85 protein-coding genes and 1 pseudogene (1 of these 86 only partly in view) are annotated in these 97893 nt (G+C 65.4%); 39 read left to right on the top strand and 47 right to left on the bottom strand.

Features of this window, described 5'->3' with window-relative positions:
* The 8 genes from ACTRWB_RS17745 to ACTRWB_RS17780 all read left to right on the top strand — a co-directional run.
* Nucleotides 1-187, top strand: partial view of a 2-hydroxyacid dehydrogenase gene (locus ACTRWB_RS17745; RefSeq protein WP_446902686.1) — the 3' end only. 740 nt of this gene lie to the left of the window's left edge; only the last 187 of its 927 coding nucleotides appear in the window; its start codon lies off the left edge, out of view; it ends in the stop codon at nt 185-187.
* Between the two features lie 161 nt (nt 188-348).
* Entirely contained in the window at nt 349-1749 is a 1401-nt protein-coding gene (locus ACTRWB_RS17750; protein WP_446902687.1) for an aminotransferase class III-fold pyridoxal phosphate-dependent enzyme, read from the top strand.
* An 86-nt stretch (nt 1750-1835) separates the two neighbouring features.
* Nucleotides 1836-2327, top strand: a complete 492-nt coding sequence (locus tag ACTRWB_RS17755) for an Lrp/AsnC family transcriptional regulator (protein WP_048248968.1) — start codon at nt 1836-1838, stop codon at nt 2325-2327.
* 70 nt (nt 2328-2397) lie between these two features.
* Nucleotides 2398-3870, top strand: a complete 1473-nt coding sequence (locus tag ACTRWB_RS17760) for an NAD-dependent succinate-semialdehyde dehydrogenase (RefSeq protein ID WP_446902688.1) — start codon at nt 2398-2400, stop codon at nt 3868-3870.
* A gap of 43 nt (nt 3871-3913) precedes the next feature.
* Entirely contained in the window at nt 3914-4894 is a 981-nt protein-coding gene (locus tag ACTRWB_RS17765; protein WP_446902689.1) for a M14 family metallopeptidase, read from the top strand.
* A gap of 164 nt (nt 4895-5058) precedes the next feature.
* Nucleotides 5059-6579 (top strand): diguanylate cyclase, encoded by a 1521-nt coding sequence (locus ACTRWB_RS17770; RefSeq protein WP_446902690.1) that lies wholly within the window; start codon nt 5059-5061, stop codon nt 6577-6579.
* A 255-nt stretch (nt 6580-6834) separates the two neighbouring features.
* A complete protein-coding gene (locus ACTRWB_RS17775; RefSeq protein ID WP_446902691.1) occupies nt 6835-8421 on the top strand; it encodes a methyl-accepting chemotaxis protein in 1587 nt (528 codons plus the stop codon).
* Nucleotides 8422-8613: 192 nt separating this feature from the next.
* Entirely contained in the window at nt 8614-8883 is a 270-nt protein-coding gene (locus ACTRWB_RS17780) for a hypothetical protein (protein ID WP_446902773.1), read from the top strand.
* A 4-nt stretch (nt 8884-8887) separates the two neighbouring features.
* Here ACTRWB_RS17780 and ACTRWB_RS17785 read toward each other — a convergent pair whose 3' ends face one another.
* The 8 genes from ACTRWB_RS17785 to xylA all read right to left on the bottom strand — a co-directional run bounded on the left by ACTRWB_RS17785 (nt 8888) and on the right by xylA (nt 21367).
* A complete protein-coding gene (locus ACTRWB_RS17785; RefSeq protein WP_446902692.1) occupies nt 8888-11239 on the bottom strand; it encodes a WD40/YVTN/BNR-like repeat-containing protein in 2352 nt (783 codons plus the stop codon).
* Between the two features lie 199 nt (nt 11240-11438).
* Nucleotides 11439-13718, bottom strand: a complete 2280-nt coding sequence (locus ACTRWB_RS17790; protein WP_446902693.1) for a LamG-like jellyroll fold domain-containing protein — start codon at nt 13716-13718, stop codon at nt 11439-11441.
* 515 nt (nt 13719-14233) lie between these two features.
* The gene (locus ACTRWB_RS17795; protein WP_446902694.1) at nt 14234-14542 is read right to left on the bottom strand and encodes a hypothetical protein; all 309 of its coding nucleotides are present in this window, start codon (nt 14540-14542) and stop codon (nt 14234-14236) included.
* 58 nt (nt 14543-14600) lie between these two features.
* Nucleotides 14601-15812: a sugar ABC transporter permease gene (locus tag ACTRWB_RS17800; RefSeq protein ID WP_446902695.1), complete on the bottom strand. Its 1212-nt coding sequence runs from the start codon at nt 15810-15812 to the stop codon at nt 14601-14603.
* Entirely contained in the window at nt 15809-17368 is a 1560-nt protein-coding gene (gene xylG / locus ACTRWB_RS17805; protein WP_446902696.1) for a D-xylose ABC transporter ATP-binding protein, read from the bottom strand. Before xylG ends, ACTRWB_RS17800 begins: the two co-directional genes overlap by 4 nt.
* Nucleotides 17369-17428: 60 nt before the next feature.
* On the bottom strand, nt 17429-18457 hold the full coding sequence (xylF, locus tag ACTRWB_RS17810; RefSeq protein WP_446902697.1) for a D-xylose ABC transporter substrate-binding protein: 1029 nt from the start codon (nt 18455-18457) through the stop codon (nt 17429-17431).
* Nucleotides 18458-18549: 92 nt separating this feature from the next.
* Nucleotides 18550-20040, bottom strand: coding sequence for a xylulokinase (gene xylB / locus ACTRWB_RS17815; RefSeq protein WP_446902698.1), 1491 nt, complete (start codon nt 20038-20040; stop codon nt 18550-18552).
* Nucleotides 20041-20044: 4 nt separating this feature from the next.
* Complete coding sequence (gene xylA / locus ACTRWB_RS17820; RefSeq protein ID WP_446902699.1) at nt 20045-21367, bottom strand: xylose isomerase; 1323 nt, start codon at nt 21365-21367, stop codon at nt 20045-20047.
* Between the two features lie 273 nt (nt 21368-21640).
* On the opposite strand from xylA, the gene ACTRWB_RS17825 reads away from it, so the two are divergent.
* Together ACTRWB_RS17825 and ACTRWB_RS17830 are read left to right on the top strand one after the other, a co-directional pair.
* Nucleotides 21641-22834: a XylR family transcriptional regulator gene (locus tag ACTRWB_RS17825; RefSeq protein WP_446902700.1), complete on the top strand. Its 1194-nt coding sequence runs from the start codon at nt 21641-21643 to the stop codon at nt 22832-22834.
* 27 nt (nt 22835-22861) lie between these two features.
* The gene (locus tag ACTRWB_RS17830; RefSeq protein WP_446902701.1) at nt 22862-23950 is read left to right on the top strand and encodes an aldose epimerase family protein; all 1089 of its coding nucleotides are present in this window, start codon (nt 22862-22864) and stop codon (nt 23948-23950) included.
* A gap of 97 nt (nt 23951-24047) precedes the next feature.
* Here ACTRWB_RS17830 and yjfF read toward each other — a convergent pair whose 3' ends face one another.
* From yjfF to ACTRWB_RS17865, 7 genes are all read right to left on the bottom strand, one after another.
* Entirely contained in the window at nt 24048-25136 is a 1089-nt protein-coding gene (gene yjfF / locus ACTRWB_RS17835) for a galactofuranose ABC transporter, permease protein YjfF (protein ID WP_446902702.1), read from the bottom strand.
* Nucleotides 25133-26173, bottom strand: a complete 1041-nt coding sequence (locus tag ACTRWB_RS17840) for an ABC transporter permease (RefSeq protein WP_446902703.1) — start codon at nt 26171-26173, stop codon at nt 25133-25135. The genes yjfF and ACTRWB_RS17840 overlap by 4 nt, the downstream gene beginning before the upstream one ends.
* Nucleotides 26170-27684 carry a sugar ABC transporter ATP-binding protein gene (locus ACTRWB_RS17845; protein WP_446902704.1) on the bottom strand — a complete coding sequence of 505 codons (1515 nt, stop codon included), beginning with the start codon at nt 27682-27684 and terminating at the stop codon, nt 26170-26172. The genes ACTRWB_RS17840 and ACTRWB_RS17845 overlap by 4 nt, the downstream gene beginning before the upstream one ends.
* Before the next feature lie 61 nt (nt 27685-27745).
* Complete coding sequence (locus tag ACTRWB_RS17850; protein WP_446902705.1) at nt 27746-28708, bottom strand: ABC transporter substrate-binding protein; 963 nt, start codon at nt 28706-28708, stop codon at nt 27746-27748.
* Between the two features lie 429 nt (nt 28709-29137).
* Entirely contained in the window at nt 29138-29983 is an 846-nt protein-coding gene (locus tag ACTRWB_RS17855; protein ID WP_193102533.1) for a pirin family protein, read from the bottom strand.
* Nucleotides 29984-30019: 36 nt separating this feature from the next.
* Nucleotides 30020-30625 carry an FMN-dependent NADH-azoreductase gene (locus tag ACTRWB_RS17860; protein WP_446902706.1) on the bottom strand — a complete coding sequence of 202 codons (606 nt, stop codon included), beginning with the start codon at nt 30623-30625 and terminating at the stop codon, nt 30020-30022.
* A 19-nt stretch (nt 30626-30644) separates the two neighbouring features.
* Nucleotides 30645-31223: a YceI family protein gene (locus ACTRWB_RS17865; RefSeq protein WP_446902707.1), complete on the bottom strand. Its 579-nt coding sequence runs from the start codon at nt 31221-31223 to the stop codon at nt 30645-30647.
* 118 nt (nt 31224-31341) lie between these two features.
* Here ACTRWB_RS17865 and ACTRWB_RS17870 point away from each other — a divergent pair, with 118 nt between their 5' ends.
* Both ACTRWB_RS17870 and ACTRWB_RS17875 read left to right on the top strand, forming a co-directional pair.
* On the top strand, nt 31342-32265 hold the full coding sequence (locus ACTRWB_RS17870; protein WP_446902708.1) for a LysR family transcriptional regulator: 924 nt from the start codon (nt 31342-31344) through the stop codon (nt 32263-32265).
* Nucleotides 32266-32394: 129 nt separating this feature from the next.
* Nucleotides 32395-33783, top strand: coding sequence for an MFS transporter (locus tag ACTRWB_RS17875; protein ID WP_446902709.1), 1389 nt, complete (start codon nt 32395-32397; stop codon nt 33781-33783).
* Between the two features lie 91 nt (nt 33784-33874).
* Here ACTRWB_RS17875 and ACTRWB_RS17880 read toward each other — a convergent pair whose 3' ends face one another.
* Both ACTRWB_RS17880 and ACTRWB_RS17885 read right to left on the bottom strand, forming a co-directional pair.
* The gene (locus ACTRWB_RS17880) at nt 33875-34102 is read right to left on the bottom strand and encodes a hypothetical protein (RefSeq protein ID WP_446902710.1); all 228 of its coding nucleotides are present in this window, start codon (nt 34100-34102) and stop codon (nt 33875-33877) included.
* Between the two features lie 15 nt (nt 34103-34117).
* Nucleotides 34118-34396 carry a DUF4148 domain-containing protein gene (locus ACTRWB_RS17885; RefSeq protein ID WP_343492824.1) on the bottom strand — a complete coding sequence of 93 codons (279 nt, stop codon included), beginning with the start codon at nt 34394-34396 and terminating at the stop codon, nt 34118-34120.
* A 269-nt stretch (nt 34397-34665) separates the two neighbouring features.
* Between ACTRWB_RS17885 and ACTRWB_RS17890 the strand changes: the two genes are divergently transcribed.
* From ACTRWB_RS17890 to ACTRWB_RS17900, 3 genes are read left to right on the top strand one after another with little or no spacing between them, the layout of a single operon-like run.
* Nucleotides 34666-37896 (top strand): efflux RND transporter permease subunit, encoded by a 3231-nt coding sequence (locus ACTRWB_RS17890; protein ID WP_446902711.1) that lies wholly within the window; start codon nt 34666-34668, stop codon nt 37894-37896.
* 49 nt (nt 37897-37945) lie between these two features.
* Nucleotides 37946-39301, top strand: a complete 1356-nt coding sequence (locus ACTRWB_RS17895; protein ID WP_446902770.1) for an efflux RND transporter periplasmic adaptor subunit — start codon at nt 37946-37948, stop codon at nt 39299-39301.
* Nucleotides 39302-39332: 31 nt separating this feature from the next.
* Nucleotides 39333-40841, top strand: a complete 1509-nt coding sequence (locus tag ACTRWB_RS17900) for an efflux transporter outer membrane subunit (protein ID WP_446902712.1) — start codon at nt 39333-39335, stop codon at nt 40839-40841.
* Here ACTRWB_RS17900 and ACTRWB_RS17905 read toward each other — a convergent pair.
* Complete coding sequence (locus ACTRWB_RS17905; protein ID WP_446902713.1) at nt 40822-42300, bottom strand: heavy metal sensor histidine kinase; 1479 nt, start codon at nt 42298-42300, stop codon at nt 40822-40824. The two genes, ACTRWB_RS17900 and ACTRWB_RS17905, sit on opposite strands and share 20 nt — an antisense overlap.
* Nucleotides 42297-42974: a heavy metal response regulator transcription factor gene (locus ACTRWB_RS17910; protein WP_048249019.1), complete on the bottom strand. Its 678-nt coding sequence runs from the start codon at nt 42972-42974 to the stop codon at nt 42297-42299. The genes ACTRWB_RS17905 and ACTRWB_RS17910 overlap by 4 nt, the downstream gene beginning before the upstream one ends.
* 200 nt (nt 42975-43174) lie before the next feature.
* On the opposite strand from ACTRWB_RS17910, the gene ACTRWB_RS17915 reads away from it, so the two are divergent.
* Nucleotides 43175-43432, top strand: a complete 258-nt coding sequence (locus ACTRWB_RS17915; protein ID WP_193102524.1) for a DUF4148 domain-containing protein — start codon at nt 43175-43177, stop codon at nt 43430-43432.
* A 299-nt stretch (nt 43433-43731) separates the two neighbouring features.
* Nucleotides 43732-44058, top strand: coding sequence for a hypothetical protein (locus ACTRWB_RS17920; protein WP_446902714.1), 327 nt, complete (start codon nt 43732-43734; stop codon nt 44056-44058).
* Nucleotides 44059-44269: 211 nt separating this feature from the next.
* Here the strand turns inward: ACTRWB_RS17920 and ACTRWB_RS17925 are convergent, their stop codons facing one another.
* Both ACTRWB_RS17925 and ACTRWB_RS17930 read right to left on the bottom strand, forming a co-directional pair.
* Nucleotides 44270-44614: a DoxX family protein gene (locus ACTRWB_RS17925; RefSeq protein WP_446902715.1), complete on the bottom strand. Its 345-nt coding sequence runs from the start codon at nt 44612-44614 to the stop codon at nt 44270-44272.
* Nucleotides 44615-44616: 2 nt separating this feature from the next.
* The gene (locus tag ACTRWB_RS17930; RefSeq protein WP_446902716.1) at nt 44617-45540 is read right to left on the bottom strand and encodes an NAD-dependent epimerase/dehydratase family protein; all 924 of its coding nucleotides are present in this window, start codon (nt 45538-45540) and stop codon (nt 44617-44619) included.
* A gap of 130 nt (nt 45541-45670) precedes the next feature.
* Here ACTRWB_RS17930 and ACTRWB_RS17935 point away from each other — a divergent pair, with 130 nt between their 5' ends.
* The 4 genes from ACTRWB_RS17935 to ACTRWB_RS17950 all read left to right on the top strand — a co-directional run bounded on the left by ACTRWB_RS17935 (nt 45671) and on the right by ACTRWB_RS17950 (nt 50490).
* Nucleotides 45671-46276: a TetR/AcrR family transcriptional regulator gene (locus ACTRWB_RS17935; protein WP_446902717.1), complete on the top strand. Its 606-nt coding sequence runs from the start codon at nt 45671-45673 to the stop codon at nt 46274-46276.
* 371 nt (nt 46277-46647) lie between these two features.
* Nucleotides 46648-47883: an MFS transporter gene (locus ACTRWB_RS17940; protein ID WP_446902718.1), complete on the top strand. Its 1236-nt coding sequence runs from the start codon at nt 46648-46650 to the stop codon at nt 47881-47883.
* A gap of 25 nt (nt 47884-47908) precedes the next feature.
* The gene (locus ACTRWB_RS17945) at nt 47909-48871 is read left to right on the top strand and encodes a LysR family transcriptional regulator (RefSeq protein WP_193102520.1); all 963 of its coding nucleotides are present in this window, start codon (nt 47909-47911) and stop codon (nt 48869-48871) included.
* A gap of 89 nt (nt 48872-48960) precedes the next feature.
* On the top strand, nt 48961-50490 hold the full coding sequence (locus tag ACTRWB_RS17950; RefSeq protein ID WP_446902771.1) for an amidase: 1530 nt from the start codon (nt 48961-48963) through the stop codon (nt 50488-50490).
* A gap of 41 nt (nt 50491-50531) precedes the next feature.
* Here ACTRWB_RS17950 and ACTRWB_RS17955 read toward each other — a convergent pair whose 3' ends face one another.
* Nucleotides 50532-51776 carry a hypothetical protein gene (locus ACTRWB_RS17955; protein WP_446902719.1) on the bottom strand — a complete coding sequence of 415 codons (1245 nt, stop codon included), beginning with the start codon at nt 51774-51776 and terminating at the stop codon, nt 50532-50534.
* 450 nt (nt 51777-52226) lie between these two features.
* On the opposite strand from ACTRWB_RS17955, the gene ACTRWB_RS17960 reads away from it, so the two are divergent.
* From ACTRWB_RS17960 to ACTRWB_RS17980, 5 genes and pseudogenes are all read left to right on the top strand, one after another.
* On the top strand, nt 52227-53393 hold the full coding sequence (locus tag ACTRWB_RS17960) for a porin (RefSeq protein ID WP_446902720.1): 1167 nt from the start codon (nt 52227-52229) through the stop codon (nt 53391-53393).
* 381 nt (nt 53394-53774) lie between these two features.
* A complete protein-coding gene (locus ACTRWB_RS17965; protein WP_446902721.1) occupies nt 53775-54164 on the top strand; it encodes a hypothetical protein in 390 nt (129 codons plus the stop codon).
* A 137-nt stretch (nt 54165-54301) separates the two neighbouring features.
* On the top strand, nt 54302-54649 hold the full coding sequence (locus tag ACTRWB_RS17970) for a hypothetical protein (protein WP_446902722.1): 348 nt from the start codon (nt 54302-54304) through the stop codon (nt 54647-54649).
* Between the two features lie 125 nt (nt 54650-54774).
* Nucleotides 54775-56997 (top strand): annotated as a pseudogene (gene bamA, locus ACTRWB_RS17975) (outer membrane protein assembly factor BamA); the annotation flags it as partial.
* A complete protein-coding gene (locus ACTRWB_RS17980; protein WP_446902723.1) occupies nt 56981-59359 on the top strand; it encodes an LPS-assembly protein LptD in 2379 nt (792 codons plus the stop codon). The pseudogene bamA and the gene ACTRWB_RS17980, both read left to right, overlap by 17 nt.
* A 58-nt stretch (nt 59360-59417) precedes the next feature.
* Here ACTRWB_RS17980 and ACTRWB_RS17985 read toward each other — a convergent pair whose 3' ends face one another.
* Complete coding sequence (locus ACTRWB_RS17985) at nt 59418-59783, bottom strand: nuclear transport factor 2 family protein (protein ID WP_446902724.1); 366 nt, start codon at nt 59781-59783, stop codon at nt 59418-59420.
* Between the two features lie 49 nt (nt 59784-59832).
* Entirely contained in the window at nt 59833-60420 is a 588-nt protein-coding gene (locus ACTRWB_RS17990; RefSeq protein ID WP_446902725.1) for a glutathione S-transferase family protein, read from the bottom strand.
* Nucleotide 60421: 1 nt separating this feature from the next.
* On the opposite strand from ACTRWB_RS17990, the gene ACTRWB_RS17995 reads away from it, so the two are divergent.
* On the top strand, nt 60422-60634 hold the full coding sequence (locus ACTRWB_RS17995; protein ID WP_446902726.1) for a hypothetical protein: 213 nt from the start codon (nt 60422-60424) through the stop codon (nt 60632-60634).
* A complete protein-coding gene (locus ACTRWB_RS18000) occupies nt 60606-61544 on the top strand; it encodes a LysR substrate-binding domain-containing protein (protein WP_446902727.1) in 939 nt (312 codons plus the stop codon). Before ACTRWB_RS17995 ends, ACTRWB_RS18000 begins: the two co-directional genes overlap by 29 nt.
* Nucleotides 61545-61661: 117 nt before the next feature.
* Here the strand turns inward: ACTRWB_RS18000 and ACTRWB_RS18005 are convergent, their stop codons facing one another.
* From ACTRWB_RS18005 to ACTRWB_RS18015, 3 genes are read right to left on the bottom strand one after another with little or no spacing between them, the layout of a single operon-like run.
* Complete coding sequence (locus ACTRWB_RS18005) at nt 61662-63014, bottom strand: TRAP transporter large permease (protein ID WP_048249031.1); 1353 nt, start codon at nt 63012-63014, stop codon at nt 61662-61664.
* 4 nt (nt 63015-63018) lie between these two features.
* Complete coding sequence (locus ACTRWB_RS18010; protein WP_446902728.1) at nt 63019-63591, bottom strand: TRAP transporter small permease; 573 nt, start codon at nt 63589-63591, stop codon at nt 63019-63021.
* Nucleotides 63588-64574 carry a TRAP transporter substrate-binding protein gene (locus ACTRWB_RS18015; protein ID WP_193102507.1) on the bottom strand — a complete coding sequence of 329 codons (987 nt, stop codon included), beginning with the start codon at nt 64572-64574 and terminating at the stop codon, nt 63588-63590. The genes ACTRWB_RS18010 and ACTRWB_RS18015 overlap by 4 nt, the downstream gene beginning before the upstream one ends.
* Before the next feature lie 578 nt (nt 64575-65152).
* On the opposite strand from ACTRWB_RS18015, the gene ACTRWB_RS18020 reads away from it, so the two are divergent.
* Nucleotides 65153-67315, top strand: a complete 2163-nt coding sequence (locus tag ACTRWB_RS18020) for a glycoside hydrolase family 28 protein (RefSeq protein WP_446902729.1) — start codon at nt 65153-65155, stop codon at nt 67313-67315.
* 78 nt (nt 67316-67393) lie between these two features.
* On the opposite strand, the gene ACTRWB_RS18025 is transcribed toward ACTRWB_RS18020, so the two are convergent.
* Nucleotides 67394-68479, bottom strand: coding sequence for a helix-turn-helix transcriptional regulator (locus ACTRWB_RS18025; RefSeq protein WP_446902730.1), 1086 nt, complete (start codon nt 68477-68479; stop codon nt 67394-67396).
* A 411-nt stretch (nt 68480-68890) separates the two neighbouring features.
* On the opposite strand from ACTRWB_RS18025, the gene ACTRWB_RS18030 reads away from it, so the two are divergent.
* Nucleotides 68891-70003, top strand: coding sequence for a histidinol-phosphate transaminase (locus tag ACTRWB_RS18030; RefSeq protein WP_446902731.1), 1113 nt, complete (start codon nt 68891-68893; stop codon nt 70001-70003).
* A 66-nt stretch (nt 70004-70069) separates the two neighbouring features.
* Here ACTRWB_RS18030 and ACTRWB_RS18035 read toward each other — a convergent pair whose 3' ends face one another.
* From ACTRWB_RS18035 to ACTRWB_RS18045, 3 genes are all read right to left on the bottom strand, one after another.
* Entirely contained in the window at nt 70070-70321 is a 252-nt protein-coding gene (locus ACTRWB_RS18035; protein WP_129517442.1) for a hypothetical protein, read from the bottom strand.
* A 427-nt stretch (nt 70322-70748) separates the two neighbouring features.
* Nucleotides 70749-71801: an ankyrin repeat domain-containing protein gene (locus ACTRWB_RS18040; RefSeq protein WP_446902732.1), complete on the bottom strand. Its 1053-nt coding sequence runs from the start codon at nt 71799-71801 to the stop codon at nt 70749-70751.
* Between the two features lie 95 nt (nt 71802-71896).
* Nucleotides 71897-72385, bottom strand: a complete 489-nt coding sequence (locus tag ACTRWB_RS18045) for a RidA family protein (RefSeq protein ID WP_446902733.1) — start codon at nt 72383-72385, stop codon at nt 71897-71899.
* Nucleotides 72386-72667: 282 nt separating this feature from the next.
* Between ACTRWB_RS18045 and ACTRWB_RS18050 the strand changes: the two genes are divergently transcribed.
* The gene (locus ACTRWB_RS18050; RefSeq protein WP_048249039.1) at nt 72668-72967 is read left to right on the top strand and encodes an H-NS histone family protein; all 300 of its coding nucleotides are present in this window, start codon (nt 72668-72670) and stop codon (nt 72965-72967) included.
* A 159-nt stretch (nt 72968-73126) separates the two neighbouring features.
* On the opposite strand, the gene ACTRWB_RS18055 is transcribed toward ACTRWB_RS18050, so the two are convergent.
* The 4 genes from ACTRWB_RS18055 to ACTRWB_RS18070 all read right to left on the bottom strand — a co-directional run bounded on the left by ACTRWB_RS18055 (nt 73127) and on the right by ACTRWB_RS18070 (nt 76357).
* Nucleotides 73127-73459 (bottom strand): cupin domain-containing protein, encoded by a 333-nt coding sequence (locus ACTRWB_RS18055; protein WP_129517445.1) that lies wholly within the window; start codon nt 73457-73459, stop codon nt 73127-73129.
* 107 nt (nt 73460-73566) lie between these two features.
* The gene (locus ACTRWB_RS18060; RefSeq protein WP_446902734.1) at nt 73567-74163 is read right to left on the bottom strand and encodes a nucleotidyltransferase domain-containing protein; all 597 of its coding nucleotides are present in this window, start codon (nt 74161-74163) and stop codon (nt 73567-73569) included.
* A gap of 248 nt (nt 74164-74411) precedes the next feature.
* Nucleotides 74412-75167, bottom strand: coding sequence for a pentapeptide repeat-containing protein (locus tag ACTRWB_RS18065; protein ID WP_412026121.1), 756 nt, complete (start codon nt 75165-75167; stop codon nt 74412-74414).
* A 266-nt stretch (nt 75168-75433) separates the two neighbouring features.
* Nucleotides 75434-76357: a LysR family transcriptional regulator gene (locus ACTRWB_RS18070; protein WP_446902735.1), complete on the bottom strand. Its 924-nt coding sequence runs from the start codon at nt 76355-76357 to the stop codon at nt 75434-75436.
* A 67-nt stretch (nt 76358-76424) separates the two neighbouring features.
* Between ACTRWB_RS18070 and ACTRWB_RS18075 the strand changes: the two genes are divergently transcribed.
* Complete coding sequence (locus tag ACTRWB_RS18075) at nt 76425-77042, top strand: LysE family translocator (RefSeq protein ID WP_446902736.1); 618 nt, start codon at nt 76425-76427, stop codon at nt 77040-77042.
* Between the two features lie 82 nt (nt 77043-77124).
* On the opposite strand, the gene ACTRWB_RS18080 is transcribed toward ACTRWB_RS18075, so the two are convergent.
* Complete coding sequence (locus ACTRWB_RS18080) at nt 77125-77757, bottom strand: FMN-dependent NADH-azoreductase (protein WP_446902737.1); 633 nt, start codon at nt 77755-77757, stop codon at nt 77125-77127.
* A 132-nt stretch (nt 77758-77889) separates the two neighbouring features.
* Here ACTRWB_RS18080 and ACTRWB_RS18085 point away from each other — a divergent pair, with 132 nt between their 5' ends.
* Nucleotides 77890-78768, top strand: coding sequence for a LysR substrate-binding domain-containing protein (locus ACTRWB_RS18085; protein ID WP_446902738.1), 879 nt, complete (start codon nt 77890-77892; stop codon nt 78766-78768).
* 75 nt (nt 78769-78843) lie between these two features.
* Here ACTRWB_RS18085 and ACTRWB_RS18090 read toward each other — a convergent pair whose 3' ends face one another.
* Nucleotides 78844-80319 carry a coniferyl aldehyde dehydrogenase gene (locus ACTRWB_RS18090; RefSeq protein WP_446902739.1) on the bottom strand — a complete coding sequence of 492 codons (1476 nt, stop codon included), beginning with the start codon at nt 80317-80319 and terminating at the stop codon, nt 78844-78846.
* Between the two features lie 99 nt (nt 80320-80418).
* Between ACTRWB_RS18090 and ACTRWB_RS18095 the strand changes: the two genes are divergently transcribed.
* Both ACTRWB_RS18095 and ACTRWB_RS18100 read left to right on the top strand, forming a co-directional pair.
* Complete coding sequence (locus tag ACTRWB_RS18095; RefSeq protein ID WP_446902740.1) at nt 80419-81072, top strand: TetR/AcrR family transcriptional regulator; 654 nt, start codon at nt 80419-80421, stop codon at nt 81070-81072.
* A gap of 132 nt (nt 81073-81204) precedes the next feature.
* Nucleotides 81205-81888 (top strand): type 1 glutamine amidotransferase domain-containing protein, encoded by a 684-nt coding sequence (locus ACTRWB_RS18100; RefSeq protein ID WP_446902741.1) that lies wholly within the window; start codon nt 81205-81207, stop codon nt 81886-81888.
* Nucleotides 81889-81918: 30 nt separating this feature from the next.
* Here the strand turns inward: ACTRWB_RS18100 and ACTRWB_RS18105 are convergent, their stop codons facing one another.
* The 5 genes from ACTRWB_RS18105 to ACTRWB_RS18125 all read right to left on the bottom strand — a co-directional run bounded on the left by ACTRWB_RS18105 (nt 81919) and on the right by ACTRWB_RS18125 (nt 86350).
* Nucleotides 81919-82398: a MerR family transcriptional regulator gene (locus ACTRWB_RS18105; RefSeq protein WP_419690634.1), complete on the bottom strand. Its 480-nt coding sequence runs from the start codon at nt 82396-82398 to the stop codon at nt 81919-81921.
* A 128-nt stretch (nt 82399-82526) separates the two neighbouring features.
* A complete protein-coding gene (locus ACTRWB_RS18110) occupies nt 82527-83771 on the bottom strand; it encodes a saccharopine dehydrogenase family protein (RefSeq protein WP_446902742.1) in 1245 nt (414 codons plus the stop codon).
* A gap of 43 nt (nt 83772-83814) precedes the next feature.
* Nucleotides 83815-84732, bottom strand: a complete 918-nt coding sequence (locus ACTRWB_RS18115) for an acetoacetate decarboxylase family protein (protein ID WP_446902743.1) — start codon at nt 84730-84732, stop codon at nt 83815-83817.
* 155 nt (nt 84733-84887) lie between these two features.
* The gene (locus tag ACTRWB_RS18120) at nt 84888-85568 is read right to left on the bottom strand and encodes a glutathione S-transferase family protein (RefSeq protein WP_446902744.1); all 681 of its coding nucleotides are present in this window, start codon (nt 85566-85568) and stop codon (nt 84888-84890) included.
* A 44-nt stretch (nt 85569-85612) separates the two neighbouring features.
* Nucleotides 85613-86350, bottom strand: a complete 738-nt coding sequence (locus ACTRWB_RS18125) for an NIPSNAP family protein (protein WP_446902745.1) — start codon at nt 86348-86350, stop codon at nt 85613-85615.
* 99 nt (nt 86351-86449) lie between these two features.
* On the opposite strand from ACTRWB_RS18125, the gene ACTRWB_RS18130 reads away from it, so the two are divergent.
* On the top strand, nt 86450-87430 hold the full coding sequence (locus tag ACTRWB_RS18130; RefSeq protein ID WP_446902746.1) for a helix-turn-helix transcriptional regulator: 981 nt from the start codon (nt 86450-86452) through the stop codon (nt 87428-87430).
* An 8-nt stretch (nt 87431-87438) separates the two neighbouring features.
* Here the strand turns inward: ACTRWB_RS18130 and ACTRWB_RS18135 are convergent, their stop codons facing one another.
* The 5 genes from ACTRWB_RS18135 to ACTRWB_RS18155 form a co-directional block, all read right to left on the bottom strand.
* Entirely contained in the window at nt 87439-87738 is a 300-nt protein-coding gene (locus tag ACTRWB_RS18135; RefSeq protein ID WP_446902747.1) for a hypothetical protein, read from the bottom strand.
* A gap of 13 nt (nt 87739-87751) precedes the next feature.
* A complete protein-coding gene (locus ACTRWB_RS18140; RefSeq protein ID WP_446902748.1) occupies nt 87752-88051 on the bottom strand; it encodes an XRE family transcriptional regulator in 300 nt (99 codons plus the stop codon).
* 1189 nt (nt 88052-89240) lie between these two features.
* Nucleotides 89241-90761 carry a GMC family oxidoreductase gene (locus ACTRWB_RS18145; protein WP_446902749.1) on the bottom strand — a complete coding sequence of 507 codons (1521 nt, stop codon included), beginning with the start codon at nt 90759-90761 and terminating at the stop codon, nt 89241-89243.
* Nucleotides 90762-90812: 51 nt separating this feature from the next.
* Nucleotides 90813-91736 (bottom strand): transporter, encoded by a 924-nt coding sequence (locus ACTRWB_RS18150; protein ID WP_446902750.1) that lies wholly within the window; start codon nt 91734-91736, stop codon nt 90813-90815.
* 162 nt (nt 91737-91898) lie between these two features.
* On the bottom strand, nt 91899-92858 hold the full coding sequence (locus ACTRWB_RS18155; protein WP_446902751.1) for a helix-turn-helix domain-containing protein: 960 nt from the start codon (nt 92856-92858) through the stop codon (nt 91899-91901).
* A gap of 678 nt (nt 92859-93536) precedes the next feature.
* Between ACTRWB_RS18155 and ACTRWB_RS18160 the strand changes: the two genes are divergently transcribed.
* The 3 genes from ACTRWB_RS18160 to ACTRWB_RS18170 form a co-directional block, all read left to right on the top strand.
* Entirely contained in the window at nt 93537-95138 is a 1602-nt protein-coding gene (locus ACTRWB_RS18160) for a GMC family oxidoreductase (RefSeq protein WP_446902752.1), read from the top strand.
* Nucleotides 95139-95173: 35 nt separating this feature from the next.
* Nucleotides 95174-96664, top strand: coding sequence for an aldehyde dehydrogenase family protein (locus tag ACTRWB_RS18165; protein WP_048249057.1), 1491 nt, complete (start codon nt 95174-95176; stop codon nt 96662-96664).
* Nucleotides 96665-96850: 186 nt separating this feature from the next.
* A partial coding sequence (locus ACTRWB_RS18170) for an AMP-binding protein (protein ID WP_446902753.1) occupies nt 96851-97893 on the top strand: 1043 nt, incomplete at its 3' end.

Here is a 97893-nt window from a genome sequence, read left to right on the forward strand (position 1 = left end):
CGTCACGGACCCCGAACCGTTGCCGGCCGGTCATCCGTTCTGGACGCATCCGCGCGTGCGGATCACGCCGCACATCGCGAGCGCGACGCGGCCCGACACCGCGGTCGACGCCGTACTGGCAAACCTCGCGCGGCATCGCGCGGGGCAGCCGATGATCGGCGTCGTCGACCGCACGCGCGGCTACTGAGCGTTCGCGCGCGCCGGCGCGCGGGCGCAGCAGAAAATGCCGAAGCGCGCCGTGCAAACGCCGCACCCGTACGTTTCACGCGGCAAATTGACGGCACGCGCGCATTTCTCGCTCGGTAGCATGACTCCATCGCTGACACCCGACGAGAGACCCGCCCTGCCATGACCTACTCCGCGCTGATCGAAGCCGATCGTCAACACCTGATCCATCCGGTCGTCAATTACCGCGAGCACGAGGCGCGCGGCGTCACCGTGCTCGATTCCGCCGACGGCGTCTTCCTGCGCGACGCAAACGGCCATACGCTGCTCGATGCGTTCTCCGGCCTGTGGTGCGTGAACGTGGGCTACGGCCGCGACAGCATCGTCAAGGCGGCAGCCGACCAGATGGCGAAGCTGCCCTACGCGACCGGCTATTTCCACTTCGGGTCGCAGCCCGCGATCGAGCTTGCCGAGCAGCTCGCGGCGCTCGCGCCCGCGTCGCTCAACCGCGTGTACTTCACGCTCGGCGGCTCGGACGCGATCGATTCCGCGGTGCGCTTCATCACGCACTATTTCAACGCGACCGGCCGCCCGACGAAGAAACACATGATCGCGCTCGAGCGCGGCTATCACGGCTCGTCGTCGATCGGCGCCGGGCTCACCGCGTTGCCCGCGTTCCATCGCCATTTCGACCTGCCGCGCGCCGACCAGCACCACCTGCCGTCGCCGTACCCTTACCGGCACCCGCTCGGCGACGATCCGCAGGCGCTGATCGCCGCATCCGTCGCCGCCCTCGAAGCGAAGGTCGCGGCACTCGGCGCGGACAACGTCGCCGCATTCTTCTGCGAGCCGGTACAAGGCTCGGGCGGCGTGATCGTGCCGCCCGCGGGCTGGCTGAAGGCGATGCGCGACGCGTGCCGGCGTCTCGGCATCCTGTTCGTGGCCGACGAGGTCATCACCGGCTTCGGCCGCACGGGCCCGCTGTTCGCGTGCGAGACCGAAGGCGTCGAACCCGACCTGATGACCGTCGCCAAGGGGCTGACGGCCGGTTATGCGCCGATGGGCGCGGTGCTGATGTCCGACGAAATCTACGAAGGGATCGCCGGCAGTCGCGCCGATTCAGCGGTGGTCGGGCACGGTCAGACGTATTCCGCGCATCCGGTCAGCGCCGCGATCGGTCTCGAGGTGCTGAAGCTCTACCACGACGGCGGGCTGCTCGCGAACGGCCAGGCGATGGCGCCGCGTTTCGCGGCCGGCCTTGCCGCGCTGCGCGACCACCCGCTGGTTGGCGATGCACGTTCGGCGGGCCTGCTCGGCGCGCTCGAACTGGTGGCCGACAAGGCGCGCAAGACACGCTTCGACCCGGCGCTGAACGTGCCCGACCGGATCACGGCGGCCGCCTACGCGAACGGCATCGTGTTCCGCGCGTTCGGCGACGGCGTACTCGGTTTCGCGCCGGCGCTGAGCTTTACCGCCGGCGAGTTCGACCTGATGTTCGAGCGCGTCCGCCAGACGCTCGACGACGTGCTGACCGACCCGGGCGTGCGGCACGCGCTCGACGCCGCCCACGCGCAGCCCGCCTGAATCGGGCGAGGGAAAGACGGGCTTGTGGCGGCTACCGTTCGACTCTAAAGTAACTGGACATTCCATTTCTGCCTTCTCACGCGAACATGACGGACAGCAAGCTAGACCGGATCGACCTGCGCATTCTTTCCCAGCTGCAGAAGCGCGGGCGCATGACCAACGTCGAACTGGCCGATGCAGTCGGACTGTCGCCGAGCCCGTGCCTGATCCGCGTCAAGCGGCTCGAGAAAGCCGGCTACATCGCCGGGTACGGCGCGCATATCCAGATCGAGAAGCTCGGTGACGTGCAGGTGGTGTTTACCGAGGTCACGCTGGCCGACCACCGGCGCGAGGACTTCGACCGGTTCGTCGCGGCGATCCGCAATGTCGACGAGATCGTCGAATGCCATCTCGCGAGCGGCGGTTACGACTATCTGCTCAAGTTCGTCACGCGCAGCGTGAGCCACTACCAGACGATCGTCGAAGGACTGCTCGAGCAGAACATCGGCATCGAGAAGTATTTCAGCTACGTGATCATCAAGTCGCCGTTCGTCAAGCGGCACTATCCGCTCGAGTCGCTGTTCGGCGAACGACACTGACGCGCGGCGTGCGGCCGCCCCGGGCGCAGCCGCACGCCGACTTCGAGCCGCCTTCATCCAAGGACCCGACATGTCACTTACCCTCACCCGCACCGAACTCGTTCGCAGTGCGAATCTGATCGACGGCGCGTGGTGCGACGCGCTCGACGGCCGACGCTTCGCGGTCACCGATCCGGCGACGCTCGAGCGCGTGGCCGACGCGCCCGACAGCGACGCGGCCGACGCACGTGCCGCGACCGACGCGGCCGTGCGCGCGCTGCCCGCGTGGCGCGCGACGCCGGCCCGCGAACGCGCGGCGATCCTGCGCGCCTGGCATGCGGTGATCGTCGCGCACACCGAGGATCTCGCGAAGCTGATGTCGCGCGAACAGGGCAAGCCGCTCGCCGAAGCGCGCGGCGAAGTCGCGTATGGCGCGTCGTACGTGCTGTGGTTTTCCGAGGAGGCGACCCGCGCGTACGGCGACCTGATTCCGCAACAGCAGCGCGGCAAGCAGCTGCGTGCCGTCAAGGAGCCGATCGGCGTCGTGGCCGCGATCACGCCGTGGAATTTCCCGCTCGCGATGATCGCGCGCAAGATCGCGCCCGCGCTGGCGGCCGGCTGCACGGTCGTCGCGAAGCCGGCCGAAGACACGCCGCTCACGGCGCTCGCGCTGGCGTTCCTCGCGCAGGAAGCCGGCGTGCCGCGCGGCGTGCTGAACGTGATCGCCGCATCGCGCGCGCACGGCATCGACGCGGTGGCCGACTGGCTCGCCGACGGCCGCGTACGCAAGATCACGTTTACGGGATCGACGCCCGTCGGCAAGCTGCTCGCACGGGAATCGGCCGCGACGCTCAAGAAGCTGTCGCTCGAACTCGGCGGCAACGCGCCGTTCATCGTGTTCGACGATGCCGAACTCGACGCCGCCGTCGACGGCCTGATGGCCGCCAAGTTCCGGAACGGCGGCCAGACCTGCGTGTCGCCGAATCGCCTGTACGTGCAGGCCCGCATCTACGAAGCGTTCGCCGCAAAGCTCGCCGCGCGGGTCAGCGCACTGAAAGTCGCACCGGCGACCGACCCGGCCGCGCAGATCGGCCCGATGATCAACGCACGCGCGGTCGACAAGATCGCGCGCCATGTCGACGATGCGCTCGAGCGCGGCGCCCGCGTGCTGACCGGCGGCAGGCGCCTGCCCGAACTGGGGCCGAACTATTACGCGCCGACCGTGCTGGCCGATGCGGCCCCCGGCATGCAGCTCGGTTGCGAGGAGACGTTCGGGCCGGTCGCCGCGCTGTTTCCGTTCGATACCGAGGACGAGGCCATCAGCGCCGCAAACGACACGCCGTTCGGGCTCGCCGCGTATTTCTACACGCAGGACGTCCGGCGGATCGCGCGCGTGTCGGCGCGGCTCGAAACGGGCATCGTCGGGATCAACGAGGGCGCGCTCGCGAGCGAAGCCGCACCGTTCGGCGGCGTGAAGGAATCGGGCTACGGCCGCGAAGGTTCGCGTCATGGCCTCGACGACTACCTGTCGATCAAGTACCTGTGCCAGGGCGGGCTCGACTGAACGCGCGCCCCTTTCTTACGTTTTCGTTACCCGGTATGCCGCCATGAACGCTTTCACCCCCTACCCGATCGAAGTTTCGTTTCCCGACCTGGCGCCGCACCGCGCGGGCAATACCGGCGTCGACCATGTCTATCGCTTCGCGTCCAGCGTGGCCGGCCCGAACGTGATGGTCAACGCGCTCACGCATGGCAACGAAGTCTGCGGCGCGATCGTCGTCGACACGCTGCTGGCGCTCGGCCTGCGGCCGCGTCGCGGCACGCTCACGCTGTCGTTCGCGAACGTCGCGGCCTACGCACGCTTCGATCCCGCGCAGCCGGACGCGGCGCGCTTCGTCGACCAGGATTTCAACCGCGTGTGGACGCCCGCCGTGCTCGACGATCTGTCGGTCCGCTCGGTAGAGCTCGATCGCGCCCGCGCGCTGCGCCCGTTCGTCGACGCGGCCGACTGGCTGCTCGACCTGCATTCGATGCATGAGCGCAGTGCGCCGCTGATCGTCGCGGGGCCGCTCGACAAGGGTGTCGCGCTCTCGCGCCGCGTCGGCGCGCCGGCCACCGTGATCCGCGACGAAGGCCACCCGGAAGGCACCCGGATGCGCGATTACGCCGCATTCGGCGAGCCGGACAGCCCGAAATGCGCAATGCTGGTGGAATGCGGGCAGCACTGGGAAGCGCGCGCGGTGGACGTCGCGCGCGACGCCACGGCGCGTTTTCTGGTGGCGTCCGGCGTGGTCGAGCACGACGACCTGCCCGCGGACTGGTTCCTGCCGCTGCCCGACACGATGCGCGTCGTGCAAGTGACGGAGCCCGTGGTCGCGACGAGCGGTGCGTTTCGTTTCGCGGGCGACTATACCGGGCTCGAACATTTCCCGGACGCGGGCACCGTGATCGGCTGGTCGAACGATGTTCCGGTCGTGACGCCCTATCCCGACTGCGTGCTCGTGATGCCGTCGCTGCGGCAATTGCGGCCCGGCGTCACCGTCGTCCGGCTCGGACGGCTCGTCGACGAATCCGGCGCGCGCGGCTGACGGTTCAGCTTCGATGGAACCGGCGCGCCGGCCGCACACGTTGGCGGCCGGCGCGCGTCGATTCGCTTCGCATCCGGACCTCGATTTCCCCGCGTACCTGCCGTTAACCCGGATTTCAGCGCAGCCTCGGTCATCGCACCGGGCGTTCCCTACGAGCGCGTAGCATGTCCGCATCCACTTGCATCGAAAAAATCGCCGACTGGGCAGGACGAAACCATCTTGTCGTCGGCGCGCTGGGCACACTGATGGCGCTCGCTGCGCTGAGCATCAGCGCCATGACGCTCTGGGCCACGAGAAGCGGTGTCGTCGAGCATGCGCACGAAACCTCCCGCAACGTCGCCGCCGTGCTGGTCAGCGAGATCGCGCGCACCGTCGAAACGTCCAACAACGCATTGATCGCGCTCGCATCCGATCTCGGCAAGCCGGAGGTCCGGCGCATGGATGCCCAGCTGCGGCACGACCTGCTGTTCCAGCGCGCGGCCGCGCAGTACGTGACCGGCATGGGCGTGACGGACCAGTCCGGCCGCCTGATCGACGGATGTTGCGGCCCGTCTCACCGTTGGGACTTCAGCGATCGCGACTACTTCAAGGTGCATCGCGACGCGGCGAACGTCGGCCTTTACGTATCGGAGGCCTATCGCGCACGATCGCGCGGCGGCAAGGAGTCCATCGCGCTGTCGCGGCGCATCGAACGGCCGGACCATACCTTCAACGGTATCGCGGTCGTCGCCATCGACCTCGCCTATTTCGATCAGCTGCTGTCCCGACTGAACGTCGGGCCGAACGGCATCAGCGCGATCCTGCGCGCGGACGGCACCATCCTCGCCAGAAATCCGCCGCTGAGCGACCACCAGATGGTCCGCCTGCGCCGATCGAGAGCCTTCGATCGCATGCTGAACCAGGACTCGGGGTTCTATGCGGCCTACTCGCGTATCGACGGCACCTTGCGGCTGTATACATTCCAGCGCGTGCCCGGCACGCCGCTGATTGCCGTCGTCGCGCCGGCCGAGCGCGACGTGCTGGCCGGCTTCACGCGCATGTCATGGTCGGTCGGCGTGTCGGCATCGTTCATCTGCGCACTCTTCTGCGCCGTCGTCTGGCTGCTCGCGTTCGCGCTGCGGGACAATCTTCGCAAGCAGACACTGCTGACCGATCTCACGCGCACCGATCCGCTCACGGGCCTGCACAACCGCCGCGCGCTCGATGTCGCGCTGGCCGACGAATGGGAACGCATCCAGCGCAGCAACGACGGCAGCCTGTCCGTGCTGTTCATCGATGCCGACCACTTCAAGCAGTACAACGACCGATACGGGCATGCGCAGGGCGACACGGCGCTCAGGTTCCTGGCCGAATGCATCCGCACCCACACGCGGCGGCGCGGCGATCTTGCCGCGCGCTACGGCGGCGAAGAATTCGTCGCGGTGCTGCCGGACACGGATGAAAGCGGCGCCGCGAAGGTCGCGGAGGCGATCCGCCAGGAAGTGGAACGCAACCGGCTCGCCGAGTTTGCCGAGACGGTTCCCGCTTTCACGGTGAGCATCGGGTACGCGACCGGTCATCGCGCACACCCGGCGTCCGTCGATGCGCTCACGCATCAAGCGGATCTTGCGTTGTATGCGGCGAAGCGACAGGGTAGAAACCGCGTGTGCCGCGGAGAGACGGAACCGCTCGCGCTTGCGGTTTGAGGAGCGCATCGATCGACGATCTCATGGTCCGCCGGACGGATCGTGACAGTTTCATTACCCTGCAGATTCAAGAATCACGCACTCCATAACGTCTGACGTAAACACCTCTCCCGAGAACGCTCCGAATTGCGCGTTCTCGACCATTGCGAGTTTCACCCCCGCAAACGATTGCATTTCTTCGACACCCTAAATTCTTCTGAAACCAACCCGATAATAAGGAACGCTACTCAATATCGACGCAACGGGGCATGACAGATGGATAACAGACAATTAATGGTGCGTACCAAACTCACCCTTACATTCGGCCTTCTGACATGCGTGGTGCTGCTCGTTTCGTTCCTCGGCGTCGTATCGCTCAGCAACGCGAACGCGGTGTTCGCGAGCTACGTCAACGGTATCAACGCTCGCGCGGAACTGGCGGCCAAGGTCCGAGTCGCCGTCGATCGGCGCGCCATCGCGGCGCGTAACCTGGTGCTCGTGACAACGCCGCACGACATCGAGATCGAGAAGGAAGCCGCGCTGCAGGCCGACCGCGATGTCGGCACACGGCTCGCCGCACTTAGGACCGCCGTCGGCGAAGGCAGCGACGCAACCGACCAGGCGCGCGAGCTGGTGCGGAAAATCGACCAGGTCGAGGCCAGGTATGGCCCGGTGGCACGGGCCATCGTCGACGCCGCACTGAACAACCGGCGCGACCAGGCCATCACGATGATGAACGAACAATGCCGACCGCTTCTGGCGCAACTGGTCGACGCATCGCAGGCCTATATCGTGTACACGCGCGAACGCGCCGTGCAGATGGTGAAAGAGTCGGAAGACCGTTACGCGGCCCGGCGGGCGCTGCTCATCGTCATCTGTATCGCCGCCGTCGCGGGCGCGGTGGCGGCGGGCGTCATCATCGTGCGAGGGCTCACGCGTTCGCTCGGCACGGAGCCCGCCACTCTCAGCGACATCGCGCGTCGCATCGCCAGCGGCGATCTCGCCGCCGGGTCCGCCACCGTCGACGCACCGCGCGGCAGCGTGCTGGCTTCCATGCGCGAAATGCAGGCCAATCTGGTGCGTCTGATTTCGCAGGTCCGCATTGCGTCCGGCAATGTCGCGACAGGCGCGAGCGAAATCGCGTCCGGCAACCAGGATCTGTCGTCGCGTACGGAACAGCAGGCCGCATCGCTGCAGGAGACCGCCTCCAGCATGGAAGAATTGACGTCCACCGTGCGACTGAACGCCGACAATGCGCAGCAGGCGAGCTCGCTGGCCAATAACGCATCGGAAGTCGCCCAGCGCGGCAGCGCCGCGGTCGGCCTGGTGGTCGAAACGATGACGGGCATCAGCGACAGCTCGACGAAAATCGCCGAGATCACCGGGATGATCGAAGGGATTGCGTTCCAGACGAACATCCTCGCGCTCAACGCGGCCGTGGAGGCGGCGCGCGCGGGCGAACAAGGCCGCGGCTTCGCGGTCGTGGCCAGCGAAGTGAGAAGCCTCGCGCAACGTTCGTCGACCGCCGCGAAGGAAATCCGGCAACTGATCACGCAATCGGTCCAGAAGATTCAGGATGGCTCGCGTCTCGCGAACAATGCGGGCGACACCATGAACCAGGTGACGCAGGCGGTGGCACGCGTGACGGACATCATGGGCGAGATCGCCGCGGCATCGGACGAGCAGAGCCGCGGCATCGCGCAGGTCGGCCTGGCCATCACGCAAATGGATGAAGTCACGCAACAGAATGCGGCGCTCGTCGAAGAAGCCGCCGCCGCATCGAGGTCGCTCGAGGAACAGGGAAGCCAGCTTGCCGAGTCGGTGTCCCTGTTCCGGCTGGAAGCCGGCGCATCGCACGCGTAGCCGCGTCGACGCGTCACGCCATTCGTGACGCACACATTGCTTTCGATACTCGATCTGTTTAGGAAAGCAAACTAGACACCATTCTCCGAAGGCGGGACGGTCTCGATCGCGCCGCATGACGTTAAACAGTTCCGCAACCAGCGCGTAACGATCGGCCACCACAATGCGCCATCTTCTACTCTCAGGATGGAGATGCCGTTCGCGGTCAGCTGCGTCGATGCGAAACTGGGCCAGACTGTCGCCGCGACGCGTGGCGAGGACCTGTACGACTGGGTCGCGGGCGTCGCGCGGCAGAACAACTTAGGTGGGCTGTGGGACAACTACGCCGTGCGCGGATTAGCCGGCGACGGGACGGTCGCCGACATCTCCCGCATTGCTGCCGCGATGCACGCTCCGCGCATAGCGCAGCGGGCCTCGACACCTATCGTGTCGAGGCCCGCTGCAGTCACGATGTCGAGATGATCGATCAGGTTGACGAAGTACCGTACACAATGCCGCGACCGCTGTTCGGCGACACGTAGACGGTGCCGAACGTCCGCGGGTCACCGACCACCAATGCGTAGCCGCCCCACTGATGCTGCGCATCGTTGATCTGCACCCAGGTCGCGCCCTGGTCGATGGAACGGAACAGCGCGATCACGCCATTGACCGTGCCCGCCAGATAGATGGCCGGATAGCTCGCGCCCGGCGCCGCCTTGCCGAAACCGACCGAGATCGCCGACGTGACGACGCCCGGCTGGAACGCGTCCCAGGTCCAGCCCGAATTGCTGCTGCGATAGAGGCCGGACGACGTCGCCAGCCAGATCTGCCCCTGGATGCCGGTCACCGTCGACGCCTTCCCGTTGGCGGGCAGGCCCTTGGCGGACATCTGCCACGTCGCGCCCTGGTCGCCGCTGCCGTAGAACACGCCGTTCGTGCCATCCCACGCATAGAGCAGGTTGGCGTTGAGCCCATCCGACAGCACCTGGACGCCGACCGGCAGCGGCGTGTTCGTCCACGCCCCCACGCACGGGTTCCAGCTCGCGCCGTTGTTGGTCGAGTAGACCGGCGCCACGTCGGACGGCGCCCACACGATCGCGCGCCCGTCCGCGGACAGGGCCACCGTGCCGGCCCCCTTGGACGAGCCGGCCTGGTTGGCGAAGGCCGTCCATGTCGTGCCGCCGTCCTGCGAAACCGCGCCGAACGCACTGCCGCCCGCCACGCCGGTCCCGACCAGCACCATCTTCGCGGGAGCGTTTCGGGCGAAATCGACACCCGTGCCGTTGCCGCCGTTGATGTTCCCCGCCGACCGCTTCGGTGCCTGGGTCAGATCGGTATGCACGAACCCGCCTATGTCGCCGAGGCCGCTGATGAGCGGAGCGCCTGCCGTCGGCGACGCCAGCGCGAGCACGGCGGTTTCCTCCACGCCATTGGCGCCGATGGTCCAGCGGGTCGGCAGGCCGCGATCGGCGTCGGTCAGGTTGGTCGTGCTCCAGATGGTCGCGCCGGTCGAATAGAACGCGTGGTCGATGTTCGACGGATCGATCATGACCTGCCCCCAGTTGCCGAACCCGGCCTGCGCGTTGCCATCCGTCAACCAGGGCGCCAGGCTGGCGTCCCGCACTGCTTGCGCGCCGACGTCCGTCCACGTCTTGCCGCCGTCGCCCGTGCGATACATCGTGTCGCTCGGCCACCAGTGATCCATCGTCATGACGACTGCGACGCCCGGGTTCCACGGATCGACCGCCAGACCGCTGAAACCCGACGGGTAGCTGCTCGCCGCAGTCGGCGTGATGTTCTCCCACGTGCCGGCATCGACACTGTACTTCCACACCTGGCCGGCCGTCATGCTGTTGGGGCCCGCGACGTTGCCATACGTGACATACAGGTTGCGGTCGGGCCCGATCAGGCCACGCTGCGGCATCATCGGGCTCGCCGGGCCGCCCGCGACCGCGTTCCACGTCACGCCGCCGTCACCGCTGCGATACAGGGTTGACACCGCCGTGCCGGTCGACACGCCAGCGAACAGGATCTGGCTCGGCGAACCGTTGCCGCCGGAGCGCGGATCGAATGCGACGAACGCGACGCCGGCGCCCGTATCGTCGCTCGACAGCGCATTGAAGCCGCTCACCCTCGCCCACGTCTGGCCGCTGTCGGCGCTCTTCCACAGGCCGTTGGCGGCCGGTTGCGAACTGGCGTTCGAGCTGCCGTAGAACAGCGTCGACCCATGATTCGGATCGACCTGCAGCCGTTCACCGACCTGCCGCCCGTCCTGGTTGCCGCCGACCCGCAGGCCCAACGGATAGGACGTGAAGGTCGCGCCGCGATCCGACGATACGAGCACGGCGCCGTTCTGGGCCCACCAGCTGGTATAGAGGCCGACGACCATGTAAAGCATGTTCGGATTGCCCGGATCGACGGCGATGCTCTCGATCCCCATCCAGTGCGAGGTCGACGGCGGCGTCCAGTCGTTCAGCGGAATCCAGGTACTGCTCGTCGCGTCGTAGCGATACGCGCCGCCGATATCGGTGCGCGCATAAATGAGCCCGCCTTCCCACGGATGCGCGACGAGGCCCGACACATAACCGCCGGCGACGACCCGCACGTTGCCCCACGTGTAGGCGGGCTGTGCTGCCGCGCCGCCGAGGCCGGCAGCAGCGGCCTTGACCGAGGCCGCCAGCGGGCCGCCGCCGTCTGCTCCGCCGCAGGCGGAAAGCAAGGTTGCGGCGCCGAGACCGCCCATGCTCAGCAGAAAGTGTCGTCGGGCGTTGCTTTCGATGCGGCTGTCCGCCGCTTGATGTTCGGCCGGCTCGCATGCCGGCACATTTTTCTGATCCATGAAACCACTCCTCATGTCGTTGTTGATGAACGCAGGCCGGCGGAGAACGAATGGCGCCGGCCGCGCGACAAACGCAGCGCCAGCCCGACACGAGCACGACAGAACGACAGGACAACGAATCGATATCGGTCGCCACGCGACGCGCGTGCTTGCGCTGCCGATACGGGCCGCCATGGCGGCCCGCATGCTCGCGCCGCCGTTACGTGGCCAGCGCCGCGATCTCGCTATCGCTCAACGCGCGCGAGTACACGCGAAAATCCTGGATGCGGCCGTTGAACGACGGATGCACCGCATCGCGGCCAAGCAGGCTCAATCCGTCGCCAACCTGGCGCGGCGACAGCAGGATCTGGTCGCTGCTGCCGGCGACCTGGCCGTCGATGTACAGCTTCGCGGTGTTGCCCTGCAGCGTGACCGCCACATGCGTCCAGCGGCCCGTGGGCAATGCGATGCCTGCATCGACGAACTGCTCGTCGTCGAAGCTGGCGGCGGCGATCCCGAAACGCAGATGCCCGCCGACCGCTTGCGGGACGATCCGCATATAGGCGATGTTGTCGGTCCCGCTGAAGAACAGGCAGCTGTCCCAATGGAGCGAGTTCGCATACACCCACATTCCCGCAGTGAAATCGCTCAGTTGACCGAACAACCCGGAAGGAAGCTGCAGATATGCTTGTTGACCGTCGAATGCGACGGCCTTGCCCGAAAGCCGCCCTGCTCCCCACGCCGCACCTTGCCCGAGTGTGCCGGCGACGCGCTGGCGCGTGCCGTCGCCCGCGAAACTCCAGCCGACGGCCGTGGCGCCGCTCCCGTCGTCCAGCCCCATCGACAATTGCATCTCGCCTGGAACCGCCACCCGCAACGAAGCCGAGGCCACGGTGCCCTGACTGGCCGCGCCAATGGCTTCAACCCGGTAGAACCAGACACCGCTTGGCGGCGTATCGGTAAAGGTCAGCACGTCGCCTGCCGCCACCGCGCCGAGATCCGAGAACGAACCGTCCGCGACGGTGCTGCGCTTGATCCGGTACGACGCGGCGCCTACGCTGCCCCACCACGACAGGACAACACGCCCGCCCGTGCTGGCCGCGGACAGCCCGCCCGGCGCCTTCATCGCCCCCGCATACGGCGGCAGGCGATGCGTGAGCGTCCCGAACACCATGTCGTCGCTGTTGCCGGACCAGTAGTTCTGTTCGGTCTTCGCGACGATCTTCGTGACGTTCGGCGCATCGATGCCCATGCGATTGACGTAGTGGTTGTAGAGCGGCTCCCAGCAGCCGCGCATGCTTTGATAAGACTGGTTGTTGGCCGCGGTGAACACACCCAGCGAGCTCCATTGACGCGCAAACGGCATCACGTAAGGCTTGCCGGCCGCATCGAGCAGGTTGGACTTCGCGACGTATTCCGCACCGGCCAGGAACCGGTTGTTGTCGAAGCCGTACAGGTCTTCGCCCTGCTTCCACGCCATCTCGCACAGCGCGCCGCACAGCGACATGCCCAGCGTTGCGTGCCCCTGATCGCGCCCGCTCTCCTGCCATTGGCCGAAGTAGCCCGGATGCATGAAGTACACGCTGTGCGCCGACGCGCCGTTGCCGAAGGTCGCGCGGAAGTCGCCGAGGTTGTTCGCCTTGTAGTAGTCGATCGCCTGCTGATAAAGATCGGCCCGATCGCAAAACACGCCGATGGCGAACGTGCCGCACAGCGCGGCCAGATCCCAGTTCGCAAACGAGCCGAGGTGCTGGCCCTTGGTGCTGGTGTCGGTCAGCCACCCCGACGCGAGGCCCGCGAACACCGTCAGCAGCATGTTCTGGAAGCGGGCGATGGCGTCCGGCGCCCATTTGGAATACGTCCGCATGAGCTCGCCAACGTTTGCCCATTGGTGCCCCTGAATGCCCGCGATCAGGAAACCGGTCCAGTCTTCCGGCGCAGTGGAGCCATCCGGTCGGGTCCACACCCGCTTCAGCTCGGCCGACCACGCATCGAGCGTCGCCACCGCGAGATCCGCATAACGATCGTCTTGCGAGATCTTCCAGCGCAGCGCACAGCAATACGCGCGCTGGATGTCCCGGTACATCGCGTAGACGCTGCGGTCGGAGCGATACACGGCGCTGCGCGCGCTCGGCTTGCCGTTGAGATCCGTTGCGGGACTCGCGCACAGCGTGGTCCACCAGCTCGACCACGGCTGTTCCCCTGCCTTGATGCAGTCGCGAATGCGTGTGAAGTCCGCTTCGTCGAGCAGCAGCCCGGGATGGTTGAAACGCGCGGGCGTCGCGGCGGTACCGGATGCCGGCGCAGCCGCGACGCTCGGCGCGGGACTGACCGGCATCGCCGTGGCGACCTTCGCCGCGACACTGCCATCACCGCCTCCGCCGCATGCGGGCAACAACGTGACGGCCCCGAGCCCTGCCACGAATCGCCGTCTTGAACGGCTGTCGACCTCCGCGCCCGTATCGAATATCGATTCGCCCGCGCTGCTTCCTGCTTCCATGTTTCCCGACCTCGTAATCGTTGACTTTAGTATGTGTTGGACCACGGCGACACCGGCCGGCAGGCACGGCGGCACCGCGAATCACGGAGGCTCGCAAGCGCCCATGACATGCGGATGACTTGCACGCCAAATCGGATTCGCACGGCGAAAAAGCCGCCGGCGGAATTATCCGTATACCTGAGTAACTTTCCAGTACAAAAATATTCTGACGTGGATTCGACCGATCGGTCGACGCGCCAACCCAACCGAACGCGCCGGTTCGACATCGCATGCTTCGTCTCGAGGCATGCGTGCAATGCATGCGTTCCCCCGGCGGTTGCCCGCCGAAGATCGCTTTTACCGAAAATTCCGCAACGCGTTCGTCGATCGCGCGCACCGATCCATGCCGACGTGCGAAGCAGTCGAGCAACGGAGAATCGTCCGAAGAAAGGAAAGGAAAAAGTTCGCGCGGGATGCGCGAAATGGCGCCGGTAATGGCGCGTACAGGCCAGCGCGCAGAAAGCGCCGCTCGCGCGTCAGCGCGCGCCGACGCGGGCGGCCTCGTTCATCGCGTCGCCGTATCGCTCCGCTCGCTCGACGATACGCGCCAGCCGAATGATGTCGGTCAGCGCGAAATCGCTCGCGTCGGGCCGCGGACGATCGTGCTCGTCCGCGAGACGCAATGCGAACGCGAGGGCTTCCGAGCGCTCGCGCAACAGCGTGCGCAGCGCATCCGCGATGATCCGGCGATCGCGCGGATTATCCAGCCCGAGCGCGAGCCCGGGATCGTGTTCGACGTCCGGTTTCGCGAGCGGCGCGACCGCCAGCGTTGAGATACCGGGCATGGGCACCGTGTTCCGCTTCATGTCTGCCTCTCTCGTTGACTGACGACCGGGCGCCGCGTCAGCGCCGGTTCGAGCGCGACACCACGTCGATCCACACCGCCAGCACCAACACCGCGCCCTTGACGATCATCTGCCAGTACGCGTCGACGTCCAGCATCGACATGCCGTTGTCGAGGCTCGCCATCACGAGCGCACCGATCAGCGCGCCGTAGACGGTGCCCGACCCGCCGCGCATCGACGTCCCGCCGATGAAGCATGCGGCGATCGCGTCGAGCTCGCCCATCGTGCCCGCCGAAGGCGAGCCGGCCGCGAGGCGCGCGGTGTTCACGATGCCGGCGAACGCGCACATCAGCCCCATCAGCGCGAAGATCGCGAGCTTCACGCGATCGGTATCGACGCCCGACAGCCGCGTCGCCTCGAGATTCGACCCGACCGCATAGATGCGCCGGCCGAACACGGTCTGCGTCGCGATCCACGAGAAGATGCCGAGCAGCGCGAGCAGCAGCAGCACCGGCACCGGAATGCCGCCGTAGCGGTCGAGCGTCGCGACGAACGCGAACAGCACCGCGCCCGCGCCCGCGATCTTCACGGCGTCCTGCCACACCGGTGCGACGGCGAGCCGGTAGCGGCGCCGCGTGCCGCGCTGTCGCACGACCAGCAGCACGACGAGCGCGAACAGCAGCAGCGCGAGACCGTCCCCCGCCATGCGCGGCAGATAACCCTGCCCGAGGAACACGAAGCCGTCCGACACGGGCGCGATCGTCGAGCCGCCCGTCACGCCGAGCAGGATCCCGCGAAACGCGAGCATCCCGCCCAGCCCGACGATGAACGACGGCACGCGCCGGTAGGTCGACCACCAGCCGTTGAAGAGCCCGACCAGCACGCCGAGCGCGAGCACGGTCGGCACCGTCGCGGCAAGCGGCCAGTGGCGGTTCACGTCGAGAATCGCCGCGACGCCGCCGAGCAGCCCGAGCAGCGAACCGACCGACAGGTCGATCTCGCCCGCGATGATTACGAACACCATCCCGCACGCGAGCATGCCGGTGATCGACATCTGCCGCAGCAGGTTCGACACGTTGCGCGGCGTGACGAACGCGCCGTCGGTCAGCACCGAGAAGAACGCCCAGATCGCCACGACCGCGAACAGCAGCGCAAGCACCTTGTAGCGCACGAAAATCTGGCGAAGCGGACGGCCAGTTGGACGGCCAGTTGGACGGCGCGTGTCGGCGTCCGGCGTCGCGGCGGTAGAGGAGGAAAGTTCGGAATTCATGTCGTGCTCGTTGCGGTGGGTTCGGTCGGCAGCCGGCCGGGTTTCAGCGCGGCGCCAAGAATCTGTTCCTGCGTCAGACCGTCGTTGACGAAATCGCCGCGCAGCTCGCCCTCGCCGATCACCAGTACGCGATCGGCAAGCCCGAGCACCTCGGGCATTTCCGACGACACGACGATCAGCGCGACGCCGCGCTTCGCGAGCGCGAACACGAGCCGGTAGATCTCGGCCTTCGCGCCCACGTCGACGCCGCGGGTCGGCTCGTCGAGAATCAGCACCTGCGGCTCGGCCAGCAGCATCTTGGCGAGCACCGCCTTCTGCTGGTTGCCGCCGGACAGGCTCGAGATCGGCAGGAACGGGTGCGCGGCGCGCACCGACAGCCGCTGCATCTCGGTGCGGATTGCATCCAGTTCGGCTGCCGCGTCGATCCGCCCGCGCGCCGCGAAGCGCCGCAGCACCGCCAGCGTGATGTTGTGGCCGACGCCGAGCTGCGGCACGATGCCGTGGCGCTTGCGATCCTCGGGCACCATCGCGATGCCCGCGCGAATCGCGTCGGCAGGCGAGCGGATCGTGAGCGGCCGGCCGTTCATCAGCACGGTCGCCGTGCACGCGCCCGGATACGCGCCGAAGATCGCCTGCATCAGCTCGGTGCGGCCCGCGCCGACGAGCCCGGCGACGCCGAGAATCTCGCCGCGCCGCACGCTGAACGACACGTCGTCGACCCGCTTGCGGCGCGGGTTCGTCATGTCGCGACAGGTCACATTGCGCGCTTCCAGCACGACGTCGCCGATCTCGTGCGGCTCGCGCGGATACAGGTCGCGGATCTCGCGGCCGACCATCATCGCGATGATCCGGTCGGTCGTCAGCGCGCGCATCGGTTCGGTCGCGACATGGCGGCCGTCGCGGATCACGGTCACCGTGTCGCACACGGCCTCGACCTCGTCGAGCTTGTGCGAGATGTACACGCACGCGACGCCGCGACGCTTCAGGTCGCGCACGATGTCGAGCAGGATCCGCGTCTCCGCGGCGCTCAGCGACGACGACGGCTCGTCGAGGATCAGCAGCTTCGCGCGCTTGTTCAGCGCCTTCGCGATCTCGATCAGTTGCTGGTGCCCGCCGCCGTAGTTCATCACCGGCTGCGCGACGTTGATCGAGTCGATCCGCAACTCGTGCAGCAGTGCCTCGGCACGCTGGACCATCGCCGCGTAGTGCATGCGTCCGCCCGGCAGCGTGATCTCGTTGCCGAGGAAGATGTTCTCGGCGACCGACAGTTCGGGCACGAGCATCAATTCCTGGTGGATGATCACGATGCCCGCGCGCTCGGTGTCGCGCACGCCGGACGCGACGAGCGGCGCGCCTTCCCAGCGGATCTCGCCGTCCCACGTACCGTGCGAATAAACGCCCGACAGCACCTTCATCAGCGTCGATTTGCCCGCGCCGTTCTCGCCGCACAGCCCCACGCACTCGCCCGGCCGCACCATCAGGTCGATGCCGTCGAGCGCTTTCACGTCGTCGAAATCCTTGACGATGCCGCGCATCGTCAGCAAGGGTTCGGTCATTCGCTCATGCCTCGCAGTATGCGCGCGGACGCCCCGGTGGGCCGCCCGCGCGCCGCGCCGTTACTGGCTCGCCAGCTGCGCCTGGGTATAGAAGCCGTCCTTCACGACGATGTCGACGTTGCGCTTGGTCAGGAGCGTCGGCTGCAGCAGCACCGTGTCGACCTTCTTCTTGCCGTTGTCGTATTGCGCGTTGAAGGCGGGCTTCGTGCCCTTCGCGAGGTCCACCGCGAGCTTGGCCGCTTCGCTCGCGATCAGCTTGAGCGGCTTGTAGACGGTCATCGTCTGCGTGCCGGCGATCACGCGCTTGACCGCCGCGAGGTCCGCGTCCTGCCCGGACACCGGCACCTTGCCGGCCAGATGCTGCGCGGCGAGCGCCTGGATCGCGCCGCCCGCGGTGCCGTCGTTCGACGCGACGATCGCATCGATCTTGTTGTTGTTCGCGGTCAGCGCATCCTCGACGATCCGCAGCGCGGTCGACGCACTCCATTCCGGCACCCACTGCTGGCCGACGAGCTTGATGTCGCCACGATCGATCGCCGGCTTCAGCACCTTCAGCTGTCCTTCGCGCAGCATCTTCGCGTTGTTGTCGGTCGGCGCGCCGCCGAGCAGGAAATAGTTGCCCTTCGGCTTCGCGTCGTAGACGCCCTGCGCCTGCAGCTCGCCGACCTTCTCATTGTCGAACGAGATATACGCATCGACGTCGGCGTCGAGGATCAGCCGGTCGTACGACACGACCTTGATGCCCGCCTTGCGCGCTTCGGCGACGACGTTGCCGAGCGTCTTCGAATTGAACGGCACGATCACGATCACATCCACGCCGCGCGAGATCAGGTTCTCGATCTGCGAGATCTGCCGCTCCTCGCTCGCGTCCGCGGACTGCACGGACACTTTCGCGCCGAGCTTCGTGGCGGCGGCCACGAAGTAGTCGCGATCGCGCGACCAGCGCTCGACCCGCAGGTCGTCGATGCAGAAGCCGATCTCCGGCTTGTCCTTGCTCGCATGCGCGAGCGGCGCGCCCAGCGTGAGGGCCGCCAGCGTGGCAGCGCCTGCCAGCGCGTTCAATACGGTACGACGCTTCATTGATTGCATGTCTCCGCTCCTCTATTTATTGGACCACTCCACGAACGCCGGGCCGCCGCCGAAGCAGGTCGCCCATCGTCTTGCCACCGCACGGCAAGGCTTCATGCGGTGTGACCCGCACCTGCCGCAAACACCGGTTCGAGCGCGCGATACAGCGCGCGAAACGTCGGCCGCCTCACGTCGCGATACCACGCGTGGCGCGCCATGTCGGGCTCGCGCACGGTCACCACGGGCGGCTGCGGGCACACCGCGTCGAGCGGCGCATCCGGTTCGAGCGCGAGACGCGCGAGCCGCGCGGCGCCGAGCGCCGGGCCGACTTCACCGCCCGCGCGCAAGGTCAGCGCGCGGCCGCTCAGGTCGGCGAGCATCTGCGTCCAGTACGCACTGCGCGAGCCGCCGCCGATGACCGTGATGCCGTCGGGCGCGAGCCCGGCCGCATGCAGCGCGTCGATCCCGTCGAGCAGCGCGAAGCCGACGCCCTCGAGCGTCGCGTTCGCGAGATCCGCGCGCTGCGTGTCGGGCGTCAGCCCGTAGAACACGCCTTTCGCATTCACGTCGTTGTGCGGCGTGCGCTCGCCGCTCAGATAAGGCAGGAACCACGGACGATCCGCGCGCGCGTTCGCCTCGGCATCGGCGAGCAGCGCCGCAACGCCGTCGTAGCCGGCCAGTTGCGCGGTGAAATCGACGCAGCCGGCCGCATTCAGCATCACCGACATCAGGTGCCAGGTGCGCGGCAATGCGTGACAGAAGCTGTGGACCGCCGATTCCGGATTCGCGCGAAAACCGTCCGACACCGCGAAATACACGCCCGACGTGCCGAGCGACAGCAGCGCATCGCCGGGCCGCACGATGCCGACGCCGACCGCACCGGCCGCGTTGTCGCCGCCGCCCGCGACGACCGGAATATCGCGCAGCCCCAGCGCACGCGCGACCGCCGGCTGCAGCGTGCCGGTGATGCGGTTGCCCTCGAACACGGCGGGCACCTGTGCGCGCGACAGCCCGCACGCGGCGAGCAGCGTGTCGCCGTAGTCGCGCTTCGCAACATCGAGCCACAGCGTGCCGGCGGCATCCGACGGATCGGTCGCGAACACGCCGGTCAGCCGGTAGCGCAGATAATCCTTCGGCAACAGCACGTGAGCGATGCGCGCGAACACGTCCGGCTCGTGCCGGCGCACCCACAACAGCTTCGGCGCGGTGAAACCCGGCATCGCGAGGTTGCCCGCGACCGCGCGCAGCGTGGGCGCCAGCCGCTCGAGTTCCGCGCACTCGGCATCCGCGCGGCCGTCGTTCCACAGGATCGCGGGGCGCAGCACATCACCGCGCGCATCGAGCAGCGTCGCGCCGTGCATCTGCCCGGTCAGGCCGAGCGCATCGATGTCGCGCGGATCGATGCCGGCCGCGCGTGCGTCGGTGACGAGCGCCGCCAGCGTGCCGCATGCCGCGTCCCACCAGTCGCGCGGCGCCTGTTCGGACCAGCGCGGCCGCGGCCGGCTCACCGCCAGCGGCCGGCTCGCGCTGGCGCGCACCGCCCCGTCGCGGTCGAGCAGCACGGCCTTCACGCCTGACGTGCCGAGATCGAGTCCGATATACATGGTGTCAGCGCAGCCCGTAGATCGCTTGGTTCACGATGTTCTCGAGCCGCTCCTGCGCGCCGCTTGCATGCTGCGGGCTCACGCCGCGCGCGAGCGCGTCGGCGGCGAGCGACTCCAGCGTGTAGCCGCCCGACAGGATCTCGCGGCCGAATGCGCTGTCCCACTGCGCGTAGCGCTGCCGGCGCAGCGCGTCGAGCCGGTCGTTCTCGACCAGCACGGCCGCGCGCTCGACGGCCAGCGCGAGCACGTCGATCGCGCCGACATGGCCGTAGAACAGGTCTTCCGGATCGACGCTCTGGCGGCGCACCTTCGCGTCGAAGTTCATGCCGCCGGTGGTGAAGCCGCCGTGGCGCAGGATCTCGTAGAACGCGAGGGTCAGCTCCTCGACGCTGTTCGGGAACTGGTCGGTGTCCCAGCCGTTCTGCGCATCGCCGCGATTCGCATCGACGCTGCCGAACACATCGAGCGCGAACGCGTTCGCGATCTCGTGATGAAACGAGTGACCGGCGAGCGTCGCGTGGTTCGCTTCGATATTCACGCGGATCTCGTTCTGCAATCCGTATTGCGTGAGGAAACCGTGCACGGTCGCGACGTCGTAGTCGTACTGGTGCTTGGTCGGCTCCTGCGGCTTGGGCTCGATCAGCAGCGCGCCGCTGAAGCCGATCCGGTGCTTGTGCTCGACGACCATCGACAGGAAGCGGGCGAACTGCTCGCGCTCGCGCACGAGATCGGTATTGAGCAGCGTCTCGTACCCTTCGCGGCCGCCCCACAGCACGTAGTTCTCGCCGCCGAGCCGATGCGTCGCGTCGAGCGCGTGGCGCACCTGGGTGGCCGCCCACGCGAATACGTCGGGGTTCGGGTTGGTCGCCGCGCCCGCCGCGAAGCGCGGATGCGAGAACAGGTTCGCGGTGCCCCACAGCAGCCGAACGCCCGTCGCCTGCTGACGCTCGCCCAGGTAGTCGGTCATCCGCGCGAAGTTCTCGACGTACTCGCGCAGGCTATCGCCCTCCGGCGACACGTCGGTGTCGTGGAACGTATAGAACGGCGTGCCGAGCTTCGTGAAGAACTCGAATGCCGCATCGGCCTTCTGCCGCGCCCGCTCGAGCGGGTCGCCCGGCTGCTGCCATGGCCGCCGGAACGCGCCCTGGCCGAAGATATCGTGGCCGGGCCACACGAACGTGTGCCAGTAGCACACCGCGATCCGCAGGTGCTCCTCGAGCGTCTTGCCGAGCACCTGTTTCGTGCGGTCGTAATACCGATAGGCCAGCGGGTTGTCCGACTGCGGACCTTCGTAGCGAATCGCGGGAATATGTTCGAAATACGACATGGCGTCTCCGTCCGGTTTCTTGTTGCAGTGCGGCGCGCATCGCGGTGGCGTGCGAGCCGAATTCGATCTGGCTGGATCGTGCCCGCACGCCCTCGCACCCGCAATTGCGAAATTGCGCAGCACGCTTAACGATTCTTGCCAGTGCGCTGCGCACGGCACGCGTTCCGTCCTACAATCGCCGGACACCAGACAGATCAGACAGCCGCGCGGCCTGGCCCGCGCGCCCGGAGACAACGACGCGACGCCATGGTCGGCGCGCGCTTCGAGACCGAGATGAATCGCGCCCCTTCCACCCAGACGCCGCACCGCATCGCGCTGCTGTTCAACGCCAACAAGGTCTACGACCGCGAGATCATCAGCGGCATCGGCCAGTACCTGCGCTCGACGCGCGTGGTCTGGGACCTGTTCCTCGAAGACGACTTCCGCTGCCGGCTCGCCGGCATCGAGCGCTTCGACGGTGACGGCATCATCGCGGACTTCGACGATCCGGCCGTCGCCGACGCGCTCGCCGGCTCGCCGCTGCCGATCGTCGCGGTCGGCTCGTCTTACGAGGATCCGGCGCAGTATCCGGACGACGTGCCGTATATCGCGACCGACAACGCGAAGCTCGTGTCGCTCGCGTACACGCACCTGATCGGCGCCGGGCTGCCGCACTTCGCGATGTACAGCCTGCCCGTCGCGCAGGAGAACCGCTGGGCGCAGCAGCGCGAACGCGCGTTCGAGCGGCTCTCGCACGCGGACGGCGCCGATGCGGCGATCTACCGCGGGCTGTCGACGAGCGCGTCGGGGTGGAACCACGCGATCGAGCAGTTGATCGGCTGGCTTCATGCGCTGCCGAAGCCTGTCGGCATCATTGCGGTGACCGACGCGCGCGCGCGGCACCTGCTGCAGGCGTGCCTGATCGCCGGCCTCGCAGTGCCGGAACAGGTCGCGATCATCGGCATCGACAACGACCCGCTCACACGCACGCTTACGCGCATTCCGCTGTCGTCCGTGATCCAGGGCACCGAGGAAATGGGTCGTACCGCCGCGCACCTGCTGCACCAGATGCTGCGCGGCGCGCGTTTTCCCGACCGGCGGATTCTCGTGCCGCCCGTCGGGATCAACGTGCTCGAATCGACCCGCCACCAGCCGCTCACGAGTCCGTACGTGATGCGCGCACGCCACTTCATTCGCCAGTACGCGTGCCAGGGCATCAAGACCGAGCAGGTGGCGGACTACGTCGGCGTGTCGCGCTCGCTGCTCGAAGAACACTTCCGGCGCGAACTGCAGCGCACCGTGCACCAGGAAATCCTGCGCCACAAACTCGAATCAGCGCAGGCGCTGCTCGCGGGCCGGCAGGCGTCCAGCGCCGAGGTCGCGATCCGCTGCGGGTTCACGTCGCTCCAATACATGTACGCGGTGTTCCGGCGCGAGCTGGGCTGCACACCGCGCGAATACCAGGAACGCGCGGTCGCCGCGCACTGAAGCTCGCCGTTCACCTCGAATCCACCCATGCACATCGATACCGATTCCCCCCGCCTGACGCCCGGCGTCGCCCGCGTGTCCTCCGAGCCGTGGGGCACGCTGCCCGACGGCGAACCGGTGCGGCGCTACACGCTGCGCAACACGCACGGGATGCGCGTCGTCGTCAGCGATCTCGGCGCGACCGTCGTGTCGTGGCTCGCGCCCGACCGCACCGGACGCTTCGCCGATATCGTGCTCGCGCACGACACGCCCGCGGAATATCTCGAATCGGGTGTCTACCTCGGCGCGACGATCGGCCGTTGGGCGAACCGGATCGCCGGCGCGCGCTTCACGCTCGACGGGGTCGACTACTCGCTCGATCGCAACGAGAACGACAACCTGCTGCACGGCGGCGCGAGCGGTTTTCACCGCCAGCGCTGGGAAGTCGTCGACGACTGCGGCGGGCTGACGCTGCGGCTCGATTCGCCGGAAGGCGACGCGGGTTTTCCGGGCAACGTGAGCGTGCTGGTTCGCTACACGCTCGACGACGACGGCACGCTGACGATCGACTACACCGGCGTCACCGACGCACGCACGCCGCTCAACCTGACGAATCACAGCTATTTCAATCTCAGCGGCCGCGCGGGCAGCGACGTGCGCGGCCACGTGCTGAGCATCGACGCCGACGCGTTCCTCGAAGTCGACGACGCGCTGATCCCGACCGGCACCGCCGATGTGACCGGCACGGCCTTCGACTTTCGGCAGAGCGCGCCGCTAGGCGCACGCCTCGACTGGCCGCATGCGCAACTCGCGCGGGCGCACGGCTTCGATCACTGCTTCGTGCTGCGCGACGGCGCACGCGCGGTCCGGCCCGTCGCCGGCATCTACGATCCGGAAAGCGGCCGCGAACTGGTCGTATCGACCGATCAGCGCGGCCTGCAACTCTATACGGGCAACTATCTCGACGACGTGCGCGTGAGCGGCGGCACGCGTTGCGCGCGACACGCGGCGTTGTGCGTCGAAGCCGGTGGCTTTCCGGATCAGGTCAACATGGCCGACCTGTGCGACGACGTCATCCTGCAGCCGGGCGCCGTCTATCGGCAGACCACGCTGTACCGGGTAGCCGTTCGCGCGTAACGCACGCGGTGGCCGCCTTCGACAGGCATTCGCGACAAGCACCGGTCGCGCCGCTGCGCCGTCGTTCGGCACGGCGCAGCGCGCGTCGCGCGATCCACTACACGCGGCGCATCGTCGAGACGAGCGCCGCGTCCTCGCCGGGCTCGGCCGGCCGCGCGTGCGCGGTGTCGCGCTTCGGTCGTTGCGGGTCGAGCCCCGTGCCACCGGTACGCCGCCGCGCCGCATGCCGCTCGATGACCCGCTGCAGCACGCAGAACACGCACAGCAGCGCGCCGATCACGATCCGCGTCCACCACGAGCTCAACGTACCGTCGAACGTGATCAGCACCTGGATCGTGCCGAGGATACCGACGCCGAACACCGAGCCGATCACGTAACCCACGCCGCCCGTGAGCAACGTGCCGCCGATCACGGTCGCGGCGATCGCGTCGAGCTCCATCCCCTGCGCCTGCAATCCGTAGCCCGACAACACGTACAGCGTGAACACCACGCCGCCGAGCGCCGAACACAGCCCGCTCAACGCATAGACACCAATCTTGGTGCGCGCGACCGGCAGCCCCATCAGCAGCGCCGAGCGCTCATTGCCGCCGATCGCGTACACGTTGCGGCCGAAGCGCGTGAAATGCGCGACGTAGATCGCGACGGCCAGCGTCACGAGCGCGACCAGTGCACCCGCGCTCAGCGTGCCGCCGCCGACCGGCACGCTGATACCCGCGATCGCATGAAACGTCGGTTCGTTGATCGTGATCGACTGCGTCGTGATCAGGAAGCACGCGCCGCGCGCGAGAAACATCCCGGCCAGCGTGACGATGAACGGCTGCAGCCGGAAATAATGGATCAACGCACCCATCGCCGCGCCGTACAGCGCGCCGAACGCCAGCACCAGCGGCACGATCACCCACACGGGCCAGTGCAGCCGCTCGGCGCCGACCGCGCAGAATATCGTTGTCAGCGCAACGACTGAGCCGACCGACAGGTCGATGCCGCCCAACACGATCACGAACGTCATCCCGATCGCGACGATCAGCAGGAACGCGTTGTCGACGAACAGCCCGGTCAGCACCTGCATCGAGAAGAATCCCGTGTACATCACGGACCCGAAACCGAACAGCGCGGCGAACAGCACGATCGTCACGACGATCGGCAGTGTGCGCGGGTCGGCGAGCCGGCCAAGGAATCGGTTCATCGCGGTGTCGCTCCGGGAGTGGCGCGCGAACGCGCGAAAGGCAGCAGCCGCGACGCGTGCCGGACGACGAGCGCACGCGCCGCGTCCGACTGGATCAGCGTCACGACGATCACGACGACCGCCTTGACGACCAGCGTCGCCTCCGGTGGCACGCCGATCGAATAGGTCGTGTAGGTCAAGGTCTGGATGATCAGCGCGCCGAGCACCGAACCGGCCAGACTGAAGCGGCCGCCGAGCAGCGACGTGCCGCCGAGCGTCACCGCGAGGATCGCGTCGAGTTCGAGCAGCAGCCCCGCGTTGTTGCCGTCGGCGCTGCGCACGTTCGAGCTCGCGAGGATGCCGGCGAGTGCCGACATCGCGCCGGAACACAGATACACGCCGAACACGACCGCGCCCGAGCGCAGCCCGACGAGCCGCGTCGCGACCGGGTTCACGCCGATCGCGCGGATGAACAGCCCGAGCGCCGTGCGGTTCACCAGCAGCGCGGTCGCGGCGATCGTCGCGACCGCGATCCACACCGAGCACGGCACCGTCGCCAGATACCCGCCGCCGAGCGCGAGGTAGCCGGGCGCGCCGATCGGAATGATCTGGCCGCCCGTCAGCAGTTGCGCGACGCCGCGTCCGGCCACCATCAGGATCAGCGTCGCGATGATCGGCTGCATCCCGACGAACGCGACCAGCAGGCCGTTCCATGCGCCCGCGAGCAGCCCGACGCCGAGCGCCGCGGCCAGCGCCACGCCGACCCGCGACGGGTCCGCATCGAGCACGATCGCCGCGGCCGCACCGGCGATCGCGACGATCGCGCCTACGGAAATGTCGATCCCGCGCGTCGCGATCACGAGCGTCATGCCGAGCGACACGATCACGAGCGGTGCCGCACGGTTCAGGATGTCGATCGGCGCGCCGAACAGGTGGCCGTCGAGCAGTGAAATCGCCAGGAAGCCCGGACGATGCGCGACGTCGAGCGCGAACAGCAGCGCGAGCGTCAGCACCGGCCACGCAAGCGGATGACGAAACAGCGTGCGCACACGCATCATGACTGGCCTCCCGCGATCAGCCGGTAAACCTGCTCTTCGGACGCGTCGGCGCCGGTCAGTTCGGCGACCTTGCGCCGGTCGCGCAGCACCGCGATCCGGTGGCTCACGCGCACGACCTCGCCGATCTCCGACGAGATGAACAGGATCGCGAGCCCGGTCGCGCACAGCGCGAGCACGCGCTCCATGATGTCGAACTTCGCGGCGACGTCGATGCCGCGGGTCGGCTCGTCGAGAATCAGCAGCTTCGGATCGGTCGCGAGCCAGCGCGCGAGCAGCACCTTCTGCTGGTTGCCGCCCGACAGCAGCCCGATCGGCTGCTCCGCGTCTCGCGCCTTGATGCCGAGCCGCGCGATATACGTGTCGGCGATCTCGCGCTGGCGCGCGCGTCCGATCAGCCGCCACCAGCCGCGCCGCGCCTGCAGCGCGAGGATGATGTTCTCGCGAATCGACAGCGCGGCGACGATGCCCTCCTTCTTGCGGTCTTCCGGGCAATACGCGATCCCGTGCCGGACCGCATCATGCGGCGACGCGAGCCGCTTGCGCGTGCCGTCGATCTCGATCGCGCCGGTGTCGGTGCGCTCCGCGGCGAACGCGAGTTGCGCGGTTTCGGTGCGCCCCGAGCCGAGCAGCCCGGCCAGCCCGACGATCTCGCCGGGCCGCACGTCGAGATCGAGCGGGCTCATCATCCCGCGCCGGCCGACCTGCTGCAGCGACAGGAACGGCGCGGCCGTGCCGGCGGTCCGCTCGACCGCGGCGGCGCCCGCCTGTAGCGTGTCGGACATCCGTTCGCGGCCCGTCATCTTCGCGACCAGCGTGTCGACCGGCAGTTCGCGCGCCAGATATTCGCCTTCGCGCTCGCCATTGCGCATCACGGTGATCCGGTCGGACACCGCGTAGGTCTGCTCGAGGAAATGCGTGACGAACAGGATCGCGATGCCCGACGCCTTCAGCCGGCGCAGCACGTCGAACAGCCGCGCGACCTCGCCGTCGTCGAGGCTCGACGTCGGTTCGTCGAGAATCAGCACACGCGCATCGACCGACACCGCGCGCGCGATCGCGACCATCTGCTGCACCGCGATCGGATACGCGTCGAGCGAGCGCGTGACGTCGAGCGACAGGTCGAGTTCGGCCAGCGCGGCGCGCGCCCGTGCATGGATCGCGTTCCAGTCGATCGCGCCGCGCCGCATCGGCTGCCGGCCCGCGAAGATGTTCTCCGCGACCGACAGGTTCGCGCACAGGTTCACTTCCTGATAGAGCGTCTGGATCCCGGCCGCCTCGGCCTCGCGCGGCGCGGCGAAGCGCACCACCTCGCCGCCGACGCGAATCTCGCCCGCATCGTGCGCATGCACGCCGGTGAGCACGTTGATCAGCGTCGACTTGCCCGCGCCGTTCTGGCCCATCAGCGCATGGATCTCGCCCGGAAACAGCCGGAAGCTCACGCGCTGCAGCGCGCTGACGCCCGGAAACGACTTGTCGATGTCGATCATCTCGACCACCGGCGGATTCGTCATCAACCCTCCATCGAAGCGGTTGCCGGCGGCGGCAACGACGCCGCCGCCCATGCGGGCCAGGTCAGTATTTGCGGGTCGGCATCACCTGCGCCGCGACGTTCATCGGGAACACCGTCTCGTTCGTCACGATGCGCTTGGGCAACTGCTTGCCGGCGACGACGTCCTTCACCGCGCTCATCAGTTGCGGGCCGAGCAGCGGGCTGCATTCGACGTCGACGTTGATCTTGCCGGCGACCATCGCCTGGAAGCCGCCCTTGGTCGCATCGAACGACACGACGCTCACGTCCTTGCCGGGGTTGATGCCGGCCTCTTCCATCGCCTGGATCGCGCCGAGCGCCATGTCGTCGTTGTGCGCATAGACGACGTTGATCTGCTTGCCGTAGGTCTTCGCGAACGCTTCCATCACCTGCTTGCCGCCGGCGAGCGTGAAGTCGCCGCTCTGCGACGCGATCACCTTGAATTTCGGATTGTTCTTGATCACTTCGAGCAGGCCCGCGCGGCGATCGTTGGCCGGTGCCGAGCCGACCGTGCCCTGCAGCTCGACGATGTTGATCGGACCCGCGTCGTTCTTGTAGTGCTCTTCCATCCAGTGGCCGGCGCGGCGCCCTTCCTCGAGAAAGTCCGAGCCGATCATCGTCACGTACAGCGACGGATCCTTCACGTCGACGCCGCGGTCGGTCAGGATCACCGGGATGTGCGCGGCCTTCGCCTCGGTCAGCACCGGCTCCCAGCCCGACTCGACGACCGGCGAGAATGCGATCACGTCGACCTTCTGCGCGATGAACGAGCGGATCGCGCGGATCTGGTTCTCCTGCTTCTGCTGCGCGTCCGAGAATTTCAGGTTGATGCCGGCGTCCTTCGCCGCGCCCTTCACCGACACGGTGTTCGCGGTGCGCCACGCGCTCTCGGCGCCTACTTGCGAGAACCCGAGCGTGATCGGCTTTTGCTGGGCGAACGCGCTCGGCGCCAGTACCGTCGCCGCGGCGACGATCGCACCGGCCGCCAGCTTCCTGATGAATGTCATGGTCCGTCTCCGATGATGTCGTTGTATTCCGCGGCGCTGTTCTGGTTCTGCTTGGCGCAAACGCGGTTCGGGGCGGCGCCGGCCGGTGCGTCCGTCCGGCCCGGTCTGCATGCCCCGCATCAGTCTAGGAACAAGTCCGATAACCTTCCAATGAAATCTTGGATGGGAGCGATACCGATATCGGCATACGTATAAACACTGATGCGCGGGGAAGCCCGGCGTGGCGGCAGTGCCGGGCACGCGGCGTCACGATTCCGTGAACGGAATGACGGCAGGCGGCGGCAGAAAGGGAGATTGGGGTCTGCTTCGGATTCAGGGGGAGGCGGCGGACGGTACGATCATCGGCATGCCCACGCACAGCACGACGAGGGCAAGCCAGCGCTTGCCCTCGTCGATGCCCTGCGTCGTCATGAAACGGCGTCTGCCGGATCAGCGCAATGCACCCTTGGCGCGCAGTTCGTGGCCGATGCGCACGATTTCACGCTCGCCCTCCACCAGCGCGGCCGCGCTCGTGTGCACCGAGTAGTTGCCCAGATGGAGATCGTGCGGATGCGGGATGGCCGTGCCGACCACGAAGCGCACGTCGGTCACAGCGTCGAATTCGATGGCGGCGTCGGACGGGTCGAACACCGCCAGCTCGCCCTGCCCGACCGGGTCCGGCGTAAGCAGGCTGCCATCCATCACGGCCGTCCAGCCGACCCGCGCGCCCTGCTGCGGCTGACAGGTCCAGCGCTCGCCGGCCTTGAGGGTCACGACGAAGTAGTTGATGCCCGGCGGCGCATCGATCGGGCTGACCGCGTCGCCGCTGCGGCCGAGCAGCACGCGCGCCGGGCCGTCCGACGGGATGTCGTCGATCGACAGGTGCTGGCTGAACGCCGGCGCCAGCTCGCGCCCGGGCGGCAGCGCGACCCACAACTGGAACGCCTTGACCGGCGGCACGACGGTGCCCGTGTGCCAGACGCCGCGCCCGGCGCTCATCCATTCGATGTCGCCCGCCTCCATCGTGCCTGCGTGGCCGGTGGATTCGGCGTAGGTGCCGCGTCCGTCGATCGCGAGCGTCAGCGTCGCGATCCCCGAATGCGGATGCCAGCCGAAGGCCGGCTGCCCCAGCGGCGCCTGCGTATCGATCAGGTCGAGAAAGACGAACGGCTTGATCATCTCGCCAACGTCGGACGGGCTCGCCATCCGGACGACCGGCCCGTGCGCGTGGCCGCGCGTACGGAACACGACGTGACGCTCGGCGACGGCGACTGCGGGTTGCGTGGCATTCGACATGGTGGTTCTCCAGTAGCTGGTATCCGGCGCGTTGCGTCAGGCCGCGAGCGCAGCCGCCGCTTCCTTCGCCGATGCGATGGCGCCGCTGCGCTTGTCCTGCCCCATCGCCACGCCTTCCGCGCGAATGAACGTGATGTCCGTGATGCCGAGGAAGCCGAACGCCGCTTTCAGATAGGTTTCCTGATGATCGAACGCGGCCGCCGGCGAGCCTTCGCTGTACACGCCACCGCGCGACGACGCGACGACCAGCTTCTTGCCGACGCACAGGCCGATCGGCCCGTTCTCGCCGTAGCGAAACGTCTTGCCGGCGACGGAGATGCGGTCGATCCACGCCTTCAGTTGCGACGCAATGCCGAAGTTGTACATCGGTGCGCCGACGACCACGATGTCGGCCGCGATAAATTCGTCGAGCGCGCGCTGGCCGATCTCGACGTCCGCCTTCAGCGCGTCGTCGATCGGCGCGCCTTGCGCGGCGGCAAGGTGGTCGGCCGTCAGATGGCCGATCGGCGTCGCGGCGAGATCGAGGCGCGTCACCGTGAGGCCCGGGTTGCGGCCACGGAAAGTCGCGACGGCTTCCGCCGACAGCTCACGGCTGACCGAGCCTTGGCCGAGGATGCTGGAATCGATATGCAGCAGTTTCATGAGGGTTCTCCGAAAGGGCTTATTGCTTGAGGGCTTCGGCCGTGATCAGCAGGCGCGTCTTCATGCTGAAGCCGTACGTCTTGCCGAAATCGACGCCGAACTCGCTGCGATCGAACTCGCCCACCGCATCGACGCCGCACACTTCGCGCTTGAGCATCGGATGCGGCATGCACTTGAACGAATCGATCTTCAGCGTCAGCGGCCGCGTCACGCCATGCATCGTGAGATTGCCGACGACCGTCGCCGGCTTGTCGCCGTTGAACGTGATCGCACCCTTGTAGGTCGCGTCCGGGAACTTCGACGCATCGAAGAACTGGTTCGATTGCAGGTCCTGGTCGAGCTTCGTGCTGCCCGTATGCACCGACGCAATGGCGGTCGTCACTTCGACGGTGCCCGTCTTGGCGGCACGATCGAGCGTCACGGTGCCGCTCGATTTGTCGAACTTGCCGCGCCAGACCGACAGGCCGCCGATGTGATCGGCTTCGAAGCTCGGGTACGTATGGTCCGGATCGAGCTGATACGTCGACGCGGCCGCGAATGCGGAAAACGACAGCGATGCGGCGAGTGCGCCCGCCGCGATCGTCAGATGCTTGTTCAATTCAATCTCCTTGGGACGTCAGGTGTTCGTCTGTAGCGTGATACGAGTATGGAGACTGAAGCTGCTTTACACTAGACGGATAAATAGGATTTGATTAATCCATTTTTGGAGGAATCCGATGCTCGATCTGAATGATCTCGCGCTGTTCGTCCAGGTCGTCCGCGCCGGCAGCTTCTCGGAGGCCGCGCGACGCCTGCGCATGCCGGCCAATACGCTGAGCCGTCGCATCGACCAGCTCGAAGGGCAACTCGGCACGCGCCTGCTGCATCGCTCGACCCGCAAGCTCGCGCCGAGCACGGAAGGTCAGGCGCTGTTCGAGCGCTATGCGCCGGCGCTCGACCGGATCTTCGAGATCGAGCGGCAGCATGCGGACGGGCAGGAGCCGTCCGGCACGGTTCGCGTCACCGCGATGGCCGGCCTGTTCGAATTCTTCCGGCTCGAATGGCTGGCCGAGTTCTATGCGCGTTATCCGCAGATCAGCATCGACTTCCTGCTCGACGATACGCCGGCCGACCTGATCGGCGAGCGCATCGACCTCGCGCTGCGGATGGGGATCGAGACCGGCGGCAGCTTCCGCGTGCGCCGGATCGCGCCGGGCACGATGATCCTCGCGGCCAGCCCCGCGTATCTGGAACGGCGCGCCGCGCCGCGCACGCCGCGCGATCTCGCCGAACACGATTGCCTGACGGTTTCCAGCCGCCAGGGCCGCAGCATGTGGCGCCTGCAGGGGCCGCGCGGTACCCAGGAAATCGCAATCGATGGCCGCTTCTCGGTGAACGACATGCGCGTGGTGGTGCAGGCGTGCGTCGCCGGGCTCGGGATCGCGCTGCTGCCGCAGTTGCTCGCCGAACCGGCGATCGAGCAAGGAAAACTCGTGCGGGTATTGCCCTCCTATCGACGCTCGAGCACCGGCCTCGGCCTGCAGCTCGTCTATACGAGCCGCCCGCCGCTGCCGCAGGCTGTCGCGCTCTTCGCCGAGTTCCTGCTGGAAAAACTGGGCGACGGCATGCCCGGGCAACCAGCGAGCCACGCTGACCGATAACGTTTCCTTGTCGGCGTAAACGGAATTTCTTGTTGGACGCGGAATTTCGGCGATCCAACACTGCGGGGCATCGCGTCGGGGTCCGACCGACGCCATACAAGGGCCCGGTGCCCATCGCAGGAGACAGCCATGCCGGCATCAGGAAGGTCCATCAATGTCCGTGAATTCATCGACGCGCGCGCGGTCAGCCCGTTTCAGTGGCTGGTCGGGTTCCTGACGTTCGTCGTGATCTCGCTGGACGGCTGGGATACCGTCATCATCGGCTTCGTCGTCCCCGAACTCATCAAGGAATGGGGCGTCACCAAGAACGCGCTGGCGCCGGTACTGAGCGCCGCGCTGTTCGGTCTCGCGGCCGGTGCGCTGCTCGGCGGGCCGATTGCCGACCGCTTCGGGCGCAAGCGCGTGCTGGTCGCCAGCGTGCTGATCATCGGCCTCGGGACGCTGGCCACCGCGCACGCCACGTCGCTCGCGACGATGCTGCCGATCCGGTTCGTCACCGGGCTCGGTCTCGGTGCCGTGATGCCGAACGTCGTGACGCTGTGGTCCGAGTACGTGCCGGAACGCCGGCGCTCGTTCCTCGTGACGATCGTGTACAGCGGCTTCACGGTGGGTGCCGCACTGTGCGGCTTCATCGCGGCCTGGATCATTCCGAGCTACGGATGGCGCACGATGCTCACGGTCGGTGGCGCGCTGGCCGTGGTGTGCGTGCCGCTTCTGATGCGCTGGCTGCCGGAATCGGTGGCATTCCTGACGGTTCAGAACAAGCGTCCCGAACGGATCGCGAAGATTCTGTCCGCGATCGGCCGGACGCGCGTGCCGGCCGATACGTCGTTCTTCCTGCCGGCCCAGCCCAGGGTGAAAGGCGGCGCGATCGGCACCATCCTGTCGAAGCGCTACGTCGCGGGCACGGTCCTCATCTGGCTGTGTTATTTCGTCGGGTTGTTCGTCACCTACCTGCTCTACAACTGGCTGCCGACGATGGCGAAAGAGGCCGGTTATACGAGTGCGCAGGGCGCGATCATGGTCGGCTTCCTGAACTGGGGCGGCACGCTGGGCTCGATCGCGATCGGCTGGCTGATGGATCGCTTCGACCGATACCGGACGATCGCGTTGAGCTTTTGCCTGGCGGCCGTGTCGCTCTGGGCAGTCCATGGGATGCAGTCGACGTTCGGCGCGCTGCAGGTGCTCGCCTTCGCGTGGGGATGGTTCATTCCCGGCACCAATACGGGGATGAACGCGTTGACCGCGCGCTTCTACCCGACCGTTGCGCGCTCCACCGGTTTGAGCTGGATGCATGCGTTCGGGCGGCTGGGCGCCATCGGCAGCGCGTTTGCCGGCGCAGCCATCCTGAGCGCGGGATTGGGGCTCGGCCAGATTCTCCCGATGATGGCGGTTGCGCCGCTGACGGGTGCGGTGGCCGTGCTCGTCATCGCGGGGCTCGTGAAGCGGTGGGCGCTGACCGACGAATCGGTCGCGGTGGCGGTGCCTGCGGCGACCGAGGTTTCGCCGAATACCTGACACCCGAGACGATCGCGCGGTTGCATGCATGCCGCGCGTGCGTCCGCCGGTTCACGCCGAAACCGGAACGCATGCCGGCCGTCGCCGCGGCTCAGTTCCGGCATGCCACCGCCTTCCTGTCGGTGTCGCGACCCTGATTCGAAACGACGCTTGCAGCGTGCGCCCGCGTGTCGCCACTCACCCGCGTCGGATTCAACTCGCGTAACACGCTGGCGCGCCCGCCGTCGTCATCGGGCAGTTGCGGCATCCCGCGCGCCAAGGCCGGAGCGACCGCCGCCGCGAGCAGCGCGGCGATCGCCAGTCGGGAAAGAACCTTCATCGCCCTGCTCCCGTTTTACTGCGTATTGACGGACGGCACGGACGTCGACGCGGTCGCGGTGCCCGGTTCGCCGTGCGCGATCGCATACAGCTCGGCATTGCGCGAGATCGTCTGCGTGCTCGGCGGATAGTCCCAGTTCGACGTCGGCACGGTGCCGTCGCGCTGCGCCTGGACCAACTGGGCGATCACGTCGGCGCGGGTCAGGCCGGACGACGACGTCTGTGCGAAAGCGGCGACCGGCGTGCCGATTGCGAGTGCGAGCAGCGCGGTGGCTGCGATCAGTTTGCGATTCATGATGAAACTCCCGGAACGGTTCGATGAGGACGCATCGTCGATGCGCCGCCGGCGGTGCCGCGGATGCGGTTCGCCGCCCGACACCTTCATTCTGGTCATCGCGGCCGGCACGACGCTGACCGCCACATGACAATCCTGAAATCTGCGGCTCAACGCGCAGATAACAGTTTCGTAATCTTCGAGTCAGGGCCGGGTCAACGCGGCGCCGGCAGACTGCACGCTCGTCGCATCGAATGCGGCGCCCCTGCCCTGCTTCGAGGAACAAACTCATGTGGATCGTCCGGCTGGCGTTGCGCAGGCCCTATACGTTCGTCGTGCTCGCGCTGCTGATCTTCATCGCGGGACCGCTCGCGATGCTGCGCACGCCGACCGACATCTTCCCGAACATCGACATTCCGGTGGTCAGCATCGTCTGGTCGTACAACGGCTTCTCCGCCGAGGACATGGCCAAGCGCATCACGTCGAACTACGAGCGCGCGCTCACGTCCGACGTCGACGACATCGAGCACATCGAATCGCAATCGCTGAACGGCGTGTCGGTCGTGAAGATCTTCTTCCACCCCGGCGCGGACATCAATCGCGCGATCGCGGAAGCCGCGAGCAATTCCGCGTCGATCCTGCGGATCCTGCCGCCCGGCACGCTGCCGCCGAACATCATCACGTACAACGCGTCGACGGTGCCGATCCTGCAGCTCGGGCTGTCGAGCGACACGCTCGCCGAGCAGCAGCTGTACGACCTCGGCAACAGCTTCATCCGCACGCAGCTCGCGACCGTCCAGGGCGCGGCCGTGCCGCTGCCGTTCGGCGGCAAGATCCGCCAGATCGTCGTCGATCTCGACACGCGCGCGCTGCAGGCGAAGGGGCTCGCGCCGATCGACGTGGTGAACGCGATCAACGCGCAGAACCTGATCCTGCCCGGCGGCACCGCGAAAATCGGCACGCGCGAATACAACGTGCAGATGAACGGCAGCACGCAGACGGTCGCCGCGCTGAACAACCTGCCGGTGAAGACGATCGGCGGCAGCGTCGTGTATGTGCGCGACGTCGCGCATGTCCGCGACGGTTACGCGCCGCAGACCAACATCGTGCGCGCCGACGGCAAGCGCGCGGCGCTGCTGACCGTCGAGAAGACCGGCAGCGCATCGACGCTGACGATCATCGACCAGGTCAAGGCAATGCTGCCGAAGATCGCGGCCGGCCTGCCGAAGGCGCTGCACATATCGGCGCTCGGCGATCAGTCGGTGTTCGTGAAAGCGGCGATCCAGGGCGTCGTGCGCGAGGCGCTGATCGCCGCGTGCCTCACCGCGCTGATGATCCTGCTGTTCCTCGGCAGCTGGCGCGCGACGCTGATCATCGCGGTGTCGATCCCGCTCGCGGTACTCACATCGCTGCTCGCGCTCGCCGCGCTCGGCCAGACGATCAACATCATGACGCTCGGCGGGCTCGCGCTCGCGGTCGGGATCCTCGTCGACGACGCGACCGTCGCGATCGAGAACATCACGCATCACCTCGAACGCGGCGCGCCGCTCGAAGACGCGATCCTGACCGGCGCGGGCGAGATCGCGGTGCCGACCTTCGTGTCCACGTTGTCGATCTGCATCGTGTTCGTGCCGATGTTCCTGCTGACCGGCGTCGCACGCTACCTGTTCGTGCCGATGGCCGAGGCGGTGATCTTCGCGATGGTCGCGTCGTATTTCTTCTCGCGCACGCTGGTGCCGACGCTCGCGATGGCGCTGATGCGCGCGAAGGGGCACGGCAAGCCGCCGCGCGGCGTGTTCGCACGGATCGCGCGTTTCCAGGCCGCGTTCGAGCATCGTTTCGAAGCCGTACGATTGCGCTATCGCGCGCTGCTGTCGGCGGTGATCGCGCGCCGCCGCCGTTTCGCCGCGGCCTTCCTGCTCGCGTGCGCCGCGTCGACCGGCCTGTTCGCATTCGCCGGGCAGGATTTCTTCCCGTCGGTCGACACGGGTGAGATCCGCCTGCACCTGCGCGCGCCGACCGGCACGCGGATCGAGGAAACCGCACGCCTGACCAACGAGGTCGAAGCACGCATCCACGACGTGATTCCCGCGAACGACATCGCGAGCGTGCTCGACAACATCGGCGTGCCGGTGAGCGGGATCAACCTCACGTACGACTCGTCCGACCCGATCGGCACCGAGGACGCCGACGTGATGATCACGCTGAAGGCGAACCACGCGCCGACTGCCGCCTATGTCGCGAAGCTGCGCAACCTGCTCGCGCAGTCGTTCCCCGGCGTGACGTTCGCATTCCTGCCGGCCGACATCGTCAGCCAGATCCTCAACTTCGGGCTGCCCGCGCCGATCGACATCCAGATCGTCGGCAACAAGCTCGACCAGAACCGCGTGGTCGCGAACGCGCTTCTCGCGAAGCTGCGCGGCGTGCGCGGCCTCGTCGACGCGCGCATCCAGCAGCCCGGCGACGAGCCGGCGATCAACGTGAACGTGGATCGCACCAAGGCGATCCAGGCCGGCCTCGAACAGCGCGACGTCGCGCAGAACCTGCTGATCGCGCTGTCCGGCAGTTCGCAGACGACGCCGAACTTCTGGCTCGACCCGCGCAACGGCGTCAGTTATCCGCTGATGGTGCAGACGCCGCAGTATTCGGTCGATTCGCTGCAGGCGCTCGCGAACGTGCCGCTGCCCGCGGGCACCGCCCGTTCGCCGCAGACGCCGGCCGGCGGCCCGGCGGCCGGTGCGCCCGCGCAGAACCTGCTCGGCGCGCTCGGCAGCTTCTCGCGCGCGACGCAGCAGGCGGTCGTATCGCACTACAACGTGCAGCCGGTGCTCGACATCTTCGCGTCGGTGCAGGGGCGCGATCTCGGCGGCGTCACGGCCGACGTGACGAAGCTCGTCGACGACGCGCGCGCGCAATTGCCGCCCGGTTCGTCGATCGTGCTGCGCGGCCAGGTGCAGGCGATGCACGAATCGTTTGCCGGGCTGCTCGGCGGCCTCGCGCTCGCGATCGCGCTGGTCTACCTGCTGATGGTCGTCAACTTCCAATCGTGGCTCGACCCGCTCGTGATCGTCGGCGGCCTGCCCGCGTCGCTCGCGGGCATCGCATGGATGCTGTTCGTCACGCGCACGACGCTGTCAGTGCCCGCGCTGACCGGCACGATCCTGTGCATCGGCATCGCGACCGCGAACAGCATTCTGGTTGTCAACGCGGCGCGCGAGCTGATCGCGGGCGGCGCGCCGCCGTGGCAGGCCGCGCTCGATGCGGGCTTCAGCCGCTTCCGGCCGGTGGTGATGACCGCGCTCGCGATGCTGATCGGCATGCTGCCGATGGCGCTCGGCCTCGGCGACGGCGGCGAGCAGAACGCGCCGCTCGGCCGCGCGGTGATCGGCGGGCTCGCGTTCGGCACGCTGTCGACGCTGCTGTTCGTGCCCGTCTTGTTCGGCTTCGTCCATGCGTGGCTCGAGCGGCGCCGCGACGCGGCCGCCGCGCGCCGCGCGCAGGACACGCCGGCGCTGTCCTGATCGCCGCTTCATGCCGACTCCCTTCGACTCGCCCGACCTCGACCCCATCATGAACGACTCGACCGAACCCCTCGCCCCCGCACCGGCCGCCGAAGCGGACACGGCGCCGCCGACCGCCCGCGACGCGGCGCCCGACCCGTCGCCGCCGCGCCGCAGCCGCAGGCTGACCGCTCCGCTCGTCGCGATCGCGGTGGCCGCCGCACTGCTGGCCGCCGGCATCGTGCCGCGCATCGACGCGCGTGCCGCGCAACGCGTGCAGGTGGCCGCGCAGCAGGCGCTGCCGGTCACGGTGATCCTGCCGGGCACCGCGCCCGCCGACCAGACGCTGACGCTGCCGGGCTCGGTGATGCCGTATGCCGAGGCGTCGATCTATGCGCGCACGAGCGGTTATATCGCGCACTGGAACGCCGACATCGGCGCGCACGTGAAGGCCGGGCAGACGCTCGCGCAGATCACCGCGCCCGACCTCGACGCGCAGTTGCGGCAGGCGCGCGCCGACGCGGCGACCGCGCAGGCGAACTACGACTACGCGAAATCGACCGCGCAGCGCTGGCAGGACATGCTGAAAACGCAATCGGTATCGCAGCAGGACACCGACACGAAGGTCGCCGACATGAACGCGAAGCGCGCGATGCTGGCCTCCGCGCAGGCGAACGTCGCGCACCTGACCGAGCTGGTGTCGTACGAAACCGTCGCGGCGCCGTTCGACGGCGTGATCACCGCGCGCAACGTCGACGTCGGCACGCTCGTCACCGCGGGCGGCACGCCGGGCAGCCCCGGCCTGTCCGGCGAGCTATTCCATCTCGAACAGACCGGCACGCTGCGCGTGTTCGTCGACGTGCCGCAGGACAGCGCGGCCGGCGTGACGACGGGCACGTCGGTCTACCTGACCACGCAGCAATATCCGGCGCGGCGCTTCGCCGCGCGCGTCGCGCGCAGTGCCGGCGCGATCGATCCGGTCACGCGCACGCTGCGCGTCGAGATCGACGTCGACAACGCCGACGGCGCGCTGATGCCCGGCGCGTATGCGCAGGCGCACCTGCTCGTGCCGAGCGCGGCTCCCGCGTTCGAGCTGCCGGTCAGCGCGCTGCTGTTCCGGCCGAACGGCGTGACGGTCGCGACCGTCGCCGCGAACGGCACCACCGCGCTGAAGATCGTGCAGATCGGGCGCGATTTCGGCACGCGCGTCGAGATCGTGTCGGGGATCGCCGCCAGCGATCGCGTGATCGACAACCCGGGCGATTCGATAACGGCCGGCGAGGCGGTGAAGATCGTGGCGGTCGCGCATGGCGCGGCGCCGGCCACGCAAACCGGCCCGGTTACCGGTGCGAAGGCCGCACCGCGCGCCGCTGCGGCGGCGCCCGCTTCGATGCCGGCAGCGGTTGTCACGCCGGCCCGCGGCTGATCCGCCGATGCAAACCCGCGAGAGATCCGTCATGTGCTTCCTTCGTCCGCTTCCGTTCGCCCGCCGCGTCGTCGTGCTCGGCGTCGCCGCCTCTTTGACCGCGTTGTCGGCGTGCTCGACGCTGCCTGCGTATTCGCCGCCCTCCGTCGCGGTGCCCGCGCATTATGCTGGCGTACCGGCTTCGGGCGCCCCCAACGCCCAGCCCGGCTGGAACGTCGCCGCACCGGCCGATGCCGCGTCGCGCGGCCCATGGTGGACCGTCTTCGGCGACGCCAACCTGAACGCGCTCGAAGCGCGCGTCGACATCTCGAACCAGACCGTGAAGAAGGCCGTCGCCGATCTCCAGCAGGCGCGCGCGATGGTCGACTACCAGCATGCGGGGTTCCTGCCGACCGTGACGGCCGGTGTCGCGCAGACCCGCTCGCGCATATCGCAGAACAAGCTCGGCTCGTCGCTCGCCGGCAAGACGACCCCCGACTATCAGGCCGGCGTCGCCGCGAGCTGGGAACCCGACCTGTTCGGCCGCGTGCGCGACGCGGTGACCGGCGCGCAGGCGAACGCCGACGCGAGCGCGGCCGACCTGCAGGCCGTGAAGCTGTCGGTCACGTCCACGCTCGCGACCGACTATTTCGCGTTGCGCTCGCTCGATACGCAGAAGCAGTTGCTCGACGACACGGTGCACGCGTATGCCGACGCGCTGAAGCTGCTGAAGCAACAGCTCGCGGCCGGCGCGATCGACGCGTCGGCCGTCGCGCAGGCCGCGACGCAACTGGAATCGACGCGCACGCAGGACACCGACATCGACGCGTCCCGTGCGCAGCTCCAGCATGCGATCGCGACGCTCGTCGGCGAAAGTGCGTCGACGTTCGCGCTGCCGCCGCGCGTGCAAGCGTTCGACGTGCCGGCGATCCCGGCCGGTGTGCCATCGCAACTGCTCGAACGGCGGCCCGACATCGCGGCGGCCGAGCGCCGCGTCGCAGCCGCGAACGCGCAGATCGGCGAGGCACGCGCCGCATTCTTTCCCGATCTCGTGCTGTCGGCGAGCGCCGGTCTCGAAAGCGGCTTCTTCGCGCCGTGGCTGACCGCGCCGAGCCTGTTCTGGTCGCTCGGCTCGCAGCTCGCCGGCACGCTGTTCGACGGCGGGCGCCGCAGCGCGTCGCTGCGCGGCGCGCATGCGCAATACGACGGCACGGTCGCCGACTATCGGCAGACCGTGCTGGTCGCGTTCCAGCAGGTCGAGGATCAGCTGTCCACGCTCGAAGCGCTCGCATCGGAGGCCGGTAGCCAGCAGCGCGCGACCGATGCGGCCGACCTGTCGCTGCGGCTGACGACGAACCGCTTCAACGCGGGCGCGGTCAGCTACCTGGATGTCGTGACCGCGCAGACGATCGCGCTGACGAACCGGCGCTTGGCCGACCAGATCGCCGCGCGCCGCATGGAGGCTGCGGTCGGGCTGCTGACCGCGCTGGGCGGCGGCTGGCACACGGGTGCGGACACAACCGCCGCCGGGCACCCGGCCGCTACGCCGTCGGCGTCTTGATGAAGGTGAGGATGAAGTGCGTCCCGCCCGCGTCGCTCTCGACGCGCGCGGTGCCGCCGTGCAGTTCCATCACCGACCGCACGATCGCGAGGCCGAGCCCGGCCGTGCCGCCCGGCACGCCGCCGCTGCGCGCGGGGTCGCCGCGCACGAAGCGGTCGAAGATACGCGGCAGCAGCGCGGGATCGATCGGCTCGCCCGGGTTCGAGACGACGACGCACACCGCGTCCGCCATTTCGTCGACGCGCAGCGCGATGACGCCGCCCGCCGGCGTATAGCGCAGCGCGTTCGCGAGCAGGTTGCTGACCGCGCGGCGAAACAGTTCGAGATCGGCGGTCAGCCGGCCGTGCCCGTCGACGCGCAGCGTCGAACCGGCTTCATCGGCGAGCCCTTCGAAATAACCGGCGATACGCTCCAGTTCGTCGTGCACGTCGAATGCGCGTTGCCGCGTGACGAAGCCCGGATGCTCGGCGCGCGCGAGAAACAGCACGTTCTCGATCATCCGCGCGAGACGATCGTATTCCTCGAGATTCGATTCGAGCAGCGCCTGGTATTCGTCGGCCGAACGCGGCCGCGCCAGCGCCACCTCGGTCGCGCCGCGCATGTTGTTCAGCGGCGTGCGCAGGTCGTGCGCGAGATCCGCGCTGAATTGCGACAGGTGCCCGAACGCCTGCTGCAGGCGGCCGAGCATCGCGTTCTGCGCGTCGACGAGCGCCGTCAGCTCGCGCGGTGCGCGCGACGCATCGAGCCGCGTATCGAGCTTGTCGACGGTGATGCGGCCCGTGTTCGCGACGATCTCGCGCAGCGGTGCGAGCGCGCTGCGGATCAGCCAGTAGCTGAGCAGCATCGCGAACAGCGCGCCGAGGCCGCCGGCGATCTTCAGCTTGTCGCGGTAACCGTCGAGCAGTGCGGCGCGATCGCTCATGTTGCGCGCGAGCGCGATCCGGATCAGCGTGTGATCGCGCAGCGCGGCCTCGGCGACGATACCGCGCACCGGCGTGCCACCGTCGGCGGTCCACGTCGCGATCCGGTCGACGGTAATCCGGTCGTTCGCGGGCACCGGCGTCGCGTGCGGCGGGAACAGTTCGGCATCGGGTAACGCGGGCCGCGCCGGCAGCGCGGGCGACGATGCCTCGGGCAGATCCTCGAGCTCGGTGCGCTCGACGTTGTGGCGCGCGAGCACGTTGCCCTGCGCGTCGGCGACGGCCAGCGACAGCGCCGCGTTGCCAAGCACCTGGCTCGTCAGCCGGTCCGCATGCGCGCGCACCGCGTCGAGCGAATCGAGTTCGCCCGCCAGCCGGCGCGTGTGCCGCGCGGCGAGCACGATGTCGAGGTCGTCCTGCGCGCTCACCTGCCGCTCGAGGCCGCTGTACACATACGTGCCGACGAGCGCGAAGACGGCGAGCGTGGTCGCGCCGAACGCGAGCGCAAGCGTCGCGCCGAGCGAGCGGCCGAGCGTCATGCGCCGTCCTTCGGTTCGAGCACGTAACCGACGCCGCGCACCGTATGGATCAGCTTGACGGCGAACGCGTCGTCGATCTTCGCGCGCAGCCGCCGGATCGCGACTTCAACGACATTGGTGTCGCTGTCGAAATTCATGTCCCACACGTACGACGCGATCTGCGTGCGGCTCAGCACCTCGCCTTGCCGGCGCGCGAGCAACTGCAGCAGCGAGAATTCGCGCGGCGTCAGGTCGATCCGCACCGTGCCGCGCTTCACGCGGCGGCGCACGACGTCGATCTCCAGGTCGCCCACGGCAATACGCTCCGTCTCGCGCGGCGGCCCGCGGCGCGCGAGCGTGCGGATGCGGGCGAGCAGTTCGACGAACGCGAACGGCTTCACGAGGTAATCGTCGGCACCGAGTTCGAGGCCGTGCACGCGGTCCTGCACGTCGTCACGCGCGGTCAGGAACAGCACGGGCGTCGTGTGCGTGTCGCGCAGCCGCTTCAGCACGCTCCAGCCGTCGAGCACCGGCAGCATCACGTCGAGCACGATCACGTCGTAGCTTTCCTCCTGCGCGAGCGTCAGCCCCTCGCCGCCGTCCTTCGCGAGATCGACGCTGAAACCGGATTCCTCGAGCCCCTTCTTCAGGTACGCACCGGTCTTCGGTTCGTCTTCGACTATCAGGATGCGCATGATCGGCTCCGTCGCATTCGGTGATGACATGCGCCGATGTTACCGGGAATCGCTGCGGGCGCGCCGCCCCGCGCGGGCGCGACACGGCTTGATTACGAAACTGTAATCAGCGGGTCAGTGTGGTGACGGCTCGGGAAACCAGAATGGGAAACGTGGGCCCCTCCCCACTCGCCCGTTCGTTCATCCGCCCAGGAGCCATCATGAAACTCGTCGCTGCTTTCGTCGTTGCCACGCTGAGCCTGCCGTTCGGCACGCAGGCCTTCGCCCAGTCCACGCAGGCGCCGATCACGCGCGCCGAAGTGCGCCAGCAACTGATCGATGCCGAAGCCGACGGCCTGCTGCCGTCGAACCGGAACGACTACCCGCCGTCGCAGTCGCAGATCGCGCGCAACCGCCAGCTTTACGCGCTCCAGCATCCGGACGCGGCGCCGGTCGCGACCGCTTCGACCGGAAATTGATCTCGGCTTATTACCGACAGCCGGCTGACAGTCGCATGTCGCCCTGCCCCGCACATTTCCGAATATTCCGCGGCGCGCCAAAACCGCGTCCGCGGAATCCTTTTCAATCAAGCGCTTGAGCGTATCGTCTCGACCGCTGTAATACCGTTTAACGATCGACCCGCGTGCGTGAAAGCCGCCCTTGATCGCCTTATCCGCGGCTCCGCTATTTTTAGAAATCGGACGTTACCCCCGTGTAATTCTCATTCATCCGACCTTCCACTAGATTGAAGGCGTTCCCAGCGCAACGAGGTGACACGATGAATGCGAAACAATGGGCCGTCCTCGGCTCGGGCGTGCTGATTGCATGCCTTTCCGTACAGCCGGCGATGGCCGGTATTTCGATCGGTCTCGGCATTGCGGCGCCCGCGCCCGTCTATGTCGCACCGGCCCCCGTGTATGTCGCGCCGCCGCCGGTCGTCGTGCCGGCACCGCCGGTGGCCTACGCGCCGTATGCACCGGCCGTCGTGGCCGCGCCCGTGATGGTACCCACCGTCGGCATCGCGCTCGGCTGGCATGGCGGCCGCTACTGGGATGGCCGCCGCTGGTGGGGCCGGCAGGACTGGGCCGCGCATCACCGCTGGTAAGCGCGCGGCGCGCGGCCGACGCCGACGCCGGCCTGCCGCAAAGAAACTTGATCGACTGCACGCCCCGCGCGGCGGATGCGGATCAGAGGCGGCGATGCGATCGCTGCCCCCAGTCCTTTTTGTGGTTCTTCATGGATTTCCAGCGGATATCTGTCGGATAACGACCCGCAAGCGATGCTCGTCGCTCTCGACAACGGATGGCGAGCAGGCTTCAACCGCGGATCGCCGCAGTCACCACGACGAGCGCCGAGAAGATCAGCGCCGGAGCGATATGCCGGAATGGCTCCCGATTTCGCAGCAACGTGAATAACGCGCCGATCATGATCGCACCGGCCAGCATCAGGCCCAGGACTCTGGTTTGATGTCCAACAAGAAGTCCCGCACTGAGCAGTTCGAGCGCGCCGCAGACCAACTGAAACCATGCCGGGTAACCCCAGCGTGCGAAGTCGCGCTTCGCCGCGCCGCGTCTTGAGAGATTGACCACGCCGGCAACCGCGAACAGCACCGCTGCGATCGTCGCGAGAATCGATTCAACAGAAGCAGGGTTGAACGCCATCGTCATGCTCCGTTGCGTTGCTGAAAATGCGCCCGTGCGGAGAGGTCCGCAATCAGGCCCGGGCCATGGGGTTCCCACGCAAGTACGTGCCGCGCATGCTGGCCGCTGACCGTCTGGTCGAGCGCCAGTGCGTCGGCAAATGGCCCAAGCGATTGGCGAGCGTCGTCGAGCGGCCAGCATTCGACGCGGTCGGCGCCGACCGACGCCCGAATCGCTTCGCCCATTTCGGCAACCGCCACGGCCTCTTCCGCGACCACGTTGAAGATCTGTCCGTTGACGCGATCGTCCCCGCTTGCCAGCCGCGCCACCGCGCTCAGATAGGCCGTGGCCAGATCGTCGACGTGCACGGCCGGCCAGTGATTACGACCATCGCCGACGATGCTCACGCTGCCGGTCTGGCCGACCATGGCGGCAAGCATGCCGAAGATGCCGCCGCCGTAGCCGTGAACCATCGCCGGCCTGAGGATCGCCGCGGCAATCGAACGGCGTGCTGCCAGCGCCTGCACGCGTTGCTCCACGGCGGGCCGCCAGGCGACGAGGGGGGTCGGGTTCAGCGCCGATGCTTCAGTGGCCGGCTCACCCTCCGTATTGCCGTAGACCCATATGCCCGATGTGTAGACGAACGCCGCTCCCGGACGCAACTGGGCAAGCATCGCGTCAACCGCGGCGGCGTCGGCTGCAGCGGCGGAAGCATCGTTGGTCGACGCCATGTGCACGACGCCATCAGCGACACCGGCAGTCGCGGCAAAGGACTGCGGCTCACGCAAGTCGCCCGTATGCAGTTTCACGCCGAGACGAGCCAGCGCGCTCGCTGCCGCCGACCGGTCGTCGCGCACCAGCGCCGTCACTTGATGGCCGAGGCGGATTGCCTGGCGCGCGACCGCTTGCCCGATATAGCCCGTACCGCCTGTAATGAACAGTTCCATGGTGTTTTCCTCGATGAGTGCCCGCGAAGTCGACAGGTCACAAAAACGAGACTCATCAGTATCGTTTCGGCAAATGTAGACGAGACTGGCCAGTCTTGTCAACGATTCGATGATCTGTTATTTATCGGGCATGAACACTTCCTCTGTCCCCGACTTGAGCCCGCTGCAACGCCGCAAGCGGTCCGCCATCCTCGACGGTGCGAAAACCGTTTTCTTAAGCCAGGGTTTCGGCCTGGCAACCATGGACGACGTCGCCGCGGCCGCGGGCGTCGGGAAACAGACGGTCTACCGTCACTTCAAGTCGAAGGAAGCACTCTTCGTCGGTCTGGTGACCTCGATGTGCGCTCAGGTGGGTGGCGTGCTTGCCGGCGCGCTGGACGCGCAAGCCGCTGGCTTGCCCGAAGCCGAGTTGCGCGAACTGGGATGGGCATTGGCCCGGATCCTCATCGCGCCGGATAACCTGCGGCTTTACCGGGCCATCGTTGCCGAGGCCGAGCGTCTCCCGGAACTCGGCCAGGTGTTTTACGAAAACGGCTTAAAGGTCGTGCGTGCGTTCGCCGCGAAAATTCTGCGAAAGAGATTCGACGAATCGACGGCTGCATTGCGTGCAGCGACATTCGTTCAGCTGGTGCTGGGCGACGCGTATCTGGAACTGTCGATTGGCTTCCCGGTGCCCGATGTCGATGCGCGCTTTGCGTTGCAGGTCGACGAGGCGGTTGCGGCTGCACTTCGTTAAGGCGCGGCGCACGTCAATGCCGGACAGGTGTTGCCGCGAGCACCACGCGTACATCACGCGCTTGTTTCCTTCCGAGCCGAGATGCGGCCGTCCGTGCCGCATGCTCTCCCGATTCGACTCTGCCACCGTGAAGACACCGGAACGCGTCGTCGTCCACCTGATGCGAAGCACGCATTCGTCTTGTGCGTGAAACGCACCCACACCGCCACCACCCGCCGCCCGTTTCAGTGATTTTTCGCGAACGGAGGAATCTGAATATGTCACTTGCCGGCCAGTTTGTAGCTACTTACGATCGATTCGACTAGTCGCGGTGGGACTGCACGGCACAGCTGAAGCGGGCCCGGTCTTCTCTCTGTTGGCGGATGCTCGGCATGATCGACCCCCATGAAAGCAAACGCGCTAGCCTCGCGGTGTTCGCGCTGCTCTACCTCGGTTTTTGTCTGTCGTACATCGATCGCTCGGCGATCGCGCTGTCGTTCGTCGCCATCGGCAAGGAGTTCCACGTCGGCGCGGCCGCACTCGGCGCGGTGATGAGCACGTTCTATATCGGTTATGCCGCGATGCAGATTCCCGGCGGATGGCTCGCGGATCGCTGGGGCAGCAAGAAGGTTATCGTCGTATCGATCCTGTCGTGGTCGGTATTCACGTTGATGACCGGTCTCGCGTGGTCGCTGGCTTCGCTGATCGCGATCCGCTTCATCTTCGGTCTCGGCGAAGGCGGTTATCCCGGCGCCGCCATGAAGGGCATGGCCGAATCGTGTGCGCGGGAAGATCGCCCGAAACTGTTTGCACTGCTCATGTCGTCGAACTATGTCGGCAGCTTCATCGCACCGCTCGCCATCGCCCCTCTCATCCTGACTCTCGGCTGGCGTCACGCGTTTGTCGTCGCGGGTGTGGTGGGTCTCGTGTTCGCGCTGTTCTATCTGTTCGCGGTGAAGGACACGCATCAAAAGCGCGATTCGGCCGGCCGACCCGCACGCATCGACGGCGCGGCGACGCGCGCGCTCCTCAAGATGCCGCTGATGTGGAAGATTCTGCTGACCTGGTTCGGCATGGGCATCGTCAACAAGGGACTCGATGCCTGGATGCCCGCGTATCTGCTGACCGAAAGACATCTCGATCTCAGGGCGGTCGGCATGCTCACGCCACTGCCGTTCGTGGCGGCAAGCATCTCGACGGCGCTCGGCGGCTGGATTCTCGCGCGCTGGTTCGACGGCCGCGAAAAATGGTTGATGGCCGCGTGCTGCGCGATCTCTGGCTTCTTCCTCTACGCGATGTACACCGCCGAAACGGTGGCCGGCGTGATTACCTGTCAGGCCATCGTCTACTTCTTCAAGTCGTTCGTCTTCGCCGGCGTTTTTGCGCTCCCCGCAAAATTCCTGCCGCAAAAGCTCATCGGCACGGGGACCGGCATGGTGAACTTCGGCGGACAGGTCGCGGGATTTGTCGCGCCGGCGGTCATCGGCCTGCTGATCGCAGTCACCGGCAACTATGACGCGGTATTCGGCTTCCTGATCGTGGCAACGGCATTTGCGTTCGTCACCAGTCTGTCGATCCGGCTGTCGCCCGAGGCAGATTCGCGCATCGGCGCTGTCGAGGAGGCCTGATCGCGCCGCCCGCCCACCGGACGTTATGATGGAACATTGCGTGTCCTCCCGTCGATCCATCATGAGCGCCCGTATTCTTCAGGAAGCCGCTGTCCGTTATTTCCTCGAAGTGGTCAACGCCGGTTCCGTCGCCGACGCCGCCACTCGCCTGAATGTCGTGCCATCCGCGGTGAGCCGCCAGATTGCGCGGCTCGAGAACGAGCTTGGTACGCCGCTCTTCGTGCGGCAATCGCGCGGCATGGTCCCGAGCAAGGCAGGCGAAATGCTTGCCGCGTATGCGCGCCGCTCGCAACTCGACGCCGAACAGATTTCGCTGGAAATCGACGCACTGCGCGGTGAGGCCGAACGCACGATCCGCATCGCCTGCACGGAAGGATTCGCGGCCCACTTTCTGCCGCGCGCGATGGCGGACTTCCGGCGCACGGTCGCGCCGGCCTCGTTCGAGGTCGTCGTCGATACGGCCGCCGACGTCACGCAGCGCGTGCGCGACGGCGAATGCGATATCGGCCTCACGTTCAGCTTCGGGCCGTCCAAGGACATTCAGATCTGCTTTTCCGCACCGTCGCCCGTATTCGCGATCGTTGCGTCGTCTCATCCGCTCGCGCGAGCCGAGCAGGTGTCGTTTCGCGAATTGCTGGCGTACCCGCTCGCGTTGCCGGGGGTGCATTCGACGCTGCACAAGCTGATCGATATCTATTGCAGCCGCGAAGGCGTCGCGTGCAAGAGCGTACTCCGCAGCGCGACACTCGAAACGCTCCTCGGTTTCACGCTCGCAAGCGACGCCGTCACGTTCTGCGGCGAACTCGTGGTGCGCCCACGTCTTGCGTCCGGCGAACTCGTCGCGTTGCCGGTGCCGGAGCTCACCACCGGCGAGCGTGCCATCGAAATTCAAACCCTCGCGCGACGTGAACTCCCGCCGCTGCTGCAATCGTTTGTCGAGCATCTGAGCAACGGGATTTCGCCGTCCGCACGCGTTGAGCAAAAGTGAACCGACCGTTCGATAATCGTCACTGGCGGCCGTTTTTCTCGTCGTCTACATTGAGCGGACCCCTGCCTCGTCACTTAAAACACCGTCCGATGAACCACCGTCACGAACTGACCCGTTACAGCGCCGTCGAGCTGCGTGTGTTGTTGCAGTCGCGAGAAATTTCCGCCGTCGAATTGCTTGAAGCCTGCATAGCGCGAATCGAAGCACTCAATCCATATGTCAACGCCATCACGGCGACGAGCTTCGAACGCGCGCGGATCGAAGCGCGGGCTGCGGATGCCGGATTCGCACGCGGCGATACCGTCGGTGCCTTGCATGGCTTGCCCATCGGCATCAAGGATCTCGAAGAGACCGCAGGCCTGCTGACGACGTACGGCTCGCCGCTCTATCGCGCGAATGTGCCTGCGCACGACAACACGCTGGTGCGCCGCCTGCGCGCAGCCGGTGCGATCGTCGTCGGCAAGACCAACGTGCCGGAACTGGGTGCGGGTGCGAACAGCTTCAATCCCGTGTGGGGCGCGACGGGCAATCCGTTCGATCCGCGTCTGAACGCGGGCGGCTCGTCGGGTGGCTCGGCGGCCGCGCTCGCGCTCGACATGGTGCCGCTTGCCAGCGGTTCGGACACCGGCGGCTCGCTGCGTATTCCGGCCGCGAAATGCGGTGTGGTCGGTTTGCGCACCTCGCCGGGACTCGTGCCGAGCGATCGCAAGCCGCTTGGCTGGACGCCGATTGCGGTGGTCGGGCCGATGGGACGCACCGTCGAAGACACCTGGCTGCAACTCGCGGCGACGGTCGGCCAGTCGAGCACCGATCCGCTCGGCTATCCGTTCGCGATGAGTCCGACGATGGACGGCCGCGCCCCCACCGACCTGTCGAAACTGCGCATCGGTTACACGGAAGATTTCGGCGTATGCGAAGTGGACGACGACATCCGCGCCGTGTTCCGCCGCAAGATCGACTTTCTGCGCCGCGAGGTGGCCGTCTGCGATCCGATCGACGTGGACTTCGAGGGCGCGCATCGCTGCTTCGATGTCCTGCGCGCGGAGGCCTTCGTCGCGGGCTTGCAAAAGGCGTATGAAGCCAACCCCGATTCGCTCGGCCCGAATCCGCGAGCGAACTACGAAATGGGTATCGGCCTCGGCCTCGCGGATTGCGTGCGTGCGCACGGCGACCAGACGCGCTTGTTCCGCCGCTTCCAGACACTGTTCGACCGTTACGACGTGATTCTTTCGCCGACGACGCCCGTCTCGCCGTTTCCGTGGACGCAGCCGTATCTGAAATCGGTGAATGGTGTCGCACTCGAGAACTACTATCGCTGGCTGTCGCTCACATACGTCGTGACGCTCGCGACGAATCCGGCACTGTCGCTGCCATGCGGTGTCGATCATCGCGGCATGCCGTTCGGGCTGCAAATGATCGGCGCGTTCCGGGGCGATCTTGCGCTGCTCGATGCGGCGCGTTCGTTCGAAACGCTCTTCGCGTCGTCCGACGATACCCGCCGCCCGATTCCCGATGCCGCGAAGCTGCACGCATCGCAGGTCGACCTGAAGTCGATCGTCACGCATCCGCCGATACTGGACGCCGTGTCGGCTTCCAATGTCGCCTCTTCCGTGGCCTGAGCGAGGCGCTGCTTATCGTCGACGTATCTGGCGGCCGCTGTCTACCGCCGCGCCGCCAGGAAATTGCGCGCGGTGCTCGTCAACCGCGACCACGGCCCCGCTCGTCGTTCCGCGCCCTGCTCGGCCAGCCCACCCAGCGCCGCCTTCATCATCGCGAGTTCGCTCGCAAGCACGGTGTCGCAGGCGAAGCTGCCGGCCGCGGCGAGATCCACGATCCGCATCGCCCGATCGACGCACATGTGTGCATAGGCGGCTGTGGCATCCGCATCGGCGCGCGCGCCCAGCGTCGCCTCGGCCAGCTTGCTCGCCCACAGCGCGAGCGCATCGACCGGTGCGCTGCCGTCGCGCACGAGCAGCTTGCCGATTTCCATCGCGTCGAGATGCACGTCCTCGTCGTCGGAGCACGACAGCGTGCGGCTGCGCACCGCATGGTTCCGGTGCGCGGCACGCATCGACGGCGTCAATCCGGTCAGGTTCGCGATCCACGCTTCCGCGGCACTCAGGTACGCATGCGACCGGATCGCCAGATCGCAATCGAAGATCGCATCCGCGTGAGTCGTCGCATGCCGCATCGCGAGCAGCCAGCAGCCGAGAAACGCGCGATAGGTGGCGGCCGGCCCGACATATGCCGCGTGCGCCTTGAAGAATTCGATGCTGTGATCGGCTGGCCGATTGCCGACGCACGGAAAATTATCCGGCAGATCGATTCGCAAGCCGACGACGACACGCTCGACCGCCGGCACGCTGCGGCCACACGCGAGCGCCAGGTACGGCAGCGCGATGCAGTGCGCATCGCGCTGCGCGACGAGCCGGTCGCAGCACGACTGCCACTGCGCGAGCGGATTGCGCGCGACGACGATGTGAACGACGTCCGGGAACGCGCGGCGCATCCACGCGAGGCGTCCGAGCGATTCGCCGAACCGGAATACCGGAATGCATCCGCGATCGAACGCCTGCGCCATCAGTTCGCGCAGAAAGTATTCAATGTCGCCCGCGTATTCGGGTGTCGCCTCTTCGAACTGGTTGGCCGAAAACGCCATCTCGACGCGCGACATGCCGAGCGCGTCCTGCCTGAGCGTATCGGCAATGCTCGCGGCCGGCCGCCGGCCGGGCGCGGGTCCTTCCGAACCGGTGCCGGCATATTGCGCGTAGTCGATCGACTCGACCATCGCGCGCAGCGGCTCATCGTAGGCCATCACGCCATCGAGATCACGAAGGCAGGACCACAGCCAGCCGTCGGTCGCACCATATCCGGAATGCAGAAACACCGCTTGGGTCGAGTTCATGGAAGCCATTGGATCGTTGCGTTGAAGTTCGTCCATCACGTCGATCCAGTGTAGGTTCCGGTGGAATTACCCGGTTTACGGGCTCGGTTACGGTGATTTACCGGCCGCACGCGAGCATCGCCCGCTTTCCCCACACCATTTTCATTACGGCATTTGACGCGCGAATGCGCACTCGTGCATCGCTTCGCGCCGCAGCATGACCAACCGCCACCGACGCAGCCCCGTGCGACACGGCTCGCACGGCGAGTCGCACCTCACCCTGCAACGCATCAAATCGATTGCGCACGCAACCATCACATTACATGAACGCGTCGCCGAAACCGGCGGTAAACCCGTCGTTGTGGATTCCCAACGGACTGAAAATTGTGACGTGACCTAATGGCGGCTCCTGACGAAGGCCGATCGATTCGGCAGGAACGCTAGCAGTCCCGTTACATGCCAGGAGAGTTCATGATGAAAGGTATTTTGAGGAAATCGCTGTTGTCGCTCGCGTTGCTGACCGGCTTCACCGCCGCGCACGCACAGAGCACGGTGACGCTGTACGGCGTCATCGACGAGTCGCTGCAGTTCACGCACAACGCCACGCCCACCGGCAGCAACCAGCTCGGCCTTTACTCGGGCAACCTGTCCGGCAGCCGCTGGGGCCTGATGGGCAGCGAGGATCTCGGCGGCGGGCTGAAGGCGATCTTCCAGCTCGAGAACGGCTTCAACGTCAACAACGGCAAGATGGGCACCTACAACGGCACGACCTCGCTGTTCGGCCGCCAGGCCTACGTCGGCCTTCAAAGCAATCAATACGGCACGGTCACGCTCGGCCGTCAGTACGATCCGCTCGTCGACCAGGTCCAGGGCCTCACCGAGGACAATTATTTCGGCAGCACGTTCGCCACCGCCGGCGACGTCGACAATTACGACAACAGTTCGCGCACCAACAACGCGATCAAATACCTTTCGCCGAGCTACGGCGGGCTGCAGGTCGAGACGATGTACGCGCTCGGCGGCGTCGCGGGACAAACCGGATCGGGGCAAACGTGGGCGGTCGCCGCCTCGTACAACAACGGCCCGTTCTCGCTGGCCGCCGGTTACTACGTCGCGGACAACTCGAATTCGACGCTCGCGCGCACCGGCTGGTCGTCGACGTCGGACGGCACCTTCGACGGCCCGGTCAACTCGGGTTACGCAACGGCGAAGTCGATCAATATTGCACGCGTCGCCGCGCGCTACATCGCCGGGCCATACACGGTCGGCCTCGCGTACAGCAATTCGGCGTACAAGGCGGACGCGCAGTCGGCATTCGCGTCGACCGAGAAGTTCAACACAGGCCAGGCTTATTTCAACTACCAGGCCACGCCGGCGCTGCTGCTCGGCCTCGGCTACAGCTATACGCATGCGAGCGGCGATACCAACGCATCCTATAACCAGGTGTCGCTCGGCGCCGATTACAGCCTGTCGAAGCGGACCGACGTGTATCTCGTCGGCGCGTGGCAGAAGGCGACCGGCACGCAGCTGAACACGGATGGCACCGTGTCGAGCGCCGACGCGTCGATCGGCTCGTACGGCGTCGCCGGCACGAGCAGCCAGGACATGGTCAGCCTCGGCATCCGCCACCGGTTCTGATCGCAAGCGGCACCGGCCGTCGTTCGCGACGGCCGGCGCACGACCGTTTTTCGCCGCAATCGTTTGAAATATTGCGGCCTTCCAACGCGCTGAAATGCGCTCCCCGATGCGAAAACCCGGCAAACGATGGCGCGTCACACGTCATCACGCAGCATCGATTACCGATCGCGCCCATTGCCCGCTGTCAGCGTCATCGAATATCTCAATAATAGACAGCCACTCTTGCACGAGATCCAATTCATTCCGCTTACAACACGTCATTCACGGACTCCTGAATATGACGAAACAATCTTGAAATTTATTTGACGATCGCGTGACCTATGCTTCCGTCACACCGCATACCGGCCACGCCGATAGCGGCCGTCCTCCCCGACAGCGAAAGTGAAAGGCCCGATCATGTATCACACGATGCGCATGGAAGTCTCCACCGAATCAGGGTATCCAGTGATCCGATTCACGATCGACGGCCAGACGTCCATACTCGGCGTTCACGACATCGACCAGATGATCCTGCAGCTCGCGACCGCACGGGCCGCGATGCAGCCGACGCATCCGGTCGAACCGCCGGAAGGCCAGTATCCGCTGCAGATCGACCCGTGCTGGCGTGTCGACCGGCTCGCCGACTACGACGGCGCGGTGCTGTCGATCCGTCACGTCGGGATGGGCTGGATCGCGTTCGCGCTGCCGTCCGTCAACCTGACCAACCTCGTCGAAGCGCTTGCGTCGCCGCCGGAAATGACCGCACCGGTCAACCACGCGATGCTGAACTGATGCGCGATCGGCACTGATCGCTGTCGCGCCAGACCGCCGAACCCGATCCCATTTAATTCGCTATGCGAATCATCACGATCCGCCGATACCGGCCAGGATCGTGGCTTTCCGTTCCTTTCTGTCAGGACATGCCCATCATGCGAATCCCCTCCTCGACCACCGCGCTCGTCCGGCGCCCGTCCGCCTATGCGTTGTCGGATCTCGGCGCCCGTACCTGGTTTCTGCTGCCGATCGACTCGCGGCCGGCCGTGTCCGCGGCCGGCACCGCGCCCGCATTCGACGCGCGTCCGATCTTCCGCTGCCGGCTCACCGGCCGCTATGCACCCGGGCTGTCGCTGAATGCCGTCTGCGGCAACGGTTACGCGGCCGTGCATCAGCTGGCCGAATCGCATGTCGATACCGTATCGCGCCTGCTCGTGCGCGATGCACAGAACGACGCCGAACATCGCGTTCACGCGCTCGACGACGGGATCGACTGGCAGTGAAGACGCGTTCGAAGAGCTTAGGCTGGCTCGCCCGGCTTTGCTGGCTCACGCCAGTCGCATTCCCGGTCCACGCGCAACCGGCGCAGGCCGCGCAAACCGCGCCCGACACACCGGCGTCGACCGGTTTCGCGATCCAGGACATCCGCGTCGAGGGTCTGACGCGCATCGAGCCCGGCACCGTGTTTTCCTATCTGCCGTTCAAGATCGGCGACACCTTCACCGACGACAAGGCATCGGCCGCGATCCGTGCGCTTTACGCGATCGGGTTCTTCAACGACGTGCGGATCGCGACGGAAGGCAACGTCGTGATCGTGAACGTCGCCGAACGCTCGGTGATCGGCACGATCGATTTCGCGGGCCTCCACGAGTTCGACAAGGACGCGATCGAGAAGGCGATGAAAGCGGTCGGCCTGGTGTCCGGGCACGCGTACGATCCGTCGCTCGTCAGCAAGGCCGAGCAGGAGCTCAAGCGGCAGTACCTGACGCGCGGCTACTACGCAGCCGAGGTGACGACCACCGTGAGCCCCATCGACCGCAACCGCGTGGGGCTGCTGTTCTCCGTCATCGAAGGGCCGAGCGCGAAGATCCGGCAGGTCGCCTTCCTCGGCAACCACGTATTCAGCGACGCGACGCTGCGCGACGAAATGCAGCTGTCGACGCCGAACTGGTTCTCCTGGTACACGAAGGACGACCTGTATTCGAAGGACAAGCTCGCGACCGATCTCGACGCCGTCCGCGCGTACTACCTCGATCGCGGGTATCTGGAGTTCAACCTCGAATCGACCCAGGTGTCGCTGTCCCCGGACCGCAAGGACATGGACCTGACCATCACGCTGCACGAAGGCCAGCCGTACACGATCTCCGGCATCCGGCTGGCCGGCGACCTGCTCGGGCGCGAGGCCGAACTGAACCGGATCATCGAGACTCGCGCGGGGGAACGCTTTTCCGCGGCGAAGCTCAAGGACACGACGCAGGCGCTGATCGACAAGCTCGGCGAGTATGGTTACGCGTTCGCCACCATCAATACGGTCCCGCAGATCGACCAGCAGCATCACAAGGTCGACCTCACGCTACAGGTCACGCCCGGACGCCGCGTCTACGTGCGGCACGTCGACATTTCCGGCAACACGCGCACGCGCGACGAGGTGATTCGCCGTGAAATGCGCCAGATGGAAGATGCGTGGTTCGATTCGTCGCGGCTCAAGCTGTCGAAGGACCGCATCAACCGCCTCGGCTATTTCACCGACGTCGACGTCACGACCGTGCCGGTCGAGGGCACCACCGACCAGGTCGACGTGCACGTGAAAGTCACCGAGAAGCCGACCGGCACGATCTCGCTCGGCCTCGGTTACGGTTCCGGCGAAGGGCCGATCATCTCGGCCGGCGTGTCGCAGGACAACGTGTTCGGCAGCGGCCAGACGATCGCCGTCAATGCGAACACCGCGACGACGATGCGCACGCTGACGGTGTCGCAAACCGATCCGTACTTCACGATCGACGGTATCAAGCGCATCACCGACGTGTACTACAAGACGACCCAGCCGCTCTATTACTCGAGCACGAACGACACCAGCTTCCGGATCATCTCGTACGGCCTGGACACGAAGTTCGGGATCCCGTTCTCCGAAAGCGACATGGTGTATTTCGGGCTCGGGCTCGAACAGGATCGCCTCGACATCGATTCGACCACCCCGCAGAGCTATATCGACTACGTGAACACGTTCGGCCGCGTGTCGAACGTCGCGCCGTTCACGGTCGGCTGGTCGCGCGACATGCGCGACAGCGCGCTGATCCCGGGGCGCGGTTACTTCCTGCAGGCGAACGCGGAATACGGCACGCCGATCGGCACCGTGTCGTACTACAAGACCGACGTGCAGGCGCAGTACTACCACTCGTTCGCGCGCGGCCTCGTGCTCGGGATGAATTTCCAGGCCGGCTACGGCAACGGCCTCGGCGGGCAACCCTACCCGATCTTCAAGAACTACTTCGCGGGCGGCATCGGTTCGGTGCGCGGCTACGAGCCCGGTTCGCTCGGCCCGCGCGACGCAACGACCGGCGACCCGATCGGCGGCTCGAAGATGGTGGTCGGCAACGTCGAGATGACCGTGCCGCTGCCCGGCACCGGCTACGACCGCACGCTGCGCGTGTTCACGTTCGTCGACGGCGGCAACGTATGGGGCACCGAAGGCAACAGCGTCGGCGCGAACGGCTTGCGGTACAGCTACGGCATCGGGCTCGAATGGATCTCGCCGATCGGCCCGCTGAAGATCGACTACGCGCTGCCGATCGTCCACCACACCGGCGACCAGTATCAGAAGTTCCAGTTCCAGATTGGCACGTCGTTCTGATCCCGCCACCGGCCCGCGCAACGCCGCGCGCGGCGGCCTCGTCGCCCGTCTCCGCGCGTCGGCAATCACACTGCTCGTCGACGCCGCGCTGTCGATCGCGATTTGCGCGCCGCGCGACGCCGACGCGCAATTGCTGAACGCCGCGGCGGACCCATACCGGATCGGCGACGCGTGGGGGCTGCGCATCGCGTCGCAGCTCGTCGAGCATCCGCTCGCGGCCGGCCAGGTCGCGACGACGTTCGGCATCGGCGCGACGGCCACCGGCACCGTCGACCAGGACCTGTCGCTGCACGGCGACGCCGAACTGCGCCGCGGCCCGTCGGTCGTGAAAGCGGATGCGATCCACTACGACGTCGACACCGACATGACCGACGCGTACGGCCATGTGCGGGTCGTCCACGACGGCAACGCATTCGCCGGCCCCGATGCGCATCTGCAGCTCGACAGCGTCGAAGGCACGATGACGTCGCCGCACTACCGCTTCAACCTCACGGGCGGCTCGGGCTCCGGCACGCGCGTCGACCTGCTCGACGACGCGCGCGAGGTCGTCTACGACGGCACCTACACGACCTGTCACTGCACGAAGGATCCGGCGTGGTATCTCAGCGCATCGCGGCTCGATCTCGACAACGACGCCGGCGAAGGCGTCGCGCACGACGGCGTGCTGTTTTTCGCGGGCGTCCCGGTGTTCGCGTCTCCGTGGATGTCGTTCCCGCTGAACGGCGAGCGCCACAGCGGCATCCTGCCGCCCACGTTCGCGGTCAGCTCGACCAACGGCGACGACATCGCGGTGCCGATCTATTTCAACCTCGCGCCCAACTACGACCTGACGGTCACGCCCCGGCTGATGACCAAGCGCGGCGCGATGCTGACGACCGACTACCGCTACCTGAGCCCGACCTATTCCGGCTCGCTGTCCGTCAGCGTGCTGCCGGATGACGCAACGACGCACACCAACCGCTACTCGATCGCGTTCCAGCATCGCGAGAACCTCGGCAACGGCTTCGCCGCGTATGCGAACTACAACCGCGTGTCCGACGCATCGGTGCCGTCGGACTTCTCGAGCGCGAACTCGCTCGTCGTCGGTTCGCAGACGCTGTTCCAGCAGGAAGCGGGCGTCACCTACAACCACGGGCCGTGGTCGGTACTCGCGCGCGTGCAGAACTGGCAGTCGTTCACCACCACGCCGCCGTACAACCGCGAACCGGAACTCGATGCGAAATACACGCGCTACAACGTCGGCGGCTTCGATTTCAGCGCCGACGTGAACGCGACGCGCTTCACGATCCCGACCGCCGATTCGACCGAAGGCAACCGGCTGACGGTCGACACCTCGGTCAGCTACCCGGTCGTGACGCCCGGCTGGTACGTGACGCCGAAGCTCCAGTGGCATGCGGCGTCGTACGACCTCACGTCGATCGGCAGCGACGCGCCGGCCGGGCAACCGAAGAATTTCACTGTCAACGTGCCGACCGCGAGCCTCGACATGGGCGCCACGTTCGAGCGCGCGGTTCGATTGTTCGGCATCGACATGATCCAGACGCTCGAACCGCGGCTGTACTACGTCTATACGCCGTACCGCAACCAGACCTTCGCGCCGGCGTTCGACACCGCGCCGCTCGACTTCGGTCTCGCCGAGATCTTCACGAGCAACCGCTTCGTCGGCGGCGACCGCGTCAGCGACATGAACCGCTTGACGGCCGGTGTCACCACGCGATTCGTCGGTGCCGGCAGCGGCACCGAACTCGCACGCTTCGTGCTCGCGCAGGAATATTACTTTCGCACGTCGCAGGTCACGATGCCGGGCGACACGCCGCCGACGGTCGGTCCGTCCGACGTGATCGCGGGCGCCGCGTTCCATCTCGGCACCGGCCTCGAGCTGCAGCAGGCCGTCGAATACAACCAGTCGAGCAGCGAACTGACCCAGGCCACGGCCGGCATCGACTGGAAGCCGACCGCCGGCAAGGTGATCAATCTCGCGTACCTGTACGCCCGTGCGAACGCGACCCTCGACGACGAGCCCGAGAACCAGGTGCTGCTGTCCGCGCAATGGCCGCTGACGCATGCGTTGTCGGGCGTCGGCTCGGTCGACTACGACCTGACCGCGCACCGGCTGGTCAGCGGGCTGCTCGGGTTCCAGTACGCGGCCGACTGCTGGGCCGTCAGCATCGCGCTCCAGAAGTACACCAACTACAACGGCACCACGTCGCCGACCACCGGAACCCGCGTGCTGATGCAGTTGCAGCTCAACGGGCTGAGCCGCATCGACAACGGGCTGCTGCAGCAATTCCGCGCGAACGTGCCCGGTTATTCGACGCCGACGCTGCCGGCGCCGACCTCGCGGTTCACGGATTATCCGTAAGCCGCCTCGAAGTGCGATTCATCCGACTTGGCGAAGAAACCACGCGCGCACCGCACGCCTACGACGGCTCCGAATCGAGGAACACATAGAGCGCGGCAATCTTCCCGTCGCGCACGATGATCACGTCCTCGCCCGTATATTCGGGCGCTTCGCCGCGCGGCCCGGAACCCCACGCGATGCGGCCTGCGTTATGGAGTGCCTGCGGCTTGCCATGCGGCGTGTAGACGAAATGCGGATGCGTCGCGCGCAAATCGCCCGCAAACTTGTCGAGCGCGTCGTGCCCGACGAACGTGCCGGGCGGCACGTAGAGCACACAGTCGTCGGTGTAAAGCGCTTCGATCGCGGCGCGTCGGCGCGTCGCATCGCCCTCGCCGAACACTTCCTGCAGATTGCGGTCGAGCAGTTCATGGATACGGTCATTCATTTTCGTTCTCCTGATCAAGTGACGTAAATAGTCAGCGCATGCCCTCGCGTTACCGCGCGAGTGCCAGGGTTTTATCGACGGCAGTGACGACCGCCGGGCGCGCGGCGATTTCGTCGTACCAGCGTGCGACGGCCGGAAAGCGGTCGAGCGACGCGCCGATCGCCTGATGGCGCCACATCCATCCGAAGTGCGCGATGTCCGCGATGCTGTATGCATCGCCGGCCACGTATCGGCTGCGTTCGAGCACATGCTCGAGTACGCCCAGCGTCCGATCCACCTCCGCCAGCGCCCGCGCTTTCGCGTCCGGTTCCGGCGACGCCTGAATCGCCACCCGGAAGGCCTGCAGGAAAGCCGGGCTCAGCCCTGACGCGTGGAAAAACAGCTGTTCGAACACCTTGCCGCGTTGCGGACCGTCGCTGGGCAGCAGTTGCCCGGTCTTCTCCGCCAGATACACCAGGATCGCGGCCGACTCGCTCAGCACGATGTCGCCATCGTCATGAGCCGAGCGGTCGACGAGCACCGGCACCTTGGCGTGCGGATTCATCGCCCTGAACGCGTCGGTCTTGTGCTCGCCCCGGCGGAGGTCGACGGGCACGAGCCGATAGTCGACCCCCATCTCTTCCAGCGCGATAGGCACCTTGACGCTGTTGGGCGTCGCGAATGCGAAAACTTCCAGCGTGGCCGAATCGGGCTTGCCGGCGGCGACGGCATTCTTTCTTTCGAGTTTGGGTTCCATGATTCATCTCTGTGTTGCGGTGAGACAAATGTATGGCGCCGTGCTATTTTTCGAAATAGAAACGATTGCAAACCATCATTGCAAATATGTCGACGTCGAAACTGCCGGATTTTGAAGGTTTCGCGATGTTCGCGAAGGTCGCCGAGGAAGGCTCGTTCGCCGCTGCCGCGGCGGCGATGGGCGTGTCGGTCGCGACGGTTTCGCGCGCCGTGACGCGCCTCGAGGAGCGGCTCGGCGGGCGCCTGTTCAACCGCACGTCGCGACGGCTCGCGCTCACGGATTACGGCCATACGCTGATCGAGCGGGCGGCGAAGCTCTATGCCGATGCGGAAGACACCGAGGATTTCGCGCGCGAAACGTCGAGCCGGCCGCGCGGCCTCGTCAAGCTGGCCGCGCCGCTGTCGTTCGGCGCGCGCTGGGTTGCGCCGCTGCTGCCCGAATTCTTCGAGATCTATCCGGATATCTCCGTCGACCTGCACCTCACCGATACGCACTCCGACCTGATCGGCGAAGGCTTCGACGCCGCACTGCGTATCGCGATCCTCGAAGACTCATCGCTCGTCGCGCGGCTCATTGCACCGGTTCGCCGCTTCGTCGTCGCGTCGCCGGCTTATCTGTCGCGCCACGGCCGCCCGCGGCATCCGCAGGAGCTCGGCGCCCATCCGTGCCTGACATACGCAAACCGAAACCAGCGCGACGTGTGGCGCTTCACGCGCCAGGACGGCGAAACGTGCGCGGTCACGCCCGGCGGGATGTTGCGCGGCACCAGCGTGGAAGTGTTGCTGCCGACGGTGCTCGCGGGGCTGGCGATCACCGAGTTGCCCGAGTTCGCCGCGACGCCGTATTTCGCGGACCGGCAGCTTGAACCGATCCTGACCGACTGGCGCCTGCCCGAAGGCGGCCTGTACTTCGTCACGCCATCTGCGCGCGCACGACCGGCCAAGGTCAGCGCGCTCGCAGATTTCTTTATCGCGAGGCTGGCGACGGCCGAGTGGCGTGCGCCGCCGCTCGACGAACGCGCGTAGCGCCGCCGCACCGTGTTCGCGTTCATGCGTCCGCAGGTCGATCGAACGGAACCGCAAATACAAAAACGGCGCCGGACAACCTGAGTCGTCCGGCGCCGCGACGGGCGAAGCGCGCGATCAGAACACCGCGTGCCCGCTGATGACGCTCGGCAGCCAGGTCGAGAAGAACGGCAGGTACGTGACGATATTGATCGCACTGAAGATCGCGAGGTAATACGGCCACGCCATCTTCGTGGTCTCGCCGATCGACACGTTGCCGATCGCGCATCCGACGAACTGCACCGATCCGATCGGCGGGTGCACGAGGCCGAGCGAGCAGTTCAGCAGCAGCATGATCCCGAACTGCACCGGCCCGACGCCGCACGCCATCGCGATCGGCAGGAACAGCGGCGTCGTGATCAGGATGTGCGCGGCCATGTCGACGAACGTGCCGAGGAACACCTGGATGATGTTGATGTACAGCAGCATCAGCCACGGCGCGGCGGTCGACTGCTTCAGCAGCCCTTCGATCGCATCCGGAATCTCCAGGTACGACATCTGGAAGCGCAGCATGTTGGACACCGCGATCAGCAGCAGCACGACACCCGTCGTGCGTGCCGCATGCGACAGCGCGCGGCGCAGCTTCGCGACCGTCAGCGTCCGGTAGACGATCGCGGTCAACACGAGCGAGTAGACGACGGCGATCGCGGCCGCTTCCGTCGCGGTCGCAATCCCCTTCGCGACGCACACGAGGATGATCGCGATCACCATCAGCCCGGGCACCGCGCCGACGAAGCTGCGCAGCACCGCATACCAGCCGGGAAACGCGGGCAGCGCGGACGAGCCGTCTTCGCGGCGCGGATAACCGTGACGCACGGCCTGCCAGTACGCGGCGGCAAGCACGAAGCCCATCACCCACAACACCGGCAGCAGCCCCGAGAACAGCAGGTCGCCGATCGACACGCCGCTCACCGGCTGGCCGTGCAGCATCCCCGTGATCCCCTGCGCGGCGAACGCGTAGATGATCATGTTGGTCGACGTCGGCATCAGCGCGCCGGCGAGCGATGCATGCGTCGTCACGTTGACCGCGTACGCGGCGCTGTAGCCTTCGCGCTTCATCAGCGGGATCACCACGCCGCCCATCGCCGACGTATCGGCGGTCGGCGAACCCGACACGCCGCCGAACAGCGTACAGGCGACGACGTTCGCCATCCCGAGGCCGCCGCGGAAATGGCCGACGGTCGCCTGCGCGAAGCGCAGGATCCGGTCCGCGATGCCGCCATGCAGCATCAGCTCGCCGGAGAAGATGAAGAACGGCACCGCGAGGAACGAGAATGCGTTCATCCCGGAGACCATCGCCTGCATCGCGGTCGCGATCGGCAGGCCTTCGACCATATAGGTCAGCACGCAGGCTATCCCGAGCGCGAACGACACGGGCACGCCGAGCACGAGAAAAATCAGAAAACTGACGGACAGGATCGCGAGTTCCATGGCGTTATTGTCTCGACGAGGGACGACGAAGCGCGAGCAGGTGCTCGAGCGAGAAGAGGACGATCGCGATCGCCGCGGGCATCGCGATCAGGTAGCGCACGCCTTCGGGCAGCCCGATGATCGGAATGCGGTCGCCCATCGTCTCGGCGGCCATGCTGCCGCAGCCGACCATGATCATGATCGCGAACGCGATCAGGCTCAGGTGCTGGATCGCGACGACCACGGTGCTCGCCTTCGGCGGCAGCCGGCGCACGAGCGAATCGAGGCCGATATGGCCGCCGTCGCGCACCTTCATCGCCGCGCCGAACATCGCAATCACGATCACGAGCAGCAGCGCGATCGGCTCCACGAAATCCGGCGCGTTCTCGAACACGTAACGCATCACGACCGCGTAGAACACCAGCACCGTAAGCACCGCGAGACAGAGCGATGCGATCACGGCCAGCACGCGGAACAGCACGTCGTTTACGCAACGCAGAAACGGCGCGGCGTGCGGCCGCGCCGGCGTCGCGCCGTCCGGGGCGGCGGCCGACGAACCCACGGCCGCCGCGCTGTTCAGGGAAGTGCGACGCGTCACTTGGTCGCCTCGATCTCGTCGACGATCTGCTTCATCTGCGGCGTCTTCTCGTACTTCGTCCACAACGGCTGCATCGCCTTCACGAACGCCGCGCGATCGATCTGCGCGGCCGGCAGGATCTTCGCGCCGCCCTTCGTCACCGCCTGCTGCGCGGACGCCTCGCGCGCCGTCCACAGCTTCTGGTAGTACGGCACCGAATCGGCCGCCGCCTTCTTGATCGCCGCTTGCTCCTGCGGCGACAGCGTGTCCCAGATCTTCTTCGAGAACACCAGCACTTCAGGCGTCATCGCGTGCTGCGTTTCCGAGTAGTCGGGCGCCACTTCGTAGTGCTTCGTTTCCTCGTACGACGGCATGTTGTTTTCCGCCGCGTCGACGAGGCCCGTCTTCAGGCCCGTGTACACCTCGGCGAACGGCATCGGCGTCGGCGTGCCGCCCATCGCCTTGATCTCGTCGACCATCAGGTCCGACGGTTGCACGCGCACCTTCAGCCCCTTCATGTCGGCCGGCGAGCGCACCGGGCGCTTCGCGTAGATCGAGCGCGCGCCGCTCTCGTAGAACGTCAGCGCGATCATCCCCTTCGCCGTGAACGCATCGAGGATCTTCTGGCCGGCCGGGCCGTACATCGCCTTGCGGAAATGGTCGACGTCGCGGAACAGGAACGGGAACGACGGGATCAGCGATTCCGGCACGATCTCGTTGAACGACGCGCCGTTCACGCGCGCCATGTCGATCGCGCCGATCCGGACCTGGTCGACCGTGTCCTTCTCGGAGCCGAGCGCGCTGTTGCCGAACACCTTGATCGAATCCTTGCCGCCCGTCTGCTTCGACAGCTCGTCGCCCATGAACTTCACCGCCATGTTGGTCGGGAAGTTGTCGCCATGCACGTCCGCCGAGCGGAACACCCGCGCCTGGGCGGACATCGCGAAGCCGGCCATCAGCGCGACGGCCAGGGCGGTACGGGAGCCGGTGAATCGGTGCTTCATGGTGAGTCTCCTTGATGGTCGATCGTTGTTGTGTGGCGATCCGCCGGCATGCGCAGGCTTCCGCGCCATGCTCGCTAACCGCAGAGTCATACGTCGTATGACGTGTTGACGCGAATGTACGTCGGTTAATCGTTTAACTCACTTGGTGCATACCCCTATAACCACTGCCATCACGGGCTTTCGGTGTATTTCGAGGAATCGTTTTCTCTGTTCTGGTGATTTTTAGCGAAACGTTTTCCGGAAATGGGTGCGCATTCGAATCGGGCACCCGGCACGGCTGTTTCGTCACGCCAACAGGCAATCTTCCGCTTCGCTTGATAGCGTTATAGGATGACTGACCACAAAACGGACATGCCGCCGCGATGCCACGAGCACGCGCCGGCCACGCATCGCGCGCGGCGCGATCGCGCCCGTGGCGCCCTCCCCGACGATCCGGGCCGGAGGCCCGCGCCCATCTGCTCCACGCTTTGCCGGCAGCACGGTCAAGCCGCGCCCGCCGCGATGACTCGCCCTGCGCGACCGATCCGATACCGACCCGGCATCGCCCACAACCGATGCTTCATCAGGAGATATTCGTCATGACATCCCTCATTTCCCGGCCGAACGTGCGCCCGCGCGTGCTCGGCCTGCTCGCGGCGTTGCTCGCGACAGCGGCCGCGCTGAGCGCATGCGGCGGCGACGACCCCAGCCCCAGCCCCAGCGGCGGCGGTGTGGCTTCCACCGCACCGCCCGCCACCAGCGTATTCCAGGTCGGCACGACGACCGTCGATGCGAACCTGCCGGCCGAACCCGCGCTGCCTGCCGATACGCAGGTCTGCAGCACGCTCGAAGCCGGCAATACGCTCGTGAGCCGCCCCGACGGCTCGCTGCCGCCGGAGGCCGACCCGTCGATGGCGGGTGTCGGCAAGGCCGTGTCGCCCGCCACGGCCAACCCCGACCAGGCGCGCATCCAGGCCGCGCTCGACGCGTGCGGCGCAGCGGTGGACGCCGAGGTCGGCGCGACGATCGCGGCCGCGGACGCCTCGGCCACCGCCGCACAAAAGGCGGCCGCCGCACCGAACGTCAATATCGCCGGCGCGTCCGGCGAGGAACTCGCGAAACCCAAATACCGTGCGAGCAAGTTCGCGGTGCGTCTCGTCGTCAATCACGCGGGGGCCGGCAACAGCTTCATCAGCGGGCCGCTGACGCTGCCGTCCGGCGTGACGCTGTGGATCGACAAGGGCGTCACGCTGTACGCGTCGCGCGACGTGAAGGCATATTCGCCGAACGTCGCCGGGCCGTATTGCGGCAACACGGCGGTCAGCGCGACGAAGGCCGGCAGCTCGTCGAACTGCGCCGCGCTGATCACCGGCACGAACCTCGTCAACGCGGCGGTGGTCGGCGACGGCCGGATCGACGGGCGCGGCTACGCGGAGCTGGTGACGTCCGATGCGAAATATCCGCTGATGAAGGTCGACCTGACCTGCTCGAATACCTACGCGGCGTACAAGGGCGGCACCGTGGCGCCGGACGGCACCGCGTGCGACGACGGCGGCACCGTCGTCGATTCGAAATCGCCGGTGCGCAACATGACATGGTGGGATCTCGCGTATCTCGGCAACATGGTGCAGAACGGCACGACGGGCGTCGCGTCGCAGTCGAATTTCCGGCTGATGGTGTTCAACTACGCGAAGAACCTCACGCTGTACCGCATCACGCTGAACAACAGCCCGAATTTCCACGTAGTGCCGAGCGGCGTCGACGGACTGACGATCTGGAACGTGAAGGTGCAGACGCCGACGCTCGCCGCGTTCGCGAACCCGGCCGGCAACGGCAACCCGCTGTACAACGGGCAGACGTTCAACGCGGACAATGTGAAGAACACCGACGCGTTCGACCCGGGCTCCGCGTCGAAGCCCACGTCGGCAGTGCTGTCGACGGGCAGCACGACGAACTCCACCGGTGCGATCTCGTTCGACGGCTACCTGAAGAACTTCGTGTTCGCGTACAACTACGTGAGCACCGGCGACGACGACATCGCGCTCAAGGGCAGCAACAACCCGGCGCCCGCCGGTTCGGCGCTGTTCGGCATCGACGGCAATCGCGACGTGCGCGCCGATCGCAAATGGGGCGTCGTGATCGCGCACAACCACATCTACTGGGGGCACGGCATCTCGATCGGCAGTGAGACCAACGGCGGCGTGACGAACGTTCAGGTCTACGACAATTCGTTCCAGGATTCCGAGGAAGGGTTGCGGATCAAGTCCGACTATGCGCGCGGCGGCGAAGTGAGCAACATCCGCTACTCGAACATCTGCATCCGCGATGCGAAGAACGCGCTGCTGTTCACGCCTTACTACAGCACGAAGGCCGTGCCGGCGAGCGGCCCGCTGTATCCGAACTTCCACGACATCTCGCTCGCGAACGTCGTGATCGAGGGTGCGGCCGGCGTGAAGCTGCAGGGGTTCGAAGCGAACACCGGCGGCTACGGCGAGCCCGCGTTCCCGCTCGTGATGTCGCTGAGCGACGTGGTGGCCGACACGCCTGACGGCATCTCGACGATCGCGTCCGACGCGAACCTCACGCTGCACAACGTGAACCTGCCGGTGTTCCCGTCGACCGCGAACCGTGTCGTCGTCAACGGCACCGCGACCCATACGATCGATCCGGCCAGCGTGCTCGACTGCAGCAAGGCGTTCGTCGACTTCCCGGGCATCGACCAGTCGAACCCGTTCGGTTCGACGTGGGCGCCGTCGCTGTAACGATCAGACGATCGGCGCCTCGGGTTTCCCGCGTTCGCGCGGGAAACCCGTTGCGGATGTCCTGCGCTTGCCGCGCCGTCACGTCTGCATGACCAGCGACGTCAGTTGCGACGCACGCGCCACTTCCGTCTTCGCATAGATCGACTTGATCTGCGTGCGGACCGTGCCGATCGACACGCCGCGCAGCGCCGCGCATTCCTGCGGCGACAGCCCGTCGCAGCACAGCAGCACGGCGAGATCGGCTTCCGCCGACGACAGGCCGTAGAACACGCGCAGCCGCTGCGCGCGGGCCGACGGCGACCGCAGGTCGGCGGCCGTCATCAACGCCGCGACGCCGGAGCGTTCGCGCGCGAGGCGCGACTGTCCGGGAATCGGCATCAGCGCAAGCGGCAACGGTTCGCCCGTCGCACGCCGCAGCAACAACCCGCCGCGCGCGAATGCGTGCCGCCACTGCGCATCGTCGATGCAGCCTTCCGGCGCGAAACGTCCGTTCAGGATCCGCATCGCCGGTTCCGCCGCGATCAGTTGATCGGCCGCGCGATTCGTATAGCGCAGCTCGCGTTGCTCGCCGAGCAGGAACACCGGCACCGGAATCGCATCGAGCGCCGATTCCGCGGCGGCCACGCGCGCCTCGAGTTCCCCGATGCGTGCCTGGATCCGCAGCGCGCGGCTGATATGCGTCCCCATGATTTCGATGGTGCGGCGCTGATCGTCGGAAAGGCCTTGCGATTCGGGGCCGCTCTGGACACTGAGGAATGCGCCGGTGCCCTCGCCGCGATGGATATACAGGCCCGAGATGCTGCCGAGCCCGTATGGGTGCAGGAATTCCTGATAGAACACGCTGTGCGCGCGCTCTTGCCGAGACAAGTGCTTGACGTCTTCGAACCAGCGGCCTGCCGGCCAGTTGCCGGCGATCGGCACGACCGGGTCGTACCGGTAGAACTCGGTGTTGTAGGTGCGGTAACACGCGGCAACCCAGGACGGATCGTCGCCCGCCGCCTGCTCGATCGCCGGCACCCTCGCCGCTTCGTCGAACGACAGCAGCGTGACCATGCGCACGCCGACCGACGATCGCAGCCCGTCCAGCACCGTGTCCCACCGTTGATCGCCGAGTGCCGCGGCGTAGAGGTCATCGACCCACGCCGATGGAATCAAACCGTTCATTTGCATCTGGCCACCCCGCGCCGTGCGTTTTTGTCGAACGTCTTTGGCGAATCTTACTCAATCGGCGGCATCGTTCAAATTACCCGTCTGCGTTTGATCGAAATACCACGTTTGTTACCGTTTCTCGTCAGACGTAATGGCCACATTCGGTCGGCGCGTATCGCGTGGGCGGCTTTTCATCCGGATCAGGGTATGCCATGATGCAGCGCATGACGATTCGAAACGCCACGCCCTCGCTGCACCATCATCACGGTCGCCCGCTGTTGCGCCGTGGTTCGTTTCGCATCTAGAGATTGAATCGGGTCTTTCCCGATCAAGACAACGACCAAGGCGCCTCCGGCGCCTTTTTTGTTTTTTGCCGCCTTAAAAACCCGCTGCGCGGATCGATCGATAACGTACGGAGTGTTTTAAATGCAACAACCCTGGAAAGAAGTCGCCTTGTCGGATTTGCCGCTCCGGGAGGACCTCAAGTTGCAGCACGCGTACGGGGCGCCGCAGCTCGATGTGCCGGTATGCCTGAACGTCAACGAGAATCCGTATCCGCCATCGCCGGCACTCGTCGAGCGCATCGCGGCCGCGGTGGCCGATGCGGCGCGCGCGGCGAACCGTTATCCCGACCGCGACTTTGCCGAGCTGCGTGCGCATCTGGCTGCTTATCTGACGCACGACACCGGCGTGACGCTCGACGCGTCGCGCGTCTGGGCAGCCAACGGCTCGAATGAAGTGATCCAGCAGATTCTCCAGGCATTCGGCGGCCCGGGGCGATCGGCGCTGGCCTTTACGCCCGCGTATCCCATGTATGACGAATACTGCCGGACGACCTTCACGCGCCTGCATACGCTGCCGCGCACCGACGATTTCGCGCTGGACCTGAATCAGGCGATCGACAGCATCCGCGCGCACCAGCCGAACGTGATCCTGCTGACGTCGCCGAACAACCCGACCGGGACCGCGCTTCCGGTCGACACGATCCACGCGATACTCGACGTCGCGCCGGGCGTGGTGGTCGTCGACGAAGCGTATGCGGAGTTCCGGCGCCACGGGGTCCGCAGCGCGGTGACGCTGCTGCCGGACCATCCACGGCTCGTCGTCACCCGCACGTTGAGCAAGGCGTTCAAATTCGCCGGTGGCCGTGTCGGCTATTGCGCATGCGCGCCTGCGATCGTCGACGCGCTGAAGCTGGTTCGCCTGCCCTACCACCTGTCCGCTTTTACCCAGGCGGCTGCCTGCGCGGCGCTGGTTGCCCGTGACGAGATGCTGTCGCAAGTGGAGGCGATCAAGGCCGAGCGCGATTCGATCGTCGGCTGGCTGCGTGACCACGGGCTCGCGGTGGCCGATTCCGATGCCAATTTCGTGATGTTCGGCAAGTTTGCGGATCGCCACCGGATATGGAGCGGACTCCTGCGCCACGGGGTCCTGATTCGCGAGTCGGGCCCGCCGGAATACCTGCGCGTGTCCGTCGGTACCGCTGCGGAGATGGCCGCGTTTCGTGCGGCCCTGCTTGCCGTGATGGCGCTCGAGTGAGCAACGGGCATGCGATCGACGACGCGATGGAGGGCGTGCGTTTCAGTGCATTGTCCGACGATGCACTTACTTCATCGCCGCAAACCGCGATTCCATCTCGTCGATCTTCGCGAGCACGGCTTCGCTGAGCTTTCTGACGTGGTGCGGCACATCGGGCGCCGACAGCAGTTCCTCGATTCGCCCACGCCAGTAGCTCGGGTGCCTCACGCGCCCCGCGCCCGACATCGACACGTCGTCGGCAAGCGTCTCGCTTGCCAGGAGAGCCACCATTCTCTGGATGTGAGAGAGCTCTCGTTCCACATAGTCTCGTGCCAGCATATTGATTGAAATTCCCCGAAATGCGACGTCAGGCCTTCCGTCATCAACGCGCCATCGTGCCGCGATGCAAACGACCCACCACACACGTTGAGCGTCATCGTACGCAGACGCTGTGTCAGTAAACCGCGCGGGCGTTTGAAGAATTCGACGCGGAATGGCAGGCCTGTCCGCTTGTTCTCGTGACATCCGGTCCCCGATGCCCTGTTGTCCATCGTAGGCGTACCGCACGGCGATCGCATCTCCCAAAGTGGGGATGCCGGTCGATATTGGCGCAGCGGCGGTTTCGGGAAATTACGGCGGAGCTGGATGAATGACTTGAACGACCTGCCGCCGGTGCACGGCGGTCATGCAAATCGGCAATGCGGATTTGCCGCACGCACGGGCGTTGTGCACGATCACGTATCCCGCCGTGCGTGACGGCGCGTTGCTATCGCCGGTAGGACGGCGGCGCGAGTTCGAGGGGATCGGGGTTCAGGCGCACCCACGCGACGGCCAAGCGACACAGTTGCGCCGGGTCTCCCGACTGACGCTTCACGTCCTGCACGACCGCTTCCACGTCTGACAAATCGGCCGCCGGCAGCGACGTGCCGGTGCGCACGAATGCCGCGAACGCATCGGCCATCTTGCGGAAGTCCGCATCCCAGTTGCAGCCTCCGTTGTGGTCGAGCTCATGTGCGATGCGGCCCGAGATCCGGATGAGTTCGCCCTGCACCGTCGCCGCATGCCCGGTTCCCGGCACCAGTTGCTTCCACAGTGCCTGATGCTGCTCCTGCCACGAGCCGGCCCCGACGACGATCGGCGCCCGGCCGTCGTGCAGTTGACGGCGCGGCACCGGCGGCACATCGAACAGCGCATAGAGCCGGTCCAGCGCGGCACTGGCCGCGTCGACGGATTCCGGGTTGAAGCGCTCGCGCATGAACTCGAAACGCTCGCCGATCTCCGTGACGCTGGTTTGCATGCGCGGCGTCTTCGCCGCGCCGGCGTCGAGCAGCACGTCGGCGAGCGCCACCATGTGCTCCAGATCCGCATTGCCGCAGGTGCGCAGCGCACGCTCGAGCGGCGTCTGCCCGTCGCGGTTCAACGCGTCGACGCGCGCGCCGTGCTCGAGCAGCACGCGTGCGGACAACGCATTGCGCGAGTCGGCCGCGGCGTGCAGCGCGGTGCCGATCGACGCGCCGTCATCGTGAACATCCGCGCCGAGTTCGAGCAGCACGTCGAAGCGGCCGCGGCGGCTTCGGGCGCGCGCGTGCAGCGCCGTGTTGCCGTACGCGTCGGCCGCGCCGATATCAGCGCCCTGCGCAACAAGCCAGCGCGCGAGATCATCGGGGCAACGGTCGAACGACAGCGCGGTCCGCTTGCTCGGCCCGCCGCGCGCGTTCACGTCGCAGGTATCGAACACTGCCTGCAGCTTCGCGACATCACCTTCGTCGAGCAATGTTTCAAAGTCCTTCGGCAGCAGTTTCTTTTTTGCTTTCGGCATTGCAGGCCTCCTGCCATTGCAGAAATGCGCATCATGCGCCGGTTGTCTGACTGTTTTGCGAAGCGGCCCGCACGCGAGATCCGGCTCGCGAAAAATCAGCTGCCGGCATTGCCACGCTGCAATCCGAAAATGAAATCCGCTTCCACCGACGCACCCTTGGGCAATTGCAGCACGCCGACGGACGAACGCGTATGAACGCCCGCATCGCCGAGCACCACATACAGCACATCGGATGCGCCGTCGGCCACTTCGCTTTGCATCGTGAAGTCGGGGGCGCTCCGCACGTAAACGGTCATGCGGGGAACAGACGCTATCGCATCGAGCGTGCCACAGTGCTTTCGAACCAGCGACAGCGCACGCAGCGCCGATATGCCGGCGGCACGGCGACCGTCGTCCAGCGAAACGGATTCGCCCACGACGCCGACGAACCGCACGACTTCCCCCACGCGCGGAATCTGCCCGGCAATGTAGGCCGTGCTCCCGTCGACCAGAACCGGCGTGTACTTTCCGCCGATCCTGATTTCCTCGTCCGGATCGAATCCGAATTCGGCGGCGACCTGTGTCAGCTTATCGTCCCTGTTCATCAGTGAATTCCCCGATATGTCAGAAAGAAGTAAAAGAATAATTGAGTCTTCCGCGCTTGTCCCGAAAGAGAAAGCCGGCCGCGAACGACCAAAGAGACGCGACCGGATTGCGTCGCGTGCGCAGGCAATCATGTGTGCATTCGCCAAAGCGATGCACTTTTCAGGTGTTCGAAACAGTCTTGCACGCCATATCGATGGCGAATTGCGTTGTAGAAGAGAATTTCCTCATCATTTCCGCTTTAAACCGCTATCATGTGTGTACACAACCCCAACGAGCGATATATGGCGACTTACAAGGAACTGAAAGCCCAAATGGAAGCTTTGGCCGAGAAAGCCGAAGCCGCGCGCGCCGCGGAATTCCAGTCGATCGTCGACGACATCCGCGCCAAGGTCGCGGAATTCGGCATTACCGAAAAGGACATTTTCGGTGTACGTCGAGGCCGGTCGGCCAAGCAAGCGGCGGCACCCGTGCAGGCGAAGTATCGCGATCCGAAGTCCGGGGCAACCTGGTCGGGCCGCGGTCGCGCGCCCGCATGGATCAAAGATGCGAAGAATCGCAATCGATTCCTGATCCAGGAATAAGATTCTCGACGCGTACCGGCGCGCAATTCAGCGCGTTGTCCGGCGATTTGGGCATCGATACCGGCGGTATTCAAACACCGCGCCGGGTTGATGTCGTTTTGCCGAATCCGGCGCATGGCCGACCGTTACGCGTCGAGTCGCATCCCGGCCAATCGTGATTCAGCGTTCGTAATAAACAGCAAGCCACACGGTTTGCTCGTCTTCGTGCGTCCACGCGACGCGATGGCGGTTATGCGGCTCGATCAGCACGTAGTCGCCCGGGCGCATGTCATGCCGTATCGAACCCTCTTCGAACTCGAGCACGGCCGCCCCCGACAGCAGCACGACCCATTCGGCGCGCGAGTCGTCATACCAGAACCCGTCGGGGCTCGCGTGTCCCATCGACACGATCCGCTCGACATTCAGACGCTGCCCCGTGACGAGGATATCGATCCGCTCGTCGCCGCCGCGCTCCCCTTCCACACTGAACAGATTACCGGTTTGAAGCTGCATGGCTCGACCTCATCGTTGACCTTCGTGTAAAGGGCTGCGGTTTAAAGATGCCCGGGGAATATTCACTTTAGTCCAACGGCTGCCATTGAAGCGAACGCGATTGGCCGTCAAAGCACCCGCGCCCATTCATTGCCAGGGTGGAGAACATCCAGACAGTCTTTCAGCCACGTGCGTTCGATAACCGGCAGTTTCGGTAATGCATTGTCGAAATCTCGCTGGTCTTTGGGACGCCGATCGCGGGCCTTGAACAGCAGTACCGCGGAGGGATTCAGAAACGGGATGCCGTCGGCGGTTCTCATCACCATTTCGGCACGCGGCCGCTTGAACGACGGGTCTCGTTTGTAGGCCCACCATTCGGGTGTTCCCGGCTCGATCATCATATCGATCCGCCAACGTTCGGCAGCGCGATCGTATCCCCAGAATTGCATGATGCCGGATGGCGTGCGCTGGTTTGCCGGCAGTTTTTCGACAACACCCGCATGGGCCGTATAGAACTCCAGATCACCAAACGCCTGCCGGAATCTGTCGAAGTCTTCTCGTAAAATGGTGAATTCCAGATCGCCGTGTTCGCGTGTTTGCACGCCATGCCAAAGATCGAGCGCCCATCCACCGACGACGCACCATGGCAAATGAATATCGCTCAACCGTTGCGCGAGCACGTCCGGTTGCCATGCGTTCCATGCCTCTTGGTCGGGAATAGTCATTTGAGTGCTGATCCTGCCGGAATGATCTGCATCGAACAATGCGTATTGCAATGAATCTGCACGCGGCTGGGCGCATTGCACGGGGACGACTGGCTGTTCTTGATCGCACGCTTCGTGCTCGCCGATTTCATGGACGTGAACATGCCTGCATCACTTCGCATCGAATAGCGCTTTGTTCAAGAATGCGGGCAGAGACGATCATCCGGCCGCCGCGGTCGAGCGCCGCACGACCGCGTGCCCGACGAGATTCACATCACGCGCACACCGCAATTGCCGATCAGCATGACCGCTTGATCGACGGAGAGGATCGCCCCTTTGAAATGAAGCAATACATCGGATAAACGCAGGCCGGTCAAGTCTGTCGAGCGCAGGTCCGCGCCGTCGAACCGCGTGTTGTGCAGGCGCGCATTGCCGAGGCTGCCGCCCTCGAATACGGCATCGCGAAAGTCACAATCGGACAGGTCCGCTTCGGCGAAATTCAATGCTTCGAGGGTCTGCTTCCGGAACGACAACCCGCTGAGATTGGCGCCCACGAGCAGGGAATCGTGGAAGCTGAGCCCCAGCGCCCGGATGTCCGTGAAACGGGCTCCCGTCAGCCTGACCTCCGTAAAGACGGTCGATGCAAGCTTGGCGCCGGTCCAGTCGGTATTGTTCAAATCGCTCCGGCAGAATCGGGCATCACTCGCATTGGCATACCGGAAATTTGCCGTGGCGCCCTTGCAACCCAGCCAGCGGCTGCCCGTCAGATCGCTGTGCTCAAAGCGGGTCCGCTCGAAGTTGCACTGCGCGAATCGTGCCGCGCGGAAATCAAGGTCGGACAGGTCCTGGCCGTCGAAGTCGCAGCGCTCGAAGGTCGGCCCGTCACCGGATTGCTGAAGAACGCGAGCCAGCTCGTCGCGGCTGAAGCTCGTGTCGCTGAACACCGCCCCGTTACCGGTCGACGGATCTTTTACGTGTGTGCGCATCGGTGCAATTCCCCATGGATGGGAGGCGCGCAGCGTCATGTCCACAGTGCGCCCCCCTTGACTCGTGAAAGCAAGGTTGACGCCGCGGCATGGTTAGAACCCCTCGCGGGGCGCAGGAGATACCAACCTGCCACTCTATTTTCGGCGACACGAATTCTACCGCTCTCGCACTCGGCTTCGCAATGTCGACGAACGTCGTCGTCCGGGCCGGGGCAGACGGCCCGGCGGCGCCAGCCGAAATCGGCCGTCGCCGATGCACTGGCCTCGCCCTTTGCCGGATCTTCGAACCAACCCTTCCTGATTTATCAAACCATCGTCTTCAGCCACGCAAGCAGCTCCGACTGCGCACTTCCCGCCGCGACAGGCGCCGGCGTCAGCAAGCAGTAGTGCGAGCCATCCTCCACGAAACCCATCGGCGCGACCAGCACACCGCTTTCGAGGTCATCGCGCACGAGATGCCACGGGCCGATGGCGACACCGAGCCCCGCGACGGCCGCCTGCAGACTGAAGTAGAAATGGTCGAACGTCTGCCGCCGCCCGCTCCCCTTCGGCTGGTGCGCCGCCACCACCCACTCCTTCCACGCGTCCGGCCGTGTCCGCGTATGCAATTGCGGCGCGTCAGGTTTCAACGAGCGAACGCCGCGACGAGCGGAAAACCACGCATCGACTTTGTCCGGCCGGCAAACCGGCCCCACCCGCTCGGCGAACAGAGGTTCGGCGTGATACCCCGCCGACCACGCAAAATCGTTGCGGCGGATGGCCATGTCGATGCCGCTGTCGAACGAGAACGGACCGCCCGCCGCAGCGAGATGGATGTCGACTCCCGCATACCGGGCCTGGAAGTCCGGCCAGCGCGGAATCAGCCAACGCATCAGCAGCGTCGGTTCGCACGACAGCACCCAACGCCGCGCCCGGGCGGCCTCGGTGCGCAATGCGTGCGCGGCGTGGCGCATCAGGCCCAGGCCATCATGGACAGCCTGGGCCAGCTTGCGGCCCGCATCGGTCAGGAACACACGACGGCTGCGGCGCTGGAACAGCGCCACGCCCAGGTCATCCTCGAGCAGACGCACCGCACGGCTGACCGCGCCATGGGTCAGGCACAGTTCGTCGGCGGCACGGCTGAAATTCTCGTGACGCGCCGCCGCCTCGAAACAACGCAACGCCATCAGCGACGGCAGGGTCGTACGGATCGACTGTGAGTCAATCTCACCATTCTGGTCAGAAATCATCGCTTTTCCCGATGGAATACGGTCCCTAAGATTGTGCCATGACGACATCAATCGAAAGGACAACGCGATGACGGAGCTGATAGTTGTAGTCACCATTACGCTGCTGGCTGTCATCAGCCCGGGCCCGGACTTCGCGATGGTCACGCGCAACAGCCTGATGCTGTCGCGCCGATCGGGCGTGCTCACCGCGCTCGGTATCGGGCTGGGCGTAACGGTCCATGTGAGCTACACGCTGCTGGGCGTGGGCCTGCTGATCCGCCAATCCCTGTGGCTCTTCAATGCCGTCAAGCTGATCGGCGCGATCTACCTGATCTACCTGGGCGCGAAGATGCTCATGACCCAGCCCGGTGACGGGCAAGCCGACAGGCATGCGGCGCCGCTGTCCGATCTGGCCGCGCTGCGCACCGGCTTCTTCACCAACGCACTGAATCCCAAAACCACGGTGTTCATCGTCAGCCTGTTCATGCAGGCCGTGCGGCCCGACACACCGTTGATCGTGCAGCTCGGCTACGGCGCCTTCATCGCGCTGGCGCATGCCGGCTGGTTCAGCCTGGTGGCCCTGTGTTTCTCCGCCACGGCCGTCCGTGATCGCCTGCTGTCGCTGCGCCACTGGATCGACCGCACCTTCGGCGGCTTGCTCGTGGGCTTCGGCATCGCGCTCGCCATCGCGCGCGGCGGACGCTGACGCGCGTATCCGGGCCGCGCTTCGAAACGATCATCGGGCGCGATCCGCTGCCGTGCCGCATGCGATGCGAAGCGCGGCAGCGTCAGAACGTGTGCGCGATCGCGCGGGCTTCGTCGATCGCGCGACTGCGATCGACCTGTCCGTCGGGACCGAACAACGTCCGCTCGACGACAATGCCGGTGACGTCTTTCACGCCCACGAACTTCAGCCAGGTTTCCATGTACGGACGCTGAAGATCGAACTCGCCGGCCGGCGTAAACGAACCCGGCGCCTGATAGCCGAGCCCACGCGCATAGACGACCGCCGCCTTCTTCCCGGCCAGCTTGCCGGCGAACCCCGAACCGTCGAACGTGAACAGCACATCCTTCTGCGAGATCACATCGATCAGGTGCTTGAGTTTGTACGGAATGCTGAAATTCCACAGCGGCACGCCGAACAGGAACTTGTCCGCTGCGTGGAAGGGCACCGCGATCTGTTCGATCCGCTGCCAGGCCGCCGCCTGCGCCGGCGTCAACGCCGTTCCGCTCAGCCCGGCGTATTTCGCGGCCAGCGCCGCTTCGTCGAATTCGGGCATCGCCAGATCCCAGATGTCGAGCTTCTGTATCTCGTGGTCCGGATGGGCGTGCCGGTACGCATCGAGAAAGGCATTGCACACGTCGATCGACGCCGAATAGTCCTTGTTGGGTGAGCCTTCGATATACAGCACGCGCGTCATGGAGCCGGTCCTTGCCAAGAGTGGCGGCGACGCGCGACATGCGCGATCACCCACTGCGATTCGCAGCGTATCGAGTCGGCCTATAATTTGGAAACGATATTAATTGATTGAATTAACCCGGATTGGTGATCAATGAATCCTCCCCTCGACACGGCGCTGCTTCATACGTTCGTTGCGGTTGCCGACGTGCGCAGCTTTACCGGCGCCGGTCACCGGCTGCATCTCAGCCAATCCGCGGTCAGCGCCCAGATCGTTCGTCTCGAGGAACAGCTCGGTCGGGCGCTGCTCGTGCGCAATACGCGCAGCGTCACGCTCACCGAGCACGGCCACACGCTGCTCGGCTACGCGCGCGCGATGCTCAATCTGAGCGAGGAAGCGAAGGCGAAGCTGGGAACCGGCGACGCAGTCGAGATCAAGCTGCGTATCGGCGCATCGGAAGACTTCGCGGGAGGCTGGCTTCCCGACGTGATGCGACGCTATGGCGCCGCGCGGCGCGGCTTGCGGCTGGATCTGACGGTCGACATCGGCGACAGCCTGTTTCGGCGGCACGCAAACGGCGAATTCGATCTCGTGATCGGCAGCCGCTGCTCGCACTCGGGCCAGGGCGCGACGTTGTGGCGAGAACCGCTCGTCTGGGCCTTTGCGCGCCACGAGCCGCTTCCCGAAGGCGATGTCCCGCTCGCGTGCTTTCCCGATCCGTGTCCGTACCGGGCGGCCGCCATCAAGGCGCTCGCGCTGGCCGGCATGCACTATCGGATCGCCTGCGAAAGCCCGAGCGTCACCGGCATCCTCACGTTCGCGCGAGCCGGCATCGCGCTCGCCCCGGTACCGCGCAGCGCGATCGACGACACGCTCCGTGAATTGGGCAGATCCGAAGGGTTGCCGGACCTGCCGGAAACGGAATTCGTGCTGATGCATGACGCCCGGATGCCGGCAGCCGCCGAATTCGCCGCGACGATCTTCGACGAAACCGCCGTTCGCACGGGCGCCGGCAAACGCAGCAGGCCGTAACGAGCGGCCCGCACGGAAATTCAAACGGGGCATTCGCCTTTTGCCGCGATGCCCCGGCGCGGCGCCCCGCCCAACTCAGCGCTTTGCACTCAATCCAACGCGCCCTTCAGCCGGATCTCGATTCCGCCCAAGCAGCGCCGCCAGCGCGAAATCCGCGAGCTTGCCGAACGGCGCACGCAGCAGGCTCGGCAGGCTCCAGCGCCCCTGCACGAACACGCCCTTGGCATGGCTCATCGCGCGGAATCCCTCGATGCCGTGATACGCGCCCATCCCGCTCGGACCCACACCGCCGAACGGCAAATCTTCCTGCGCGACATGCAGGATCGTGTTGTTGATGCCGACATTGCCCGACGTGGTTCGCTTCAGCAACGTGTCGCAATCGCCATCCCGTGCACCGAAGTAATAAAGCGCAAGTGGCCGCGGACGCGCATTCACGTAGTCGACGACCTCGTCGATCGTGCGATACGTGCGCACCGGCAGGATCGGCCCGAAAATCTCTTCCTGCATGACGGCCGTGTCGTCACCCGCCCCGACGATCAACGTGGGCGCAAGCGTCCGCTTTCGGGTGGCCGCATGTTGCGGATTCACGCCCGCCTCGATCACGCGCGCGCCCTGGTTGCGCGCTTCGTCGACGAGCCCCTTCAGACGATCGTAATGTCGGTCGCTGACGATCGACGTGTAGTCCGGGCTGGTCGGCCCGTCCGGATAGAAGCGCGCGACCGCCGCATCGTATTGCGTGACGAACGCATCCAGATCGTCTTCATGCACGAGCGCATAGTCGGGCGCCACGCAGGTCTGTCCGCCGTTCGACAGCTTGCCGAACACGATGCTGGACATCGTCCGGCCATCGACATGCCCCCTCGCGACGATCGCGGGGCTCTTGCCGCCCAGTTCGAGCGTCACCGGCACGAGGTTCTCGCTTGCCGCCTTCATGACCTTGCGGCCCACCTGGGTGCTGCCGGTAAACAGCAGATGATCGAACGGCAGGCCGCTGAAGGCGGCGCCGACTTCCGGGCCGCCGAGCACGACCGCGACCTCCTCGCTCGGGAAGGTGTCCGCGAGCATGCGACGCATCACCTCGCTGGTGCGCGGCGTCAGCTCCGACGGCTTGAGCATCGCGCGGTTGCCGGCGGCCAGCGCCGTCGCCAGCGGAATGAACGTCAGCGCGAACGGGTAATTCCACGGCGCCATCACGCCCACGACACCCACCGGCTGATATTCGACGTGCGCCTGCCCGGCACGATAGAAGATGCCGACGTGCCGGCGCTGCGGCTTCATGAAGCGACGCAGGTTGCGGGTCAGGTAATCGATCGCCTGGATCACGCCCACGAGTTCCATGATCGCGGTCTCGTGGCGCGAGCGATGCCCGAAATCGGCGCTGACCGCCTCCTCCACGTCGCGGCGATGGGCCAGCACCACGGCGCGCAGCCGGGCAAGCCGCGCCTTGCGCTGCTCCACGCTCGGCGGCCCCTCGGTCACGAATGCACTGCGCTGGCGGGCCAGCAACGCCGCCGGGTCGATGCTCGAGCTGGATTCTGCGGAAACGGCCATGGTGCACCTCACGAGGTTGCGTCGATGTAGACACTGTCAACTTGCGTGTCACGGATCATAGGACCACAATGTGTTCCATGTCAACATAGGAGCAACACGATGCCGTCAGACGCGGATGCGGACGCCGGGCAAAAGGCTTATCACCACGGGGATCTGCGCCGCGCGATCATCGACACGGCACTCGACACGTTGCAGGAGCAACAAGGCTGGCAGTTCACGCTGCGTGAAATCGCGCGGCGCGCGAACGTCAGCCACTCCGCGCCGTACCGGCATTTCCCGGACAAGGCCGCGTTGCTTCACGAGCTGGCGCTGATCGGCTTCGATCGCTTGCGCGACGATCTCGCCGCGTCCGTCGATCCCGCCGCGGGCGCACCGGACGTGCTGCTTGCGCTCGCTTATGCCCATCTCGCGTTCGGGCAGCGCCATCCGGATCTTTATCGACTGATGTTTGCCGCGGATGCCGGCGAGCCTTCGGATATCCATCTCGATCCGCGCGTGCAGGCGCCCTTCCTGCTGGTCGTCGACATCCTGGAGCACGGCCAGCGCGCCGGCACGATCCGCCCGCGCTCCGCGCTTGGCCAGGCGACCGCCTGCTGGGCGCACCTCCACGGCCTGACGATGCTCGCGATCGACGGACGGCTGGTGCGCGAGAAGGTCGGCGATCATGCGATCGAGGATGCGCTGACGACCTTGCTGGACGGACTCGTGCTGCCCGAGAAACGCGCGCGGACGGTCAACGCGAAAAGGTCTTGACCTTGAACTTCGCTTGAAGGTTAAGGTTTGCCTCGGCAGCGTATCGAGGCCATCGGGTTGGGTTCTGCCATCCGACCATCCGGCGGTGCGTCGACGACGTCCGCCCGTGGCCGCTCAAGAGGAAATCGCATCATGACCACGCGCATCCTTCACGTCGTCAGCAACGTCGCGCACTACGCCGATCCGTCGCAACCGACCGGCCTGTGGCTGTCCGAGCTGACGCATGCCCACCACATCTTCGCGGCGCAAGGCTATGAGCAGCGGCTCGTGAGCCCCAAGGGCGGCGTGTCGCCGCTGGAACCGCGCTCGCTGAAATGGCCGCACGCCGACGCCGCCGCGAAAGCGTGGCGCGCCGACCCGGCCAACGAGGCGCTGCTCGCGACCACGGCGCGCCCCGACGAGATCGATTCGGCCGATTTCGATGCGATCTACTTCACCGGCGGCCATGCGGTCATGTGGGACTACCCGGACGATGCAGGGCTGCAGCGCCTCACGCGCGAGATCTACGAGCGCGGCGGCGTCGTGTCGTCGGTCTGCCACGGCTACTGCGGCCTGCTGAACACGACGCTGTCGGACGGCTCGCTGCTGGTTGCCGGGCGCCGGATCACCGGCTACTCGTGGATGGAGGAAATCCTGGCCGGTGTCGCGAAGAAAGTGCCCTACAACGTCGAGCAGCAGATGCAACAGCGTGGTGCGCGCTACGAAAAGGCGCTGCTGCCGTTCACGTCGAACGTCGTCGTCGACGGCCGCCTGGTGACCGGCCAGAATCCGCAATCGGCGAAGGCGACGGCCGAGCAGGTCGTCGCGCTCCTGTGACGCGGCGGACGGGCTTGCGCCGGCGCGGACCTAAGGGCGGATCGTCCGGCGCGGCACCGGCTCGTGATGAGCGTCGGCGGTGCCCGCATCGCCGGCGTTCACGGCATTCCCGGATGGGATCCTCGACAACAGCCTTTTCGCATTGGTTGCACAATCAACCGACTCCGGCTTCGCCCGGATTTCGGCGATCAGCGACACGACGTGCGCCTTGCTTCGCGCCAGCCGCGCCTCCAGCGCCTCGATGTCTTCCACCTTGCGGCACAGCGCTTCCAGCAACGAACCGCATTGCCATTGCGTGAGATCCGACGGAATCAGCGTGCGAATCTCGTCAAGACTGAAATCCGCCTTCTGCGCGGCGGTGATCAGATCGAGCACCGTCACCGCTTCCTGCGGATAACTGCGATAACCGTTCGCTTCGCGTTCGACGAACGTCAAGAGACCGATGCGTTCGTAAAAGCGGATGCGCGAAGGGGTAAGGCCGGTGCGTTCCGCCAGTTCCCCGATCTTCATGTTGCCGCGACTCTCCGGCCGGACCAGGTCCGGCCATTCGACCCACCGTGACAGTCAGTGGTCTCCCAACATTGATTCGCAATCCGATCTTTATCGGCTTCCTTTCGAATAGCGGACGGACTGCGCGTTCAAATCACGTCGAAACGCAATCCCGCGTGGCGCACCAGACGCTCGACAAAGCGCTCGTCGAACATCGTCGCGGGCGTCCAGAAGCCGCCGCCGCGCCCGGTCTTGTCGCCGTCGCGTCCGCAATCCAGCGCGAGACTGATCGCGGCCTGGCCCAGCATCTTGCCGGTCGAGCCGTAACCCGGATCGCGATCGCCGGTGACTTTCACTCGCAGGGTCCGCCCGTCGTCGGCACGGCCGAAGAAACGCAGATCGTAGCGGCCGGCCAGTTGGGCCTCGGCGCTCGGCCCCTCGCCGGGCTTCGGCAGCAGGAAGCGCTCCATCAGCATGCGCACCGGCTTGATGATCACGCCCACCATGAACGCGCCGAGGCCCGCCACCATCGCCAGCGCGGTCACGCGGCCTTTGAGGCCCGTGCCCGTCATGACGGCTTCGTCGTAGGTGAACCGGCTGCCGTACGCATTGCCGGCCAGCGCATTGGAGCGGTGCACGACGCGCTCGTTGACGGCCGCCATCACGAACGGCGCGATCCACGCGTCGCAGTCGCGATCGAATTCGGCCGATCGAACCGCGTGCTGCCGCGCCGTGAAGCCATGACCTTGTGGGCACAGCGAATAAGGATCGAGCAGTTCCCTGCGCAACGCGGGATCGGCCGCAGCTTCCCGAACGACGTTGATCACGCTCGCCACGGTACCGCCCGACGCGCCGCCCTTCAGCGTTCGGACGCGCATCTTCACCTGCCCGGCCGGCGCGCCCCACTGCCGCCGCGCCTGTTGCTGCAGGAAGAACACGCCCATGTCCGACGGCACCGAATCGAAGCCGCAGCAATGAACGATGCGCGCGCCCGATTGCCGGGCCGCCGGCTCGTATTGTTCGATCATTCGCTTGATCCACTGCGTCTCGCCGGTGAGGTCGCAGTAGTCGGTGCCGGTTTCCGCGCAGACCTTGACCAGCGGCTCACCGTACAGCGCATAGGGTCCGACGGTGGACACGACCACCCGTGTTTGCGCACAGAGCGCCCGCAATTGCGCTTCGTCGGCCGCGTCGGCGACGATGATCGGCAACGACTGCCCCGCCGCGCCCAGCGCATCCCTGACCTGCCTGAGCTTCGCGTCGGAGCGGCCGGCGATGGCCCAGCGCAGCGTCTCGCCCGAGCCCGACAGATAGTCGGACAGGTAGCGGGTCAGGATCTGCCCGACAAAACTGGTGGCGCCAAATACGACGAGATCATGGGTCGGCTCGGTCATGGACGGTTCCTTCGGCGCGGGCGTGTCGCGGGCTTCCGTGCCGTTAGTGTTGTGTTCCGGGTTCATCGAATGTCTTTAAGGGCGTCGGCAGGTTCAGGACCAGCTGCGCGTCTTTTACCACGTCGAGACGCATGATGGTGGATGCGCCGAGCCCGTCGAGCAACTGGCTCAGCGGCCCGCCGTGTCGCACCAGCTCGACGTTGCGCGGCAGCAGGCGCTGCGCGAACGATAGCGTATTGGTCTGCACCGAGGTCTGGTGCCATTCGCCGTCGATGCGATTGATCATCGTCGTCGTGCCCATCTGCGATTGGGACGCGACGTGGGTCAGCGCGGGCAGCGGCACGCTCAGGCTCAGGTCCGGCCGCCCGCCCGGGCCGGCAATGCGGGCGCTTGCGGTAGCGCCGATGTTCACGTCGATATCGGCGAGCCACTTGGGCAACTGATAGCCGTGTACGCCGCGAACCCGCGCGATTTCCGTGGTGACCGGCAGCGCCAGCACATGCGCGAAGAAGCTCCGGCGCCGCATCGAGTCGATCAGTTCCAGCGCGTGCGACCCTTTCGCGCCGGGCCGACGGATCACCACCGCGACGGATACTTCGTCATACGGATCGTTATCGCAGACCGAATAGGAGAAGAAGGTCAGCGCGACCAGCCCGCGCCCGGGGAGCGCACGCAACGGTTCGAGCGGCACCGGCAACAGGGTCCGCAGGCGGTCGAGCGGCGCAAGGAACAACAGCTGAATGCTGCTGGAACGGTAGTAGAAGTTCGGCGCCCAGGTCGGCCCGACCCGCGACGCCACCTGACGCTTCGGAATCCGGCGGAAAAAATCGATATTCCCCGCGGCGGGATCGCGCGCCACCTCGTCCAGGTCCGGATTCATCCTGAACCGGTCGTAGTACCCGCCTTCGGGCACGTCGACCGTGTGCGGCCCGAATTCGACCTGTGTAAAACGCCTGTCCATGTCCGTTGCCTCTCGTCGATGATTGACCGTGGCAGGCAACACCCGAAGCCTGCTGATTCACTGCTGTCAGCAAGCACTCTAAGATTAAACTCAACTTTAAGGTCAAGGCCTCGAATAGAGGGGCAAGTCGGACTTCGTTGGCGCGACGGGTGCAGTCATTTTTCCCCGGACGACGAGTTCAGGCCGCGAAGAAAATCGGGCACCGCGTTTTCGATCGATTCCAGATAGCCGGCCATCGCTCCGGCGACCTTCCGGATGGCCGGACGTGCAGTCATCCGCGCACGCCACGCGAGCAGGTTGGGGGTCTCCGCCGTCATCGGCGCGCCCTTACGCGCGCCGAACAACTGCGCCATGTAGAACGCAATGTCGGCATAGGAATAGGTCCCGGCCAGAAATTCCCGATCTGCCAGCACGCGTTCCATGCGCCGATAGTATTGCGACGCTTCGGCGCGCGCCGCCTGTGCGGCCGGATCGTCCGGCGTATCTTCAAGCCCCATCAGCCGGACGACGTGCGGAAAATAGATTTCGTCGCTGCAATGTTCGAGCTGACGCGCGATCGCGCGCGCCGCCGGATGCGCCGGCCATAACGCGGGATCGGGCTTCAGATCCTCGAGATACTCGAAGATCTGCGTGGAATCGAAGATCTCCAGCGTGCCGTCCATCAGCACCGGCACCTGGCGCTTCGGGTTGATGCGCAGCACATCCGGATGCTTGGGGTCGTAGCCGCGAAGCTGGCTGAACGGCGTCATCACCAGCTCGAAATCGATACCCTTCTCGTGCGCCGCAATCTCGACCTTGGCGCCGAACATGCTCAGCGGCCCGGAAATGATCTTCATGGTTCGCTCTCCCGTTGATGAAATGCGGCCCGACTTGAACACGCTTACGCGCGAACAGCCGAGCGTGCGGTGGGCACCAGCCGATGCGTCTCGGTCGCACGGATCGACCAGCGTGCCAGTTGCGGGGCGATCTCGTTCGCCCATCGATTCGAACGGCCGAATTCGTCGAAGCGCGCGATGTCGGGAAACACCGCGACGCCCACCAACACCTGTTCATTCGTCCGCACCGGCAATCGGCGGAAATCGTTCTCGCGCGGCTCCGTGATGTACCACCCCTGAGCCATCGCACCGCCAGCGGCAAGAACGCTCGACATGCGTTCGCGGCAAAACGCCAGAAGCGACGCCGATGCCGGCTCGTTCAGATAGAAGATCGTGATGTCGACGAATCCCGGCGGGATTTCTATAGCGCCGCGTCCCGCTCTGCGAGCCACGTCGACGGGCAGGTTCGATCCTTCCCATGCCGGCTTCAACAACAATACGTTATCCGAATCGATCATCGTCTCATTGGCCGCGTCGGCATGCGCTTTCCAGCTCGGTCCGCCGTAGAAATCCGTCAGCCCTCTCACCCGGGTCGCCATGCTTTCAAAGCCGCGCAGCCAGACGAACAAATCCGGACGATCGAGATCGCGAAACTGCCCCATGACCGTCATGCCGACCGCTTCCTGTGTCTCGACCAGCTCGCGATCGAAGAGATCGATCAGCACGTCGCGCTGGTGCGGATGAAGGGTGTACTGGCGCAGCTCGACGACGTCGAGCAGCTGTTTTCGGATGTTCTCGTTCACGTTTGACCTTCGCGTCGATGAAGCGGATCGGGCATGCGGCAAAGCATAAGTCCGATAACATGACACCTTATGTCAGGTATTTGAGGTAATGTGTCGCGTATGAAAGCCAGCCGCCTGTTGTCGATCATGATGATGCTGCAGGCGCGCGGCCGGATGACCGCGCCGGCGCTGGCCGAAGCACTGGAAGTGTCCGAGCGCACGATCCTGCGCGATATCGACCAGCTCTCCACGGCCGGCGTGCCCATCTGGGGCGATCGCGGCCGCAACGGCGGATTCCAGCTGCGCGACGGCTGGAGTACCGATCTCACCGGGCTCACCGAGCACGAAGCGCACGCGCTGATCCTGGCGGGCCTGCCCGGGCCGGCGAGCGAACTGGGCCTCGACGGCATGGCCGCCTCCGCGCGGCTGAAGATGATGGCGAGCCTGCCGCCGGGCTCGCGTGAGCGGGCCGACCGCGTCGCCAGCCGGTTGCACATCGATACCGTGGATTGGTACCGGGCGCAGGAAACCCCGGCGTTTCTGCGTGAAGTTGCCGATGCGGTATGGGGTTCGTACCGTATCGACGTGAAGTATCAGAGCTGGCGGGGCGTGTCCCGCCGCGAACTCGAGCCGCTCGGCCTGGTGCTCAAGGGCGGCGCCTGGTACCTGATTGCCCGGGTGGCGGGCAAGCCCGGCGCACTGACGTTCCGGCTGGCGAATATCCACGAACTCACCGCATCGCGCCGCCGTTTCAAGCGCCCTGCGCGATTCGATCTGGCGACGCACTGGCGCGACGCGATGAGCCGGTACGAGACCGATCTCAATCGGCTGACCGCCCATATCGCGGTGTCGCCGCGCGGCGAAACCTGGTTGGCCAACGCGCGGATCAAGATCGCGCCGGTCTCGCATGATGCGCGCAGCGCGGAGGTGCCGCCGGGATGGAGGGAATGCCTGATGCCGATCGAATCGATCGAGCACGGCGCGCGGAAGCTGCTGGGGTACGGCGCACACGTGAAAATCCTCGGGCCGCAGACGCTCAAGGAGCAATTCATCGAAGAGTTGTCGCAGTTGAAGGCGCTTTATCGATCCGGCGACGATTGAAGCGGCGCCTATTGCGTCGACGCGGTCGCCGCTCGATGCACGGTGCCGACGGCTGCCGGCGTTTGCGCCTGCGCGCCAACGGTGCCGCTGCCCGCTTTTGAAAGCGCGGCATCGATCCGTCGCGCATCGTTGCGCGCACCTGCCGCATGTAATGCGGCCTTTCGGGCAATCGTGCTCGCGGGTTCAACGCATTGCCATAAAACACCCATCGAATCAGATTTCGTCGGCAAACTCGTCGAGAAAGCGGCGCAAGCGATCACGGCGGATTTTCCACTTTCAACTGGGACAGTTTTGTGGGCTAGGGTCATTTGCGCTTCACAGCTACCGAACTTTTTTTCGGTCGCGTGGTGTCGTCACTTCGAAGTCGATCTCGGCGTCGGCAGCACGCACGCTGTTCAACGCTTGCTTCAGAGTTCGCGCGTCCAATTCCAATCGCGCTATCGCGAATAACAACATGTGCATTCCGATCTCGCCTCGAACGTTTGTGTCGTTTGAAATGTATCGTCGCCATTGGCGACCATGATCGAGATTGAATAGTTCAGTCATCTTCTCGCTCTTTATACCGAGCTGTTTTTTAATAATTTCGAAATCCGCTGGAGGCGGCGATAGATCTTCACTCATTTCTTGACTCTCATAAAAATTGGGTACGCATATGCCGTGCCAGCGATGTATCTTCATTCACGACGGCGCAGGTAAGCGTCAGAGTATCGATAACACTGCCCATCTCGACTCCCTTCTTGAAAACCAGTCACGTTTTTCGAGAATGCAGCTGCTTTCCGGGCAACTCCCCGCTCTGCGGCAGTACATCGTCATCCACTCCTTCTGCTCTGAGGATCTCGGCCAGCGCAGACTCCAGCATTTCCGCCGCCCGATTTGCGGTATCACCGAGGTGACGATGTAGAAACGCGTCGGCTGCGGAACGTGATACGCATTCGTCGCTATATCGTTCGAATACGCTGAGTTGTGAAATTAACTCGAAAATATGCCATGGTGTTTTACCAAACCCGATTCATTACCAGCCAGCGCAAACCCAACCCCCTTACGAAAGCAAGTTAGGTTGGTTTCATGACGAGCCGCGATGTGTAGTGACCCGAGTTGGGACCTGCCTCAATTTATCGAGTCAAGCAACATGCATATGTAAATAATTACTGAGATTCGACTTACACAACCGTCTGCAGCGGATCGACAAAGCAGCACGACGCCCCCAAAAATTAGTGGAAATAATTATCGAAGGCCGCCAAGCGTGCGAATTGACAAACTCAGTAAGTACCGGATGTCGTCATCTCAGTACACATGAGACGTCACGAAAGTATGAAACACATTTCTGAGTCAGAAGAATCATATGAGCATAGATTTCAAACTGTCGGACCAATTTCGTTGCCTAGTGGGCAAACGATACCCTCCAGTCTTCGTCCACTTTTTGTCTATTCCCATGTATTTTCGTGAATTAAATGCGAACATCGCACCGAGTTCGTCCACATTTGATCTTATTCGTCGAGCACATCACTCTCAATTTAGTGGGCCAGGATGGATCAGTCTGCGCAAGCCCCTCCGGTGAGAGTGACGTGTCAAGCTTCGATAGGTTGTATGGAGTTTGTAGTTCTTGCAGACGAGGCAGACGAACCGCGTGTTGTCGCACCTACTGAAGCACTCGCCAAACCGGCAACAGGCCAGTTCAGTGTCGACTCCTCGACGATTGGACCGGGCCCTCACCCGGGCCATGGTCGCGCTGTCGCTTAGTCTCGACCATCGAAGCCGCCTCTATCCGAATGCACTATGCCCGCACCGTCCAGGTGCGGGCAGAATGAACTCATTTTCCTTGCGATTTCTTGATCAGATCGGCCGCTTTTTCACCGATCATGATGGTCGGGGCATTTGTATTCCCCGAGACGACATCCGGCATGATGGATGCGTCGGCAACACGAAGACCCGTCAGGCCTCGGACGCGCAACTCCGGATCGACAACCGCATCGGCGCCGATACCCATCTTGCATGTGCCCGCCATATGGTGGTAAGTCATACATGCCCGACGTACGTATTCGCGCAGCGTCGCGTCATCGTCGCCGTCCGGGCCCGGCAACACCTCGCGTGCACGCCATTCGTCAAAAGCGGGCCGGTTGCCGATGTCACGGCAAATCTGGACGGCTTTCGCGAGACGCTCGAGATCCGACTGCTCCGAAAGATAACGGGGATCAAGAACGGGCGGCGCGCCAGGATCGTTCGATGCAAGGCGAATTTCTCCACGACTCGCCGGACGAACCAGACCCGCACACAGCGTCCACGCATTTGCCGGGCCTTCGAAACCCGGCGCATAGTACGGAATGTGCATGAACAGCGGCTGCAAGTCTGGTCCGATGCGACGCTTGTCGCTGCGACAAAACAGCTGCGATTCGAGGAGATTGTTCCGCGGTGCCGGGATCGGCCTGGACGCCTCAAAGATCACGCTGCAAAGAAGATGATCCTGAAGGTTTTTTCCGACGCCGGGCAGATGATGCGTTGCGCGGATTCCGACGCGCGCCAATTCGTCTGCCGGACCGATACCCGACAACAGCAGAAGTTGCGGGCTGGCGATTGCGCCGCCGCTGACGATCACTTCGCTCTCGGCCATCGCGTCGATAACCGACGTCCCTTCGCGATAGCGAACGCCGACGCACCGGTCGCCCAGAAGAATCAGCTTTTCGACGCACGATCCGGTTTTGACCGTCAGGTTTGCGCGATCGCGAACGGGCGACAGAAACGCCTGCGCAGTCGATTGGCGTACGCCATCCTTGATCGTGAGATGGCAATAGCCGGCACCATCGATTACCTCCCCGTTGCAATCCTCATTGCGTGCGAATCCCGCCTGTACCGCAGCTTCGATCGCCGCTTCGCAAATCGGATTGGGATCGCGATTCCGCGACACGTGTAATGGACCGCCTACACCGTGATACCGGTCTTCGCCGCCCTCATGATCTTCCGACTTGCGGAAATACGGCAACACGGATTCATAGTCCCAACCGAGGCAGCCTTGATACGCCCAGGCGTCGTAGTCGCTCCGGTGTCCACGCACATAGATCATGCCGTTGATGGCGCTGGACCCCCCAAGCGTACGGCCACGTGGCCAATAATGCGATCGTCCTGCAGTATGCGCTTGCGGGACTGTGCTGTACCCGTAGTCCACCGGCGTATTCCACAACGACGGCCAACCGCTCGGTGCTGCAATATTGGGATCGTCATCCCGCGGCCCCGCCTCCAAGAGCAGCACGCGAACTCGCGAATCCTCACTCAATCGGGCTGCAATCACACAACCAGAAGAACCCGCACCAACAACGATGTAGTCGTATGCATCCATGGTTTCATATCCTTGACAGAAGGTTCTGACGATCGCCGCGCGACCGCCCGATCAGAAAAAGTGCGCAACCCGGACATTGAAGCGTTGCGTCTCGAGCGGTCCATTCTCAGTTGAGGTTTGGCGGCCATAGAGCGCTATGATTTGCCAGGCCTTCGTGGGAAACCATGCCGCGCCCAAGAGAAAGCTGGGAGTCGATTGTCGGTTGGCCTGGGACACGCCTGCAACGGTCTGATTGCCACCAAACACATATGACCCGCCCACCCGCAGATCGATGCTATTCGTGAGCTGGTACCGCAACCAGCCCTGGGCCTGAAACAGGGGCGACTCCGTCATCGTCGCACCCGTCGCACCGAAATTGTGATTCGGTGTGAAGGCCGTAGCGTCTGCGGCGAGATCGAGGATCACCTTGGGAGCGATGGGCGTGATGAAACCGGCCTGCAGCGCAAATTTCCATCTGTTTTCGCCTAGATTGATTCCCCGATTGTGGTCGTAGCTGCCAGTCGGCGCATAGATAAACGGCGTGATGCCCAGAAACGTGTTCGACTCGGGACGGTTGACGACCCAGACTGTGGCGGCAAAAATCGCGTCCGCGAGACCGGTATTGTTCCCGAGCGCTGACATCTGGTTCGATCCGCCAACGTGGCCGAACGGGATCAGCACCTGAGGATCGACTGTGAATCCGCCGATCGACGTGTAGTGGATGAAACGCGCGATGCCGATGTCCTGGGTGATGTCCCCTCCGGCCACTCGCGAACCGTTGGCATAGATCCGCGTATCTTCCGCATGCTGAAGATACAACGCACCGAGATTCGCGCCGGCGGGCAACGGCGTATAGTCCCCTGCATCGATACTGATCGCCGAGGCCAATGTCGGGAAGGTAGCCGCCATCGCGAGCGCGGCCAGCGTCCGCGCGCCTGGACCGCGGAACCAGCGGAAAAGGCGAGGCGCCCGGATACGTGCTTGGTTTTTCTTCAAGATTGTCTCCTAGATAACCGTCGACCCTATGATTTGGTCGTTCAATTAAGTCTAGGATTCCTTATTATTGTCTTTCGTCGTTTGGTGCAGATGTTGCATCAACGCGTGCAAATTTTCCCCCGCAGCAGGTACTTTCAGATTGCATGCCACAGAGATGCCGCGTTACCTGGATTCCGATGCATTTCGAGCTGTCATCCGATAGACGCCCGGGCTGCATCCGAATCGTGCCTTGAACAACCGGCCGAAATGAGTCATATCCGAAAAGCCGCACATTACCGCCAGTTCAAGCAGATTTCGGTTTATGTCTGATGGATCCGAGAGCGCTCGCCTGCTCGCTTGCAGCCGATACTCCTGGATCAACCCCTGGGGCGTCTGGCTGGTTGCGGCCAACGCACCATAGAGCGTACGTCTCGATACGTTCAGCGCACTGGCAAGTCTGTCCGGCGTCAGATCAGGATCGCTAAAGTGCTGCGCGAGAAAAATCTCGGCGTTCATCCGCAGGGATGCACTTCGCGCGCCAGCGCGGTTGAGAGAGTCGCCTGCCTCGCGACGAACAACGGAATCGAGCAACATCAACGTCGACTGTTCGAAACCGAACATGCTTTCCTGGTCGTCGGGCACCTGCCCGTCCATCAGATACTGGATGGACCGCAACGCGAGGTGTGCATTGCCGACGGTTTGGCGTACCTGCGTATCCGCACGATCGACGAACCACCGCCACATCGTGCTGCTCCTCGGCGGCGTAAGCGCGGCAACGAATCTCGACGCATCCGAGCACTCGATCGAATATGCCTGCGTCGCATCGTAGACAAGCCACTCCCCCGGATTGATAGTCGAGGTCTTGTTTCTTTGCGTCACGCGACTCTGCCCTGCGATCTGAAACAGCATTTTGTAACAGTCACTTTCGGCCCGCTCTGCAAGCGCGCGGTCACGGTCCACCCTGATCGAAGAGGTGTCGACTTCCGCCACGCGGATTCCGCCCGCCACGGCAATGCGCACTGACATCCGGAAAAGCGGGCCTGTATCGCGAAGCGCCAGCGGCAGGAAACTGTCCGAGACAAGGTCTCGCAGATTGTCGCCACTACTGCTCTCGCCAACAACGATTTCGTGTGCCATTGCCATGTGAATAAGGTCTACGAATTACCCTGACAAAATCGACTATGTACATAAGTCGTTAAGCTGCGCTGGAAGGCGCTTGCATATCGGGAGTGTTGCCGTTCGTCGAAACAGCCCGACAACAACCTCGCCGGGAGCAGGGACGCGTGGCGAATGACCAGTCTCTGCAGTGCACGACGAAACAAGATGCATTCCTTATCGACATTATCAACGATACGTTTTTAATTCACGGCAAAAACAGGAATAACTTCCAGTGTGCGCTGTGTCGCGCTGCGCGAACGCCCTTTCACCACCTTCAACGAACGCAGCACATTTTTTTGTCGACCGTCCGGTCGGTCAATGATGGTTTGTACCAGTGAAGACGGCGGCGACACTCCTCGCATCGACGACGGGTCCTAGAGCATCCGTTACACGCCGGCACTGTGTGCACGCGGAAGCCAAAAGTGTGCACGCAGCGTCGATCGGGGTTCGACGCGCAAACCTAGAATCGAAGTGCAGTCGACCCATGGCTCGAGTTGTATCGAGACGCTACTCCGTCAGTGCGTCGCCGAACAATCGAACCACAAGCGCCGGCTCAAACCTTCGAGAACCATCCAGAATCTGCAAGGAGATGCCCACCGAGCAAGCGTGTGCGAAGCGGGATGAAGCCGACGAATGCCGCTAGTACGATTGTGGGCAAAGACGATGTCCGATAAGACTTTCGATTACGTCATCATTGGCGCCGGCTCGGCCGGCTGCACAATTGCAACCAACCTCATCGAGCGCCGAAAGGGAACCGTTTTGCTGATAGAGGCAGGGGGCCACGACACCGACTTGTTCATTCGAATGCCCGGCGGCCTCGGCAAGGCCATTCCCCGCTACACGTGGCCCTACGCCGCCGAACCGTCGCAAGACGTCAAGGGAAGATCCATCGCGGTTCCGCAGGGTCGCGTGCTCGGCGGGTCCAGCTCGGTCAACGGCATGCTCTACGTCCGCGGACACCGGAACGACTACGATCGGTGGGAGACAGAATTCGGTTGCAGAGGCTGGGGAGCAGATGAAATGCTGCACTACTTCGCCAAGGCAGAGAACAACGAATCGCTGACCGCCCCTTACCACGGAAACGACGGACACTTGAAAGTCAGCGAGATTCGCTATCGGCATCCGCTTTCGCAGGCATTCGTGCGGGCCGGCCAACAAATGGGACTCGAATACCTGACCGACTACAACGGCGACAGACAGGAAGGTGTCGGGTTCTATCAGGCCACCATCTTCAACGGCGAGCGAGGGTCCACGGCAGCCACCTATCTCAAATCAATCAGAAACCGCCCCGACTTCAAGCTCGAAGTCGATGCGCTGGTCGAGCGTGTCGAAATTGAAGGCGGCCGGGCGACCGGCGTGACCTACCGCCAAGGCAATCGGCAAGTGACCGTGCGTGCTCTCGCAGAGGTGATCGTAACGGCGGGTGCAATCGGTTCGCCGAAAATCTTGCAACTGTCCGGCGTCGGACCGCGTAACGTTCTCGAAAACGCAGGGGTTCAAATAAAGCACGTTCTGCCAGTCGGTGAAAATTTTCACGACCACATGCACACGTCGGTCAATGCGTCCATCAAGACACCAATCTCGCTCTATGGCGAGGACCAAGGACTACGCGCACTCAAGCATGGCCTCCAATGGATGCTTTTCCGATCTGGAATCCTCACTTCTCCGGTACTAGAAGGATTTGCATTCGTTGATACGTGCAACCAGGGCCAGCCGGACGTCCAGTTTCACTTCCTCCCGGTCATCGATGCTTTCGACGATCCATTCGGCGTGACCAACGGCAAGACACACGGCATCACCATCAAAACGGGACACCTTCAACCTCATTCGCGCGGTCGCGTGATGATCAGGTCGTCGAACCCAGCCGATCTTCCACGGATCGACGGGTGTTACCTGTCCGATCGTCGGGACATCGACGGTCAGATTCGCGCCACGAAACTGGCACTCAGGATGCTTCAGCAGCCCGCGCTCGCCGCCCATGTCGACGAGATCTTCTCGCCGAACTGCATTCCCGACGACAACGCTGCGATCGAAGACTGGGTGCGTGGTGCGGCCAAGACGGTCTATCACCCTGTCGGCACTTGCAGGATGGGGGTGGAACCAGCGTTGTCCGTAGTTGATACGCAACTTCGCGTACACGGTATCGCGGGGCTTCGAGTAGCCGATAGCTCTACGATGCCCAGCATCCCGAGCGGCAATACGAACGCGCCGACCATCGCACTGGCGGAGAAGGCATCGGACTTGATCACCCGCGCGTCGCGTTAATGCTTGCAAATCGGATTCTTCCTGGAGGCGAATAGATGGCATTGGTTCAAATTCTCGACGAAGTCAAACGATTCCTCGCACGCGAACATGGACACTACATCGGCGGTCGGCCCGTCGCCGGACACGGCAGTGAGCGAATCAACGTTCGGTGCCCGTCCACGCTTGCCGTGGTTGGCTCCGTCGCCCAAGCGGTGGACGAGGATATCGAGACCGCCATTGCTTCATCCCATCACGCGTTCAGGGAAGGCTGGGCCTGCCTCACACCTGCCGAACGCGAACGAATCCTGCTGCGATTTGCTGATCTGATCGAGACGCATGGCGAGGAAATCGCGCAAATCGAAACTGCGCAATCCGGAAAGCTCATCGGACTGTCCCGGGCAATCGAGGTAGGTTGGTCGGCTCGCTGGTTGCGGTACTACGCGGGCTGGGCGACGAAAATTGTCGGCGAAACGATTACGCCGTCGTATCCGAGCATGCACGGAGAGCGATACACGTCTTTCACGCTGCGGGAGCCGCTGGGTGTTGTATTCGGCGTCGTTCCGTGGAACTTCCCGGTCATGATTCCGGTGTGGAAATTCGGAGCGGCGCTCGCAACCGGCAACACGGTACTCATCAAGTCCTCAGAGTTTTCGCCGCTCACAATGCTGCGCATCGCTGAACTCGGCACCGAGGCGGGGCTGCCCCCCGGAGCTCTCAACGTCATCAATGGCACGGGCAAGATTGGCGGGAAAGTCATTTCGGATCCTCGCGTCGCCAAGGTCTCGTTTACGGGATCGGTTCCGACCGGACGTGTCATCGGCGAGGAGGCAGTCAAGGCCAACTTCACCCGCTTCACGCTCGAGCTTGGCGGCAAGAACGCCGCAGCGTTCCTTCCGGATACGCCGGTCGACAAGATTCTCGATGGGGTTTTCGAGGCGGGATTTCTACACAGCGGGCAAGTATGCGCGTCTGCGGAGCGCTTCTTCATCCACCGCTCGCAGTTTGACGAGGTCATCGAGAAGCTCAGGGCGCGCATGGAGAGCCTTGGACCATCCAACCCGATGGATGATGCGGGATTGATCGGACCGGTGTGCAACGAGCCGCAATTCGAAAAATGCCTGGCCGCGTTCGCGACGGCAAAGGCTGAAGGCGACGAAATCGTCACGGGAGGCGACGCATACCGGCACGACGGACTCTACATTAAGCCGACAATCATCCTGCCGAAGTCCCTGCAATCGAGTTCGTACCGACATGAGGTCTTTGGCCCGGTCGGCGCGTTCGTGCCGTTTGACGACGAAGAAGAGCTGATCGCGATGATGAACGACACGGTTTTCGGCTTGACCGCGAGTATCTGGACAAATGACCTGGCAAAAGCCCTTCGGTACGTTCCTCGCATCGAGTCGGGAACAGTCTGGGTCAACATGCACACGCTAGTCGATCCGGCGGTGCCATTCGGCGGATCCAAGGGTTCCGGTGTGGGTCGCGAATACGGGTCAGCGTTCATCGACGCATACACCGAGTTGAAGTCTGTTTCCATTCGACTTTGATTGCGCAGCGACAGCCGGCGAATCGAAGGGGTTCCGTCCCGCTGTCCTGTTGCCCAATTTTCATCCGCTGGCAAAGAGTGACAAGCATGCCTGGTATATGCAGACAACGCGTGTGCAGACGTGCCCATCCTCGCAGCGACGCCATGCTTTGCCACAAACATTCCATACGTAATAGAGAAACTTTCGATGAATTTCCTCAATCGCCCCGTCGGTTTCGAGTCGATCGAGACCGCCAGCCGCGATGAACTGCAGGCGCTGCAGCTCGAGCGCATGAAGTGGTCGCTGCGCCATGCGTACGACAACGTCCCGCACTATCGCCGCACGTTCGATGCGGCGGGCGTGCATCCTGACGACCTGAAGACGCTCGCCGATCTCGCGAAATTCCCGTTCTCGACGAAGAACGACCTGCGTGACAACTATCCGTTCGGGCTCTTCGCGGTGCCGCGCGAGCAGGTCGTGCGCGTGCACGCGTCGAGCGGCACGACGGGCAAGCCGACCGTGGTCGGCTACACGGCGCGCGACATCGACACGTGGGCGAACGTGACCGCGCGCTCGATCCGCGCGGCCGGCGGCCGCCCGGGCGACACGCTGCACAACGCGTTCGGCTACGGGCTCTTCACGGGTGGCCTCGGCATTCACTACGGCGCGGAACGGCTCGGCTGCATGGTCGTGCCGATGTCGGGCGGGCAGACCGAGAAGCAGGTGCAGCTGATCCGCGATTTCGAGCCGAAGATCATCCTCGTCACGCCGTCGTACATGCTGAACCTGATCGACGAGATGGTGCGGCAGGGGATGGACCCGGCCGAGTCGTCGCTGAAGATCGGCATCTTCGGCGCCGAGCCGTGGACGCAGGCATTGCGCGAGGAAGTGGAGACGCGCGTGGGCATCGACGCGCTCGACATCTACGGGCTGTCGGAGGTGATGGGTCCGGGCGTCGCGTGCGAATGCGTCGAGANCGAGGAAGTGGAGACGCGCGTGGGCATCGACGCGCTCGACATCTACGGGCTGTCGGAGGTGATGGGTCCGGGCGTCGCGTGCGAATGCGTCGAGACGAAGGATGGCCCGGTGATCTGGGAAGATCATTTCTATCCGGAGATCATCGATCCCGTCACGGGCGAAGTGCTGCCGGACGGCAGCCAGGGCGAGCTCGTGTTCACGTCGCTGACGAAGGAAGCGATGCCGGTGATCCGCTACCGCACGCGCGACCTCACCGCGCTGCTGCCGCCGAC

The organism is Burkholderia sp. YIM B11467 (genome assembly GCF_052952715.1).

What these genes read in the sequence shown, in the direction of transcription:
- ACTRWB_RS17750 (WP_446902687.1), top strand. Translation starts at nt 349, where the DNA reads ATGACCTACTCCGCGCTGATCGAAGCCGATCGTCAACACCTGATCCAT.
- ACTRWB_RS17755 (WP_048248968.1), top strand. Translation starts at nt 1,836, where the DNA reads ATGACGGACAGCAAGCTAGACCGGATCGACCTGCGCATTCTTTCCCAG.
- ACTRWB_RS17760 (WP_446902688.1), top strand. Translation starts at nt 2,398, where the DNA reads ATGTCACTTACCCTCACCCGCACCGAACTCGTTCGCAGTGCGAATCTG.
- ACTRWB_RS17765 (WP_446902689.1), top strand. Translation starts at nt 3,914, where the DNA reads ATGAACGCTTTCACCCCCTACCCGATCGAAGTTTCGTTTCCCGACCTG.
- ACTRWB_RS17770 (WP_446902690.1), top strand. Translation starts at nt 5,059, where the DNA reads ATGTCCGCATCCACTTGCATCGAAAAAATCGCCGACTGGGCAGGACGA.
- ACTRWB_RS17775 (WP_446902691.1), top strand. Translation starts at nt 6,835, where the DNA reads ATGGATAACAGACAATTAATGGTGCGTACCAAACTCACCCTTACATTC.
- ACTRWB_RS17780 (WP_446902773.1), top strand. Translation starts at nt 8,614, where the DNA reads ATGCCGTTCGCGGTCAGCTGCGTCGATGCGAAACTGGGCCAGACTGTC.
- ACTRWB_RS17785 (WP_446902692.1), bottom strand. Translation starts at nt 11,239, where the DNA reads ATGGATCAGAAAAATGTGCCGGCATGCGAGCCGGCCGAACATCAAGCG.
- ACTRWB_RS17790 (WP_446902693.1), bottom strand. Translation starts at nt 13,718, where the DNA reads ATGGAAGCAGGAAGCAGCGCGGGCGAATCGATATTCGATACGGGCGCG.
- ACTRWB_RS17795 (WP_446902694.1), bottom strand. Translation starts at nt 14,542, where the DNA reads ATGCCCGGTATCTCAACGCTGGCGGTCGCGCCGCTCGCGAAACCGGAC.
- ACTRWB_RS17800 (WP_446902695.1), bottom strand. Translation starts at nt 15,812, where the DNA reads ATGAATTCCGAACTTTCCTCCTCTACCGCCGCGACGCCGGACGCCGAC.
- xylG (WP_446902696.1), bottom strand. Translation starts at nt 17,368, where the DNA reads ATGACCGAACCCTTGCTGACGATGCGCGGCATCGTCAAGGATTTCGAC.
- xylF (WP_446902697.1), bottom strand. Translation starts at nt 18,457, where the DNA reads ATGCAATCAATGAAGCGTCGTACCGTATTGAACGCGCTGGCAGGCGCT.
- xylB (WP_446902698.1), bottom strand. Translation starts at nt 20,040, where the DNA reads ATGTATATCGGACTCGATCTCGGCACGTCAGGCGTGAAGGCCGTGCTG.
- xylA (WP_446902699.1), bottom strand. Translation starts at nt 21,367, where the DNA reads ATGTCGTATTTCGAACATATTCCCGCGATTCGCTACGAAGGTCCGCAG.
- ACTRWB_RS17825 (WP_446902700.1), top strand. Translation starts at nt 21,641, where the DNA reads ATGAATCGCGCCCCTTCCACCCAGACGCCGCACCGCATCGCGCTGCTG.
- ACTRWB_RS17830 (WP_446902701.1), top strand. Translation starts at nt 22,862, where the DNA reads ATGCACATCGATACCGATTCCCCCCGCCTGACGCCCGGCGTCGCCCGC.
- yjfF (WP_446902702.1), bottom strand. Translation starts at nt 25,136, where the DNA reads ATGAACCGATTCCTTGGCCGGCTCGCCGACCCGCGCACACTGCCGATC.
- ACTRWB_RS17840 (WP_446902703.1), bottom strand. Translation starts at nt 26,173, where the DNA reads ATGATGCGTGTGCGCACGCTGTTTCGTCATCCGCTTGCGTGGCCGGTG.
- ACTRWB_RS17845 (WP_446902704.1), bottom strand. Translation starts at nt 27,684, where the DNA reads ATGACGAATCCGCCGGTGGTCGAGATGATCGACATCGACAAGTCGTTT.
- ACTRWB_RS17850 (WP_446902705.1), bottom strand. Translation starts at nt 28,708, where the DNA reads ATGACATTCATCAGGAAGCTGGCGGCCGGTGCGATCGTCGCCGCGGCG.
- ACTRWB_RS17855 (WP_193102533.1), bottom strand. Translation starts at nt 29,983, where the DNA reads ATGTCGAATGCCACGCAACCCGCAGTCGCCGTCGCCGAGCGTCACGTC.
- ACTRWB_RS17860 (WP_446902706.1), bottom strand. Translation starts at nt 30,625, where the DNA reads ATGAAACTGCTGCATATCGATTCCAGCATCCTCGGCCAAGGCTCGGTC.
- ACTRWB_RS17870 (WP_446902708.1), top strand. Translation starts at nt 31,342, where the DNA reads ATGCTCGATCTGAATGATCTCGCGCTGTTCGTCCAGGTCGTCCGCGCC.
- ACTRWB_RS17875 (WP_446902709.1), top strand. Translation starts at nt 32,395, where the DNA reads ATGCCGGCATCAGGAAGGTCCATCAATGTCCGTGAATTCATCGACGCG.
- ACTRWB_RS17880 (WP_446902710.1), bottom strand. Translation starts at nt 34,102, where the DNA reads ATGAAGGTTCTTTCCCGACTGGCGATCGCCGCGCTGCTCGCGGCGGCG.
- ACTRWB_RS17885 (WP_343492824.1), bottom strand. Translation starts at nt 34,396, where the DNA reads ATGAATCGCAAACTGATCGCAGCCACCGCGCTGCTCGCACTCGCAATC.
- ACTRWB_RS17890 (WP_446902711.1), top strand. Translation starts at nt 34,666, where the DNA reads ATGTGGATCGTCCGGCTGGCGTTGCGCAGGCCCTATACGTTCGTCGTG.
- ACTRWB_RS17895 (WP_446902770.1), top strand. Translation starts at nt 37,946, where the DNA reads ATGAACGACTCGACCGAACCCCTCGCCCCCGCACCGGCCGCCGAAGCG.
- ACTRWB_RS17900 (WP_446902712.1), top strand. Translation starts at nt 39,333, where the DNA reads ATGTGCTTCCTTCGTCCGCTTCCGTTCGCCCGCCGCGTCGTCGTGCTC.
- ACTRWB_RS17905 (WP_446902713.1), bottom strand. Translation starts at nt 42,300, where the DNA reads ATGACGCTCGGCCGCTCGCTCGGCGCGACGCTTGCGCTCGCGTTCGGC.
- ACTRWB_RS17910 (WP_048249019.1), bottom strand. Translation starts at nt 42,974, where the DNA reads ATGCGCATCCTGATAGTCGAAGACGAACCGAAGACCGGTGCGTACCTG.
- ACTRWB_RS17915 (WP_193102524.1), top strand. Translation starts at nt 43,175, where the DNA reads ATGAAACTCGTCGCTGCTTTCGTCGTTGCCACGCTGAGCCTGCCGTTC.
- ACTRWB_RS17920 (WP_446902714.1), top strand. Translation starts at nt 43,732, where the DNA reads ATGAATGCGAAACAATGGGCCGTCCTCGGCTCGGGCGTGCTGATTGCA.
- ACTRWB_RS17925 (WP_446902715.1), bottom strand. Translation starts at nt 44,614, where the DNA reads ATGGCGTTCAACCCTGCTTCTGTTGAATCGATTCTCGCGACGATCGCA.
- ACTRWB_RS17930 (WP_446902716.1), bottom strand. Translation starts at nt 45,540, where the DNA reads ATGGAACTGTTCATTACAGGCGGTACGGGCTATATCGGGCAAGCGGTC.
- ACTRWB_RS17935 (WP_446902717.1), top strand. Translation starts at nt 45,671, where the DNA reads ATGAACACTTCCTCTGTCCCCGACTTGAGCCCGCTGCAACGCCGCAAG.
- ACTRWB_RS17940 (WP_446902718.1), top strand. Translation starts at nt 46,648, where the DNA reads ATGATCGACCCCCATGAAAGCAAACGCGCTAGCCTCGCGGTGTTCGCG.
- ACTRWB_RS17945 (WP_193102520.1), top strand. Translation starts at nt 47,909, where the DNA reads ATGATGGAACATTGCGTGTCCTCCCGTCGATCCATCATGAGCGCCCGT.
- ACTRWB_RS17950 (WP_446902771.1), top strand. Translation starts at nt 48,961, where the DNA reads ATGAACCACCGTCACGAACTGACCCGTTACAGCGCCGTCGAGCTGCGT.
- ACTRWB_RS17955 (WP_446902719.1), bottom strand. Translation starts at nt 51,776, where the DNA reads ATGAACTCGACCCAAGCGGTGTTTCTGCATTCCGGATATGGTGCGACC.
- ACTRWB_RS17960 (WP_446902720.1), top strand. Translation starts at nt 52,227, where the DNA reads ATGATGAAAGGTATTTTGAGGAAATCGCTGTTGTCGCTCGCGTTGCTG.
- ACTRWB_RS17970 (WP_446902722.1), top strand. Translation starts at nt 54,302, where the DNA reads ATGCGAATCCCCTCCTCGACCACCGCGCTCGTCCGGCGCCCGTCCGCC.
- ACTRWB_RS17985 (WP_446902724.1), bottom strand. Translation starts at nt 59,783, where the DNA reads ATGAATGACCGTATCCATGAACTGCTCGACCGCAATCTGCAGGAAGTG.
- ACTRWB_RS18000 (WP_446902727.1), top strand. Translation starts at nt 60,606, where the DNA reads ATGTCGACGTCGAAACTGCCGGATTTTGAAGGTTTCGCGATGTTCGCG.
- ACTRWB_RS18005 (WP_048249031.1), bottom strand. Translation starts at nt 63,014, where the DNA reads ATGGAACTCGCGATCCTGTCCGTCAGTTTTCTGATTTTTCTCGTGCTC.
- ACTRWB_RS18015 (WP_193102507.1), bottom strand. Translation starts at nt 64,574, where the DNA reads ATGAAGCACCGATTCACCGGCTCCCGTACCGCCCTGGCCGTCGCGCTG.
- ACTRWB_RS18020 (WP_446902729.1), top strand. Translation starts at nt 65,153, where the DNA reads ATGACATCCCTCATTTCCCGGCCGAACGTGCGCCCGCGCGTGCTCGGC.
- ACTRWB_RS18025 (WP_446902730.1), bottom strand. Translation starts at nt 68,479, where the DNA reads ATGAACGGTTTGATTCCATCGGCGTGGGTCGATGACCTCTACGCCGCG.
- ACTRWB_RS18030 (WP_446902731.1), top strand. Translation starts at nt 68,891, where the DNA reads ATGCAACAACCCTGGAAAGAAGTCGCCTTGTCGGATTTGCCGCTCCGG.
- ACTRWB_RS18035 (WP_129517442.1), bottom strand. Translation starts at nt 70,321, where the DNA reads ATGCTGGCACGAGACTATGTGGAACGAGAGCTCTCTCACATCCAGAGA.
- ACTRWB_RS18040 (WP_446902732.1), bottom strand. Translation starts at nt 71,801, where the DNA reads ATGCCGAAAGCAAAAAAGAAACTGCTGCCGAAGGACTTTGAAACATTG.
- ACTRWB_RS18045 (WP_446902733.1), bottom strand. Translation starts at nt 72,385, where the DNA reads ATGAACAGGGACGATAAGCTGACACAGGTCGCCGCCGAATTCGGATTC.
- ACTRWB_RS18050 (WP_048249039.1), top strand. Translation starts at nt 72,668, where the DNA reads ATGGCGACTTACAAGGAACTGAAAGCCCAAATGGAAGCTTTGGCCGAG.
- ACTRWB_RS18055 (WP_129517445.1), bottom strand. Translation starts at nt 73,459, where the DNA reads ATGCAGCTTCAAACCGGTAATCTGTTCAGTGTGGAAGGGGAGCGCGGC.
- ACTRWB_RS18060 (WP_446902734.1), bottom strand. Translation starts at nt 74,163, where the DNA reads ATGACTATTCCCGACCAAGAGGCATGGAACGCATGGCAACCGGACGTG.
- ACTRWB_RS18065 (WP_412026121.1), bottom strand. Translation starts at nt 75,167, where the DNA reads ATGACGCTGCGCGCCTCCCATCCATGGGGAATTGCACCGATGCGCACA.
- ACTRWB_RS18070 (WP_446902735.1), bottom strand. Translation starts at nt 76,357, where the DNA reads ATGATTTCTGACCAGAATGGTGAGATTGACTCACAGTCGATCCGTACG.
- ACTRWB_RS18075 (WP_446902736.1), top strand. Translation starts at nt 76,425, where the DNA reads ATGACGGAGCTGATAGTTGTAGTCACCATTACGCTGCTGGCTGTCATC.
- ACTRWB_RS18080 (WP_446902737.1), bottom strand. Translation starts at nt 77,757, where the DNA reads ATGACGCGCGTGCTGTATATCGAAGGCTCACCCAACAAGGACTATTCG.
- ACTRWB_RS18085 (WP_446902738.1), top strand. Translation starts at nt 77,890, where the DNA reads ATGAATCCTCCCCTCGACACGGCGCTGCTTCATACGTTCGTTGCGGTT.
- ACTRWB_RS18090 (WP_446902739.1), bottom strand. Translation starts at nt 80,319, where the DNA reads ATGGCCGTTTCCGCAGAATCCAGCTCGAGCATCGACCCGGCGGCGTTG.
- ACTRWB_RS18095 (WP_446902740.1), top strand. Translation starts at nt 80,419, where the DNA reads ATGCCGTCAGACGCGGATGCGGACGCCGGGCAAAAGGCTTATCACCAC.
- ACTRWB_RS18100 (WP_446902741.1), top strand. Translation starts at nt 81,205, where the DNA reads ATGACCACGCGCATCCTTCACGTCGTCAGCAACGTCGCGCACTACGCC.
- ACTRWB_RS18105 (WP_419690634.1), bottom strand. Translation starts at nt 82,398, where the DNA reads ATGAAGATCGGGGAACTGGCGGAACGCACCGGCCTTACCCCTTCGCGC.
- ACTRWB_RS18110 (WP_446902742.1), bottom strand. Translation starts at nt 83,771, where the DNA reads ATGACCGAGCCGACCCATGATCTCGTCGTATTTGGCGCCACCAGTTTT.
- ACTRWB_RS18115 (WP_446902743.1), bottom strand. Translation starts at nt 84,732, where the DNA reads ATGGACAGGCGTTTTACACAGGTCGAATTCGGGCCGCACACGGTCGAC.
- ACTRWB_RS18120 (WP_446902744.1), bottom strand. Translation starts at nt 85,568, where the DNA reads ATGAAGATCATTTCCGGGCCGCTGAGCATGTTCGGCGCCAAGGTCGAG.
- ACTRWB_RS18130 (WP_446902746.1), top strand. Translation starts at nt 86,450, where the DNA reads ATGAAAGCCAGCCGCCTGTTGTCGATCATGATGATGCTGCAGGCGCGC.
- ACTRWB_RS18135 (WP_446902747.1), bottom strand. Translation starts at nt 87,738, where the DNA reads ATGACCCTAGCCCACAAAACTGTCCCAGTTGAAAGTGGAAAATCCGCC.
- ACTRWB_RS18140 (WP_446902748.1), bottom strand. Translation starts at nt 88,051, where the DNA reads ATGAGTGAAGATCTATCGCCGCCTCCAGCGGATTTCGAAATTATTAAA.
- ACTRWB_RS18145 (WP_446902749.1), bottom strand. Translation starts at nt 90,761, where the DNA reads ATGGATGCATACGACTACATCGTTGTTGGTGCGGGTTCTTCTGGTTGT.
- ACTRWB_RS18155 (WP_446902751.1), bottom strand. Translation starts at nt 92,858, where the DNA reads ATGGCAATGGCACACGAAATCGTTGTTGGCGAGAGCAGTAGTGGCGAC.
- ACTRWB_RS18160 (WP_446902752.1), top strand. Translation starts at nt 93,537, where the DNA reads ATGTCCGATAAGACTTTCGATTACGTCATCATTGGCGCCGGCTCGGCC.
- ACTRWB_RS18165 (WP_048249057.1), top strand. Translation starts at nt 95,174, where the DNA reads ATGGCATTGGTTCAAATTCTCGACGAAGTCAAACGATTCCTCGCACGC.